The sequence below is a fragment of the Pseudomonas sp. 14P_5.3_Bac1 genome (assembly GCF_025466135.1).
Lineage (GTDB): Bacteria > Pseudomonadota > Gammaproteobacteria > Pseudomonadales > Pseudomonadaceae > Aquipseudomonas.
Genome location: NZ_JANLOF010000056.1, coordinates 56,803 through 171,490, shown reverse-complemented (window position 1 = coordinate 171,490; position 114,688 = coordinate 56,803). Strand labels below are relative to the sequence as shown.

Genomic DNA, 114,688 nt, shown 5'->3' with positions numbered 1-114,688 from the left:
CTTCTTCCGCCAACGCTGTGCTGGCGACTTCTGTGTGTTCGAGGTTGCAAAACTGGTAGCTCTGGCTGGAGGCGGGCGCGGGCGTTTCGAGGGCGGGGGCCGCGCAGACTGGGCGCTTGGCGTTCATGTGGCAGTACCACCGGCGGATTGATCAGTGTTTAGACTAGGCGCGACAAAGGGTCGCGTCTAATCGCCAGTACTGATCTATCGATAGATGGCGTCGATCAAGGCTCTTGCTGCGATTTTTGAAACAGCGCGAAACAGGCTTCCGCCAACGCCGAACGCGGTGCGCTGCGACGCATGATCAGCCCCAGGCGAGCCAATGTGTGAGCGTCTTCAATGGGTTGCAGGCGCAGGTGCTCAGTCAGTGCATCCAGGCCGCCGTCCAATGGCATCACCGCGCAGCACAGGCCGCCGTGCACGGCTTGTAACAACTGATGCACCGCATCGGTTTGCAGCAGCGGTTGCGGGTGGAGCCCGCGACTGTGGAAGTTGTGGTCAATGGACTGACGGAAATGCATGCCGCTGGTGAGCATGCCCAGCGGCAGTTCGATCAGCGCTTCCCAGCTCAACGGCTTGTCGCCGAAGCTGAAAAAACGTTGGTCGTAGAGCAGGCCCATGCGGGTTTCGCCCAAGGCCAGCGAGTCGAAGCGCTCGTTATCCAGGCGCTCCAGGTAGGACACGCCGAGGTCCAGACGGTTGCTCGCCAGCTGTTCGAGGATTTGCTCGGAGCTCAATGCCGACAGTTCAAAGCGCAGGCTCGGATGTTCTTTGTGCAATTGCTGCATCAAGGCCAAGGGATCGAAGCTCGACAACGGCACCACACCCAGGCGCAAGGTGCCGACCAGATTGCCGCGACAGGCCGCCGCTTCGGCCTGCAGGCCGTCATAGGCCGCCAGCACCGTACGCGCCCACGCCAGCACGCGTTCGCCCGGCGCGGTAAAGCCTTCAAAGCGCTGGCCGCGATTGACCAGCGGCAAGTCCAGCTCTTCTTCCAGGTTACGCAAGCGCATCGACAGGGTCGGCTGGGTGATATGGCAGCGCGCGGCCGCCTGGCCGAAGTGGCGCGTCTCGTCGAGGGCGATGAGGAATTTCAACTGTTTGATGTCCATCTTCGCTCCGGGCTTATTCCAATGGCGGGGGATTCTAGCGCGTTTGGGTCTTTGGTCGGCCTGGAACCCAAGACAGCAGGACTGGTCTAGTCTTGGGCATCTGGAACTTAAAAACCCAAGGAGAGCGCACCATGAGTATTTTTAGCTTTGTTAAGGAAGCAGGCGAGAAGCTTATTGACCTGTTGACGCCGGGTAACGCCAACGCAAGTGATGAGTTGAAGAAGCACATCAGCGATGTCGGGCTCGGAAACCCGAATATCACTGCAACCGTTGATGGCGACAAGGTCACCGTGAAGGGTGAAGTTGCCACTCAGGAAGAGAAAGAAAAAATCATCCTGGCTGCAGGCAACATCGCAGGTGTTGGCAGTGTAGAAGACCAGATCACCGTGACCGGCCCGGCTGTGACAGCTGCCCGTTTCGTCGTCGTGAAAAAGGGCGACACGCTGAGCGCGATTTCCCTGGCGGTGTACGGCAACGCCAACCAGTACAACAAGATCTTTGAGGCCAACAAGCCATTGCTCAAAGATGTGAACAAAATTTACCCAGGGCAGACACTGCGCATTCCTGAGTAATACGCGGGCCCAACGGTGGGAGCGGGTTTGTGTGGGAGCTGGCTTGCCTGCGATAGCATCACCTCGGTGTCATTGATAAACCGAGGTGCCGATATCGCGGGCAAGCCCGGCGCCCACACAAGGCCGCTCCCACTTTTGATTAGAGCCCGGCGATCAGATCCCGGTAATCCCCCACCGCCGCAAACTCTGCCGTGTCCTTTGGCCCCTTCTTGCTGTCCGGTTCTTTCACTGCCAGCAGATGCCCCACGCCAAAATCGCGCGCGCTGCGCAGGATCGGCAAGGTGTCATCGATAAACAGGCTGCGGGCCGGGTCGAAGTGGATGTCGGCGTGCAGGGCTGCCCAGAATTGTGGGTCTTCCTTGGGAAAACCATAGTCATGGGAGCTGATCAACCGCTCGAAATACGGCGCCAGTTCAATGCGTTCCAACTTCAAAGACAGCGAATCACGATGCGCGTTGGTGATCAGAATCACGCGCTTGCCGGCCTGTTTGATCGCCGCCAGAAAGGTATCCGCGTCCGGGCGCAGGGCAATCAGGTGGGCCGTTTCCAACTTGAGTTCGCGCACCGGAATATTCAGCTCCGTGCTCCAGAAATCCAGGCAATACCATTGCAACTGTCCCGCGTTACGCTCGAACAGTGGCTGCAATTCCATATCGGCCATGGCCCGGCTCACGCCGTGCAGCTCGGCGTAGCGCTGGGGCAGGTGCTCCATCCAGAAATGGTTGTCGAAATGCAGGTCGAGCAAGGTGCCGTCCATGTCCAGCAGGACGGTGTCGATGGCGTGCCAGGGCAAAGAGGGCATGGGGCGTTCTCATGTAAGTAAAGATATCCGACACAGACAATCGGAAAAGCCACGGTATAGTAACCCGATCACGCCAAGGAGCCGCTTATGCGCCAGAAACCCACCGTCCTCGCCCGCGAAATAGTCGCCAGTAGCCGTTTGTTCCGCGTGGAGGAAGTGCAATTGCGCTTTTCCAATGGCGTTGAACGGACCTACGAGCGCCTGGTAGGCCGCGGTGCCGGCTACGGCGCGGTGATGATCGTGGCGATGATTGACGACGATCATGCGTTGCTGGTGGAAGAGTACTGCGGCGGCACCGATGAATATGAGGTGTCGTTGCCCAAGGGGTTGATCGAACCCGGCGAAGACGTACTGGCGGCGGCCAACCGTGAACTCAAGGAAGAGGCCGGTTATGGCGCGCGTCAGTTGGAACACATTACCGAGTTGTCGTTGTCGCCCGGCTACATGAGCCAGAAAATCCAGGTGGTGTTGGCCACCGATCTGTACGAAGAGCGCCTGGAGGGCGATGAGCCTGAGCCGATGCGGGTTGATCGGGTTAACCTGCGCGAGCTGTCGCAGCTTGCGCAAAATGAGCAGTTCAGCGAGGGGCGCGCCCTGGCGGCACTGTATCTGGTACGAGACCTGTTGACCCAGCGTGGAGCGTTTATCGCATGAGCGAACTGTTTTTAGGCCACCCGTTTATTGCCCCTGTGATTGAGCTGGCCCGTCAGGCCGGTGAAGTGATCCTGCCGTATTGGCGCGCCGACGTGGCGGTCACCTCCAAGTCGGATGACTCGCCGGTGACGGCAGCGGACCTGGCCGCTCACCATCTGATTCTCGCCGGCCTTACCGCGCTCGACCCGAGCATTCCGGTGCTGTCCGAAGAAGACGCGGATATCGACCAGAGTGTGCGTGCGGGCTGGCAGCGCTGGTGGCTGGTTGACCCGCTGGATGGCACCAAGGAATTTATCTCTGGCAGCGAAGAGTTCACCGTCAATATCGCCCTGATCGAACAAGGCCGCGTGGTGTTTGGCGTGGTATCGATGCCGACCAGTGGCCGTTGCTACTTCGGTGGCGCGGGGCTGGGGGCGTGGCGTTCTGATGTGAACGAAGCACCCAAGCAGATTCAGGTACGCCAGACGCCGGCAGCGGGTGAAGCCTTCACCGTGGTTGCCAGCCGTCGCCACAGCAGCCCTGAGCAGGAGCGCCTGCTGCACGGTTTGAGCGAAGGCCTGGGAGCGTTGAAGCTGGCGAATATCGGCAGCTCGCTGAAATTCTGCCTGTTGGCCGAAGGCAGTGCCGATTGCTACCCACGTTTGGCGCCGACGTCGCAATGGGACACCGCAGCGGCCCAGGGCGTATTGGAAGGCGCGGGCGGCGAGGTGTTGGAGTTGAGTGGTGAGCCGTTCAGCTATCCGGCGCGTGAATCGTTGTTGAACCCGTTCTTTTTGGCGCTACCGGCCAAGGCCGCATGGCGGGAACGCCTACTGACCCTGGCGAGATCTTGAGCCTGGCGTAGATTCAATGTGGGAATTGGCTTGCCTGCGATTTCAATAGATCAGCCACCAACGCTGTGACTGTCAGACCGCTATCGCAGCGTATCTACGTAAAACTTCCGATAACCGAAAAATAGTTAGCAGGCGACCTTTCATGGCGAGCGGGCTTGCCCCGCGTTGGGCTGCGAAGCGGCCCCAATAAGAACACCGCGCTCTGCTGATAGACCGCAGTTTCAGGTTTTAGGGCTGCTTCGCAGCCCAACGCGGGGCAAGCCCGCTCGCCACGGAGGGTGGTGTCGCCATTCGAGATTGTGTCGGTACCGTGGCAATTCAGCTCTCATATTTTTTGGGGTGTGGCGGTTAACGGTGCAAGACGTACTGGCCAGTAAACGCCACCGCGCGCTCCTCACTCCCCTCATTCACAATCCACGTCTCCAGCGTCAGCCGCGCGCGACCATAACGGTTATACGTCGCCACAAAACGCTTCCACACCTTCTCATCCGGCGCCCGGCACACCACCGTCGCATCCCGTGTGACGGGCAGCGGATAGCTGATCTGCCCTTCCTGAATCACGATATGCCCGTCATCTATGCCTTCTTCACGCAATTGCAGGTGCAGCCAGCCCCAGCCCGCCAGCACGGCGCCGCAATACAGGCTGCCGCCAAACATGGTGCTCTTGTGGTTGATATTGGCTTGCAAGGGCAGGTGCAACTGCAATTGGCCGTGTTGCCAGTCGAGCACCTTGAGGCCCATTTCCCGGGTAAGCGGGATGTCGTGGTGCAGGATGGATTCCAGGTAACGGCTGTCGCGGCTCATGGCGGCCTCTTGGCGAGTGGGCGGGGTCATTCGTCGTCGGCGCTGTGGCTGGCGCTGTCGGCGAAGTTCAGGCCGTGCTTGCGCAGTTTGTCGTGCAGGGTTTTGCGCGGTATGCCCAAGGCTTCGGCGAGGCTGCGCACCGAACTGTGAGGGCGGGTCAGCTCAGCGGCGATCAGGCTTTTTTCGAACTGCTCGACTTGTTCGCTCAGACCGCCCGGCGTAGAGGTCAGGACGCCAGCGGCAGGGTTGTCCGCCGTGGCGTCCAGTGCCAGCTCGAGCCCCAGGGCAAAGCGTTCTGCCGCATTCTGCAGTTCGCGCACATTGCCGGGCCAGCTATGGCGCAGCAGCAGCGCGCGCTGGCCCGGTTGCAGCTCGTTAAGCGGCAGGCCGTGACGGCTGCTGGCCTCGTCGGCAAAGTGTTGAAACAGCATCAAGGCATCCTCGCCGCGCTCGCGCAACGGTGGAATGCGCAGCGGTGCGACATTGAGGCGGTAATACAAGTCGGCGCGAAAGCGACCCTGATCGGCAGCCTGGCGCAGGTCTTCCTTGGTGGCAGCGATGATGCGGATATCCAGCGGGATCAGTTGATTGCCACCCAGGCGTTCCACCACGCGCTCCTGCAGCAGGCGCAACAGCTTGACCTGCACGTCCAGGCTCATGCTTTCGATTTCATCGAGAAACAGCGTGCCGCCGTTGGCGAATTCGAATTTGCCGATACGGCGTTTCTGCGCGCCGGTAAATGCCCCCGGCTCATGGCCGAACAGCTCGCTCTCGACCACCGATTCCGCCAGGGCGCCGGCGTTGATCGCCACAAATGGTCCGCTGCGTCGGCTGGACAGGTCGTGCAGCGCGCGCGCCACCACCTCTTTGCCGGCGCCGGTTTCGCCGAGGATCAGCACGTCGGCGCGGGTCGCGGCCAGGGCGCCGATCTGCTCGCGCAGGCGCAGCATTTGTGGCGAATGCCCGACCAGGCGCGTGCTCAATTGCTGACGGTCACTGAGGGCCAGGCGCAGGCTGCGGTTGTCCAGCACCAGGCGGCGCAGGGCCAGGGCGCGGCGCACGCTGTCGAGCAGGGCATCGCTGGCGAAGGGTTTTTCAAGAAAGTCATAGGCGCCGGCCCGCATGGCTTGCACCGCCAGCGGCACGTCGCCGTGGCCGGTGATCAACAGCACTGGCAGTTCCGGGTCCTGGCTGTGCAGTTCGGCGAGCAACTCCAGGCCGTCCATGCCAGGCATGCGGATGTCGCTGACCACCACGCCCGGCCAGTCCCGCGACAGGCGCGCAGTGAGGCCGGTGGCTTCGCCCAGGGTCAGGACGTTCAGCCCGGCCAGGTCCAGGGTCTGGCACAGGGCCTGACGCAGGTGTGGATCGTCGTCGATCAACACCACCTGAATCTGGTTATCGATACTCATACACTGCGGTCCTCGGACGGTTGCAGACTGACGCCCGGCGAGCCGGCACGCAATTTCAAGGTTAACAGCGCGCCGCCTTCCTTGTGGTTGGCAAACAGCAATTCGCCGCCAAAGGCACGCATCAACGTGTCACAAATTGCCAGCCCCAACCCAAGGCCCTGGGTGCGCGTCTTGGTTGTGTAGAACGGCTCGCTGGCGCGGCCCAGGGCTTCCATGCAAAAGCCTGGACCGTTGTCGCGAATGTACAGGTTGACGCCCTGTTCGGTGGTTTGGGCACTCAACCAGAGTTTGCGCGGCGGGCCTTTTTCGGTAAGGGCGTCGAGGGCGTTAGCCAGCAAGTTGCCGAGTACCTGGCGCAGACGGGTTTCGCCGGCTTGTACCCACAGGGTTGCTTCTGGCAAATCACGGATCAGCTCGACTTCCATCGAGCGTCGCCGCTTGGCCAGCAACGCCAATGCATCGTCTAGCGCCGGTTGCAGGGCCACGCTTTCCGGTGCGTGGCGGTCGCGGCGGGCGAACGCGCGCAGATGCGCGATGATCGAGGCCATGCGCCCGGTCAGTTCGCTGATCAGTTTGAGATTGCCGCGAGCGTCATTGGTGCGCTCGTGGTCGAGCAGGATCTCGGCGTTTTCTGCATAGCTGCGAATCGCCGCGAGCGGTTGATTGAGTTCGTGGCTGATGCTCGCCGACATGGTCCCCAACGCTGACAGTTTGCCGGCTTGCACCAGGTCGTCCTGGGCACGAACCAGCTCCTGCTGGGCGTGTTCGCGCTCAAGCACTTCCTGCTTCAGACGCCGGTTGAGGCCTTCAAGGTCGCTGGTGCGCTCGATCACGCGGGCTTCCAGTTCGCGGCGCGCCTTGGCTTCAAACGCGATGCGTTCCAGATAATGGCGACGGCGCTGCATCATCAAGCCCAGCAGCAGCATCAGTACCAGCAACGTGGCGCCGCCGACCGCTACCACCGTGCGCACCGGGCGATTGATCAGCGAGCGCGGTGCCAGAATTTCCACCGTCCAGCCGGTTTCGGCAATGGCCGAGGATTGGCGCAGCCACGCCGTCGTACTCAAGGCCAGCGGCTGTGGGTCGCGCGTTGGGTAGGGCTGGATCGCGATGATGGCTTGGCGCTCTTCGGCAGTCAGCGGCCGTGTCGCACGGAATCGCCATTGCGGGCGCGACGTAAGGATCACCACGCCGTTGTGGTCCGTCACCAGCAGTTGTTCCGGGGTTTTGCCCCACAGGCTTTCGGTATGGTCCAGGTCGACCTTGACCACCAGCACGCCGATGATCTTGTCGCCATCGCGCACGGCGGCGGCGAAGAAGTAGCCGCGTTTGGCCGACGTGGTGCCCAGGCCGAAAAACCGGCCCAGACGCCCGGCCATGGCTTCGCTGAAATAGGGGCGAAACGAGAAATTGCGCCCGACAAAGCTGTCCTGCTTGTCCCAGTTGGAGGCGGCGAGCGTTTTGCCGGTGGTGTCCATCAGGTACATCACTTCCACCCCGGCCTGGGCGGCGACGTTCTTGAGCAACAGGTTGGCGTTGACCAGGTTGGTGCTGACATCGGGCGCATCCAGCGCAGTGCGCAGGGCCGGCAAGTCACCCAGAATCTGGGGCAGCACTTCATAGCGGTGCAGGGTGCCGAGCAGGTTGGCGACGTAGAGGTCGAGGGTCTGGCGGTTTTGACTGGCCAGTTCGCTGCCGTAATAACGCTCGGCCAGGTGTTCCAGCGGCCACAGCAGCGGTGCCAGGCACAACGCCAACAGGGCGAGGCTGCGCCAGCGGGGTCTTCGCGGAAGGGGTGGAGTCATGGGAATCATGCGCCTGTGGGGACAGGCGCATTATGCCTAGCTGTGGTGCGTGATGCTGTTGTTATGCGATCAGGTCTTTTGGCTCGGTGTTACCCAGGCGCTCACCTTGATAGCTGCCGTCCTGGACGCGGCGGCACCAGTCGAGGTTATCGAGGTACCACTGCACCGTTTTGCGCAGGCCGGTTTCGAAGGTTTCTTCGGGCACCCAACCCAGTTCGTGCTCGATCTTGCTGGCATCGATCGCGTAGCGCTGATCGTGGCCCGGGCGATCCTTGACGAAAGTGATCAGGTCGGTGAATTTTTCCACGCCCGCCGGGCGATTGGGTGCCAGTTCTTCGAGCAGGCCACAAATGCCGCGTACCACGTCGATATTCTTCTGCTCGTTGTGGCCGCCGATGTTGTAGGTCTCGCCGACCACACCTTCGGTAACCACTTTGAACAGCGCGCGAGCGTGATCTTCGACGAACAGCCAGTCGCGCACTTGCAAGCCATCACCGTAGACCGGCAGTGGCTTGCCGGCGAGGGCGTTGAGGATGACCAGCGGGATCAGCTTTTCGGGGAAGTGGAACGGCCCGTAGTTGTTCGAGCAGTTGGTCAGCAGCACCGGCAGGCCGTAAGTGCGCTGCCACGCGCGGACCAGGTGGTCGGACGCCGCCTTGCTGGCCGAGTACGGCGAGCTGGGCGCGTAAGGCGTGGTTTCAGTGAACAGGTCGTCCACGCCGTGCAGGTCGCCATAAACCTCATCGGTGGAGATGTGGTGAAAGCGAAACGCGCTCTTGGCCGGCTCTTCCAGCGTTTGCCAGTAAGCACGCGTGGCTTCCAGCAGGCTGTAGGTGCCGACGATGTTGGTCTGGATAAAATCCGACGGGCCATCAATGGAGCGGTCGACATGCGACTCGGCCGCCAGGTGCATGATTGCCTGAGGCTCAAAGCGCGCAATCACGGCGCTGACCGCGGCCTGGTCGATGATATCGGCCTGCACGAACTCATAGCGGCTATTGGACGCAATGCTGGTCAGCGATTCCAGGTTGCCAGCGTAGGTGAGTTTGTCCAGGTTGAGCACTTCGTGCTCGGTATTTTGAATCAGGTGACGAACCAGGGCGGAACCGATAAAACCGGCACCGCCGGTGATGAGAATACGCATGTCGAGGGCCTTTTCCTTAGACGAAGACTTGGCGAAGTTGGCATAGCTTGAGTTGTGAATCGGGACGGCGCAAGCCCGGTATGCGTGAGGGGTTGATTAACAGCCCCGAACAATGGCGATATAGGCGCCTGAAAAAGCAGAGGTCGCCACAATGTTGCTCGCCACATTGATCCATCGTGCCAGTTTGCCTTGCCCACAAATAAGCGCCGATCAAGCCGCGCAATTGCTCGAGCAACATTACGGTTTGACGGGCGCATTGCAGTCGCTGGGCAGCCAACAAGACCTCAATTACCGAGTTGACAGCGAGCGTGGCCGCTTTGTTCTGAAGATCTGCCGGGGCGACTACGCCGCCGTTGAACTGCAGGCCCAGCACGCCGCCCTCAATGACCTGCAAGCGCACGTGCGCGTGCCCAAGGTGAACCGCGCACTGACCGGGGAAGACCTGCTGACCGTCACCGTGGGCGGGCAAACCGTGCACCTGCGGTTGCTTGACTATATCGACGGCCAGCCCCTGACGCAGCTGCCGCACCTGGGCCGTGACGTAATCGCAGGCTTCGGTGAGTTGTGTGGACAGGTCAGCCGCGCACTGGAGCATTTCGAGCACCCGGGCCTGGACCGCACGTTGCAATGGGACCCGCGCCACGCCCATGCACTGATCACGCACCTGCTGGCCAACCTGGATAACCTGCCGCACCGCGACGCCATCGAGCGCGCGGCCAACCACGTACACGCGCGCCTTCAGCCTTTGGTCGATCACCTGCCGTGGCAAGCCGTACACCTGGACATCACCGATGACAACGTCGTCTGGCAGCGCGACGCCCAGCGGCATTGGCAGGTCCAGGGCGTGATTGATTTCGGCGATTTGGTGCACACCTGGCGCATTGCCGACCTGTCGGTGACCTGCGCGGCGCTGTTGCACCATGCCGATGGAGACCCCTTTGCCATCCTGCCGGCGATCCAGGCCTGCCACGCGGTGACGCCATTGCAGCGCGAGGAATTACAGGCGTTATGGCCGCTGATCGTGGCGCGCGCGGCGGTGCTGGTGCTCAGCAGCGAACAGCAGCAACGCCTTGATCCTGACAACACTTACCTGCTGAAAAATGCCGAGCACGAGTGGGAAATTTTTCATGTGGCGACCTCGGTGCCGTATGCGCTGATGGAGGCGGCGATCCTGAGCTGTGTCGCAGAAGCGTTGCCGCCGATGGCCGACCAAGACTTCGCGCCGTTGCTGCCTGGCCTGGTGGGGCGTGAGTTTGCGCTGATCGACCTGGGTGTACTCAGCCCGCATTTCGAGGCCGGCAATTGGGAGTTGCCCGGCATAGACCGCCGGTTGCTGGATGAAGCGGCGACCGTGCATGGGTTGGCGGCCAGCCGGTATGGGCAATACCGGTTGTCGCGAACGCGCGCCGACAGTGCCGTCGAGCCGCAGACTTTCCCGCTTCACGTGGAATTGCATCTGCCTCACGGCACCGTCTTGGAAGCGCCCTTTGGCGGTACGTTGCGCCCAGGCGACGACGGTCTGTTGTGCTTGCATGCCGCTCAACTGAGCCTGCGTGTCGGCGGCGTGAAAACCGCATTGAAACCGGGCTCGGTGCTGGTGAAGGGGCAACTGCTCGGTGAGGTGCACGCCCCGCTCACCGTACAGTTATGCCGTGCCGAGCTCGAGCCGCCGTTGTTCTGCACGCCGTCCAGGGCGCCGGCGTGGCAAGCCCTCTGCCCGTCGCCGGCCACGTTGCTGGGGCTGGCCTGTGATGCCGAGCCTGAACTGGACCCCGACGCTCTGCTGGCGCGTCGGGACGCCAGTTTCGCTCGCTCGCAGAAGCACTATTACGTCGACCCGCCGCGCATCGAGCGCGGCTGGCGCAACCACCTGATCGACATGCAGGGCCGTTCGTACCTGGACATGCTCAACAACGTCGCCGTGCTGGGCCATGGCCACCCGCGCATGGCGGCGGTGGCGGCGCGGCAATGGTCGCTGCTCAACACCAATTCGCGCTTTCACTATGCGGCGATTGCCGAGTTTTCCGAGCGTTTGCTGGCATTGGCGCCAGAGGGCATGGACCGAGTGTTTCTGGTCAACAGCGGCACCGAGGCCAATGACCTGGCGATTCGCCTGGCCTGGGCCTACAGCGGCGGGCGCGACATGCTCAGCGTGCTGGAGGCGTACCACGGCTGGTCGGTGGCGGCGGATGCGGTGTCGACCTCGATTGCCGACAACCCGCAGGCATTGAGCAGCCGCCCGGACTGGGTGCACCCGGTGACCGCGCCGAATACCTATCGCGGCGAGTTTCGTGGGCAGGACAGTACGCCGGATTACGTGCGAAGCGTGGAACACAACCTGGCGAAAATCGCCGCGAGTAAACGCCAGTTGGCAGGGTTCATATGCGAGCCGGTCTACGGCAATGCGGGGGGCATTTCCCTGCCGCCGGGTTATTTGCAGCAGGTGTACGCGCGGGTGCGCGCCCAGGGCGGCGTGTGCATCGCCGATGAGGTGCAGGTGGGTTATGGGCGCATGGGCCACTTTTTCTGGGGCTTTGAAGAGCAGGGCGTGGTGCCGGACATCATCACCATGGCCAAGGGCATGGGGAACGGCCAACCGTTGGGCGCAGTGATCACCCGGCGCGAGATTGCCGAGGCGCTGGAGGCCGAAGGGTATTTCTTCTCGTCGTCGGGGGGCAGCCCAGTCAGCTGTCAGATCGGCATGGCTGTGCTGGACGTGATGCAGGAAGAAAAGCTGTGGGAAAACGCCCAGGTGGTGGGCGGGCATTTCAAGGCGCGCTTGGAGCAGTTGATTGATCGTCACCCGCTGGTCGGCGCTGTTCATGGCTCCGGCTTCTATCTGGGGCTGGAGTTGGTGCGTGACCGCCTTACCCTGGAACCGGCCACCGAAGAAACGGCGTTGCTGTGTGACCGGTTACGGGAGCTGGGGATTTTCATGCAGCCTACGGGTGACTACCTCAATATCCTCAAGATCAAGCCGCCGATGGTCACGTCCAAACGCAGCGTGGACTTCTTCGTCGACATGCTGTCGAAGGTGCTGGATGAACAATTGTAATAGTCGATTGTTATCGGTTATCTGCCGTATTGCTTTCTGTTTATCGTCTATTTTCCCTTTTAAAGCCGATTTTTATCCGCTATAAAGTCGATCTTCACCCCATTCGGAGCCCTGAACGCCATGACCACCCTGCACAGCACACCTCGCGCCGATGGCTTCTACATGCCCGCCGAATGGGCTCCACAGACTCAAACCTGGATGATCTGGCCTGAGCGCCCGGACAACTGGCGCCTGGGTGGTAAGCTCGCGCAGGCTGCGCACGTGGCGGTGGCCAAGGCCATCGCGCGCTTTGAGCCGGTGACGGTGGGTGTATCGGCCGGGCAATACGAAAACGCGCGCGCACGGTTGGACGTGCCGAATATTCGCGTGGTGGAAATGTCCAGCGATGACGCTTGGGTGCGCGACACCGGCCCGACCTTCGTGATCAACAACAGCGGCGAAGTGCGCGGCGTGAACTGGGATTTCAATGCTTGGGGCGGTTTCGACGGTGGTCTGTACGCGCCGTGGAACCGTGACTCGCAGGTGGGCGGCAAGATTCTCGAGATCGAACGTGCGCCGCGCTACCGCACCGAAGGCTTCGTGCTGGAAGGTGGCTCGATCCATGTGGACGGCGAAGGCACGTTGATCACCACCGAAGAATGCCTGTTGAACCGCAATCGCAACCCGCACCTGGATCGTGCGGCCATCGAAGCGGTGCTCAGCGCCAATCTGGCTGTGGACAAGATCATCTGGTTGCCGGACGGCCTGTTCAATGACGAAACCGATGGCCATGTGGATAACTTCTGCTGCTATGTGCGCCCGGGCGAAGTGCTGCTGGCGTGGACCGACGACCCGCAAGACCCGAACTACGCGCGCTGCCACGCTGCCATGGATGTGCTGCAAAGCAGCACTGACGCCCAAGGGCGCGCATTCATAGTGCATAAAATGCCGATCCCGGGGCCGCTGTATGCCACCGAAGAAGAGTGCGCGGGCGTCGACCCGGTGGACGGTAGCCAGGAACGTAACCCGAGCGTGCGGTTGGCCGGTTCCTACGTGAACTTCCTGATCGTCAACGGCGGCATCATCGCGCCAAGCTTCGACGACCCGCTGGACAGTCAGGCCAAGCAGATTCTGCAGAACCTGTTCCCGCAGCACGAAGTGGTGATGGTGCCGGGGCGCGAACTGTTACTGGGTGGCGGCAATATCCATTGCCTGACCCAACAACAGCCGGCACCGCACAAAAACTGAGTGCAGTTGTAACAGCGTCTGAGCAACAGCGCGGCAGTACCCGTTCATAGCGCTAATAGCAAGCCCGCGGCCCTGCTCGGCCGCGGGCTTTTTTGTATCCGAATGCCTATAAATACGGGACATTGGCATAGCTCTTGTATCGGTGTGGTCACAGTGACTCGAGGCGATGACTGCGCAGTTCTGTCACAAACCTTGAGTAAGTTAGCCGCTCACGCAGTAGGAGAGAGCGCTGAAATGAATGCCGATATCAACCTGATCTACACGCGTCCGTTCCACCCCACGCGGGTCAACGGTGATGCGATCCATGCGTTGGCGCTCTGGTTGAAGGCAAACAGCTCACGGCGGGTCAGGCACGCTGACTTGCGCCGTGTGATGAGTGAACGTTATCCGGCGGGACTGTTCAGTGAGGATGAAGTGCGCGCGTTGTGTGAATTGTTGAAAAACTGAAGGGCACTGAGATCAGCGATGGCAGCGGGCTTGCCTGCGATGGCATCGCAGCCAAGCCCGCTCGTACATGAGGGTGTCAGGTTTTAGAAACTGTAGGTGCCCGTTACAACCAGGCTACGTGGCTCGCCCGGCTGGATCTGCGCCGCACTGGTGGCCGACGCGTAATAGTGTTTGTCGGCAATATTGTTCAGCGCCGCGCGTAGGTCCCATTGCTTCTGGCGGAACCCGGCCAATGCGTCCCACCGCCCATAACCTGGCAGCGCCACGGTGTTGAGGTTGTCGGCGTAACGGTCACCCACCAGGGTCAGACCGGTTTCGGCGTACCAGCCCATCTCGGGTTTCCAGGTGATAAACAAGCTGGCATTGCGCTTGGCCACATCGCTGATGCGCTTGCCTTCAAAGCCATTGTTGTCCTTCTCGACTTTGGCATCCTGCAGGCCGATGCCACCACGCACATACCAATTGCCGACGAGCTTGCCGGCGGCTGTCAGTTCCACACCGCGCGAGCGTTGCATGCCGGTGAGCAGGGTGATGGTACGGTCGAGCGGGTCGCTGGTGCGGCGGTTATAAAGCTCAAGCTCGTACACGGCGAGGGTGGTGCTCAGGCGGTCGTCGAGCCAATCGCTCTTCACGCCGATTTCCTTCTGTTTGGTCAGTTCGGGGCTCAGGTCGTTGACGCTGCCAGCGGCATTGGGTGTGATACCGATCAGGCCACCGCCCGCGGGGGAGAAGGTTTTGCTCCACGAGGCATAAAACGAGTGATGTTCCAGCGGCGTCCATACCAGGCCGACGCGCGGGCTGGCGCTGCGGCTATCGACAGCTTGGCGGGTGTTGAGCACCTTGCTGGTGGTGTCCACTTCGAAATGGTCATACCGCAGGCCTGCCAGCAGTTGCCATTGATCGTTGAGGCGCAGTTGGTCCTGCACGTACACAGCGCGACTTTCGACTTCTGTGTGGTTGTAACTTGAAAGCGTCATCGGCCCGTTGTGGCTCAGGTGGCGGTTGGGCTGGTTGAGATCCAGGCTCGGCACGGCTTGGCCGCCACGGTTGACGGCGGTGGCGGTATACAGCTTCGGGTCGCGGCGCTGGCTGCCCAGCTCCAGGCCGGTGAGCAGGCGGTGCTCCAGGCCGAAGGTGTCGAAAGCGCCTTCCAGCTCGAGGTTGTTGAAAACGTTGCGGGTGGTCAAATCCTGCTGCCAGCGCTGGCGCGTGACCCTGTTGGTTTTCGGGTCGTAGCCGGTCTGGTAGGTGTTGTCGAAATCGCTGTCGAGCTTAAACACGCCCAAGGTGTGGCGCAGTTGCCAGTTTGCGTTGAGTTCATAGGCGAGCCTGGAGCGCAGGGACTGAGACTTGTCGTCGATGTAATCGCGGCTATCAAAATAGGTGGCGCTACGGCTCACGTCTGCCGGGCGCCCGTTGACCCCGGGAATACCGCGGTCCGGCGTGCGGTTGTAGCGGCTGTATTCGTATTGCACCAACCAATTGAGGTCGGGCGTCAGTTGCCAGCTCATCGACGGCGCAAACAGCTGGCGATTGCCACTGACGCCGTCGCGGAAACTGTTGTTGTCCTGGTTGCCCATGTTCAGGCGCAGGCTGATGTCGTCGGTGGGGTCGGTGCTGAGGTCGGCATACAGGCTGCGCAAATCATCGCTGCCGCCCTGGGCTTCGATGCTGGAGGTGTGGCCCGCGGTGGGCAATTTGCTCACGCGGTTGACGATCCCGCCCTGACCGCCGCGCCCGTACAGCACGGCTGCCGGGCCTTTGAGCACCTCAATGCGTTCGATGTTATGCAGGTCGCGCACGTACTGGCTGTCGTCGCGAATGCCGTCCAGGTAGAAGTCGTTGCTTGCGTCGAAACCACGAATGCGCAGGCTGTCAAAGCGCGTGTCGGCGCCGCTGCTCACGTTGGGAATGCCGCTTAACGCCTGGCCCAGATCGTTGGTGCCGTAGGCGCGCAGGGTTTCGGTTTTTACCGAATCGATGGCCTGCGGCACATAACGCACCGATGTGGCAGTGCGGGTGGCGGTGTGGGTCTCTTTGACGCGTGGGTCGTCTTCGTCAACTTCGGTGCTGATCGAGGTTTCCGGCAAAATCGTGGCGGCGCAGGCAAAACCAGCAGACAGCAGAGCAGAAAGCCCAAGGGTGATGAGCGTCAGGCGAGAGACAGGCATGAAGGAATCTATCCAAAAAGTTCGGGAAGGAATGTGCGCGTTAATGGTAATGCTTTGCATTTGCGCGCGTTATGCATTCCCAAAAATGTAGACTCTAGAAAGTGTTACTCGATGTGTTTTTTTTGCGGTTCTGAGTGATTTTCTGTCTTTCATGCAGGCGCTGTAGACCGTTGCTTAGAATTATTTCGCCTAAATACAGACGATTCACGAAATTGACACATAGTTCAACGCGCGCATAGGATTGCGCCCAACGCCTGTGGCTAACCGCCATGACTTATCCAATAAAAAAGGCCCGCGGCAGTTCAGTCGTCCGCGGGCTTTGTTTTTTCCGGAAAAAGTCGACACCAGAAAAGCGACACGGAGCCTGGTGTCACAGCGCGTACTCAACCAGTAATAAGGAATATAAGAAATGTTGAAGCAACGGATGGGTCTGATCGCTCTGGGGATTTTGAGCGCTACTCAGGCAATGGCAAACGACCAGGAGCAATCCAAGGGTTTTGTTGACGACAGCCACCTGAACATCGCAGCACGTAACGCCTACATCAGCCGTGACTACAAAAACGGCAAGCAAGACAAAGCCGAGTGGGGCCAGGGCTTCATCGGTAAGTTCGAATCCGGCTTCACCCAAGGCACCGTCGGTGTGGGTGTGGACGTGATCGGCCAATACGCCATTCGCCTGGATGGTGGCCGAGGCCGCGCTGGCGCGGGCGGTATCGACTTCTTTAAAGAAGGCGCAGCCACCACGCGCGCGGATGGCACCACTCGCAACGGCGCACCGGCCGACGATTTGGCCAAGGGCGGCGCAGCCGTCAAATTCCGGGTTTCCAACACTGTGCTGAAGTACGGTGATCAGTTCCCGGCAGTCCCTGTTCTGCAGTACGACAACTCCCGCCTGTTGTCGGAAACCTACACGGGTACCTCAATCGTTTCCAAAGAGATCGCCGGCCTGCAACTGGACGCTGGTCACTTCACCAAGGAAGCGCGCAAGAGCGCCGAAGGCACCGACAGCGGTCGCCTGAAAAGCATTGATTACATCGGTGGTAGCTACAAATTCACCGAAAGCCTGTCGGCCGCGCTGTACGCCTCCGACATGCAAGACGTGCTGAAGAAGCAATACGTCAACGTCAACTACGTACTGGCCCTGCCAGAGAAGCAATCGTTGACCTTTGACTTCAACGGCTACAAAACCAAGCTGGACAAGAGCTTCGCCCTGGAAAACCAAGGTGACGCCGACGCTCGCGACAACAAAATCTGGAGCCTGGGCGCGACCTGGGCGGTTGGCCCGCACAGCTTCACCGTTGCTCACCAGCGCAGCACCGGCGACACCGGTTATCTGTACGGCGGCTACCGCAATGCTGGCGGCATCGGCGATGGCGGTAACACCATCTTGCTGGCCAACTCCTACTGGTCCGACTTCAACGGTAAGGACGAGCGCTCCTGGCAAGCAGGCTACGGCCTGGACTTCAGCGCCTTCGGCGTGCCTGGCCTGACCTACAACATTGCTTACGTGCGCGGCACCAACATTGACGACGGTTCCAACCGCGGCAGTGGCACCGAGCGTGAGATCTTCAACCAGTTCAAATACGTCGTTCAAAGCGGCCCAGCCAAAGACCTGAGCCTGCGCGCTCGTGCGTCCTGGTTGCGCGTCTCCAGCAACGCCAGCAACTACAACGTAGGCGGTAACGAAATCCGTCTGTTCGCCGACTACCCGATCAACGTTTTCTAATTGATTTGGCGTCGCGTCTGATTTCAGGCGATAAAAAACCCCGACTGGTTCGGGGTTTTTTTATGCCTGCACTTCAGTCTGGGCGGCTGTGCAAAATTTTGCGGGCGAGGGAGGCGTTCAGGTAGTTGAGCATCATTGCCAACCCTTCGTAGGGCTCGATTTTCTGGTTATCGATGCACAGTTGCGCCATCTGCAGCAGCACTTGGCGTTTCTTCTTGTTAACCCTTGCTCCGGGTACGCCGAACGCGGTTTTACGTCGCTCGGGTAATGGCGCTTCGGGCGTCAGTTCTACCGTGATCCACACGCCTTGGGCAAATTGCAGGCTGACATCGGCGATGTGTTCGATGGGCAAGGGGTGCGTCAGGTTGGCGAACACAAAATGCTCCGGCGTCAGACGCAGCGCGGTTTGCGGTGCGCGCTTGAAGCGGCGGATGCCCATCCATAAAAAGATCAGCGCGATGCTGCCGATCGCCGCGCCGGCGCCCACGGCCGACAGCGGGGTGCCTTTAAATTTTTCCGGGGAAAGCCAGGGCCGACTCATGATGGCCAACCCCAGCAACACAAACGGCACTGCCAACACCGCCATCAGCGTGCCGCGCCACCGGCCGCCTTCATGCAGCGAGCATTCGCCTGTGGTGGACGTGACCATGCTTTCCAACAGCTCGGTTTGCTCAGTGTTTTCGGCCTCTGCCAGCGCATTCAGATCGCGGGAAAGTTGTACTCGCACGCTAAGCGGAGCGCTGAAACACGCATCGATCTGCGCATTCGCAGCGTCTACATCCACCGCACGCGTGGCGCGGTGCACGGCGTCTTCCACGTGCACTTGTAAGGCTTGCAGGCGTTCGCCATTTGAGGGGTGAGAGTCGGTCGGGTGGGGTTGGTGAATGTCCAGCGCTTCGGGCGGCAGCTGCAAGGGTGTGTCGCGCAATGCGGTCAGCACCGCGCCGGGCAAGTCATCCTCTGTGGCCGTGTCACAGAGCGTCAGCAAAGCCTGCTCGATGTGGGCATGCAGTACCGAGATTCGCAACAACGCCGAGGCCGCCGCCGCATTGCCCACCAATCGCGCGCCGGCAGCGTCCGCCAGTAACTCGCGTTCTCGGCTCCAGTGATTCACTGCGTGATCGAACCGCTGCATGAAAAACAGGCCGAACATGAACGAAGGGCGCATGAGCCAACCCTGGATCAGGTCGCTGGCCTGCATGGTTTCCAGCAGCGCCCGCAGGCTGCGGTCGACGCCGTCGTAGATCGGCAGAAAATGCAGGCTGTACTCGGTGTCTTCGCCCACAAAGTGCGCCAGCTCGTGGCCGATCACCGCGCCGATTTCTTCGCGGCTCAGCAGGCCCAGGTGCAGCAACGGCACATGCAGGGTGCGCCCGCTCAATCGCGTTTCGGTGGGCATTACATTGGCTTCGCTGGAGGTCACGTAAAAGCCCTGGGCCAGGCTCACCACAATATGATCCGGCGCCAATGCACCCAGTTGGCCGGCCAGTTCGCGTACGTGGCGCCATAACCCGGGTGCCTGCTGCGGTGTAACGACCTGCCCGAACATTTGCAGCGGTTCGGGCTTGAACATCCCCAGCATGTTGCGCAGTTGTTTAAGCAGCGACCAGATTGAATACACACTGAAGGCGGCCAACACACCCAGTGTTGCCATCAACTTGACTTCGCCGCTGCCCAGGCGTCCCACATGCCACATCGCCAGGCCTTCATAAATCAGCACCAACGCCAACGTCGCGGCCATTGCCACCACATGGCTCACCAGCCCGTAGGGCAACAGCCGGCTGCCCAGGGAGAACACCTGCAGCAATTTCTCCCGCGACTGCTGCGCGCGTTGCCCTGCCCACTGGGTGCCTGCCAGCGCGGCCAGGCCGATGCACGCTGCGAGCAACCCCAGGCCGATCACCCACGGTGCCAGCTCGCTCAGGGCGCGGTTTACGCGATGAGCAGTCGGCAGCTCGGCTTCAACGTTATCCAGGCGTGAGAGCGCCAGTTGCACGCTGATTTTCTCTTTGCCCAGGTCGACCAGCGCCGCTGGATTTCGCGCCGCCAGCGCCTGCAACTGCTGTTTGGCAGCGTTCACCTTGGCGCTGTAAACGATGATGTCCGTGGTCGCCTCGGCGGCACGCTGGCGCTCCCAGCCACCGAGGGCGGCGAGCAATAGGGGAAAGATGACGAGCAGGCAGATCAGTTTCAGGGCGTTCATGGAAGTCCGGTCACAACGCAGAGGTGTCGGTTATACCGAAAAAAGCGTCAGGCGAGATACATGAAGGTATTACCTCATGCATCTGTTACACCGCATCACTAATGAAGTACTCCAGCCCACCTTTATCCCTATCAGGCGCACGCCTAAATTAGCCCCACTTGCCCGCCCATCACCTCGACGGCCGGCTACTGGAGCCACTGCCATGCCCTTTGTCAGCCTGCGCATCACCCGCGATAGCGCCCCGGCCACCACATTCACACCCTATTGCCCAGCATGGCAGGGCGACTCCAACACCTTCACCGCCTTTACCATCACCAAGGGGTGACGCCTGGGGAGGTTAATACGGGCGGATTTGTTGCAGTTATTGGTGAGACTCCCCTATCGAGTGAGAGCAACCACGTTCGGTGGTTTAACGACTGCGTGGCGCTTTTCGCGCCTGTCTCAAAATCGGGCTCTCAGGCTCGGTTGCTGAGTTCGCAGCCGAGCGTCAGTCGTGTCGAAAGCCAGAGAACCCGAGGCAACAGGCCGCGAGGTTCAAACCATCACGGCATGAAACTGCTCTACGCCATTGTTGCAGCGCTTTCCTGGTGTCCGGACTTTCGATGCACATAGTTCAGTGCAGGTTTCTCGATAAACAGCCACGACAAGGTGGCCAGCACGATCACAACTGCCGCAGTTGCCAGCATTGAAGCGTAGAAGCTCAGTGCCGTCGTATTGATCATGAGTTGCTGCACGGGGAAGGCGTAGAGATACATCCCATACGAAATATCGAATCGAGATTTAATGATTCGGTCTTTGCACAACGTCCCAAGTGACAGCACCAGAAGACTTACCCCGATACTTGCAAGCACCATAACCAACGGTGTGTTCAGGGAGACCAGAATAAGTGCTGCCGACAGAATGCCGATCAATAGTTTCGCTTTCGCGCTGCTGAATGCAGCTCGATAGAAATACAGCGAAGACCCTACGAAGAATGCAATCCCAACGGTTGAGTACACCAGTAGCTTCGGCGCCATCGGGTGTGCTGACGTGCTGCATAGGTAGGTGGTTATGCAAAAGGCAAGTGCGATGATCAGCGGCACGGCTGCCCTGCGCAATACCAGCAGCGCCAACGCGAGCAGCACGTAGCAGCCAAATTCAATTTTCAGCGACCACAAGCTTCCGTTGAACGAATCTTTAAATATGAAGGTGCTGGTAATGTCGCCTATGTCCGCGCGGCCAAACGCCGACACTTTTAAAAAGTCTGTCAACGACTCCAGGCTGAATGCATAGCCCAAACCGTTTGTGCTGAATGCAGGCCCGCAGAGGTACACCATCACAAATGCACAGCCGATCAATGCAGGAAAAATTCGCGCGATTCGCTTCTCCATGTAGTGGTAGAAGCTGCGAGTATTTAGAAAGCTTTGAGTGATGAGGAAGCCGGATATGGCGAAGAACGCCAGTACGGCAATCGCCCCTAACGAGTTGTAGCCCTGCAACATGGGTTCTTGCTGGCCGGAAAGTACGTAGTGGTGGCTTACAAGAACTGCCAGCGCCGCTAGGTGCCTGATCAGGTCGAATGAATTGTCGCGATTAATCACGCACCGCTCCGTTGGTAATTGAATGATGAAATGTGTGCATGACGGGCCGCTCAAGTGCAGCGATTCCTTGCCGTGGCGCATTCTCCATCAATCATTCGGTAGGGCAAAGTCGTTTTTCAACCAGACCAAAAGCTATTGATAGGGGATGAGGCCGCAGCCAAGGGCGAGGGCGCAAATGAGCGCAGAGACGCACGACATCACAGTCGATGGGAACAGCTGTGTGTGTAGCGAGGGCGCTGATGCTTACGCCAGAAACAACAAAGCCCTCACATTGCTGTGAGGGCTTCGTCTTATATGGTGCCGGCACCAGGAGTCGAACCCGGGACCTACTGATTACAAGTCAGTTGCTCTACCAACTGAGCTATACCGGCGTGTTAGGGCGACGATTATAGCGATTGGCAAGCATCTGTAAACCCCTGAATTCTGACTATTTTTGCAGAGGCGAAGGTTTTTTTGCGATCACTGCTTTTTCGTCGTCTGCGGGGCCTCAAATCAGCCTCAATTTCCGTGCCCGCAAGTGTCGGTAAATTTCATGTACTCCAACACCTGTGTCCGGTCTTTCGAATTCAGGTAGGTCATTTGTGCATTCACTACGCCGCAGCCTGAGCGGGCGTCTTCGGTGGTTGACAATGCGCGCTGAATGTCCGGCTTTTGGCTTGCGTCGATATGAGCGCCGAAGGTCAAGGCAAGCAGGCCTAAGGCGACGCAGTGTTTCCAGTTGTGCGGGGTCATGGTGCTGTCCTCTGGGGCGTCAATGGTGGGCTGAGGTCATTGAATGCCTTGCAGGTATCTGGGCTGCGTCTCGCAGCTTTGGTTTTGTCTCGTTATGTGTTGGCCTGAGGTTTATGTGCTCGCTGACACGAAAGAGGTTTGAGAGCGTTTGATTTGAAATAAAAAATGATCAAAAAACACACAAATAATTTTTAGTTAATTGATTTAAAAAGAAATATTTAGATATTGGCTTAAAGCCATAAAAATGGCGCCATGCCGCTCATCTGAAAAAAATTTGTTACAAACACCAAAATACTGACACCATCAGTGTGATATCACACAATGCGCGCCTTAATTGATCGGCGATTAGAACGGGAGGAGCAGTCAGTGGGGCGTGCAGATCACATTTCAAAACTTTACACCGCGCTGGCTGAACCCTCTTTGCGCGAGCCCTCGGTGGCCGAGCCTTTACAGCGTTTGCTGGATCATTTGAACCAAGGCACGGCCGCTTCTGTTCCCCCACCCCAAGTAGTAGAAAGCCCGGGCGGCGAGGTGTATTCGCACGCCTCGGCGCCCAAGGTGGTGGTTGTGGTTTCTGCTACCGGCGGCGTGGGGCGCAGCACGTTGGCCGCCGCGCTTGCCAGCGGTTTGCAGCGTCAGGGGCATCCAGCGCTGGCGCTGGACCTGGACCCGCAAGACGCGCTGCGTCATCACTTGTGCCCGGGGTTTGATCTGCCTGGCCTTGGGGCGACCAGCTTGCTCAATCAAACCTGGCAAGCCTTGCCCAAACGGGGGTATGCCGGGTGCCGGCTGGTCAGCTTTGGTGAAACCGACGCCGTGCAGCAACAAAGCCTGAATCGTTGGCTGGGGCAGGATCTCGAATTTCTCGGCAAGCGTTTGGCCGGCCTCGGGCTCAATGGCCAAGACACGGTGGTCATCGACGTCCCTGCGGGCAACACGGTGTATCTCGGCCAGGCAATGTCGGTGGCGGATGCGGTGCTGGTGGTGGTTCAGCCGGACGCGGCTTCGTTTCGCCGATTGGCCAAGATGGACGAAGTTCTCGCGCCCTACCTTGCAAGTGAATCGCCGCCTCAACGGTTTTACGTGATCAATCAGGTGGACGGCGGTCACGCGTTCAGCCAGGACATGGCGGGCGTTTTCAAATTGCGCCTGGGTGATGCCGTGTTGGGCACGGTTCAACGCGATCCCTCGTTCAGCGAGGCGCAGGCTTACGGCCGAGACCCGCTCGACCCCGTGCTTGATAGCGCCGGATGCCAGGACGTGAATGCGCTGTGTCGGGCGTTGAGCGCGAGAATGCGCTAAAGGCGCACGGCCATTTATTTGACTATTTACCGTTTGTCTAAAAAACAGCCAGTCAAAACATCAAAATAATGACACTTCGCCACACCTGTCACAGAATGCGTCACTAAGACGCCAATAATAAGACCTGCGGTAAGTGCCTGCTTGCCGAACTTCACGTCTTTACGATGCGTCGTGAGGAGTAGGCCATGAGCCTGAGTGAAGAGCTTTTGACGTTGTTCGGCAAAAACGTCACCCACGATGCCCAAGGCATCAATGCGCGCATGCACTTTTTCGGCAGCGTGCCTGCTGAGCCATCCCCCCACGCACACGCTCACGCCGTTGATCTGGCAGCACTGCGCCCGAAAATCGTCGCGCTGGTGTCGATGAATGGGGGGGTCGGCCGAAGCACGTTGGCCACAGCCTTGAGCAGCGGCCTGCAGCGCCACGGCGAGTCGGTGGTGGCGCTGGACCTGGACCCGCAGAACGCCTTGCATCATCACTTCGGCGTCAGTGGTGCGCTCCCCGGTATCGGCCGCACCAGCCTGGAGCATGGGCAGTGGAGCCCATTGCAACAGCTCGGTTTCGCCGGTTGCCAAGTGCTTACCTTTGGCGATATCGATGTTCAGCAGCAGGAAAATCTCGAGCGCTGGCTCAAACACGAGCCGACCTGGCTGGCTCAACGCCTCTTGTCGCTGGGCCTGAGCGAGCGGCAAACGGTGATCATCGATACGCCAGCTGGCAACAACGTCTACTTTCATCAAGCGCTGAACGTTGCCGATGTGGTGTTGGTGATTGTGCAGGCGGATGCCGCGTGCCTTGGCACGCTCGATCACTTGGATGTATTGCTTGCGCCGCACCTTGCCGGTGAACGCCCGCCTGCGGTGCATGTGGTGGTCAATCAGGTGGATGAGAGCAATGCTTTCAGCCTGGACATGGTTGAGGCCTTCAAACAGCACCTCGGCAAGGCTCCGCTGGAGGTTCACCGTGACATGGCGATCAATGAGGCGCTGGCGTTTGCCGCCGACCCGTTGGATAACGTTGCGAAACACCTGGCCAGCGACGATATCAACGAAATTTGCCGGTTGTTGAAGGCGCCCAAAAGAACGGCTTAAGCGTGGTTTATACGCTTTACGCCAGATGCTTATGCACAATCGGTTGGTCATGGGTGTCACGAAACAGCCATTTTGTGGAGCCGTTCTCAACACGCTGCAACTGCCTGTTTTGCGTGCATTTTATAATGTGAACAAAAAATGACCAGCTTGGCTTTTGGCCTGTAGCGCTGATAGTTACAGCGCTCGTAAAGAATTCATCAACAGACTTATCCACAGGGCGCGTGTAGGAAATTTGCCCCTTAATCGCGCTCAGCCACCACCATCAAATTGCGCGGGGTCAGCGTGGCTTCGCAGAAGCTGCCTATCTCAACCTTGTAGCCCTGTTCGAGCAGAAAAAGTGCCCGGTCCAGCACCAGCCACATTTCCAATGGGCGCCGAAACAACCCACGGACCAACTCCAGGTTTCTGACCTCGGCCAGCCGGCGCCAGCCCTGCGCTTCCAGCGCCTGCCAATCCTGTTCACCTGTGGATAAGCCCTTAAGGCTCGCCAGTGCTTGGCAATAGTCTGCGAAAGGTTGATCCAGCCAGCGGGCGGGCAAGGAAGGCGTGGGCAAATAGTCGTCGCTGCCACGCAATTGCCGCTGTAACTGATCGAAGCCCAGGCGTCGGGCCATGGAGATATCCCGTTGCTGGCGTACGCGGTTGCCGGCAGTCACGGTTTCGCTCAACGGCAGGCCCAGGTCATCAATCGACAGCCGCAATTGCGACGCGCGTGCGGCGCCGGATACGGCTTGATAGCTGTCGGCGTTGATGCGGTTGTAACAGCAGGGCGCCAGTGCCAGTTGCTTGCAACCGGCCGCGCTGGCCAGTTGCAGCAGGCGCACGTGCAGGTCGCCGCAGGCATGCAGGGCGACGGGTGTGTGTTCGGGGTTGAGTGCCACCTGGGCCATCACGTCTTGCAGGCGATGAGTGACGGGCAAGCGGTGGTGATCGCTTAATGCCTGGCCGGAGGCGATCAGCGCCGGGTCGTATTCCAGGCATGTCAACTGCTGGCCGGGTTGCAGCAGGCGGCGGCCAAGATGGCCTTTGCCGGCGCACCAGTCCAGCCAATGGCCGGGCGTGTGAGTGAAATTGAGTGCGGCACCGAAGGCTTCGATCTGTTGCCACTTACGACCCGGTACGTCGACATTCAGTCGATGACGCGCAGGCCCCAGCGCCTGTGTCGGTAACCTGTCCACAGCACTGAGCTGCAGCGCCTGTTCGGCCAGCTGTGGAAAAGGCGCGGGCGCCGGCAGGGCGTGAGGCCAGTTGTGACAGCTTTCGGCATCGGCCAAAGTGCGCTGGCGTAACCACTGGCCAAGCTCGGGATACTCGCGTTCCCAGGGTAATTGCAGATGCGTGAAGGGCCGTGGTCGCCACAGCCCTTGGTGCTCGATCAGGAACGCATCCAGCGCCGCGAAGCGCGCCTCAACGTCCCTGGCAAGCATCGACGCGCAACCAGCGTTCGAGCAGTTTGAAGCCGCGTACCAGGATGTAGGAAATCAGCAGGTAGAACACGCCGGCGGTGAAGAACATCTCAACCGTCAGGTAGTTGCGCGCAATGATGGTCCTGGCCATGCCGGTCAGTTCCAGCAAGGTCACCGTGCTTGCGAGCGAGCTGGCCTTGAGCATCAAAATGACTTCGTTGCTGTAGGCCGGCAGGCCGATGCGGGCCGCACGCGGCAGGATGATATAGAACAGCGTTTTCGGCTTGGACATGCCCAGCGCGCGAGCTGCTTCGATTTCGCCCGGCGGGATAGCCTGGATGGCGCCGCGCAGGATCTCGGCGATATAAGCCGCCGTGTGCAGGGTCATGGTGGCCGTGGCACACCAGAAAGGGTCGCGCAGATACGTCCACATGAAGCTTGCGCGCACGGCATCGAATTGGGCCAGGCCGTAATAGACCAGGAACAACTGCACCAGCAACGGGGTGCCGCGAAAAAAGAAGATATACGCGTAGGGCAGCGAACGCACATACCAGCGCTTGGACGAGCGAGCGATGCCCAGCGGGATCGCCAGGATCAGCCCGAGAATTACGGCAATGCCAACCAGTTCCAGGGTCAGAATGGCGCCCTGGATAAACTTCGGCAGCCACTTATAGATGACTTCCCATTCCATTACGTCGTCCTCACGAAGCCGCGGGCGGCGCGTTTTTCCAGCACGTGCATAGCGACCATCGACAGCGACGTCAGGCCCAGATAAATGAACGCGGCGACCAGATAGAAGGTGAACGGCTGTTTGGTGACGGTGACCGCGATCTGGGCGTGGCGCATGATTTCTTCCAGGCCGATAACCGTGACCAGCGCGGTGTCTTTCATCAGGATCAGGAACAGATTGCCCAGGCCCGGCAGGGCGATGCGCCACATCTGCGGCATGATCAGGCGGGTGAAGATGCGAAACTTCGACAGGCCCAATGCCACGCCGGCTTCGCGATGGCCCTTGGGAATAGCGATGATCGCGCCACGTAACACCTCGGTGGCGTAGGCCCCGAAACACAGGCCCAAGGCGATCACGCCGGCCGCGAACGCGCTGAGCGACAGGTCGGGAATGTCGAGCATTTCACCCAGGCTGCGCATCGCGTTGATCGTGCCGAAATAAATCAGCAACACCCACAACAGTTCCGGCACGCCGCGAACGATGGTCGAGTAAACGCCGCCAAGCCATTGCAACGGCTTGTAGGGCGATGTCTTGGCCAAGGCGCCGGCAAGGCCCAGCACCAGCCCCAGGCATAAAGCCGTGAGCGCCAGTTTGACGGTCATCAGCGCGCCGGCGGCGAGCGCCGGGCCGAATCCGTAGAGATCGAAATTCATGGTGTTTTCATATCGCGGCAGGCATTGCTAAAAGCCGACGCGCTCAAGCAGCGCGTCGGGCAGGCCGTTCAGATCATTCGATGCTGAACGGGAAGTACTTGTCGTTGATCTTTTTGTAGGTGCCGTCTGCCTTGATCTCTGCCAAAGCTTTGTTCAGGCGCTCGCGCAGCGGGTCGCCCTTGCGTACGGCGATACCGATCTTGTCGCTTTCTACAACGGGGTCGCCCTTGAATTCATAGGCCGAACCGTCTTTGCTCTTGAGCCATTCGTACTGCACGTATTTGTCGGCGAGGATGCCGTCCAGGCGGCCGGACGTCAGGTCGAGGTAGGCGTTTTCCTGGGTGTCATAAAGCTTGGCCTCGGTGTCCGGCAGCTTGTCTTCCAGGTAAGTACCGGCCAGCGTCGCGCGCTGTGCACCGATGACCTTGCCCTTCAGGTAGGCCGCGTCGGTCTTGAAGTCCGCAGTCGCTTTAGGCGCGATGAATTGCAGCTTGTTGGAGTAGTACGGGTCGGTGAAGTCGACGGCCTGCTTGCGCTCATCGGTGATCGACAGCGAGGACACCAGGAAGTCGAACTTCTTGGCGTTCAGGGCCGGGATGATGCCGTCCCAGTCGGACACATACACTTCGCACTTCTCGACTTTCATCTTCGCGCACAGGGCGTCGCCGATGTCTTTGTCGAAGCCGACGACGTTGCCGCTGGCGTCTTTATTGTTGAAGGGCGGGTAGGCCGCTTCGATCCCCATCTTCAAGGTTTCTGCCATGGCCGTGGCGCTGAACGCCATCGAAACGGCCGCGGCCAGAAGGAATTTTTTATAGTTCTGCATGCATGTTGCTCCGTTAGCGGTTGCTGGACATGAATTGTTTGCAGCGCGCCGAAAGCGGGTTTTCAAACACCTGCTGTGGCGATCCTTGCTCTTCGACCAGGCCCTGGTGCAGGAACACCACTTCACTGGACACCTGACGGGCAAAGCCCATTTCATGGGTGACCAACAGCATGGTGCGGCCTTCTTCGGCCAGCGCGCGGATCACATTAAGTACTTCCTGGACCATTTCCGGGTCAAGCGCCGATGTCGGCTCGTCGAACAGGATGACCTTGGGCTGCATGGCCAGGGTGCGCGCAATGGCCGCCCGTTGCTGCTGGCCACCGGACAGTTGCGCAGGGTAGGCGTGGCGCTTGTCGGCGATGCCGACCTTGGCCAGCAAGGCTTCGGCCACTTCCGTGGCTTCGGCTTTGCTTTGGCCGAGCACACGGCGGGGCGCCTCGATGATGTTGTCGAGGATGCTCATGTGCGGCCACAGATTAAAGTTTTGAAACACAAAACCGATTTCGCTGCGCAGGCGGTTGATCTGTTTGCCGTCGGCGGCCATCAGCTCGCCGTTTTTCGCGGCCTTGAGCTTGAGTTCTTCGCCGGCGACCAGGATCTGTCCCTGGTGCGGGTTTTCCAGCAAGTTGATGCAGCGCAGGAAGGTGGACTTGCCGGAACCGGAGGAACCCAGGATCGAGATCACGTCGCCGTCGCGGGCGGTCAGCGAGATACCTTTAAGTACCTCAAGCTCACCATAGCGTTTATGCAAGTTGCGGATTTCAAGCGCGGGCGCGGCCTCGGCCATGTGCGGTCCTCATTGTGTTCATTGCATTCCTGCTGTTGGGCCGCCTTCCTGGCGAGGCGCCAAGCTAGCATAGCGTTCGGATGGCAGCCAACAGCGCTGCGGACGGTTAACGGGTGGCCTGCGGCAGGGTGTCGCATCGGCGCAGCAGCGTGTCGCGCCATCAACAACCTACAGACGTTTGAACCCGAGAAATCCACAGGCTTTGCGTAAAAAAGGGCGCGATGGTGCCAGCTTTGGCCGGGTGTTGGAAGGGTTAACCGGGCAAACGGTCCATATCAGCCCCTTTGTGGGGCGTCACGCACTTTTTGTGTGTGTTTTTGGTGCGCATGACCGTCTGGATTGTGGGTCGCACGGTAACGCTATAGCGGAATGCCATTGTTCTCAATGACTTGCAGCGCACGTTGAATTGTCCTACAGCCCGCGTCAATCGCGGCTCTGTAATATTTTGGCGCAAATCTTGCGTAAAAAATAAAGAACGCCCCGTTGGTTTCTTTTCACGAGAAAGATCGCAGGCCGGGCGGACCGTTTTCGCAATTCCTCGTAAAGGTGTGTCAATGAGTAGTACGCAAAGCTCCAATGACCTCGAACAGGGGCTCAAACCGCGTCACGTCACCATGCTGTCGATTGCCGGCGTCATTGGTGCCGGTTTGTTTGTTGGCTCCGGCCACGCGATTGCTGCCGCCGGCCCGGCCGTACTGCTGGCTTACGCCGCTGCGGGTACGTTGGTGGTATTGGTGATGCGCATGCTCGCCGAGATGGCGGTAGCCTCACCGGATACCGGTTCGTTCTCCACCTATGCCGACCGCGCGATTGGCCATTGGGCCGGTTTCACCATTGGCTGGTTGTACTGGTGGTTCTGGGTGCTGGTGATTCCGTTGGAAGCCAACGCCGCTGCGACCATCCTTAATGCATGGTTCCCCGATGTGGCGATCTGGGCCTTTACCCTGATCATCACGTTGCTGCTCACGGCAACCAACCTGTTCAGCGTGAAAAACTACGGTGAATTCGAATTCTGGTTTGCGCTGATCAAAGTCGTGGCGATTGTGGGCTTTGTGATCCTCGGCCTGGCGGCGATTTTCGGCTTCCTACCGACCAGTCAGGTCAGCGGTGTGTCCCACCTGTTCGACACCCAGGGCTTTATGCCTAATGGCATGGGCGCGGTATTGGCGGCCATCCTGACCACCATGTTCTCGTTCATGGGCACCGAGATTGTCACCATCGCTGCGGCCGAATCGAAGAACCCTGGCCAGCAAATCACCAAGGCCACCAACTCGGTGATCTGGCGGATTGGTTTGTTCTACCTGCTGTCGATCTTCATTGTTGTGTCGCTGGTGCCATGGAACGATCCGACCCTGGCGGCCGTAGGTTCCTACCAGACTGTGCTGGAACGCATGGGCATTCCGAACGCCAAGCTGATCGTCGACCTGGTGGTATTGGTTGCCGTGACCAGCTGCCTGAATTCGGCGTTGTACACCGCCTCGCGCATGCTGTTCTCTCTGGGGCGTCGCGGTGATGCGCCGGCGATGTCCAAGCGCACCAACAAAAGCGGCACGCCTTACTGCGCGGTGCTGTTGTCCACTGGCGCGGCGTTCCTGGCAGTGTTCGCCAACTACGTCGCCCCGGCGGCGGTGTTCGAGTTCCTGTTGGCAAGCTCCGGCGCCATCGCCTTGCTGGTGTACCTGGTGATCGCGGTGTCGCAACTGCGCATGCGCCAGAAGCGCACGGCTGCGGGCGAGAAGATTGTGTTCAAGATGTGGCTGTTCCCTGGCCTGACCTACGCGGTAATGGTGTTCATCGTCGGTACGCTGACCATCATGCTGTTCCAGGAAGCGCACCGGGTCGAGATTATTGCGACCGGGATTTTGAGCTTGCTGGTGGTGCTGGCGGGGTTGTTTGTGGCGAGCCGTCGCAAGGCGCAGAAAGTAGGCGCTGCCGTACTCAATTGATGTAATGAAATGCGCTGCGCAATGCATCGCAATTCAAATGTGGGGGCGGGCTTGCCCGCGATTACGGTAGATCGGCCAGCACATCTGGCGACTGATCCACCGCTTTTCGCGGGCAAGCCCGCTCCCACATCTGGTTTTGCGTCAGTCTGCTGAGTTGGCGAGCGCTTGGGAGGCCGCCACGTAATCGGCCTGAAACTGCGGCGACTCGATCCACGCCAGCGCTGCCGCTTCATCATCACTGTCCGTCGCCCACTGCCGGTACTCGATCAGTGCCGCGAGAATGAAGTCAGTGGCCTCTTCTTCGCCTTCCTGCTCCAGCACCAGCGCCAGCAACGGGTGCGCCAGGAATACTGCACACAGTGCCTGCTGGCTGGTTTCGCCCGCGGAGCGCATCTCCATAAACAACTCGGTCAAATCTACCGACTCAAGGTCAATGCGGCTGTCATCGCCGGCAAATGCATCCGGCTTGGTCGCAACGCTGCGTTGGGTACGGTTTTGCTTGGCCTTGGCCTTTGCCCGGTGGGCACGTTTTTGCTGCTTGTTCGGCGAGGCCATGGGCTCAACGTCCTTGGGTACTGGGTCTGGGTGGGTATTGAAGCGCAGGTTGGGGGTAAATCCCAAGGGATTCTAAACGCGCTGACCGGGAGCGCCTTGCATCAACTCACCGTGTTGCAGCCACGCCAGTGCAATCGGCCACAGCCGGTCCTGATATTCACTGCGGAAAAAGGCGAAATGCCCGACGGCTTTTTCGCCAATATCTTCAGGAGCTATGCGCAGATGCGTGCGCTCGCTGTGTTCGAAATAGCCCAGTAGCCGCTCAATTGCCGCCACCGTGCCAAACGGGTCGTCGGTGATGCTGATCGCCAGCAACTGCGCCTTCACGCGGGCAAATGGCAGCTCATTCAGCGCGCGCCCGCTGGGGCGCGTCTCATACCGGGGGGTTGGCGTGCCCCAGTCGTGCACCACGCCGGCCGGTGTGTCTTCCAGCCAGCCCAGGCGTTTGCCGGGGAAGTAGCCATACAGCGCGGTCACCAGCGGCATCACCACATGCCACTTGGCAAACATGCGCCAGCGCCCGCTGGCCTCATAGTCGCGCCAGTACGCAAACTGCGCGCCGACTGTGACGATGCGTCGAATCACCGCGCCGGAAGCGCCAAGCCCTGCCGCACAGCCTCCAAAGCTGTGACCGACCACCTCAATCGGCTGCCCTGGAAACTCCCGTTGCGCGCGCTGCAGCATCGCCTCGAAATCCAGCACGCCCCAATCCGACCACGACGCTTTGAAGCCGCGCAGCGAGCCACTGCGGGACTCGCCTATGCCTCGGTAGTCGTACGTGATGACGTCCAAGCCATTGGCAAACAGGTATTCGGCGAAGCGAGAGTAGTGGCGGCAGCGTACGGAAGTGGCGGCGTTGATGATGACAACCGGGCGTATCGGGTCGGTTCTGATATGGCGCCAGGTGAAGCCGCCGATGGGGTAGCCGTCGTTGGCGGGCTCACGGAATGCTTCCGGGGCTGGTCGAGTGGGCAGGTTCATAGGTCGGCTTGATCCTTGCGCTTTTGGTGTGGGCTGTAGGGCCACGCGCTTTTATAAGAAACCGAAATTAACAAATTTAGCGCGGCAGGGGCGTAACAAATATCGCGATGCTCGACCTCGCCCCCCTGAGTGCTTAGGCTTGCGATCTGTTCATCAGCCAAAGTCAGTCCATGACCCGCGACACCCTCGAACACAGTCAGATCCTCCTCTACTTCGTTGCCGTCCTGCTGGCCGCGGCATTCGGCGTGCTTGCGCCGCTGTCAGCCCACGGTCTTGGCGTGCTGGTGACGCCCGCCATCGCGGTGCTGATGTATGCGATGTTCCTGCAAATCCCGTTTCTGGAGCTGCGCCAGGGTTTGGGCAACAAGCGCTTTATCTCGGCGCTGTTATTGGCCAATTTCATCCTGGTGCCCCTGCTGGTGTGGGCGTTGACCCGTGGCCTGGTGGAGCGCCCGGCGCTGTTGGTGGGTGCATTGCTGGTGTTGCTGACGCCGTGCATCGACTACGTGGTGGTGTTTACCCACATCGGTAAAGGCGATTCGCGGCTGATGCTGGCGGCAACGCCGGTGCTGTTGCTGCTGCAACTGGTGCTGTTGCCGGTGTACCTGGGTTTCATGCTGGGCGCGCAATCCGCTGTCGTGGTGGCGGTAGAGCCGTTCGTGGAGGCGTTTGTGCTGTTGATTGTGCTGCCGATGATGCTGGCGGTGCTGACGACATTCCTGGCGCGGCGCTCCAGCGTGATCAATATGTGGAACGACGCCTGGGCCTGGCTGCCGGTGCCCGCGATGGCGCTGGTGCTGTTTGTGGTCATCAGCTCGCAGATCACCTCGGTGGTGCGCGATATCGGTTTGCTGTTGCCGCTGATGCCGGTGTACGTGGGCTTCTTGTTGCTGGCGCCGTTGATGGGCGCGTTGGCTGCGCGGTTGTTTGCGTTGCCTGCTGTGACTGCGCGGGCGATCACGTTCAGTGCCTCGACCCGCAATTCTCTGGTGGTCTTGCCGCTTGCGCTGGCTTTGCCGGAAGACGTGCGCGGGCTGGCTGCAACGGCGGTGATTCTGCAAACCCTCGTTGAGCTGATGGGCGAGCTAGTCTACATCCGGCTGATTCCGGCACTGGTGTGGCGCGCTGGTCGATAAATCCATAAATGTTCGGGTTTGTTCAGGCGCTATTCAGGAGCTGAGTCGGCACCATGGAGTCGGCGCAGCCTACCTGAAAGGACATTCGATGGATCACCGCAGCCGTTTTCGCCTGGAGTCCCTGGGCCTGTTTCTGATCGCTTTACTGCTGTTCACCTTGGGCATCTGGGATGAGCAACCCCAAGGGTTTGACGGGCGTTGGGCGCTGTTTCTGCAAGAAATGTTTCGCCATGGCGCGAGTCTTTTTCCGACTACCTACGGTCAGCCTTACCCGGACTACCCGGGGACCGCGACCTTTTTCAGCTTCGTGTTTGCCCGCTTGTTCGGGGCGCCCAACCACCTGGCGAATGTCCTGCCGACGGCGCTTGCCTCGGCGGGCATGATCGCGCTGATCTATCGCTTGCTGGTGCCATTGAGCCGACCTTGGGCGTGGCTGACGGTATTGCTGACGCTGCTCACCACCCAATTGCTCGATAAGTCGCGCTCGGTGTGCCTGGACCTGATGATCGCGTTGCTGTGTGTGGGCAGTTTCTACCTGCTGCACAGCGGCGAGCGCATGGGGTCGCGGGTGCGGCAGCTTGCCGTGTTCCCGTTATTTATTCTGGCGTTCGCGATTCGTGGGCCGCTTGGGTTGATCGAGGTGTGTGGCGTGGTGTGCGTGTACTGGGCGCTCGGCCGGCCGGGGCAGCGCGTCAAGCAGGTGCTGATTCACGGGTTTGTGGCGCTGGCGCTATTGGTTGCCTGCTGGTGGGTGTTGATGAAGCTGGCGCGGTTCAGCGGGGGCGACGCCTTTGCCGATGAGGTGTTCAGGATGCAGGTCAGCGGCCGACTCGATGAGAGTGGCGAGCCGTTTTACTTCTACTTCAAGCTCAGTTTGTACCGCTACTTCCCAGTGGTGCCGCTCGCGCTGGCCACGATGATTGCGCTGCGTCATCGCTGGTCTGAGCGCTGGGTCAATGAGGATATTCAGCTGGTGGTGCGGCTTGGCGCCTGTGGCTTGATGATTTTGCTTGGGCTTTCGGTGCCGCACTTCAAGCGCGCTTATTACATTTTGCCGATGGTGCCGATGTTCGCCGCTGTCGCCGCCTATGGGCTGCTTCAGGCGCAACATTGGCTGATCGGCGTGCGCCGCTGCTACGAAGGGCTTGTCGCGGCGCTGCCGGCGTTGTGCGTGGTTGTGCTGTTTGTGTGTCGGCATGCCTGGCAGAAGCACGGGTATTGGCCTGACGTTTCGTTGCCGTTGTTGATTGGCGCGCTGCTGGTTCTGCAAGCGGCGGCGTTGATTGCCTGGCGGCGCCCATTGCGGTTGGTGTGGCTCAGCACAATCGCCTTGGCGGCGCAGTGGCTGCTGCTGGTGGTGGTGATAGACCCCGCCAAGGATCTGCAATTTGATACGCGCAAGTTTGTCAGCCAGGTTGAAGCGCTGCGTGAGTCCGATCCAGGCCCCTTGGTGTTCGTCAATCTGGGGCGCGATACCTGGGCGGTGCGCTACATGATGAACCTGGATCACGATGAGCAGCCGCTGTTCGTCGCTGATAATCAGCTTGAACAATTAACCACGTTGCCACGGCCATCCTGGGTGATTGTGCCGCGCAAGGAGGCAGCGCTGTTGAAAGGGACGTCGATGGAGCAGCAGGCGCCAAGCTTTGAAGGGCGGCTGAACGATAATCCGCTGATGGTGTTTTTGCTGAAGTAGGCGGGCGGCTTACTGCCGTTGCATGGGCTCGGGGCGATAGTGGATCGCCCTGGGTGGGACGCATAAATTCCAGACAACAAAAAACCCGCACTTGGCGGGTTTTTTGTGTGTTTCAGATGGCGTTTGCACCACCTGAAACTAATTAGTGGTGCCCAGAGACGGAATCGAACCGCCGACACGGGGATTTTCAATCCCCTGCTCTACCGACTGAGCTATCTGGGCAACGGGGCGCATTAAACGGGTTTTTCAGGGGGTCGTCAAGCAAGTTTTCAAAAAATATTTAATTATTACCGTCGCTTACGTGCCGACCCCGGTTTTTGATCAATTATTGAGCAGGCGGCACGTAGCCGTCGGCCTTGGCGTAATCCTCGCCAGAAAAGAACTTGTCCATCTCGCCCTGCAGGTATTTGCGGTCTTCGGCGTTCATCATGTTCAGGCGTTTTTCGTTGATCAGCAGGGTCTGGTGTTTTTGCCAGTCAGCCCAGGCTTTGGCGGAGACGTTGTCGAAGATGTCCTGGCCTTTGGCGCCGGGGAACGGTGCGCGCTCCAGGGCAGGCAATTCTTCGTGGTACTTGCGGCACATGATGGTGCGGGTCATGACGGAACTCCTGCGTTCAATACATCGGCCGCGCGCTTCAGCAGTTTTTTCACTGGGGCGGCAAGGCCCAGGCGCGGCGGGGTGGCGAGGTTATACCAGAGCCAGTCGGCCTCGGCCACGTGATGGGCGGATTCCTCGACCTGGACCAGCCAGGGTTCGATGGCCAGCTGGAAGTGGCTGAAGGTGTGGATCAGCCCCGGCAGTTCATGCGGCGTGCCCAGCGCGAGCGCGTGCTGGTTGGCCAAGTGTTCCAGGTCCTGGAGGTCGTCGAGCTCCGGCAAGCTCCACAAACCGCCCCACAGGCCCGTGGAAGGGCGGCGGTAAAGCAGAATTGCGCCCTCGGCGTTGGCCAGCATCGGCATCAGCGTGCGCTTTTGCGGGATGGTTTTGCGCGGCTTGGGGAGTGGGTAGCGCGTCTCCAGACCGAGCATGTGCGCCTCGCAGCCCTTTTCCAGCGGGCACAGCAGGCAACTGGGTTTGCTGCGGGTGCAGAGCGTGGCGCCCATGTCCATTATCGCCTGGGTGTAGGCGTTGACGCGATCGTGCGGCGTAAAGCGCTCTGCGGTAGCCCAGAGCTGCTTGGCGACCTTGGGCTCGCCGGGGTAGCCCTCTTGCGCGGTAAAGCGCGCCAATACGCGCTTGACGTTGCCGTCGAGGATGGGCGCCCGCAGGCCCATGCTCAGGCTGGCGATCGCACCCGCAGTGGATAAGCCGATGCCGGGCAGTTCAGTGAGCTTTTCGACGTCCTTGGGAAACTCGCCACCGTATTGGGCGACGACGATCTTGGCGGTCTTCTGCAGGTTGCGTGCGCGGGTGTAGTAACCCAGGCCGGTCCACAGGTGCAGCACTTCGTCTTCCGGCGCGGCGGCCAGGGCTTCGACCGTCGGCAGGGAAGCCATGAACCGGTCGAAGTAATTGAGCACGGTGCTGACCTGGGTCTGTTGCAGCATGATCTCCGAGACCCACACCCGGTAAGGCGTAATGCCCTGTTGCCAGGGCAGGTCATGGCGACCGTGGCGGTCGTACCAGTCCAGCACTGCCTGTGAAAACTGCTCGTTTCTCATCGTTTGAACAGGCCTTTAAGGGCGTCTTTCAACTGCGGGTTGACCTTGTCGAGTTTCTCTTCGAGCTTCTCGCTGAGTTTGTTGCCGGCGGCTTTGACCGCAACCTGAGTCAAGCCGTCCTTGTCCAGGCGGCAGGCTTTGGCGCCTAGCTCCAGCGGGCCGCGGCAGCGCAGCGGCACTTCGATGCTCCGGAAGTTGGAGCCGACCTGGCAGGCCGGGTCCGGCACGTCGCGTGTATCGCCTTCAACGATGATGCCGACGCGATAATCCATGCCCAGCACGCGCAGGTCGATGTCACCGTTGCCGTTGACTGTCAGGCCCGGGATACGCACTTTCAGGTCCGGGTTGCTGGCCACGCCGTTGCGCAAGGTCAGGTTGCCGCGCAGTTCCTGGAACGGCGTGTCCTTGCCTTGTGGCGTGGTGGTCAAGGTCTTGCGGTTGAGCAGTGCGATGCCGGTGCACAGCTGCTGTTCAATGTTGGCGTTGAGCAGCGCGCCGTTATTGATCACAAAGCTGGCAGTGCCGTTAAGGCTGTCGATCAGCGCCTTCTGGCTGTTGCCACGGCCGTTGAGGTTGCTGTCGAGGGTGATCTGGCCTTTTACCGGCGGGGTTTGCCCCTGAGCTTGCAGGATGCGCTCAACCGGCACTTGCTTGATGTGGGTTTGCAGCGCCAGCACCGGGATGTCCTGGCGCACATCGAGTGTGCCGTTGGCCTGGAAGGTGCCGTTGTAGAGGCCGCCGCTGAGGGTATCAAGCTTGAGCTGGCCATCGATGCCGGAGGCTTTGAGTGCAGCGTTCTGGATCGGCAGCTTGCTCAGGGTCAGTTGGCCGAAGGCCAGGTCGGCGTCCACGTCCAGCGTGCGCAGGCGCGTGAGTGGCAACAGCTTGTCGGTGCTCCACGCGCCTTTGGTTGGTGCGTCCGGCAGCGGTGTGGTGCCACCGGCGGCCATGGCGCCGGCCTCGCTGTTCTGCACTTCGGCCTGGCGTGCGGCCGCTGCACCTTTGGCGGTTTCGGACTTGGCCGGCAGGTAGTTGTCGGCGTTGAAAGTATCGCCTTTGAGTTGCAGGCGCAGGGATTGCTTGGCGAAATCCTCTACAGCGATGCGGCCGGTGAAGGTGCTGCTGTCGAGTTTCAGGTTCAAGTCTTCCAGTGCCACGCTGGTAGGCGTGCCTTTGAGGCGGCTGACCAGTTCAACTTTGCTCAGGCTGCCCGCCGCCATCGGTGGCAACGGGTGGCCGACGCTGTCGAGGAACTTGGCCAGGTCAAACTGGGCAATGGACAGGGCGCCGCTGAGCTGTGGGGTTTTGTTCAGGTCATTGACCTTCAGTTCGCCCAAGGCGCGCAGCTGGTTGGCGGAGAGTTTCAGGTTGGTCCATTCGGCAATGTTGGCCGCCAAGTCCACCAGCAGTTGGCCTTGGGTGGAGAACGTTACGGTCTTGCCCTGCAGTGGCTCGCCGGTGGCTTCGCCGCTCAGCTTCATGTCTTCGAACTGGTAGCGCTGGAGCGCACGCTGGATGCGCAGGTTGCCGTTCAACTCGGTCTTGACGCGCATCAGCGGCTGGTTGCTGCCCAGGAATGCCGTGAGTTTGAGCGGAATGCTTGCGCCTTCGTGCACGGCTCCGGCGCTCAACTGGATGCTTTCGGCGCTGTACTGTTTGCCGGTCTGCTCATCGTTGTATTCAACGCGGGCGTTGTTGATGGTCAGGCTGTCGATGTCCAGGCGGATCGGTTTTGGCGGCTTTTCCGGTTCAGGTTCGGCCGGCGTTTCCGCGGGGGCAGGCACCGGCGCATTGGCCGGTTTCTCGGTCACGTTCTTGCCGATGTCCTCCCAGTTGCCGTGGCCTTGCTTGTCGCGGTTGAGGCGCAGGTTCAGGCCTTCGACACGCACATCGCTCATCTGCACTTCACGGCGCAGCAGCGGCAGCACGCGCACCGACAGGCCGAGCATCTGCAGGTCGGCAAACGGCTGAGTCGGGTTGGTCATGGTCGCGACGCTGGCTTCGTGCAATTCCAGGCCCAGCCAGGGGAACAGGCTCCAACCGATATCGCCATTGAGCGTCAGCTCGATGTGGGCCTTGTCGCGGGCAATCTGGCGGATCTCGTCTTTGTAATCGTTGGGATCGAAGAGGTGGGTCAGGGCAAAGCCCAGGGCCACAATGATCAGCAACAGCCCGAGAAGTACCAGACCCAGGATTTTGCCGAACGCTTTCATGGGCGAGTCCTTGTATGTCGATTTCAAAATTTAGCCGCAGAGTATAACGCCCGACGGCCTGCGTCAGTTCATGCATCGTTACATTGTATCTAGACGCAGCAAAATCGGATTTTGTCGCCCAACAGAGCAGGTTGCGTGAAAAAGGTGATATCAGTTTGGTTTTTCTGTCATCCACTGGTGCTAATCTGCGCGGGTTCGTCTGTCGTCTGCGACACAGCGTCGCGCTTAAAAGGAGCTTTACTCGACAACAACGGCTAACGCTCTGCGTGCAAGGCCGAGGGAGAGAGCGCCTGACGGACACATACTAATAACTGGGGGAAACACCAATGAGCACAAGCACTGCGGCTGGTAGTACTGCCGCACAGCCTGCGTTCCTGTCCAAGGAGCGCATTATCGCCAAGCCAGGGTTCAACCGCTGGCTGGTTCCACCGGCCGCCCTGGCCATCCACCTCTGCATCGGCATGGCCTACGGGTTCTCGGTGTTTTGGCTGCCGCTGTCCAAAGCGCTGGGTATCACGGCACCGGTCGCCTGCGCGCCGGACATGAGCTTCATCACGCAAGTCTTCTCGTCCCAGTGCGACTGGCCCATCTCCATGCTGGGCTGGATCTACACGCTGTTCTTCATCTTCCTGGGTTGCTCCGCAGCGATCTGGGGCGGCTGGCTGGAACATGCCGGGCCACGTAAGGCCGGCGTTGTATCGGCCTTGTGCTGGTGTGGCGGTCTGTTGATCTCGGCGTTGGGCATCTATACCCACCAGATCTGGCTGATGTGGATCGGCTCCGGCGTGATCGGCGGTATCGGCCTGGGCCTGGGCTATATCTCGCCCGTGTCGACCCTGATCAAGTGGTTCCCGGACAAACGCGGCATGGCCACCGGCATGGCGATCATGGGCTTTGGCGGCGGCGCAATGGTCGGTGCACCCTTGGCCGCAGCGCTGATGGGCCACTTCGCTTCGCCAACAAGCGTGGGCGTGTGGCAGAGCTTCGTGGTCATGGCCGTGATCTACTTCGTGTTCATGATTGGCGGCGCGCTGTCGTACCGCGTTCCGCCAACCGGCTGGAAGCCTGAGGGCTGGACCGCGCCGGCGAAAAAAGCCAGCAATGCGATGATCACCCACCGTCACGTTCACGTGAACGTGGCGTGGAAAACCCCGCAATTCCGCCTGGTGTGGCTGGTGCTGTGCCTGAACGTGTCTGCCGGTATCGGCATTCTCGGCATGGCGTCGCCGCTGCTGCAGGAAGTGTTCGGTGGCAAGTTGCTGGGTGTTGATGTGCCGTTCGGCCAGCTGGATGCCGGGCAATTGGCATCCATCGCGGCCATCGCTGCAGGCTTCACCGGCTTGTTGAGCCTGTTCAACATCGGTGGGCGGTTCTTCTGGGCGTCGTTCTCCGACTACCTGGGCCGTAAAAATACCTACTTCGTGTTCTTCGCCCTGGGCTTTGCCCTCTACGCGCTGATCCCGAACCTGGGGCACCTGGGCAATGTGGCGCTGTTTGTGGCGGCGTTCTGCATCATCCTGTCGATGTACGGCGGCGGTTTTGCCACCGTTCCGGCGTACCTGGCCGACCTGTTCGGCACCCAGATGGTCGGCGCGATCCACGGTCGCCTGTTGACTGCTTGGGCGGCGGCGGGCGTGTTGGGCCCGGTGCTGGTCAACTACCTGCGTGAGTATCAGCTGAGCATCGGCGTTGAACGTGCCGCGGCGTATGACATCACCTTGTATATCCTCGCCGGCCTGCTGGTGCTGGGCTTCATCTGCAACCTGCTGGTGCGCCCGGTGGCCGACAAGTACTTCATGACCGACGCGGAACTGGCTGCCGAACAGGCGCTGGGCCATGACAAAGGCGCCACTGCCTCTACGTCGCTGGAGTGGAAGGCTTCTTCCGCCAGCGTGCCATTGGCTATCGTGGCGTGGCTGGTGGTGGGCATTCCGTTGGCGTGGGGTGTGTGGGTGACCCTGCAGAAGACGGCGGTATTGTTCCACTGATAAACCGTTGCGCAGTGCCCGCTCATGCAAGGTGAGCGGGCCTCGGGCAGCCAGAGCGGGCTAATCCTGCTTCTTGTCAGGCAAGGCTTTGGTTGATTGACCGCGCCATGGGATGCGTTGAAACCATGGCCGTGGCACCGGATGCACGATTACCCGCAAGGCTCGGGCGTAATCCATCACCAGGCCGGGTGTCCAGGCCATGGTCATGGCGCGCTTGCGTACTTGCGCGGCAATCCACAGTTCCGGCATGAGCAGGGTCTGCAACACCGAGCGCCAGCGCCGCGACCGTTCCGCCAATACCCCATCCATCGAGGCTTCCAAGGCAAATGCCACGCTGCTCGAGCAGTTGCGGTAGGTCAGGTTGTAAGTGGCCTGTTGGCGATAGTTATTGGAAAACTCAATCAACGCCTTGCGGCTGTACCGGTGAAAAATGATCTTGCGGTCCGAATCGCACCAGTTGGCCACTTCGGTGGCGTAGTCCGGCTGGAAGGTGCCCGGCACGTCATTGTTGCGAGTGGCCTTGAGAATGCGGAAAAACTCTGACGGTGAGCGATCGATGTCTGCAACCGGATACAGGCTCAGGTACACCGACGGCGACAGTTCAAGGGCAGCGTGCCCGGTTGAAATCACGCCTTGTGCGTCCACGGCCGCGATGTAGCGATTGATGATCGGGCGGGGAATGGTGGTTGCGCTGGCGGTGCCTTCCGGCGTCCAGATATGCACCACCAGTGGATCGGTGCAGGCAGGCTCCGGCTCAGGCTGCGGCGGCGGTTCCTGCGGCGGCAGCTTCTTGAAATCCGATAGCAGATCCCTGGGCGCAAGCAGCTCGAACGTCGAGGTGCCATGGCGCAATCGCCTGACGCGACGCGCAATGCGTACCGTGTTCAGGCCGCTGACGATCATCAGCGCGCCCAGAAAAAAAGACACGGTGGCACTGTTGGCGATCGGGTACGGGCTGACCAGCAACCCGGCGAATACCACTTGGGCGCCGCCGCTGATCAACGATGATCGCCAGCGCGGGAACCTGACGACCCAGGCCGAGGTGATGGTCAGCAGGCCGATCACAAAGTAGGTAAAGCCAAAGATGATCGCCAGCAGCAGGTTGCTGTAGACCTTGTCGGCAAGAATCAATACCGCGACAAAAAAGCAAATCCCGCCCTTGAAATACAGCACGGCGCGCTGGGTACCCACGCCGCTGGCGGCCACGCTCAGGGTGACAATGCTTTCCAGCAGCAACAGCAAGCCGAACGCGCGCAGCGGAAAGTACAACTCGCCATCCAGGCCGTCGATCATCACGCCAACGCCCATCACGCCCCATACGATACCGATCAGGCCGAGAAACCAGAATTTGGATCGGACGAATTCAACGCCGAACAGCAGTAAAGCAATCTGAATCATGAAGGTACTCGTACAGGTAGACGCTGATCGGCAAACGTTCAGGAATAGCGACTGCTTTGCCAGTTGCCGACAAATACTTGGCCCCTGGCATCGCGCATGGCGCCGGGGCTTTGGTCGTAAAGGGTCAGCCAGTCACCGTTGCCTTTGTCGATGCGAAAGGCCAGCGATGAGGCGTGGGTACGGGTGTCCGGCGACCAGTGCTGTTTGAGTTTTTCGCGGTCATCGGGGTGCACGCGCGCCAGCACCTGCTCAATGGTGCCCAGGGGCCGGGTGCCGATATCCAGCAGCGAATCAAGGTTGTCGTCCCAGAGGATATCGCCTGTTTCGGGATGCAACTGGTACATCACGCCGTCGCCCCCCAGCCGTCCGGTTTGCGGGTCGTAGGGCCTGGCCGATTGCGTCATCAGGCGTATCACCACCACCAGCAGGGCGGTAATGGACAGGTAGCTTTGCGCAAGCAGCAGAGGCTCGCCTTCGAGCAGGCCCGGCACATAAAACGGCCCGGTCTTCTGATCGGTGTAATTGACCACGATGCTGCCCAGCACCAGCAGCGCGATCGAGCCTCCAGGGCTGCGCCACGTCACGCAAACGGCAAGGGCGAGGGCGATCGGCAGGCAGGCCAGGATGAAATACACCGCAGCGCCAGCATCGGTGTCCAGCATGCTGGTGAGCCAGTGCGGCGCTGCCCCGAAGACGTACCAGGTATTCAATGCGAGCAGCAACAGCCACCCTGCGCCGGCGAGTTTCTCCCGTGCGCTGACGGGAAATTCGCGCAGGTTGCTGTTCAGCACGTTCATGACCACGACGGTCGCAAAGAACACGCCGTTAACGCCAGACATCCAGTTGGTCGTCAGCGTATGGGGTGATGTTTCCCCGGCCAGCATCAGCCAGCCCTTCCTGATCAGCGCCTGCACGCCACAAATGGCCACGGTCGCCAGCAACCACAGCACGATGGCGTGCAGGTCGTCGCCACGGCGCGCGAAACGCCGTACCAGCCAGGCAATGGCAATCGAACCTGCCAGCGCCTCAGCCGAAAGCGCGATGGCGGCCGGTGACTCCTCCCAGCCGTGCGCACCGAGCAGCACCCGCGCGATCAACAACACAAGAAACAGCATCGGCCAGTGCGCACGGCGCGAGCTCAGGAAGGCCGACACCGAGACGCCCGCCGGGAACCAGATAATCGCCATCTTCGAGACGGGGTCATCAAAGGCCAGGGAGGCCATGCCGGTCACGTAATAGGTCAACGCCCACAGGAGGAGAATGCCGCTGCGCCGTAAGACTCTGGGTATCGTCACTGTTCAGTATTCATCAGGTTTTAAACGTAGCGCTCATGTTACAGCGAAGCCGGCGCTGGCATTTGGCTAATATGCCGGGCGCACCATCCTGGAGCATGCACTTGTACGCACATGTCTAGCGCCGACACTCCATCAGTCTTATCCCCTTCGATGTTTCTGTTTAGCGCCCGCGCCCCTATAATGGCTGCCTTTTTCGCCCAATGATTTTGCGGAGCTGGTGATGGCCGAACGTAAGGCGTCCGTCGAGCGCGACACTCTGGAAACCCAGATCAAAGCCTCGATCAACCTGGATGGCACCGGAAAGGCCCGATTTGATATCGGTGTACCTTTTCTTGAGCACATGCTGGACCAGATCGCCCGTCACGGGCTGATCGACCTGGATATCGTCAGCAAGGGCGATCTGCATATCGACGACCACCACACGGTGGAAGACGTCGGTATCACCCTCGGCCAGGCATTTGCCAAGGCCATCGGCGACAAAAAAGGCATTCGCCGTTACGGTCACGCCTATGTGCCGCTGGACGAAGCGCTGTCGCGTGTGGTCATCGACTTCTCCGGCCGCCCAGGCCTGCAGATGCACGTGCCCTACACCCGCGCCACCGTGGGCGGTTTCGACGTTGACCTGTTCCAGGAGTTTTTCCAGGGCTTCGTCAACCACGCACTCGTCAGCCTGCATATCGACAACCTGCGCGGCACCAACACCCATCACCAGATCGAAACCGTGTTCAAGGCGTTCGGCCGCGCGCTGCGCATGGCCGTGGAGCTGGATGACCGCATGGCCGGGCAAATGCCCTCGACCAAGGGCGTCCTGTAATGCAGACGGTCGCGGTTATCGATTACGGCATGGGTAACCTGCACTCGGTGGCCAAGGCCCTCGAGCACGTAGGCGCCGGCAAGGTGCTGATCACCAGTGATGCGAATGTGATTCGCGAAGCCGACCGGGTGGTATTTCCTGGTGTTGGCGCGATTCGCGACTGCATGGCCGAGATCCGCCGCCTGGGCTTTGACAGCCTGGTGCGCGAAGTCAGCCAGGACCGCCCGTTCCTCGGCATCTGCGTGGGCATGCAAGCCTTGCTCGAGCGCAGTGAAGAGAACGACGGCGTCGACTGCATCGGCCTGTTTCCAGGCCAGGTGAAGTTCTTTGGCAAGGACCTGCACGAAGACGGTGAACACCTGAAAGTCCCGCACATGGGGTGGAACGAGGTGCGCCGTACCGTCGACCACCCGCTGTGGCACGAAATCCCGGACATGGCGCGTTTCTACTTTGTGCACAGCTACTACATCGCCGCCGGTAACCCGCGTCAGGTGGTCGGTGGCGGGCACTACGGCGTCGACTTCGCCGCCGCGCTGGCCGAAGGTTCGCGTTTTGCGGTGCAATTCCACCCGGAGAAGAGCCATACCCATGGCCTGCAGTTGCTGCAGAACTTCGCCGCCTGGGATGGTCGCTGGTAAATGGCCAGGAAGCCGAAGCAGCCGATCTTGAACCTCACCCCCGAGCAGGAGAGTGAGGCTACCCTCAAGATCAAGCGCTTCATGGAGGACCGCTTCGAGCTCAAGCTGGGCTCGTTCGAGGTCGCCGAGATTCTTGAGTTGTTCACCACCGAAGTGGCGCCGCACTATTACAACAGGGCGATTTTCGACGCGCAGACGCTCCTTAAAGAAAGGTTCGAAAGCATCGAAAGCGACTTGTGGTCGCTTGAGAAACCCTGATTTCCCAAGCATTGCTGAATATCGAATAAGGTTTGCCAGATGCTGATTATCCCCGCTATCGATCTCAAGGACGGCGCTTGTGTACGCCTGCGCCAAGGCCGCATGGAAGACTCCACCGTGTTCTCCGATGACCCGGTGAGCATGGCTGCCAAATGGGTAGAAGGTGGCTGCCGTCGTCTGCATCTGGTGGACTTGAACGGCGCCTTCGAAGGCCAGCCGGTCAACGGCGAGGTGGTGACCGCCATCGCCAAGCGCTACCCGAACCTGCCGATCCAGATCGGCGGCGGCATTCGCTCCCTGGAAACCATCGAGCACTACGTCAAGGCCGGCGTGAGCTACGTGATCATCGGCACCAAGGCCGTGAAAGACCCGGCGTTCGTTGCCGAGGCCTGCCGCGCGTTCCCGGGCAAAGTGATTGTCGGCCTGGACGCCAAGGACGGTTTTGTCGCTACCGACGGCTGGGCTGAAATCAGCACCGTGCAAGTGATCGACCTGGCCAAGCAGTTCGAAGCCGACGGCGTGTCCGCCATCGTTTATACCGACATCGCCAAAGACGGCATGATGCAGGGCTGCAACGTGCCGTTCACCGCCGCGTTGGCCGCCGCCACCAATATTCCAGTGATCGCTTCCGGTGGTATCCACAACCTGGGCGACATCAAGTCGCTGCTGGACGCCAAGGCGCCTGGCATCATCGGCGCCATCACCGGTCGCGCGATCTATGAAGGTACCCTGGACGTCGCCGAAGCCCAGGCTTACTGCGATGCCTACAACGGCTGAGGACTGACCATGGCGCTGGCCAAACGCATCATCCCTTGCCTGGACGTCGACAACGGTCGCGTGGTCAAGGGCGTCAAGTTCGAGAACATCCGTGACGCCGGCGACCCGGTGGAAATCGCCCGTCGCTACGATGAGCAAGGTGCCGACGAGATTACCTTTCTCGACATCACCGCCAGCGTCGACGGCCGCGACACCACGCTGCATACCGTCGAGCGCATGGCCAGCCAGGTGTTTATCCCGCTGACCGTCGGCGGTGGCGTGCGCACCGTGCAAGACATCCGCAACCTGCTCAATGCCGGCGCGGACAAGGTCTCGATCAACACCGCCGCGGTGTTCAACCCGGAGTTTGTCGGCGAAGCCGCGCAACACTTCGGTTCGCAGTGCATCGTGGTCGCCATCGACGCCAAGAAAGTCTCCGGGCCGGGCGAAACCCCGCGCTGGGAGATCTTCACCCATGGCGGTCGCAAACCTACCGGGCTGGATGCGGTGGAGTGGGCGATGAAGATGGAAGGCCTGGGCGCCGGTGAAATCCTGCTGACCAGCATGGACCAGGACGGCATGAAAAACGGCTTCGACCTCGGCGTGACCCGCGCCATCAGTGATGCGCTGGGCATTCCGGTCATTGCCTCCGGCGGTGTCGGCAACCTGCAGCACCTGGCCGACGGCGTGATCGAAGGCCACGCCAGCGCGGTGCTGGCGGCGAGTATTTTCCACTTTGGCGAATACACCGTTCCGGAGGCCAAGGCCTACATGGCGGCGCGCGGTATCGTCGTTCGCTAAACGCTGCTGGACACCATGGCGAGCGCGCGGCACTCTCTGCGCTTGCCATGGATTCCGGTAACTTTCATGTTCAAACACCTGCTGCTCGCCCTCGCCAGTTCTTCCATGCTTTTGGCAGGCTCGGCCCGTGCCGAAGAACCGTCTGACGCCTCTTTGGTGTTGCTGACGGAAAACTTCCCGCCGTACAACATGGCAAAAAACGGCAAGAACTTCGCCAAGGACGAGAACATCGAAGGCATCGCCGTGGACATCGTGCGCGAGACCTTCAAGCGTGCCGGCATTTCCTACAACCTGACCCTGCGTTTTCCTTGGGAGCGAATCTACAAACTCGCCCTGGAAAAACCTGGTTATGGCGTATTCGTGATGGCGCGCCTGCCGGACCGTGAAGCCCTGTTCAAATGGGTCGGCCCCATCGGCCCGGACGATTGGGTGTTGCTGGCCAAGGCCGACAGCAAGATCCAGCTGGATGACCTGGAGCATGCGCGCCGCTACAAGATCGGCGCCTACAAAGGCGACGCCATTGCCGATACGCTGGAAAAGCAAGGCCTCAACCCACTGGTGGTATTACGCGACCAGGACAACGCGCAAAAGCTCCTGGATGGCCAGATCGACCTGTGGGCCACCGGTGATCCTGCCGGGCGTTACCTGGCGCGTCAGGTGGGCGTGACGGGGCTCAAGACCGTGTTGCGCTTCAATAGCGCGCAACTCTACCTCGCGCTGAACAAGGACGTGCCGGACGAACTGGTCGCCAAGCTTCAGGCCGCGCTGGATCAGCTGCGCAAAGACGGCGTGGTCGACGAGATCATGGCGCGCTACCTCTAACGGGCAAGAACTACTGTGGGAGCTGGCTTGCCTGCGATAGCGGTGGTTCAGCTGAAATAGTTGTCACTGAAAGGGCGCTATCGCAGGCAAGCCAGCTCCCACAGGTAATACTGCATTTCAAATGCACCCATGCGGCGCACTGCAATCAGCGGGAAAACCACGGTCAAAAATGTGGGAGCGGGCTTGCTCGCGAAAGCGTTGTGTCAGCCACTCAATCTGCTGACTGACCCACCGCTTTCGCGAGCAAGCACGCTCCCACACGGGAATGTCGCCATCTGATCTAACGGTACTGACCGTTCTTGCCATGCCCGGCCATGGCCTGATTGCCGCGCACGCTGATCATCAGCTTGATATCAATCCAGTCGATGCCCTGCGCCTTGAGCTTGGGCAACTCGCGCTCCAGCACCGCCAGCGTCTGCGGATAAGGGTGGCCGATCATCACCACCGAGCCCTGCTTGTGCGCCAGCTTGATCGCGGTTTGCAGTTGCGTGGTAATGGCCGCCTCGGTGCGCTCGTCATCGAGGAATACATCCCGCGAGACATGCGCCAACCCAATCTTTTGCGCTTCGGCGGCGGCAACGGTTTGCGCGCTGGTGCGGCTGTCGACAAAGAACTTGTTACGCCGTTGCAGCTCGCCCATCAACCAGGCCATGGCGTCCCGTTGGGCAGTCATGCGGCTGCCCATATGGTTGTTGATGCCAGCGGTGTAGGGCACGGCCTTGAACGCGGCGTCCAGGCGTTTGCCGAGTTCTTCGATCGGCAGCTCGGGGTGCCAGGCGAACGGGCCGGTGGCCGGGTCCATGGGCATGTGCAGGATCACAATCTTGCCGGCCTTGTGCGCTTCGCGGGCGAATTCGGCGGCGTGGGGCGTGTCCGGCATCACCGCCGTGGTCACCGGCCCGGGCAGGGCCAAGACGCGACGATCCCGAGGCAGGTTTTGCCCCAGGTCGTCGATGATGAGGGTCAGGTAGGCTTTGTGTGGCTCGCCGTCAGGCGTCGCGTGGGCGACGCCTGCCAGGCTGCACAGCAGGGCGATGATCAGGGCAAAACGCATATCAACGGCTGCGCGTGATGCTCAGGCCTTTCAGCAGGCTCAGCGCCTGGGCCAGTTGGTAATCGTCGTCCTGCGGCATCGGCTTGGCTTTGGCGCCGCTGCCGGTTGGCTGGTCGGCACCGCCGTTGCCATTGCCCAGGTGACCTTGCAGGTCGGCCTCTTTGTAGTACTCGCTGTCGATCTCGTTGGTGATCTTGGCTTTACGCACTTCGATGTCCGGGACGATGCCCTGTGCCTGAATCGAACGGCCGTTCGGCGTGTAGTACAGCGCCGTGGTGATCTTCAATGCGCGGTCATTGTTCAGCGGCAGCACGGTTTGTACCGAGCCTTTGCCGAAGCTGGTGGTGCCCATCAGCACGCCGCGTTTCTGGTCCTGCAGGGCACCGGCGACGATTTCCGACGCCGAGGCGCTGCCGCCGTTGATCAGCACTGCCAGTGGCACGCCTTCGCTCAAGTCATTGCCGGTGGCCGAGAAGCGCAACTCGGAGTTGGCGATGCGGCCTTTGGTGTAAACGATCAGGCCCTTGGTGATGAAGTGGTCGACCACTTCCACCGCAGACTGCAACACGCCGCCCGGGTTGTTACGCAGGTCGAGCACGATGCCGTTGAGTTTCTTCCCGTTGTCTTTGCGCAGCTTGGCCAGGGCCTTGGCCACTTCGTCGCCGGTCTTGACCTGGAACTGGGTGATACGGATGTAGCCGTAGCCGGACTCCAGCAGTTGGCTCTTCACGCTCTTGACCGTGATGGTCGCGCGGGCCAGGGTCACGTCAAACGGGTTGCCGCCGTCGCGCACCAGGGTCAGGGTGATTTTCTGGCCGAGCTTGCCACGCATCTTGTCGACAGCTTCGGTCATGGTCTGGCCGCGAGTCGGTTGACCGTTGATCTTCACGATCAGGTCGCCAGCCTGGATGCCAGCTTTGGACGCCGGCGTGTCGTCGATCGGCGAGACCACTTTGATCTGGCCGTCTTCGGAGCCGACTTCGATGCCCAGGCCGCCGAACTCGCCGCTGGTGCTTTCCTGCAACTCGGCAAAATCTTCCGGGCCCAGGTAAGCGGAGTGCGGGTCGAGGTTGCTGAGCATGCCTTTAATGGCATTTTCCAGCAGGGTTTTATCGTCTACGGGTTCGACATAGGCTGCCTTGATCCGGTCCATGACCTCGGCAAAGGTGCGCAACTCGTCCAGCGGCAGCGGGGCCTTGGTGGTCGCAGCCGTGGTCGCGGTCGTGGCGGCGGGTGCAGCCCCAGCGGCCTGGTCGGCAAAAGCCAGAGGCGCGCCGATCACCAGGGCGATCGTCAGGGCCAGCGAAGTGAGGCGGGACAAATGCAGCATGTCGAACGAACTCCTAATGTAGATGCGGCCCTATCCTTGGGAACGGCACCATTGTGCAGGGTCGCTCGGGCGGCCCTGCTGACGAATAGCGAAGTACAGCGCCGGAGTGTCCTGGCCACCACTGTTACCGACAGTGGAGATGGATTCACCGGCTTTTACAACATCACCTGCCGACTTGAGTAAAGTCTGATTGTGGCCGTAAAGGCTCAAATAGCCATTACCGTGGTCAAGAATCACCAACAAACCGGCGCCGCGCAGCCAATCGGCAAACACCACGCGCCCACCGTGAACGGCATGAACCTGGCTGCCGGCGGCGGCGCTGATCATGACCCCGTCCCATTTGGCGCGGGTATCGTCACCTCGGGTTTCACCGAAGCGTGCCAGTAGTCGACCATCAACAGGCCATGGAAGTTTTCCACGCGCTGAAGCAAAAGGTCCGCCGAACGACTCGCCGGCGCTGGAAACCAGCGGGCCAGGCGCTGCGCGCGCCGGTTTGCGTGGGGCCGGAGCGTCGGTGGTGGCGGCCAGTTCGGCTTCACGCTGACGCTTTTTTTCCGCTTCCTGCTGGGCGATCAGCGCTTTCTGCCGCGCTTCTTCGGCCTCACGTGCCTGGCGAGCCAGGGTTTCCTCGATGGTTTTGAGCACTTTGCCCAGGTCAGCCTGGTCTTGCTCGCGGGCCTGCAGTTTGGCGTCGCGGGCCTTCACATCGTCGTTGAGCTTGGCCAGGGCTAGCTGACGCTCTTTGCGGACCTTGTCCAGCTGGTCGCGCTGGGTGTCGAGGGCGGTTTTCTGGTCGAGCAGTTGCGATTGCTGGTCGGCAATTTCCTGCTCGACGTTGGCCAACTGGCGCAGGGTTTCGTTAAAACCCTTCAACTGCGCCAGGCGTGCCTTGCTCAGGTAGTCGTAATAGGTGAGGGTGCGCGCGAATTTTTCCGGGTTCTGCTGGTTGAGCAGCAGCTTGAGGTATTCCTGGCGGCCGCTCTGGTACGCGGCGCGGGCCTGGATCGCAATCAGGCGTTGCTGTTCAACGCGTGCGCTCTGGAGTTTTTTTTTCTCAGCGTCGAGTCGCTCCAGTTCCGACTCGCTCTTCTTTAATTCTTTTTGTAGCTCCTGGACCTGCTTCTCGAGCTTGCCCATTTCGGTTTCGGTACCGCGCAGGTCTTTCTGCACCCCGGATTTCTCTTCCTGGAGCTTGCCGAGCAGTTTCTTCAACTCGGTAATGTCCTGACGCGTAGCGTCCAACTGTTGTTGGGTTTGTGCGCGCTCATCGGCAAATGCCGGTTGGAGCAGGCAGACTAGAGCGAGGGTAATCAAGGCGCGAAGCATAGAGGCGGGCGACACCAGGGAAAGGGACGGCCTAGTATGCCCGCCAAGCGCCGCAAAAAAAACGCCCAATTCGGGCTGGAAGGCAAGATAGGTGCCGAGTGGCGTTGGTATGGCGAAAAGATATCTACCAAACACAGGAGATCCAATGTGGGAGGGGGCTTGCCCCCGATAGCGGTGTATCAGCCACCTCTGTGTCAGCTGACCCACCGTAATCGGGGGCAAGCCCCCTCTCACACTGTTTTGCGGTGATGCTGGGGATCAAACCAGAATCGACGTGCCGGTCATCTCTTTCGGCTTCTCCAGCCCCATCAGCATCAACATGGTCGGCGCCACGTCCGCCAGCACGCCGCCGTGCCGAACTTTGAAGTCGCGCTTGCCGACATAGATGAACGGCACTGGCTCGGTGGTGTGCGCGGTATGGGCCTGGCCGGTGGATTCATCCGACATCTGCTCGCAGTTGCCGTGGTCAGCGGTGATCAGCGCTTCGCCGCCGACTTTGTCCAGGGCGTCGACGATGCGGCCGACGCACAGGTCCAGGCATTCCACGGCTTTTACGGCCGCTTCCAGGTTGCCGCTGTGGCCAACCATGTCGCCGTTGGCGTAGTTGACCACGATCACGTCGTAACGCTGGTGCTCGATGGCATCGACGATCTTGTCGGTCACTTCCGGCGCGCTCATTTCCGGCTGCAGGTCATAAGTGGCGACTTTTGGCGACGGAATGAGGATGCGTTCTTCGCCCGGGAACGGTTCTTCACGCCCGCCGGAGAAGAAGAAGGTGACGTGAGCGTATTTTTCGGTTTCGGCGATGCGCAACTGGGTTTTGCCGTTCTTGGCCAGGTAATCGCCTAGCACGTTTTCCAGGCTGCCTGGCGCGAAGGCCGACGGGGCCGGGATGTTGGCGGCGTATTGGGTGAGCATCACGAACTCGACCTTCGGCTGGCGTGCGCGCTCGAAGTCTTTGAAGCCGGCATCGACGAATACATGGCTCAGCTCACGGGCACGGTCGGCGCGGAAGTTCATGAATACCACGGCGTCGCCGTCTTCGACTTTCACTGGCTCGCCGATGGTGGTGGCTTTGACGAATTCGTCGCTCTCGCCACGCGCATAGGCGGCTTGCAAGCCTTCCTGGGCGGTGGCCGCGTTGAATTCGGCCTGGCCGTCGACGATCAGGTTGTAGGCCTGGGCCACGCGGTCCCAGCGGTTATCGCGGTCCATGGCAAAGTAACGGCCGACCAGGCTGGCGATGCGGCCTTTGCCGAGGGCGGCGAAGGTGGCGTCGAGCAGTTCAATGGACGACTGGGCGCTTTTTGGCGGGGTGTCGCGGCCGTCGAGGAAAGCGTGCAGGTAAATTTTGTCGGCGCCGCGCTTGAAGGCCAGCTCGGCCATGGCGACCAGGTGGTCCTGGTGGCTGTGTACACCGCCGTCGGACAGCAGGCCCATGAAGTGCACGGCCTTGCCGGCCGCAACTGCTTTATCCACCGCCGCGCAAATGGCCGGGTTCTCGAAGAACTCGCCGTCACGGATCGATTTGGTCACGCGTGTGAAGTCTTGGTATACCACTCGTCCGGCGCCGAGGTTCATGTGGCCGACTTCCGAGTTGCCCATCTGGCCGTCCGGCAGGCCTACGTCCATACCGGAACCGGAGATCAATCCGTTGGGTACTGTGGCGCTCAGGCGGTCGAGTACCGGCTTCCTGGCCGAGTACACGGCGTTGTCGTGGTGGCTTTCACTGTGTCCGAAGCCATCGAGAATTATCAGGACCAAAGGTTTAGGCGTAGTAGTCATAGATCCTCTCGCGGCGGTAATAAAGGAAGGCAATCTAAAAGGGAGTGGCAGTTTAAAGCGAAGTTCCGACCACGTCACCGCTTTACGGGGGTTGGCCCCCCCTGACGGCTGTGTATACTTACCGCCATTTTAACGCCCTGGAACCTCCTTGATGGTTGATCACCTGATTGCATTTGCCACTGCCCACTACCTGCTCGCGGGTGCCTTTGTCATCCTGCTGGCGCTGCTGATCGCTCATGAAATGAGCCGCGGTGGCCGCAGCCTGAGCACGTCGGAGCTGACCGCGCTGGTCAACAAGGATGAGGCCGTTGTTGTGGATATTCGCCCGGCCAAGGATTTTGCCGCCGGCCATATCGTCGGCGCCCTGAACATTCCGCAGGACAAGCTGATCGCACGCTTGCCCGAGCTGGAAAAATACAAAGGCAAGACCATCATTCTGGTCGACGCCCAAGGCCAGCACGCCGGCACCCACGCCCGCGAGATGCTCAAGACCGGTTTCACCGCCGCCAAACTGTCCGGCGGTATCGGCAGCTGGAAGGCCGATAACCTGCCGCTGGTGAAGTGATATGAGCCAGGTTGTCGTTTATTCCAGCGATTATTGCCCTTACTGCATGCGAGCCAAGGCTTTGCTGGAGAAAAAGGGCGTTGCCTTCGAAGAGATCAAGGTCGATGGCAAGCCCCAGGTGCGCGCCGAGATGACCAAGAAAGCGGGACGCACGTCCGTGCCGCAGATCTGGATCGGCGACAAGCATATCGGTGGTTGCGATGACCTGTTCGCCCTGGAGCGCGCCGGTAAGCTTGATGCGCTGCTGCTCGTCTGACTCCTAACCCCTAAAAGACCCCAAGATCAAGAAGGATCTGCGATGACTGACCAACAGAACACCGAAGCAGCGCAAGACCAAGGCCCACAATTCTCGCTGCAGCGGATCTACGTGCGTGACCTGTCGTTCGAAGCGCCGAAAAGCCCGGCAATCTTCCGCCAGGAATGGACCCCAAGCGTTGCGCTGGACCTGAACACCCGTCAAAAGGCACTCGAAGGCGACTTCCATGAAGTCGTGCTGACCCTGTCGGTCACCGTCAAGAACGGCGAAGAAGTGGCCTTCATCGCTGAAGTGCAACAGGCCGGCATCTTCCTGATCCAGGGCCTGGACGAGGCTTCGATGAGCCACACCCTGGGCGCGTTCTGCCCGAACATCTTGTTCCCGTATGCCCGTGAGACCCTGGACAGCCTGGTCACCCGTGGCTCGTTCCCGGCGCTGATGCTGGCTCCGGTGAACTTCGATGCCCTGTACGCGCAAGAGCTGCAGCGCATGCAAACAGAAGGTTCGTCGACCGTTCAGTAATGGGCCCGACGCACTAACCAATGTGGGAGGGGGCTTGTGTGGGAGCTGGCTTGCCTGCGATAGCGTCACCTGGGTATCACTGATACACCGAGGTGCCTGCATCGCGGGCAAGCCCAGCTCCCATACAAGCTCCCTCCCACATTTGCTATGTGTATTACTTGAAACCGAGCTGGCGCCAGCCTTCGTAGACGGCGACGGCCACGGTGTTGGACAGGTTCAAGCTGCGGCAGCCCTCACGCATCGGCAAGCGCAGGCGATGGCCGTCGGGCAGGGCGTCGAGCACCTCGGCCGGCAGGCCACGGCTTTCCGGGCCGAACAGGAAGGCGTCGCCTTCGGCAAAGCTGGCGTCATGAAACGGCCGCGAACCTTTGGTGGTGAACGCGAACAGCCGCGGGTGGCCCAGGCTTTCCAGGCAGCTGGCCAGGTCCGCATGGCGCTTGAGCGTGGCGTACTCGTGGTAGTCCAGCCCGGCGCGGCGCAGGCGCTTGTCGTCCATGTCGAAGCCCAGAGGCTCGATCAAATGCAGGTGGCAGCCACTGTTGGCGCACAGCCTGATAACGTTGCCGGTATTCGGCGGAATTTCTGGTTGAAAAAGGATGACGTGAAACATGCACGGCTCCGAAGGCAAAGATGCGCTGCATTCTACCCCCGAAGACGACCCAAGACCGAAGCTATTGCCCAGGGTTTTGGGCTCATTGGCGATTGTCGGTTTGATGATCGGCCTGATGATTGGCCGCCTCACAACGCCGGACCCGGTCGAACTGCAACAGGTCGAGACCGCGGCGGACGGCCTGGTGGTGTGGTTCAACAGCGAACCCAAGCTGCACGGCGAACATATCGACGGCACCGTGGCGCTGCTGTTCGACGCGCTGGGCAAGGCCGCCAGCGGGCAGCTCAAGGTCAATGACAAGGATGTGAACTGGCGCATCCGCAAAACCGATGGCGGCCTGCTGCTGAACCTGGTGGCGGCTCGGCCGTTGCGCGGGGAGTGGAAAGGGGAGAAGGCCGATGGCCGTTGGCGGTTGCAGATCCATCTGCGCGAGGAATAAAAGAGGGAATCCCCGGCCTGCCTGTACCAAGGTTCCCAAAACGGGCTGGGGCTACGGGCGCTGTGCCACATAAGCCCCGGGTGTAAAGAAGGGAGTTCCCGGCCTGCCTGTACCAGGGCTCCCAAAACGGGGTGAAGCCAAAGGCTTCGGTGTTAAAGAGGGAATCCCCGGCCTGCCTGTACCGAGGTTCCCGAAACGGGTGTGGGGCGCGACGCGATCCGCATCAAGCACCCCGGGTGTAAAGAGGGGATTCTCGGCCTGCCTGTACCAAGGTCCCCGAAACTGGGTAGTACAAGGGTTATTGCAGGGCGCGTGCCAGAACTTGCAATGTGTGCCAAAAAAAATTGCCAGAAAGCGCAAAGCCCCGAAATACGGGGCTTTGGCGTTTTCGATGTTCAAGATTTTTTCAGCGACGCTGAGGTTTCAGGCGTTGAATCCGTGCCCGATGCCGGTTCATGGTGCATTGAAGCGGTGCACGGTCTGAAGCCTGGTGGAGATCCAAACGTGCAGGAGATTCAAATGTGGGAGGGGGCTTGCCCCCGATAGCAGTGTGTCAGCCAGCGAGTATGTGGTTGATACACCGCAATCGGGGGCAAGCCCCCTCCCGCATTTGATATTCAGTGGATGAGAAGGCTGTGATCAGCCCTCATCCCCCTCATCATCATCGCCGCCATCGACCTTCATCCCCAGCTCCTTGATCTTGCGCGTCAAGGTATTGCGGCCCCAGCCCAACAGCACGGCGGCGTCGCGGCGGCGGCCGGCGGTGTGCTTCAAGGCAGTTTCGATCATGATCCGTTCGAACGCCGGTACGGCGCTGTCGAGCAGGTTCGACTGGCCGCGTGCCAAGGCCTGATCGGCCCACTGGCGCAGCGCCTGTTCCCAGTTGGTCACCGGTGCCGAGTCCTGCGGCAGGCTGAGCAGCTCCGGCGGCAGGTCGCTGATATGCACTTCACGGCCGGAGGCCATGACGGTGATCCAGCGGCAGGTGTTCTCCAACTGCCGCACGTTGCCCGGCCACGGCAGATTCTTGAGGTACTCCTCGGTCTCGCTTTTGAGCAACTTCGGCTCGACGGCCAGCTCTTGAGCGGCGCGGCTGAGGAAGTGACGAGCCAGGGTCGGAATGTCTTCGCGGCGATCCGACATGCGTGGGATGTGGATACGGATCACGTTCAGACGGTGGAACAAGTCCTCACGGAATTTGCCCGCGTGCACCAGGGTTTCGAGGTTCTGGTGGGTTGCCGCGATGATGCGCACATCGACCTTGACCGGCGTGTGCCCGCCCACGCGATAGAACTCACCGTCAGCCAATACGCGCAGCAAGCGGGTTTGGGTGTCGGCCGGCATGTCGCCGATTTCATCCAGAAACAACGTGCCGCCGTCCGCCTGTTCAAAGCGGCCGCGACGCAGGTTGGCCGCGCCGGTAAACGCGCCTTTTTCATGGCCGAACAGCTCGGACTCCATCAAGTCCTTGGGAATCGCCGCCATGTTCAGCGCGATGAACGGCGAAGCCGCCCGCGGGCTGTGGCGGTGCAAGGCATGAGCCACAAGCTCTTTACCGGTGCCTGACTCGCCGTTGATCAGCACGGTGATGTTGGAGTGGCTCAAGCGCCCGATGGCGCGAAACACTTCCTGCATCGCCGGCGCTTCGCCGATGATTTCCGGGGTGCGGGTCAGGGCCGGTGGGGCTTCCTGGTTCTGTTGTTCCTGGGCGTGCTGGTTGGCGCGCTTGACCAGCGCCACGGCCTCGTCCACGTCGAACGGCTTGGGCAAGTACTCAAAGGCGCCGCCCTGGTAGGACGCGACAGCGCTGTCCAGGTCCGAGTGCGCGGTCATGATGATCACCGGCAGGCGCGGGTGCTGCTCGCGGATGCGCGCGAGCAAATCCAGGCCACTGGCGCCGGGCATGCGGATGTCGGAGATGATCACGTCCGGCTGCTGGCGCGCCAGGCGGCTCATCACCCCGTCGGCGCTGTCGAAGCTCTGGGTGGTCATGCCTTCCTGTTGCAAGGCTTTCTCGAGGACCCAGCGGATAGAACGGTCGTCATCGACGATCCAGACAGTTTCACTACGGCTCATGTCGATGGGGCTCCTTGTTCCAGAGGCAGAAAGATCGAGAAGGTGGTGTGACCGGGATGGCTCTCACACTCGATCAAACCCTGGTGCTGGCTGATGATGTTCTGGGTAATGGCCAGGCCCAGCCCGGTACCGTCCGGGCGGCCGCTGACCATGGGGAAGAAGATGGTTTCCTGCAGCTCTGCGGGAATGCCCGGGCCGTTGTCGATGATCTCGACCTTGGTTACCAGGCGGTGGCGCACATGGCCGATGGTGAATTGGCGCAGCGCGCGGGTGCGCAGGCTGATGCGACCCAGGCGCAGCTCGTTCTGGCTGCTGATGGCCTGCATGGCGTTGCGCACGATATTGAGCACGGCCTGGATCATCTGTTCGCGGTCGATCAACACGTCCGGAATGCTTGGGTCGTAGTCGCGTACCAGGGTGATGCAGCCTTGGCTTTCGGCCTCGACCAACTGGCAAACGCGTTCCAGCACTTCGTGCACGTTGGTCATCGCCAGCGACGGCAATTTGTTGGAGCCGAGCATGCGGTCCACCAGGTTACGCAGGCGGTCGGCTTCTTCGATGATGACGTTGGTGTAGTCCTTGAGGTTCTCGTCCGGCAGCTCGCGGGCCAGCAATTGCGCGGCGCCGCGAATCCCGCCCAGCGGGTTCTTGATCTCATGGGCCAGGCCGCGCACCAGCATCTTGCTGGTTTCCTGCTTGGACAGCTGCGCTTCTTCTTTAGTAATACGCAGCAGGCGGTCGCGCGGGTGCACTTCGAGCAGCAGCAAGGTGGCGCCGTTGCTCAGGATCGGGGTTACTGCGTAGTCGACGGTCAGCGTCTGGCCGGTGAGGGCGGTGAGCATCGCTTCGCGCTTGGTGAACGGGTGTGCCTGCTCCACCGCCTGGCGCAACGAGCTCAAGGCTTCGGCCGACTCGGTGAACAATTCGCTGATGAACTGCCCATGGCTGCGCTGGCCGCTGATGGCCAGGAGCATCTCCGCCGCCGGGTTCATGTACTCAAGACGCAAGTCGTCATTGAGCAGAATGGTCGCGGTGGTCAGGTTGTCGAGTAATAAACGGTGCAGTGCATCGCTGATGGTCATCAGGACCTCTTTTGGAGCAAGGCGCGGGCTTGAGGCACACGCTGATACAAGGAAAATGCAAAAACCAAACCAAGGCTCCGAAAAGAAGCGTTAAAGCCCTGAAATAGGGGTTTAAGGCGCGAAACTGTGGCGTTCTGCCAGCTCACTCGGGAAGATTCGAACCAAAATGGGCTGCCGGGGTGGGAAGGGTGCGGCGCTACGCACCAATATAGTGCAGTTTTGCGGGGTTTGTTCAGGAAGGTTTTTTAGGCGTGCTTTTTCGATTGTTCAGGCAAGGCTTGATGACCTCGCGCAAGCCTGTGCTGTCTTTGGGCAGGATGAACTCGGCGCTCAGTGGCGAATCACCGGGAATGGCGGAGGGAATGGTCATCCTGATGCGCTGGCCACCCATGTCGTCGGTGATCCACTCGCGCAGCTCTTGGCGGTTGGCAGGCATGGTGAGTTTGAACAGTACGCCGTGCTGCTGCGTGGGCTCGGCGCTGTAATAGCCGTTTACGCGATAAGTGCGGGCTGGAAGCACGCCGGTGGTGAGGCTGAGCGGGCCGGTGGAGCGAGCATCCGGGCTTTCATAAATACCGGGTTTGAAATGCAACTGGTCGGTGTGGGTGAGCAGCGAGATCATTGGGCGCAAGGGCGCGCTGTAGCACGCCACATGCAGGATCGCCATGCTGGAATTGCCGTCGTGGGCAGCGGTGCCATTGATGCGCGCATTGATAATCGTGCTTTGCGGGTAAGGCGCTTCTACCGTCCAGGCCGTGGGCTCAAGGTCGAGGGGCGTTGACGGTGTGGGTTTTTGCGCTGCGGCGATCGGGCTGAGCACGAGCGTCAGTGAACACAGGGTCTTACAGATAAGGTTCATCGCAAAGACATCGGCGAGTGGCGGCAGGACGCTGCATCGTAGGGGGCGGATGGCCTGGGATGTATCAGACATTTCCGCGATTTAACCAAAGTGCGGGAAAGGGCCTTCAATGAAGCAGGCCCTTATCCTTCAAGGCGTGTAGACGCACAACTCGGCCGTGGCGCGGGTCATTGCGATCTGCACCAAGGGATCGTTAAGCGGTTCGTGCACGGCCAGGGCTACCCAGTGCGGGCACTGCGGGTTGCTGCGCTCGGGGCCGAAGTCGGCTAATTGTTGCAGCATGCGCTTTTGCAGTTGGTCCAGTTGAGGGCGAATCTTGCCGGTCAGGTCCGGGCGCGGCGTATCGGGCGCCTTGCCTTTAAACTGCCAGTCGGACAGTCGGGTGTATTGCACCAGTTTATTCGCCTCGATCTGCGCGGAGAAAAATTGCTCCGCCGCCTCGGGCGAGACTTTGTAGTCGGGGGCCTGGGCTCTCGCGCTGGCGATCACAGCCTGTTCGCGAGGGCGATCTTCCACGGCTTTGTGGCTGTCCCATTTGCTCAGTGCGACCTGGTCGGCGATGGTCAGGCGCTCGGCGATGCTGTTGAGCAGCGGTTCGAGTGTCGGCGGCGCGGCAGTGGCGGTGGCGCTGGCGAACAGCAAGGCAAGTACGAGTCGATGTTTCAAAGGCGGTCCCCTGTAGGCACGAGCGTGTTCGAAGGTCGCCAACGATAACGCGTAATTATTGAAGGCGCGCGGCACGCTTGAGATTTTTTGCGCGCGCCTGCGCCCGGCAGTTAGTGGCGCAGGCCAGCATCAATCGGTGTGGGAGAGCGGCATGCCGGGGCTGCCGGCATAAAACACCAGTAACTCCACCGGCGTATCCCCTGTGACGCCTCGATGGACGATGTTGACCATCTCGGCGAGTGTCTGCCCTTGTCTGAAAACCCGGGCGTGCCCGCTGTCGCGGCTTTGCACCGTGAGTTCGCCGCTGAGTATGTAAGCCGCATTGGGCATCGGGTGTGTGTGCCAGGCGAGGGTGGTGTGTGGCGCAATCTTGAGCTTCAACAGCGTCAGCTCCGGGGCGCTTTGGGGGTAGCCGGTATAAGGCGTACCGTCCCAGGATGCGTTGCTTTGCAGCAGGATTTGCCTTTCGATCGGCGCAGGGGCTTTGGGTGGGGTGCCACACCCGTGCAGAAACAGGCAGGCGATGAGCGCGAGCGAGCGGTTGTACATGATTTGATCCGTTGAGCAGAGTAGTGCCTCAGGCTACGTGCGTTAGGTCGGGATGGATGTCGGGCGAGGCGGCGAGTCTGCGCAGTTATCTGCCTGTGTGATGTAAGAGGTGGGCGTGGCAGGTGCCGCAACGCCGCCAGAAACACGATGGCTTTGACGGGTACCCACGGCGGCCTTCTCCCGCGCCGCGCGGGTAGCTTCGATATTTTCAGGCATAAAAAAAGGCCTCCCGAAGGAGGCCTTTTTTGTCACGCCGCTTTAAGCGGCGCTACCGGATCAGCAGCTGTAGTACAGCTCGTATTCCAGTGGGTGTACGAAGGTGCGTACTTTGATTTCTTCTTCGCTTTTCAGCTCGATGTAGGCATCGATGAAGTCGTCGCTGAATACGCCGCCTTTGGTCAGGAACGCACGGCCCTTGTCCAGCTCTTCCAGGGCTTCTTTCAGGCTGCCGCACACTTGTGGGATCTCTTTGGCCTCTTCAGGCGGCAGGTCGTACAAGTTTTTGTCGGCGGCGTCGCCTGGGTGGATCTTGTTCTGGATACCGTCCAGGCCGGCCATGACCAGGGCAGCGAAGGCCAGGTACGGGTTGGCTGCTGGATCCGGGAAGCGTGCTTCGATACGGCGAGCGCGAGGGCTGGACACGTAAGGAATACGGATCGAGGCGGAACGGTTACGCGCCGAGTAAGCCAGCATCACAGGGGCTTCGAAACCTGGGACCAGACGCTTGTAGGAGTTGGTCGACGGGTTGGTGAAGCCGTTCAGGGCCTTACCGTGCTTGATGATACCGCCGATGAAGTACAGGGCGGTGTCGGACAGGCCGGCATAACCTTCGCCAGCGAAGGTGTTCTTGCCTTCTTTAGCGATGGACAGGTGAACGTGCATACCCGAGCCGTTATCGCCGTACAGCGGCTTAGGCATGAAAGTAGCGGTACGGCCGTAGGCATCAGCCACGTTGTGTACGCAATACTTGAGGGTCTGAACTTCGTCAGCCTTGGCAACCAGGGTGTTGAACTTCACGCCGATTTCGTTCTGGCCGGCAGTCGCCACTTCGTGGTGGTGAACTTCGATGACCAGGCCCATTTCTTCCATGGCGTTGCACATGGAGGTACGGATTTCGTGGTCGTGGTCGAATGGCGGAACCGGGAAGTAGCCACCTTTGATGCCTGGACGGTGGCCTTTGTTGCCGCCTTCGATGTCCTGGTCGGACATCCACGAACCTTGTTCGGAGAAGATCTTGAACATGGAGCCGGAGATGTCGGACTTGAACTTGACCGAATCAAAGATGAAGAATTCTGGCTCTGGGCCTACGAATACGGTGTCGCCGATACCGGTCGACTTCAGGTATTCCTCGGCACGCTTGGCGATCGCACGTGGGTCGCGGTCGTAGCCTTGCATGGTCGAAGGCTCGATCACGTCGCAGACGATGATCAGGGTTGGGTCTTCGGTGAACGGGTCGAGAACGGCAGTGCTGTCGTCCGGCATCAGGATCATGTCGGAGGCTTCGATGCCTTTCCAGCCAGCAATGGAGGAACCGTCGAACATTTTGCCTTCTTCGAAGAAAGCATCATCCAGCGCGTCGCGAGCCGGCATGGTCACGTGGTGCTGAGTACCTTTAGTGTCCGTGAAGCGCAGATCAATCCATTTAACGTCATGATCTTTGATGAGTTGAACCGACTTCGACATGGTGTCCTCCGGGTGGCTTCGGGCTGGGGTAGTGGAGTTAGCCCTTAGAATGTGGGTGATGCCGGCGCGAATACTCGACCAAGGCAACCTGCCTCACAAGAGAGCAAATTGCATGCCAGTGCGCCAACATGGCCTTATTGCCTCAAAATGGCCCCTATAAAGGTGCAATCCGCTGAAGCGCAATAAATAACGCACTGCAATGTAGCGTTAATTTGCGCAAATGACCCGTTTTGGTGCGCGTTGTGTCTGATGCATATTAACTGGTTAAACCTTGAGCGATTTCCGCTATAATCCGCGCCCCCCTTTTTCAGCAGGCCCGGCGCGCGCTGTTTCCATGAAATTAATCGTTAAAGTGTTCCCCGAGATCACCATCAAAAGCCGACCGGTACGGACGCGTTTCATCCGTCAGTTGGCCAAGAACATCCGTGCCGTGCTCCGTGACCTGGACCCGGCTGTGGTGGTGAACGGCGTGTGGGACAACCTCGAGCTGGAAACCCGTGTCACCGACGCCAAAGCCTTGAAGGACATGACTGAGCGCCTGAGCTGCATGCCGGGCATCGCGCATTTCCTGCAGGTGGATGAGTACCCGCTGGGCGACTTCGACGACATCACCGAAAAGTGCAAACAGCACTACGGTAGCGAGCTTGAAGGCAAGATCTTTTCGGTGCGCTGCAAGCGCGCCGGCAAGCACACCTTCAGCTCCATGGACGTCGAGAAATACGTCGGCAGCAAGCTGCGTCGCGAGTGCGGCGCTGCCGGAATTTCCCTGAAAGCGCCGCAAATTGAAGTGCGCATGGAAATTCGCGACCAACGGTTGTTTGTGATCCACAGCCAGCACAACAGCATCGGTGGCTACCCGTTGGGTGCCCTGGAACAGACCCTGGTACTGATGTCCGGCGGTTTCGATTCCACGGTGGCGGCCTACCAGATCATGCGCCGCGGCCTGATGAGCCACTTCTGCTTCTTTAATCTGGGCGGGCGTGCACACGAATTGGGCGTGATGGAAGTCGCGCACTTTATCTGGAAGAAGTACGGCAGCTCCCAACGCGTGCTATTCGTAAGCGTGCCGTTCGAGGAAGTGCTGGGCGAAATTCTCGGCAAAGTCGATAACAGTCATATGGGCGTAGTATTGAAGCGTATGATGTTGCGCGCTGCGTCGCGGATTGCCGATCAACTGCAGATCGACGCGCTGGTGACCGGTGAAGCGATTTCCCAGGTCTCCAGCCAGACGCTGCCGAACCTGTCGCTGATCGACTGCGTGACCGAGAAGCTGGTGCTGCGCCCGCTCATCGCCAGTCACAAGCAGGACATCATCGACCAGGCCGAAGAAATCGGCACGGCGGCGTTTGCCAAACACATGCCTGAATATTGCGGGGTCATCTCGGTGAACCCCAAGACCCACGCCAAGCGCAACCGCGTGGAGTACGAAGAACAACAGTTCGACATGGCGATTCTGGAGCGTGCGCTCGAGAACGCCAAAATGGTCCCGATCGATCGCGTCATCGACGAACTGGGCCAGGATGTGCAAATCGAAGAAGTCAGCGAAGTCCTGGCCGGCCAGATTGTCGTCGACATCCGTCATCCGGATGCCGCCGAAGATGAGCCGCTGGAAATCGCTGGCATCGACGTGCAAACGCTGCCGTTCTACGCATTGAACGCGCGTTTCAAGGAACTGGATAACAGCCGTCAGTACCTGCTGTATTGCGACAAAGGCGTGATGAGTCGCCTGCATGCCCACCATTTGCTCAGTGAGGGGCATGCCAATGTGCGCGTTTATCGACCGAGCTAAGAGCCCGGGGCTGTTTGCCTGTGGCCTGCGTCACCGGCCCCCCGACTCTGCCGTCAAGCTGTAACGGCAAGGCCTGACTCTACTGTTAATCGCTGCCACGACCTGTCAGCACACCGAATCCTCTGATCGAGATACACAAGTGATCGAAAATCTACGTAACATCGCCATCATTGCTCACGTTGACCATGGTAAAACCACCCTGGTAGACAAACTCCTGCGTCAATCCGGCACCCTGGAGCGCAACGAGCTCAACGACGAGCGCGTGATGGACTCCAACGACCAGGAAAAAGAGCGCGGTATTACCATCCTGGCTAAAAACACCGCTATCAACTGGAACGGCTACCACATCAACATCGTGGACACCCCGGGCCACGCCGACTTCGGCGGCGAAGTTGAACGTGTAATGTCGATGGTTGACTCCGTTCTGCTGCTGGTTGACGCTCAAGACGGCCCTATGCCGCAAACCCGTTTCGTGACCAAGAAGGCGTTTGAAGCCGGCCTGCGTCCGATCGTGTGCATCAACAAGGTTGACCGTCCAGGCGCGCGTCCGGACTGGGTTCTGGACCAGATCTTCGACCTGTTCGACAACCTGGGTGCTACCGAAGAACAGCTGGACTTCAAAGTCGTCTACGCCTCGGCCCTGAACGGCATTGCCGGTCTGGAACACACCGACATGGCTGAAGACATGACCCCGCTGTACCAGTCGATCGTCGACAACGTACCGGCGCCAAAAGTTGACCGTGACGGTCCGTTCCAGATGCAAATCTCGGCACTGGACTACAACAGCTTCCTGGGTGTTATCGGTGTTGGCCGTATCGCTCGTGGTAGCGTCAAGCCGAACACCCCGGTTGTCGCCATCGGCGCCGACGGCAAGAAACGCAACGGCCGTATCCTGAAGCTGATGGGTCACCACGGTCTGCACCGTATCGACGTTGAAGAAGCGTTTGCCGGTGACATCGTGTGCGTGAGCGGTATGGACTCTCTGTTCATCTCCGACACCCTGTGCCAGCCGGACAACGTCGAGGCGATGAAGCCTCTGACCGTTGACGAGCCAACCGTTTCCATGACCTTCCAGGTAAACGACTCGCCTTTCTGCGGTAAAGAAGGCAAGTTCGTGACGTCCCGTAACATCAAGGAACGTCTGGACAAAGAGCTGCTGTACAACGTTGCACTGCGCGTTGAAGAAGGCGACTCGGCTGACAAGTTCAAGGTTTCCGGCCGTGGTGAGCTGCACCTCTCGGTACTGATCGAAACCATGCGTCGCGAAGGCTTCGAAATGGGCGTTGGTCGTCCAGAAGTGATCATCCGTCAAGTTGACGGCGTGAAGCAGGAACCGTTCGAAAACGTCACCATCGACACCCCTGAAGAATCCCAGGGCAAGGTCATGGAAGAGATGGGCCTGCGTAAGGGCGACCTGACCAACATGGTGCCGGATGGCAAAGGCCGTGTGCGTCTGGAATACAACATCCCTGCTCGTGGTCTGATCGGTTTCCGTAACCAGTTCCTGACCCTGACCAACGGTGCTGGCATCCTGACCTCGATCTTCGATCGCTACGACACCATGAAGTCCGGCGACATGTCCGGCCGTCAGAACGGTGTTCTGGTATCGGTAGAAACCGGCAAGGCACTGACCTACTCCCTGGAAACTCTGCAGGCGCGTGGCAAGCTGTTCGTTGAACACGGTCAAGAGATCTACAACGGTCAGATCGTTGGTCTGAACAGCCGTGACAACGACATGGGCGTCAACCCAACCAAAGGCAAGAAGCTCGACAACATGCGTGCTTCGGGCAAAGACGAAACCATCGCTCTGGTTCCACCTGTTCGCTTCACCCTGGAACAGGCCCTGGAATTCATCCAGGACGACGAGCTGTGCGAAGTCACGCCTAAGTCGATCCGCCTGCGTAAGAAGATCCTGGACGAAGGCGAGCGTACCCGCGCTGCCAAGAAAGCCAAGAACTGAGTTAACTCAGGCTGAATGAAAAACGCCCCCGGTCGAAAGGCCGGGGGCGTTTTTTTGTGCCTGCAATTTTTGTGGTGGCTGTACCGGCCCTATCGGGGGCAAGCCCCCTCCCACCTTTGAAATGCGTTCCAATGTGGGAGGGGGCTTGCCCCCGATGGGGCCTTAGAAACCCCCACAAAAACCCGGATCAGAACTTATCGAGCGTCTTGAACTTGGTCTCGCGCACCACTTCCTTGGGCTTATACGCGCAGTACCCCGGCCGCGGCCCGATTTTGGGGTGGTTGCGGCACGTATCCGGGCGCTTGTCATAAATAGTGCAGAAGCGCGTCTTACGATCCAGGTACAGGCAATCGTTGTTGCTCATGCGCTGCAGGGTAAAAATCTCGGATTTGGAATTGAAACGCTCGACGATGCCTTCTTTCTGCAAGCGCTTGGCGATGTTCTTGGGCGGGTCGCCGCGCTCGAATTCATCGACGATGCCAATGCGGATAAGGTCCTTGATCTTCACCTCAACCGGCAGCGTGCAGCAGCTGGACACGCAGCCACCGCACATGTGGGCGGAATATTTCTGCCAGGTCTCGAGACGGTCGAGTTCCGCGGCGGCGATCAGTTGAGACTTCATCAGGGTTCCAAGGTGGGGCTGTATCCGGGCGCGCGATCATACCGGGATTGATGGTTTTTTGAACAATATTTTGTGGTTTTCAGCCCGAAGGCTGCTCAAGCACCGATTGGGCACGACCCCTGCATCAATTTCCCGCAAAGGTGAATGAGTAAAAATACTGCCGAACCAGAGCGTCTACCGTCTGTCAGACCGACTAGGCTCTAGCAACTCCTTCAATCTCGCCCGAGGTCGCACCGATGTCTCAGGAACCGCTTGCACGAGAAGCAGAGGTAGCCGCATTCCGCGATGCTGTCTTGACCAAACTCACCTACGCGGTGGGCAAGGACCCCGACCACGCTTTCGACCACGACTGGTTCGAAGCCATTGCCCTGGCCGCCCGCGACCAGATGGTCGATCACTGGATGGACCACACGCGGCGCATTTACCGCAAAGGCCAGAAGCGGGTTTATTACCTTTCCCTGGAATTTCTTATCGGCCGTTTGCTCTACGACAGCCTGAGCAACCTCGGCGTGCTGGAGATCGCGCGCGAAGCGCTGTCCGAACTCGGTGTGGACCTGGAGCGCATCCGCCTGCTGGAGCCCGACGCGGCGCTTGGCAACGGTGGCCTGGGCCGCCTGGCCGCCTGCTTTATGGAAAGCATGTCGACCTTGGGCATTGCCGGCCACGGTTATGGCATTCGTTACGAGCACGGTTTGTTTCGCCAGGCGATCGTCGATGGCTGGCAACAGGAACAGACCGAGCGTTGGCTGGACTTTGGCAACCCGTGGGAATTCGAACGGGCCGAGGTGATTTACCCCATCGGCTTTGGCGGCAGCGTCGAAACCCTGGCGGACGCTTCCGGCAAGATGATCCAAGTGTGGTCGCCGAATGAAACCGTGCGCGCGGTGGCTTATGACACCCCCGTCGTCGGCTGGCGCGGCGCCAGCGTCAACACCCTGCGCCTGTGGCGTGCACGCGCCGTGGAAGACTTGCACCTGGAGCGTTTCAACGCGGGTGACCACTTGGGCGCCGTCGCCGAAGTCGCCCGTGCCGAAAGCATCTCCCGTGTGCTTTACCCGGCCGACAGCACCGAAGCAGGGCAGGAACTGCGTCTGCGCCAGGAATACTTCTTCGTCTCTGCCTCGCTGCAGGATCTGCTGCGCCGCCACAAAAACATGCACGGCTCGGTATTGAGCCTGGGCGAACACGCCGCCATCCAGCTCAACGACACGCACCCCTCGATTGCCGTCGCCGAGCTGATGCGCCAACTGGTCGACCTGCATGACATTCCGTGGGAAGCGGCGTGGGACGTGACGGTTGAAACCCTTTCCTACACCAACCACACCTTGCTGCCCGAAGCGCTGGAAACCTGGCCTGTAGGTTTGATGGAACGCATGCTGCCGCGGCACATGCAGATCATCTACCTGATCAACGCCCAGCACATCGACTCGCTGCGGGCCAAGGGCATTCACGACTTCGACGTGCTGCGCGCCGTGTCGCTGATAGAAGAAGACAACGGCCGCCGCGTGCGCATGGGTAACCTGGCGTTCCTCGGCTCCCACAGCGTCAACGGCGTGTCTGGCCTGCACACCCAGCTGATGCGCAGCACGGTGTTCTCCGAGCTGCACAAGCTGTATCCGGAGCGCATCAACAATAAAACCAACGGCATTACCTTCCGCCGCTGGCTGTACCAGGCCAACCCCAAGCTCACCGATATGCTGGTGGACGCGCTGGGCCCGGACATTCTCGACACCATGGAAACGCGCCTGACGGAGCTGGAAACCTTCGCCGAGAAGCAATCCTTCCGCAAAGCCTTTGCCGATCAGCGCCTGCACAGCAAGCGTGCACTGGCCGAGATCATCCATGAGCGCCTGGGTATTTCAGTGAACCCGGCGGCGATGTTCGACGTGCAGGTCAAACGCATCCACGAGTACAAACGCCAGCTGCTCAACCTGCTGCACACCGTGGCGTTGTACCAGGCGATCCGCGCCGAGCCGGGCACCGACTGGGTGCCACGGGTGAAGATCTTCGCCGGCAAGGCAGCGGCGAGTTACCACCAGGCCAAGTTGATCATCAAGTTGACCAACGACATCGCCCGTACCGTGAACAACGACCCGACCGTGCGCGGTTTGCTCAAGGTGGTGTTCCTGCCCAACTACAACGTCAGCCTGGCGGAAAGCATCATTCCGGCGGCGGATTTGTCGGAGCAGATCTCCACGGCCGGCTTTGAAGCCTCGGGCACCAGCAACATGAAGTTCGGCCTCAACGGCGCGCTGACCATCGGCACCATGGACGGCGCCAACGTGGAGATGCACGAGCGCGTAGGCGCCGATCACATGTTCATTTTCGGCCTCAGTGCTCAGCAGGTCGAAGCCCGCAAGCACGCTGGCGAATTCAACGCCGGGCCGGAAATTGCTGCCTCCCATCGTCTCAACGACGTGTTGCAAGCGATTCGGGGCGGGGTGTTCTCGCCGGATGATCCCGGCCGCTATGTGGGCCTGATCGACGGGCTGATCGACTACGACCGCTTCCTGGTGTGTGCCGACTTCGATTCCTACTGGGACGCCCAGGCGCGGGTCGAAGCGCATTGGCATGACTCCAAAGCGTGGTGGCGCTCGGCTGTGCTGAATACGGCGCGCATGGGTTGGTTCTCTTCGGATCGCACGATCAGGGAGTACGCGACCGAAATCTGGAAAGCGCTCGACTAACCACCGCAATACAAAATGTGGGAGGGGGCTTGCCCCCGATAGCGAATTGCCAGTTTGCAGATATGTCGACTGGCACACCGCTATCGGGGGCAAGCCCCCTCCCACATTGGCCCCGCGTCGATATACTAGGCCCCGGTTTGCCCGCCTCGGGCTGCTTAGGGATATCAACCATGCAATGGATTTTCATGCTGATTGGCCTGGTGCTCGGCTGGACACTTGATGAGTCGTTCAGTGATGCGGGTATCGGTGCGCTGCTGGGCTTGGGCATTGGCCAGGCCATCCGCCTGGCGAAGCTGTCGGCGCAAGCGGACCAGCAGGCGCGTCAGTTGGAAACCACGCAAAAGGCGCTGATTGCGCTGGGTGAGCGCCTGCGGCAACTGGAGGTGCCCGCGCCGACGAACAGCGTCATGGTCGAGCCCCCCACCCCTGAACCCATCCCTGTCGCCGAGACGCCCCAACTTGTTTGGGAGCTGCCCGCCGAACTGGCGCCTGTCGCCGTGGTTGCCGAGGCGAGCCAGCCGCTGCCGGATCACGTCTGGGCCCCAGCGCCGACGCCAGAACCTAAAGAGCCTGCTATTGCCCGCGGCCCCAACCTGATCGAGCGCGCCATCAGTGGCGCACGCAATTGGCTGTTTGGCGGTAATACCGTGCTGCGCGTCGGCGTGGTGCTGTTGTTCCTGGGCCTGGCGTTTTTGCTGCGCTATGCCACCGAAGGCGTAGTGGTGCCGATCGAGTTGCGTTACGCCGGGGTTGCCGCTGCCGCCATCGGCCTGTTGGGCCTGGGGTGGTGGTTGCGGCTGCGTAACAGCAATTACGGCCTGATGCTGCAAGGCACCGGCATCGCCGTGTTGTACCTGACGGTGTTCGCCGCAATGCGCTTGCACCCGTTGATCGATCCGGGCGCCGCGCTGGGCCTGCTGGTGGCGGTCACGGTGTTCTCGGCAATCCTGGCGATCACCCAGGATGCCCTTGGCCTCGCGTGCGCAGCGGCGTTGGGTGGCTTTGCCGCGCCGATTCTCACGTCAACCGGCGCCGGCAATCACGTGGCGTTGTTCAGCTACTTCGCATTGCTCAACGCCGGCATCCTGGCCATCGCCTGGTTCAAGGCCTGGCGCTTGCTCAACCTAATCGGGTTCGTGGGTACTTTCGGCATTGGTTTCGCCTGGGGCATGCGTTCCTACACACCGGAGCTGCTGTGGAGCACCGAGCCGTTCCTGATCCTGTTTTTCCTGATGTATCTGGCCATCGGCCTGTTGTTCGCCCGGCGCAAACTGCTTGAGATGAGCGACGCACCCGAAGACGACAGTCGGGGTGCGCTGCTGCGCTGGTCGGCGGCCAAGGGTGATTACGTCGATGGCAGCATGCTGTTCGGCCCGCCGTTGGTGGGCTTTGGTTTGCAGTTCGCGCTGGTGCAGCACCTGGAATTTGCCGCCGCATTTAGTGCGCTGGGCCTTGGCATCCTCTACATGGGGCTGGCGCAATGGCTGCGTAGCGGGCGGGCGTTGTTGCTGGCGGAAACCTGCCTGGCGTTGGGCGTGATCTTTGCCAGTTTGGCGATTCCGCTGGGCCTCGACGCACGCTGGACGGCTGCGGCGTGGGCGGTGGAGGGCGCGGGGATTTTCTGGCTCGGCTTGCGTCAGCAGCGGCCACTGGCGCGCGCGTTCGGCCTGTTGCTGCAATTGGGCTCGGCGCTGGCGTTCCTCAGCGAACTGCGCGTAGGCGAACTGACCTTGCTCGACGGTGCGCCATTGGGCGCGCTGTTGCTGGGTGCGGCGCTGTTGTTCAGCTTTAATCAGTTGCGCAAGGCGTCGACCGAGCAGGCGGCGGATTGGGAGCGCAAAGGCCTGCCCGTGCTGGCGAGCCTGGGCCTGAGCTTTTTGTACCTGCTTGCACCGTTGCTGCTGCTGACCCAAGGCACCGCCATCAGTTGGGCAATCGCGGGTCTTGTGACGTTGTTTGTCGGCCTGCGCATCGGCTCGCGCACCTTCCTGTTCACCGCGTTTGGCGTGCAATTGCTCGGTGGCGCGTTGTTCCTGTTGCGCTTGCAGGGCGGTAAAGGGGCGGCGGTATTCAGTGCGGGCTGGAGCGGTTTGCTGACCGCCTCGCTGATCGGCCTGGCGTTGGTCGGCGGCATGCTGCTGGCCGTGCGCGACGACAAGGTGCGCAGCGACATAGGCCTGCTGCGCGGTCTGTCGGTGGTGCTGCTAGCCGGTCTGGTCCTGATCAACCTCGCGGTGCTGTTCGTGCTGCCGTGGGAAAGCGCCAGCGGCGTCTGGGCAGCCAGCGGTTTGCTGATCATCTGGTTGAGCCTGTACCTGCAACAACGCGTGAGTTTTGTGTTTGGGTTGCTGCTGCAACTGATCGGCGGCGCTTCGTTCCTGTTGGCGGTGCCACAGCTGCTTGGGCCGTTGAGCAGCGAAGGCTTGCACCCCTTGGCGCACAGCGGTTTCTGGACGCCAATGGTGTTGGGCCTGGCTGCCTTGGTCGGCGCCTGGCGCTTGCAGCGTGAGCCGCATGCGCCGGTGTTTGCCGTGTTGAAACTGCAACGCCTGTCTGATCTGCTGCTGGTGTGGGGCGCGGCCTGGTGGACGCTGGCGCTGATCGGTGAAGTGTTGCGGTTTATCCCGCAGGCGCTGCAAGGGCCATTTTTGCTCGGCATCGCGGCGGTGAGCGTGGCGATCTGGGCGCTGCTGGCCGAACGTTTGCGCTGGGCGTCGCTGGGCATGTTATGCGCCTTGCTGATGCCGGCGGCGGGCGTGGTGTTGCTGGCCTCAGCCGATGATTATTACCACCCGGCAGCGCAGTACGGCTGGCTGGCCTGGTTGGCGGTGTTCGTTGTGCACTTCATCGCGCTACGGCGTTTGGCGGCGGTGGTGCCGAGCAACGTGCTGAGCATCGCTCACGTACTCGGCTGCTGGATGCTGATCGGCGTGCTGGCGCTGGAGCTGCGTTACGGCCTGTTGCTGCTGTCGAGCGAATACAACGCCTGGCGCTGGCTGGGTTGGGCGATCCTGCCAAGTCTGTACCTCGTGTTGGCGGCTGCGCCACGCCGCTGGCCATGGCCGGTGTCGGCGCATCCGCGTGAATACCGTGTGCTCGCCGCGCTGCCGCTGGCGGTGTTGATGCTCGGCTGGTTCTGGTTGGCCAATATCTTCAGCGACGGCACGGCCAAACCGCTGCCGTATGTGCCGCTGCTCAGCCCACTGGACCTGGGCCTGCTGTTCGCGTTGCTGGGTATTTACCTGTGGTCGCGCAGCGTAGCGCCGCAGCGCGGTCCACGTGCCGAGCTGATCGCCCAAGGTGTCGCGGGGGTTTCGCTGTTTGCCTTTTTCACGGCCCTGGTGATGCGCGCTGCCCACCATTGGGCAGGCGTGCCGTTCCATCCGGAGGCGTTGCTGGAGTCGATGCTGGTTCAGGCCGGCCTGTCGATTGTCTGGACCCTGATCGCCCTCGGGCTGATGATCGGCGGCCATCTGCGCCATCGTCGTGAAGTGTGGTTGATCGGCGCGGCGCTGATTGCGGTGGTGGTCGCCAAGCTGTTCTTCGTCGAGCTGAGCAACCGTGGCGGGCTGGCGCGGATCGTGTCGTTTATCGGCGTGGGTGGGTTGCTGCTGGTGGTGGGTTACTTTGCGCCGCTGCCGCCCAAGCGTGCCGAACCTGTGTTGGAAACTGAAGGAGCATCCTCTTGATCGGTAAGTTGAGCGTGATCGCGGTGGGCGTGTGTATGACGTCGTCGGTGTGGGCGCAGGAAACGCCTGCCGACTTCACCACGCAAGTGCCGCTGGCGGTGAGTGGCAACGGCCCTTGGTATCGCCTGGAGTTGCCGCTGTCTGTGCAACTGAGCGCGCGTCAGGCGGATCTCGGCGATGTGCGCGTGTTCAATGCCGCCGGTGAGCCTCAGGCCTACGCGCTGTCACGCCAATCTGCGCAACGCACCGAAAGCCGCACTGTGACCGACGTGAAGTGGTTTCCGCTGTACGCCGCCGACACGCGCGAAAGCGTGCCGGATGTGGTGATGAAATCCACGGCCGAAGGCACGCTGCTCGAAGTGCGCCCGTCCAAGTCGGGCAAGCAAGTGCTGCGCGGCTGGGTGCTGGACGCCAGTGCGATCAAGGCGCCGTTGCAGCAACTGAGCCTGGACTGGAGCCGCGAACAGGACGGCTTCCAGCGTTTCAGCATTGAGGCCAGCGACGACTTGCAGCACTGGGAGTCGTGGGGCGATGGCCAGGTGGCACGTCTGTCGTTTGCCGACGAGCGTGTCGAGCAACACGAGGTGAGTTTGCCGGGGCAACCGGCGCGTTACCTGCGCCTGGTGTGGCAGGGCCAGGTCGCGCCGACGCTGACCTCGGCCAAGCTGGTGAGCGCCACCAGCAGCAGCCTGCCGATGCCATTGGTGTGGTCGCAGCCATTGTCGGGCGCGCGGCTCAAGGCGGGGGAATACAGCTGGCAGTTGCCGACGGGGCTGCATGTCGAGCGTCTGCGCATCGAGCTCAAGCAGCCGAACACGCTGGCGCCCGTCACCTTGGCGGGGCGCCGTGACGCCAATCAAGCCTGGCAGCCGCTGAGCAATGGCGTGTTGTACCGCTTGACCCAGAATGGCCAGGACGTGGTGCAGGATGAGTTGCAACTGCCGGGAGTGGCTGTCGGCGAGCTTAAATTGCAGGTGGATGAGCGCGGCGGCGGCCTGGGCGTTGAGGCGCCAGCCCTGCGTTTTGCCGTGCGCGCCACGCAGTTGGTGTTCCTGGCGCGGGGTGAGCCGCCGTTTACCCTGGCGTTGGGCAATGGTGCGGTCAAGGCGGCAAACCTGCCCTTGTCGACCTTGATTCCCGACTACAGCGCCGAGCGCCTCAAGACGCTGGGCCAGGCCAGGGTCAGCGGTGACGCTGTGGTTAAAAGCGCCAGCGTTGCCGCATTGCCCGAAGTGGGCACCGACTGGAAGAAACTCGGCCTGTGGGCCGTGCTCCTGTTGGGTGTGGCGGCGCTGGGGGCGATGGCCTACAGTTTGTTGCGTGCGCCTGCGGCCAAACCGTGAACTCTATTGGCGTTAAATCCTCTGATTAGAGGAAATAACCCTCGACTCGCGTTAAACTGCGCGGGTTTTTAAGCCCCCCATTCTCCGGAGCCTTACATGTCCCGCGTTACCCTGAGTCGCTATTTGATCGAGCAGACCCGCAGCAACAACACGCCTGCCGATCTGCGCTTCCTTATCGAAGTGGTGGCGCGTGCTTGCAAGGAAATCAGCCACGCCGTGTCCAAAGGCGCACTGGGTGGTGTTCTGGGCAGCATGGGCACTGAAAACGTCCAAGGCGAAGTGCAGAAGAAGCTCGACGTGATCTCCAACGAGATCCTGCTCGAAGCCAACGAATGGGGTGGTCACCTGGCCGGCATGGCGTCCGAAGAAATGGACAATGCCTACCAGATCCCGGGCAAATACCCGAAAGGCGCCTACCTGCTGGTGTTCGACCCACTGGACGGTTCGTCCAACATCGACATCAACGCACCGGTCGGCACCATCTTCTCGGTACTGCGTTGCCCGAACGAATACCTGAGCCAGAACGAAGCCCTGAACGAAAAGGCCTTCCTGCAGCCAGGCACTGAGCAAGTGGCTGCCGGCTACGCGATCTACGGCCCACAGACCATGCTGGTGCTGACCCTGGGCGACGGCGTCAAAGGCTTTACCCTGGACCGTGAAATGGGCAGCTTCGTGCTGACTCACGAAGACATCACTATTCCTGCCTCTACCCAGGAATTTGCGATCAACATGTCCAACCAGCGCCACTGGGAAGAGCCGGTGACTCGCTACGTCGGCGAGTTGATGGCAGGTGAAGAAGGCCCGTTGAAGAAGAACTTCAACATGCGCTGGGTCGCCGCGATGGTAGCTGACGTGCACCGTATCCTGACCCGTGGTGGCTTGTTCATGTACCCGCGTGACAGCCGCGAGCCGTCCAAGCCTGGCAAGCTGCGTTTGATGTACGAAGCCAACCCGATGTCCTTCCTGGTTGAGCAAGCGGGCGGCGCGTCCACCGACGGCCACCAGCGCATCCTCGACATCCAGCCCGAAGGCCTGCACCAGCGCGTGGCGGTATTCCTGGGTTCCAAAGAAGAAGTTGAGCGTGTGACCGGCTACCACAAGAAGTAAGACGCGGCGATAACTTATCCGCGATGTTGTGAGGCTGTTCACTGTTGAAAAAGCCCCGAAACGTTTCAGCGTTTTCGGGGCTTTTTTGTTTTTGCTCATCGGGAACCAGACACCTCTTTTCCCTTCTAAGCTTCTGGCAGATACCCAAGCTGCTTCGTCCCTCCAGGAGTTTTTCCATGTCGTTACGCCGTCTCGCCCTGCTGGCTTTTTGCGTGCTATTGGCCGCTTGCAGCAAGGTCAACCAAGAAAATTACGCGAAGTTGTCGGCTGGCATGGCCAAGGCTGAGGTGGAGTCGCTGCTGGGCAAACCGACCGATTGTTCTGGCGCACTGGGCATGTCCAGTTGCACCTGGGGCGATAAAAACAGCTTTATCAGCGTTCAATATGCCGGTGACAAAGTTTTGATGTTTTCCGGGCAAGGCCTGAAGTAAACCGGGGCGCGAGCCTGCGGGAGAAGAAGAATGATGCGTTTTGTTTTTTGCCTTTGTGCCAGCCTGTTTTTGGCAGGCTGCGCCAGCCATTCTGGCGATGATCTGCAACCCAAGACAGCAAGCAACGTCAACCTCAAGCGTTACCAGGGCACCTGGTATGAGTTGGCCCGATTGCCCATGTACTTCCAGCGCAACTGCGCGCAGTCCGAAGCCCGCTACACGCTGCTGCCCGATGGCGACATGTCGGTGTTCAACCGCTGCCTGACGCCTGAATGGAAGTGGGAAGAAGCCAAGGGCACGGCCACGCCGCAAGTGCCGGGCAAGACCGACAAGCTCTGGGTGGAATTCAATAACTGGTTCACGGCGCTGCTGCCGGGCGTCGCCAAGGGCGATTACTGGGTGCTGTATGTCAGCGATGACTACAAGACCGCCATCGTCGGCAGCCCAAGCCGGCGTTACATGTGGATATTGTCACGTACGCCGACGGTGAATGCCGACACCCGCGAAGACCTGCTGAGCAGGGCGCGCCAGCAAGGGTATGACACCACGCGATTGATCTGGCGTACGTCGGACAAGCAGATGGCCAAAACCTCGCAGTAATCTGAGGTCACCCTCAATCTAATGTGGGAGCTGGTTTGCCTGCGATAGCATCACCCCGGTGTAACTGATACACCGAGGTGTCTGCATCGCAGGCAAGCCAGCTCCCACATTTGTTATGGGTTGTTGGTCAACCGAGCAAGTCCCTCAATACCTGCGTGAATGCCCGGCTGCTTTTCTCTTCACCGGCATGGCGCCCATCGCGCACCACCCACTTGCCGTTGACCAGCACATCGCGCACTTGCCGATCACCGCCGGCGAACAGCCAGCGATTGAGAATCCCGTCCTCGGTTGCCGTTGCCAGGTACGGATCGCTGCCGTCCAGCACTATCCAATCCGCGCGTTTACCCACTTCCAACCGACCAATCGGCTGGCCCAGCGCCTGGGCGCCGCCGTCCAGCGCGGCATCAAACAGCGTGCGGCCGACCATCGGTTGATCACTGCGGTACAAGCGGTTGCGCCGTTGATCGCGCAGGCGCTGGCCGTATTCCAGCCAACGTAATTCTTCCACCACGCTCAACGACACATGGCTGTCGGAACCGATGCCCATGCGCCCGCCTTGAGCGAGGAAATCGACTGCGGGGAAAATCCCGTCGCCCAGGTTGGCTTCGGTGGTCAGGCACAGACCGGCAATCGCGCGGCTCTTGGCCATGCGCGCCACTTCGTCGGCATCAGCATGCGTGGCGTGCACCAGGCACCAGCGTTCATCCACCTCGACATTGTCATACAGCCATTGCAACGGGCGCTTGCCGCTCCAGGCCAGGCAATCATCGACTTCTTTTTGCTGCTCGGCGATGTGGATATGCACCGGGCACGTCTTGTCGCTGGCAGCCAGGACGTCATTGATTTGGTGCGGCGTGACGGCGCGCAGAGAGTGGAAGCACAGGCCCAACTGCTGCGCCGGTTGCGCGGCGAGGATTGGCTTCAAGCGCGCTTGCAGGTCCAGGTAGTTCTCGGTGCTGTTGATAAACCGCCGCTGGCCTTCATTCGGCGCCTGGCCGCCAAACCCGGAATGGCTGTAGAGCACCGGCACCAGCGTCAGGCCAATCCCGCTGCTGGCGGCCGCCTGGCTGATCTGCCGCGACAGCTCTGTGCGGTCGGCATACGGCTGGCCGCTGACGTCGTGATGCACGTAGTGAAATTCGGCCACCGAGGTGTAACCGGCCTTGAGCATCTCGATGTACAGCTGGCGCGCGATGATCTGGAGTTGGTCCGGGTTGATCTTGCCGACCATGCGGTACATCAGATCGCGCCAGGTCCAGAAGCTGTCATTCGGGTTGCCGGCCACTTCCGCCAGGCCCGCCATGGCCCGCTGGAATGCATGCGAGTGCAGGTTCGGCATGCCCGCCAACACCGGGCCTCTGAGCCGTTCGGCGCCGTCTGCACTGGCGTTGGGCTCAACGTGGGTCAGCACGCCATCGGCGCTGACTTCAAAGCGTACATCGTTGGCCCATCCATTAGGCAGCAGCGCGCGTTCGGCAAAGAAAGCGGACATGATCAAGGCACCCCGGTCGTGTGTTTATTTGTATATACATATACAGACGTTTGCCTGCTCGGTAAACTCCGGCAATCTATGCATCTTTTCCCCCTGCAAGGATTCCCTGTGCCGACTCCGCCTGCCAAGTCTTCGCTGGCTGCCCACATGGACGAAAGTCCGGCGCCCTTGTATGCCCGCGTCAAACAGATGATCAGCCAGCAGATCCTCAACGGCAACTGGCCGCCGCATTACCGCGTGCCGTCCGAGAGCGAGCTGGTCAGCCAGCTGGGCTTCAGCCGCATGACCATCAACCGAGCCCTGCGCGAACTCACCGCCGAAGGGTTGCTGGTGCGCATGCAAGGCGTCGGCACGTTTGTCGCCGAACCCAAGAGCCAGTCGGCGCTGTTTGAAGTGCACAACATTGCCGATGAGATCGCCTCCCGCGGCCATCGGCATACCTGCCAGGTCATCCACTTGTGCGAAGAGGCCGCAGGCTCCGAGCGCGCCGTCGCCCTGGAAATGCGCGAAGGCGGGCGGGTGTTCCATTCGCTGATCGTGCACTTCGAAAACGACATTCCGGTGCAAATCGAAGACCGTTTCGTCAATGCCCTGGTCGCGCCGGATTACTTGCAGCAGGATTTCACCCAGCAAACGCCGTACGCCTACCTCAACCAGGTTGCACCGCTGACCGAAGGCGAGCACGTGGTTGAAGCGATCCTCGCCGATGCCGAGGAGTGCAAGCTGCTGCAGATCGAGCCGAGCGAGCCGTGCCTGTTGATCCGCCGGCGTACCTGGTCCGGTCGCCAGCCGGTGACCGCCGCGCGTTTGATCCACCCCGGTTCCCGCCATAGCCTGGAAGGACGTTTCAGTAAATGAGTGCAGTGAAAGTCTGGCGCGCCACCGATTACATCCGCATGCCGTGGAAAAACGGCGGCGGCAGCACCGAAGAAATTACCCGTGACGCCGGCACCGGCCTGGATGGCTTCGGCTGGCGCCTGTCGATTGCCGATATCGCCGAGTCGGGTGGGTTTTCCACCTTCGCCGGCTACCAGCGCGTGATCACCGTGATCAAGGGTGCAGGCATGGTCCTGACCGTGGATGGCGAAGAGCAGCGTGGTTTATTGCCGCTGCAGCCCTTTGCGTTCAGTGGTGAAAGCGAGGTTTCGTGCCGCTTGATCACCGGGCCGATCCGCGATTTCAACCTGATTTATTCACCCCAGCGTTATCAGGCGCGCTTTCAGTGGATTGATGGCGTGCAGCGGTTTTTCACGACGGCGCAGACGGTACTGGTGTTCAGCGTGGCGGATGAAGTGAAGGTGCTGGACCAGAAGCTGGGGCATCACGATTGTCTGCAGGTGGACGGTAACACTGGCCTGTTGGACCTCTCGGTCAGTGGCCGCTGCTGCATTATCGAACTGACCGCACGCGGTTAAAAAAATGTGGGAGGGGGCGCTCACAGAATCTGTTTCCAGTCCCGCACCAATTTGTTACCGAACGCCCCAGCGTGGCGCAAAGCCGCGCCATCGTGACAAATTTCCCTCGCTTAAAAACGCCTCTGTAAGAAATTTCACCAAACCTCCAAGCCTTAATTTTTAAGGCTTACACACGCCTTCCAAAAAATTCTCAACAGCTCACCCGCAAAGTTGGCCGCTTGATTGCATATGCTTGTATGTACAAGTAAAGATGTGTGCGTAAGACTCTCCTTCGCACCATCAATGTTCGCGCATCGATCGCCGAGGAGTCTGTTGTGACCAAGCCTACAAAGTACCGTGACGTCGAAATCCGTGCCGCTCGCGGTAACAAGCTCACCGCCAAAAGCTGGCTGACGGAAGCGCCGCTGCGCATGCTGATGAACAACCTTGACCCGCAAGTGGCCGAGAACCCGAAAGAATTGGTGGTGTACGGCGGTATCGGCCGTGCAGCGCGCAACTGGGAGTGCTACGACCAGATCGTCGAAAGCCTCACCAACCTGAATGACGACGAGACCCTGCTGGTGCAATCCGGCAAGCCGGTCGGCGTGTTCAAGACCCACAGCAACGCGCCGCGCGTGCTGATCGCCAACTCCAACCTGGTGCCGCACTGGGCCAGTTGGGAACACTTTAACGAGCTGGATGCCAAGGGCCTGGCCATGTACGGCCAGATGACCGCCGGCAGCTGGATCTACATCGGCAGCCAGGGCATCGTCCAAGGCACTTACGAAACCTTCGTCGAAGCCGGTCGCCAGCATTACAACAGCGACCTGACCGGCCGTTGGGTCCTCACCGCCGGCCTCGGCGGCATGGGCGGCGCGCAGCCGTTGGCGGCAACCCTGGCCGGCGCCTGCTCGCTGAACATCGAGTGCCAGCAGGTCAGCATCGACTTCCGCTTGAGCAGCCGCTATGTCGACGAGCAAGCCACCGACCTCGACGACGCCCTGGCCCGCATCGCCAAATACACCAAGGAAGGCAAGGCCATCTCCATCGCCTTGCTGGGTAACGCGGCGGAAATCCTGCCGGAACTGGTCAAGCGCGGCGTGCGCCCGGACATGGTCACCGACCAGACCAGCGCCCACGACCCGCTTAACGGCTACCTGCCGGCCGGCTGGACCTGGGACGAATACCGCGCCCGCGCCAAGGCCGAACCAGCTGCTGTAATCAAGGCCGCCAAGCAGTCGATGGCCGTGCACGTCAAAGCCATGCTGGAATTCCAGAAGCAAGGCATCCCGACCTTCGACTACGGCAACAACATCCGCCAGATGGCCCAGGAAGAAGGCGTGGAAGATGCCTTCGCCTTCCCAGGTTTCGTGCCGGCCTACATCCGCCCACTGTTCTGCCGTGGCATCGGCCCGTTCCGTTGGGCTGCACTGTCCGGCGACCCGCAGGACATCTACAAGACCGACGCCAAAGTCAAAGAGCTGATCCCCGACGACGCCCACCTGCACAACTGGCTGGACATGGCCCGCGAGCGCATCAGCTTCCAGGGCCTGCCAGCACGGATCTGCTGGGTTGGCCTGGGCCAGCGCGCCAAGCTGGGCCTGGCGTTCAACGAAATGGTACGCAGCGGCGAGCTGTCCGCGCCGGTGGTGATCGGCCGTGACCACCTCGACTCTGGCTCGGTTGCCAGCCCGAACCGCGAAACCGAAGCCATGCAGGACGGTTCCGACGCCGTGTCCGACTGGCCACTGCTCAACGCCTTGCTCAACACCGCCAGCGGCGCAACCTGGGTGTCGCTGCACCACGGCGGCGGCGTGGGCATGGGCTTCTCGCAGCATTCGGGCATGGTGATCGTCTGCGACGGCACCGACGAAGCGGCCGAGCGCATTGCCCGCGTGCTGCACAACGACCCGGCCACCGGGGTGATGCGTCACGCCGATGCCGGTTACCAGATCGCCATCGACTGCGCCAAGGAGCAGGGCCTCAATCTGCCGATGATCAAGTAACGAACGGCCAGGTTCCGGTGGGAGTGGGTTTGTGTGGGAGCTGGCTTGCCTGCGATGCGGGCGACTCGGTCTCTCGGCAGAACCGAGGGGATGCCATCGCAGGCAAGCCAGCTCCCACATTTGCCCTGCTGTTTACACAAAACCTGTTTCACCCGCACCACCGAAAAACAATCCATCAGAGGTTGAACACACATGGCTGCAAATGACGCACGTGCAAGCACCACCCCGTTGATCGAAAGGCGTTCGATCGACTACATCCCGGAAGCGGAAAGACACGGTCGTCTATTGAGTCAGTTCACCCTGTGGCTGGGTGCCAACCTGCAAATCACTGCGATTGTCACCGGGGCCTTGGCCGTGGTGCTGGGCGGTGATGTGTTCTGGTCGTTGATCGGTCTGTTGATCGGTCAACTGCTGGGCGGCGGCGTGATGGCGCTGCATGCGGCGCAAGGCCCGCAACTGGGCTTGCCGCAGATGATTTCCAGCCGCGTGCAGTTTGGCGTGTATGGCGCGGTGATCCCGCTGGTGCTGGTGTGCCTGATGTACATCGGTTTTTCGGCCAGCGGTTCGCTGTTGGCGGGGCAGGCGGTGGCGCAGCTGCTGCACGTCGAAGACTGGGTCGGCATCGTGTTGTTCGCCGGGCTGATCATGGTGTTCACCGTCTTCGGTTACCGCGTGATCCACGGTATTGGTCGCGTCGCCAGCGTGCTGGGCGTGGTTGCCTTCATCTACCTGTTCTACAAATTGCTCGCCGGAAACGATGTCGGTGCGCTGCTGGGCAACAAGCATTTTTCGCTGAGCAGTTTTCTGTTGGCGATTTCGTTGTCGGCGTCCTGGCAGATCGCGTTCGGCCCGTATGTGGCGGACTACTCCCGCTACTTGCCGCGCAGTACGCAGGCGTCGAAAACCTTCTGGGCGGTTGGCCTGGGTTCGGTGATCGGGGCGCAGGCGTCGATGGTGTTCGGTGTGTTCGCGGCGGCCCTGGCCGGTGCGCAATTCGCCCACCACGAAGTGTCGTTTATCGTCGGCCTGGGCGGCACCGGCATTGTCGCGGCGCTGCTGTATTTCAGCATCGCCTTCGGCAAGGTCACGGTGACCACCCTCAATGCCTACGGCAGCTTCATGTCGATTGCGACCATCATCAGCGGCTTTCGTGGCAGCCGGCACATTTCAAGTGCGGTACGCCTGCTGTACATCTTCCTGATGGTGTCGATTGCCGCCGCACTGGCGTTGCTGGGCAAGGACTCGTTTCTCAAGGATTTCTCCGCGTTCATCCTGTTTCTGCTGGCGTTTTTCACGCCGTGGAGCGCGATCAACCTGGTGGACTTCTACTGCATCACCAAAGAGCGCTACGACATTCCGGCGCTGTCCAACCCCAATGGTCGCTACGGCCGCTGGAACTGGATGGGCATCAGCATCTACGTGCTGGGCGTGCTGATCCAGATGCCGTTCATCTCCACGCATTTCTACACCGGCCCCCTGGTTGCCAGCCTTGGCGACACCGATATCTCCTGGATCATCGGCCTGGTGGTGCCCGCCGCGCTGTATTACTGGGCCGCGAAAAAGTGGCACAGCGCAATTCCTGAACACCTGATCCTGCCGGTAGAGCAGGGCGCTATACCAACGACAAACGGGCTGGTCGCACAAGCCTGATGGGACGTGGACAGGGCAGGATGCCTACTGACTGCCGTAATCCATTTCAAGATTGGGAGCGTCACAACAATGAAAATGAATAAGACCCTGCTGGCCACGCTGCTCTCTGCAGGCTTGCTCGCCTCCGCTGGCGCACAAGCGGCCGGTTGGTGCGAATCCGGTAAGCCGGTGAAGTTCGCAGGCCTGAACTGGGAAAGCGGCATGTTGCTCACCGACATCCTGCAAACCGTGCTGGAAAAAGGCTACGACTGCAAAACCGACAGCTTGCCGGGCAACTCCATCACCATGGAAAACGCCCTGAGCAGCAACGACATCCAAGTGTTTGCCGAAGAGTGGGTCGGCCGCAGCGAAGTCTGGAACAAGGCCGAGAAGGCCGGCAAAGTCGTCGGCGTTGGCGCGCCCGTTGTCGGTGCCGTCGAAGGTTGGTACGTGCCACGTTACGTGATTGAAGGCGACGCCAAGCGCAAGTTGGAACCCAAGGCGCCAGACCTGAAAAACATCGCTGACCTGGCCAAATACGCCTCGGTGTTCAAGGACCAGGAAGAGCCTTCCAAAGGCCGTTTCTACAACTGCCCGGCCGGCTGGACCTGTGAGCTGGACAACAGCGAAATGCTCAAAAGCTACGGCCTGGAAAGCACCTACACCAACTTCCGCCCAGGCACCGGCCCGGCGCTGGATGCGGCGGTGCTGTCGAGCTACAAGCGTGGCGAGCCGATCCTGTTCTACTACTGGTCGCCGACGCCGCTGATGGGCCAGGTCGACCTGGTCAAGCTCGAAGAAAAGCCTGGTGTGGATAAAAGCGTGAGCATCAAGGTCGGCTTGTCCAATACCTTCCACGAGCAAGCGCCAGAGCTGGTGGCTGTGCTGGAGAAGGTCAACCTGCCGATCGATTTGCTCAACCAGAACCTGGGCCGCATGGCCAAAGAGCGAATTGAGTCGCCAAAACTGGCGAAAATTTTCCTCAAGGAACATCCTGAAGTCTGGCACGCATGGGTGAGCGACGACGCAGCCAAGAAAATCGACGCGGCCTTGTAGGTCAAGCGTGTCCGACTACCCTGAGGGGCTCGTCGGACACCCGGCCACAACCCACTGGATCGAGAGCACGCTATGTTTCCTGAGAGTTTTACGTTTTCCATCGCCGACTGGGTCAACGGTTGGGTGGACTCACTGGTCACCAACTACGGCGATGTGTTCCGGCACATCTCCGACACCCTGCTGTGGGCCATCGTCAACCTGGAAGGGTTGCTGCGCGCGGCGCCCTGGTGGCTGATGCTGGTCATCGTCGGCGGTATCGCCTGGCATGCCACCCGCAAGGTAGTGACCACGGCGGTGATCGTCGGCCTGCTGTTCCTGGTGGGCGCGGTTGGCCTGTGGGACAAGCTGATGCAGACGCTGGCGCTGATGATGGTCGCCACGGTGATCTCGGTGCTGATCGGCATTCCGCTGGGCATCTTGTCGGCGCGCAGTAATCGCCTGCGCTCGGTGCTGATGCCGTTGCTGGACATCATGCAAACCATGCCGAGCTTCGTGTACCTGATCCCGGTGCTGATGCTGTTCGGCCTGGGCAAGGTGCCGGCGATTTTCGCCACGGTGATCTACGCCGCGCCACCGCTGATTCGCCTGACCGACCTGGGCATTCGCCAAGTCGACGGCGAAGTCATGGAAGCCATCAACGCCTTCGGTGCCAACCGCTGGCAGCAACTGTTCGGCGTGCAACTGCCGCTGGCGCTGCCAAGCATCATGGCCGGTATCAACCAGACCACCATGATGGCGTTGTCGATGGTGGTCATCGCCTCGATGATCGGCGCGCGTGGCTTGGGTGAAGACGTGCTCGTCGGCATCCAGACCCTCAACGTCGGCCGTGGCCTCGAAGCCGGGCTGGCGATTGTGATTCTCGCAGTGGTCATCGACCGCATTACCCAGGCCTATGGTCGTCCACGGCATGAGGCGAGCAAATGACTACTGTCAGCAAAATTGAAGTTAAAAACGTCTTCAAGATTTTCGGCAACCGTTCCAAGGACGCCCTGGCCATGGTCGGCCAAGGCAAGACCAAGGACCAGGTACTGGCCGAGACCGGTTGCGTGGTCGGTGTCAACGACTTGTCCCTGAGCATCGCCACCGGCGAGATCTTCGTGATCATGGGCCTGTCGGGCTCGGGCAAGTCCACGCTGGTGCGCCACTTCAACCGCCTGATCGACCCAACCAGCGGCGCGATCCTGGTGGACGGCGAAGACATCCTGCAACTGGACATGGAAGCCCTGCGCCAATTCCGTCGGCACAAGATCAGCATGGTGTTTCAGAGCTTCGGCCTGCTGCCCCACAAGAGCGTGCTCGACAACGTCGCCTACGGCCTGAAAGTGCGTGGCGAAACCAAGCAGGTGTGCGCTGAGCGCGCGCTGCACTGGATCGAAACCGTGGGCCTCAAAGGCTACGAAAACAAATACCCGCACCAGCTGTCCGGCGGCATGCGCCAGCGTGTGGGCCTGGCCCGCGCCTTGGCAGCCGACACCGACATCATCCTGATGGACGAAGCCTTCAGCGCCCTCGACCCGCTGATCCGCGCCGAGATGCAGGACCAGTTGCTGGAGCTGCAAAAGACCCTGCACAAAACCATCGTGTTCATCACCCACGACCTCGACGAAGCCGTGCGTATCGGCAACCGCATCGCGATCCTCAAGGACGGCAAGCTGATCCAGGTCGGCACGCCGCGCGAGATTCTGCATTCGCCGGCGGATGAGTATGTGGACCGGTTTGTTCAGCGGCGGGCGGCGGTGGTTTGAGCACGATTGTGTGGTGAGGCTGCGAGCCCTATCGGGGGCAAGCCCCCTCCCATAGGTTGAACTGTGAACACCTTCAAAGGTGGAAGGGGGCTTGCCCCCGAAGAGGCCGGTAAGGCTGCACAAGAATTGAAGAAGGTATGAAGATGTCCCAGGCAGCAAAAATCATCATCGCCGACGCCCCCCTGCGTTGGCAGGACGTGGTCGCCGTCGCCCGCTTTGGTGCGCAGCTCGAACTCTCGGGCCACGCCTGGGCGCGCATCGACAATGCCCAGGCCATCGTGCAGCGCATCGTCACCAGCGGCGAGCGCGCCTATGGCGTGAACACCGGCCTGGGCGCGCTGTGCAATGTGTCGCTCAAGGGCGAGCAACTCAGCCAGCTGTCGCGCAATACCTTGCTGAGCCACGCCTGCGGCGTCGGCCCGGTACTGAGTGACGAGCAAACCCGCGCGATTATTTGCGCGGCAATTATCAACTACAGCCACGGCAAATCCGGCCTGCACCCACAGGTGGTGCATTCGCTGCTGGCGCTGCTCAACCACGGCATCACGCCGCAAGTGCCGTCCCAGGGTTCGGTGGGTTACTTGACTCACATGGCCCACGTCGGCGTGGCGTTGCTCGGTGTCGGCACGGTGAGCTATCGCGGTCAGATCGTGACAGCGCAAGAAGCATTACACGCAGAAGGTTTGCAGCCGGTGGTACTCGGCGCCAAAGACGGCCTGTGCCTGGTCAACGGCACGCCGTGCATGACCGGCCTGAGCTGCCTGGCCCTGGCCGACGCACATCATTTGCTGCAATGGGCCGACGTGATCGGCGCCATGAGTTTCGAGGCCCAGCGCGGCCAGATCGACGCTTTTGACGAAGCCATCATCGCCCTCAAGCCGCACCCGGGCATGCAGCAAGTCGGCATCAACCTGCGCGCGCTGCTCGATGGCAGTGAAGTGATCGCCAGCAGCCAGGGCATTCGTACCCAGGACGCCCTGAGCATCCGCTCGATCCCGCAAATCCACGGCGCCGCCCGCGACCAGGTTGAACACGCCACGCGCCAGATCGAGACCGAACTCAACAGCGCCACCGACAACCCGCTGGTGCTCGGCACGCCAGACGCCTACCGCGTAGTGTCCCAGGCCAACCCGCACGGGCAGTCCGTGGCCTTGGCGGCCGACATGCTCGCCATCGCCATGGCCGAAATCGGCTCGGTGGCCGAGCGCCGCCTGGACCGCCTGATCAACCCGCACGTCAGCGGCTTGCCGGCGTTCCTGGTCAGCAACCCAGGCGTCAACTCCGGGATGATGATCGTGCAATACGTCGCCGCCTCGCTGTGCGGGCAAAACCGCCAGCTGGCGCAACCGGCGGTGCTCGACAACTTCGTCACCTCCGGCCTGCAGGAAGATCACCTGAGCATGGGCACCAACGCCGCGCTCAAGCTGCACCAGTTGCTGGCCAACGTTACCCAGATTCTCGCCATCGAGTACCTGCTGGCGGCCCAGGCCTTCGAGTTTCTCAAGGACCAGCGTTTCGGCGCAGGCACCGACAGCGCCTGGTGTCTGCTACGTGAAAAAGTCCCACCTTACGAGCAAGACCGCTGGCTGGCGCCGGACATCGCCAGCGCCGCCGCGTTGCTCAAGGACACCGCTTTGCTGCACCACGTATTACCCCATTTGCACTGATTACTTATTCAAAAATTTCAGAAGAACAATTCAAAGGAGCATGAATGTGACTGCGCTAAATCTGATTCCAGGCCAACTGAGTCTTGCCCAACTGCGGGCCATCTACCAGCAGCCGGTAACCCTCAGTCTGGATGACAGCGCCTCGGCGCAGATCGAAGCCAGTGTTGCCTGCGTGGAGCAGATTCTCGCCGAGAATCGCACCGCCTATGGCATCAACACCGGTTTCGGCCTGCTGGCCTCGACCCGCATCGCCAGCGAAGACCTGGAAAACCTCCAGCGTTCGCTGGTGCTGTCCCACGCCGCCGGCGTTGGTGAGCCGATCAGCGACGCGCTGGTGCGGCTGGTCATGGTGCTCAAGGTCAACAGCCTGAGCCGTGGTTTCTCCGGGATTCGCCGCCAGGTGATCGACGCGCTGATCGCACTGGTCAACGCCGAGGTGTACCCGCACATCCCACTCAAAGGTTCGGTCGGTGCTTCGGGCGACCTGGCGCCGTTGGCGCACATGTCGCTGGTGCTGCTGGGCGAAGGCAAGGCGCGCTACAAAGGCGAATGGCTGGAAGCCACCGAGGCACTGAAAGTCGCAGGCTTAACGCCCTTGACCCTTGCCGCCAAAGAAGGCCTGGCCCTGCTCAATGGCACCCAGGTGTCCACCGCCTATGCGCTGCGCGGCCTGTTCGAGGGTGAAGACTTGTTCGCCGCTGCACTGGCGTGCGGCGGGCTGACCGTGGAAGCCGTGCTCGGCTCGCGCTCGCCGTTCGACGCGCGTATTCACGCCGCACGTGGCCAGCGTGGGCAGATCGATTCGGCTGCGGCCTATCGCGACCTGCTCGGCGAAAGCAGCCAGGTCTCCCAGTCGCACCAGAACTGCGACAAGGTGCAAGACCCGTACTCCCTGCGCTGCCAGCCACAAGTCATGGGCGCCTGCCTGACCCAGTTCCGCCAGGCCGCCGACGTGCTGGTGGTAGAGGCCAACGCCGTGTCGGATAACCCGCTGGTGTTTGCTGCCGAAGGTGACGTGATTTCCGGCGGCAACTTCCACGCCGAACCGGTGGCCATGGCGGCTGACAACATGGCGTTGGCCATCGCCGAAATCGGCTCCCTGAGCGAGCGCCGTATCTCGTTGATGATGGACAAACACATGTCGCAATTGCCGCCGTTCCTGGTGGGCAATGGCGGGGTCAACTCCGGCTTCATGATCGCCCAGGTGACTGCTGCTGCACTCGCCAGCGAGAACAAGGCGCTGTCCCATCCGCACAGCGTGGATAGCCTGCCGACCTCGGCGAACCAGGAAGACCACGTGTCCATGGCCCCGGCTGCAGGCAAACGCCTGTGGGAAATGGCTGAGAACACCCGTGGCATCCTGGCAGTGGAATGGCTGGCCGCGTGCCAGGGCCTGGACCTGCGCGACGGCCTGAAAACCTCGCCGAAGCTGGAAAAAGCCCGTGGCATCTTGCGTGCCAAAGTCGGCTTCTACGACAAGGACCGCTTCTTCGCCCCGGACATCAATGCCGCCAGCGAACTGCTCGCCAGCCGCTGCCTGAACGAGCTGGTGCCGGCGCAGTTGCTGCCAAGCCTCTAAGCTCGCCGCTGTCCAAATGTGGGAGCTGTCGAGCCCCGGCGAGGCTGCGAAGGCGTCGGTACAGGCAACATTTTTGTTGCCTGATACACCGCCTTCGCAGCCTCGCTAAAGCTCGACAGCTCCCACATTTAAGTTGCGATAGCTTTGAATTTTCTCGGGATAACAATAACTAGGGAAGAGAAATGCACCAGCAAGAAAAGGGATTGAAACGCGGGCTCAGCGCCCGACATATTCGCTTCATGGCACTCGGTTCCGCGATCGGCACCGGGCTGTTCTATGGCTCTGCCTCCGCCATTCAGATGGCCGGCCCCGCCGTGCTGCTCGCCTACCTGATCGGCGGCGCCGCCGTATTCATGGTGATGCGCGCCCTCGGCGAGATGGCTGTGCACAATCCGGTTTCCGGCTCCTTCGGCCAGTACGCCAGCACCTACCTGGGCCCGATGGCCGGGTTTATCCTCGGCTGGACCTATGCGTTTGAAATGATCATCGTCTGCCTCGCCGACGTCACCGCGTTCGGCATCTACATGGGCTTCTGGTTTCCCGAGGTCGCGCGCTGGGTGTGGGTGCTCGGCATTGTGTTTTTGATCGGCGGCCTGAACCTGTGCAACGTCAAAGTGTTTGGCGAGATGGAGTTCTGGCTGTCGCTGCTCAAGGTCGGCGCCATTGTGGCGATGATCCTCGGCGGTTTCGGCATCATGCTGTTCGGCATTCATTCGGCCGGCGATACCCAGGCCAGCGGCATCAGCAACCTGTGGGCCCATGGCGGCTTCATGCCCAACGGCGTTGGCGGCCTGATCGCCTCGTTCGCGGTGGTGATGTTTGCGTTCGGCGGCATCGAAATCATCGGCATCACCGCCGGTGAAGCCAAGGACCCGCAACGCGTGATCCCCAAGGCGATCAACGCAGTGCCGTTGCGCATCCTGTTGTTCTACGTGCTGACGCTGTTCGTGTTGATGGCGATCTACCCGTGGCCGCAGATCGGCAGCCAGGGCAGCCCGTTCGTGCAGATCTTCAGCAACCTGGGCATCGGCTCGGCGGCGACCATCCTTAACATCGTGGTGATCTCGGCGGCCGTCTCGGCCATCAACAGCGACATCTTTGGCGCCGGCCGCATGATGTACGGCCTGGCCCAGCAAGGGCAGGCGCCCAAGGGCTTTGCGCAGCTGTCCAAACAGGGCGTGCCATGGATGACCGTGGTGGTGATGGGCGCGGCGTTGCTCGGCGGCGTGGTGCTCAATTACCTGATCCCGGAGAACGTGTTCCTGGTGATCGCCTCGATTGCCACCTTCGCCACTGTGTGGGTGTGGCTGATGATTCTGTTCACTCAGGTCGCAATGCGCCGCTCGATGACCAGGGAGCAGGTCGCCGCGCTGAAATTCCCGGTGCCGTTCTGGCCCTATGCGCCCGCAGCGGCCATCGTGTTCATGCTGTTCGTGTTTGGCGTGCTGGGTTACTTCCCGGGCACCCAGGCCGCTTTGCTGGTCGGCGCCGTGTGGATTGTGCTGCTCGTCGTCGCTTACCTGCTGTGGGTCAAACCCGCTGCCGGGCAAGCGGCCAAGGTTCATTACGACCCGGCTTTGTCTCATCGTTAACTTAGGGAGGCGTTGATGAAAACGCTTTGGCAACACTGCCACGTCGCAACCATGGCAGACGGCAAATACTCGATCATCGAGGATGCCGCCATGGTCACTGCCAATTCGCTCATCGAGTGGATTGGCCCCCGCAGCCAGGCGCCGACGGCGGATTACGCCCAGGTGCATGACCTGCAAGGCGCGTGGGTCACCCCCGGGCTGATCGACTGCCACACCCACACGGTGTTCGGCGGCAATCGCAGCGGCGAATTCGAGCAGCGCCTTGAAGGCGTGAGCTACGCCGACATCGCGGCCAAGGGAGGCGGTATTGCCAGCACCGTGCGCGCCACCCGCGCGGCCACTGAAGATGAGCTGTTTGCCAGCGCGCACAAGCGCCTGCGCAGTTTGCTGCGTGACGGCGTGACCACGGTGGAGATCAAGTCCGGCTACGGCCTGGACCTGGCCAGCGAGCGCAAACTGCTGCGGGTCATCCGTCGCCTCGGCGAAGCGCTGCCGGTCAGCGTGCGCGCCACGTGCCTGGCAGCGCACGCATTGCCGCCGGAGTACAAGGACCGCGCCGACGATTACATCGACCACATCTGCCACGAGATGCTGCCGGCCCTGGCAGCCGAAGGGCTGGTGGACGCGGTGGACGCCTTCTGCGAATACCTGGCGTTTTCCCCGGAACAGGTCGAGCGCGTGTTCAAGGTCGCCCAGCAACTTGGCCTGCCGGTGAAGTTGCACGCCGAGCAACTCTCTTCGTTGCATGGCTCAAGCCTGGCCGCGCGTTACCACGCGCTGTCGGCGGACCATCTGGAATTCATGACCGAGGACGACGCCATCGCCATGGCCGCGTCGGGCACTGTCGCCGTGTTGCTGCCGGGCGCGTTCTACTTTCTGCGTGAAACCCAGCTGCCGCCGATGGATGCGCTGCGCAAGCACGGCGTGAAGATTGCCATCGCCAGCGACCTCAACCCCGGCACCTCGCCGGCGCTGTCGGTGCGCCTGATGCTGAACATGGCCTGCACGCTGTTCCGCATGACCCCGGAAGAAGCCCTGGCCGGCGCCACGCAACACGCGGCTACCGCGCTGGGCATGGGCGACACCCACGGCTCGCTGGAAGTGGGCAAGGTCGCCGACTTTGTCGCCTGGCAGATTGATCGCCCCGCCGACCTGGCCTACTGGCTGGGCGGCGAGCTGGATAAACGCGTCGTGCGCCACGGCGTCGATGTCACTGTTTAAGGAGCACTGCTGTGGATAAGGTTCTGAACTTCAAACAAGGCCGAGTGCCGCTGCTGATCAGCATGCCCCACGCGGGCCTGCGCCTGACGCCTGCGGTGCAAGCCGGGCTGATCCCCGAGGCACACAGCCTGCCGGACACCGACTGGCATATTCCCACGCTGTATGACTTTGCCGAAGACCTGGGCGCCAGCACCTTGTCGGCAGAGTACTCGCGGTTTGTGATCGACCTGAACCGGTCATCGGACGACAAGCCGCTGTATGTCGGCGCCACTACGGGGCTGTACCCGGCGACATTGTTCGACGGCGTGCCATTATTTCGCGAAGGCCTGGAGCCTTCCGCCGAGGAGCGCGCCACTTACCTGCAGAAGATTTGGGGGCCGTACCACCGCGCCCTGCAAGAGGAACTGGCGCGGCTCAAGGCCGAGTTCGGCTACGCGCTGCTGTTTGATGCGCACTCGATCCGTTCGGTGATCCCGCACCTGTTTGAAGGCAAGCTGCCGGACTTCAACCTCGGCACTTTCAATGGCGCGGCGTGTGACCCGGAACTGGCCAGCCAGTTGGAAAGCATCTGCGCTCAGCATTCGCAGTACACCTATGTGCTTAACGGGCGCTTCAAGGGCGGGCACATCACTCGCCATTACGGCGACCCGGCGCAGGATATTCATGCGGTGCAGTTGGAGTTGTGCCAGAGCGCTTATATGGAGGAGTTTGAGCCGTTTCGTTATCGGCCGGATTTGGCCGAGCCGACACGGGTGGTGTTGAAGCAGTTGCTGGAAGGGTTGTTGGCCTGGGGGCAGAAGCACTACCGGTAATTTTTGGTACTGCTGAAATAGCTTTCGCGAGCAAGCCCGCTCCCACATTTGGCCGAGTTCCAACATGAGAACGCGGTCCCAATGTGGGAGCTGGCTTGCCTGCGATGAGGCCTCACAGTCGCCCCAGTGCAACTGCCGGTCGCCACAGGTCGTGTTAACAGAGGTCCCGCTGGGTAAGGTTGTGGGTAGGGCGCGCCAGACGCCACTCCCCACAATAAAGCTGCCGAGTGAGACCTCATTCATGAAAAGACTGTTGTTGATCCTCACCGCCGCCGCTTTGATCAGCGCCAACGCCATGGCCGCAGAACCTGCATCCTGCAAAGCCATACGCATGGGCGTGGTCAGTTGGACCGACGTGGTCGCCACCTCCGGCATGGCTGACGTGCTGCTCAATGGCCTGGGCTACGACAGCAAACAGACCAGCGCCGTGCAACAGATCATCTTTGCCGGCATCCGCGACAAGCGCCTGGATATCTTCCTCGGCTACTGGAAACCGGCGATGGACAACAACATCGCGCCGTTCCTGGCCGCCAAGCAGGTCAAGGTCTTCGACACGCCCAGCCTGTCTGACGCCCAGGCCACTCTGGCGGTGCCGCAATACGTGGCCGACGCCGGGCTGAAAACCTTTGCCGACATTGCGCGCTTCAAGGACAAGCTGGGCGCCAAGATCTACGGCATCGAGCCTGGCAGTGGCGCGAATACCGATATCCAGAAAATGATCGACACCAACCACTTTGGCCTGGGCGGCTTCAAGCTGGTTGCCTCCGGTGAAGCGGGCATGCTCGCGGCCGTACAGCGTGCGGTGAACCGCAAGGAGTTTGTCGTGTTTGTCGGTTGGACCCCGCACCCGATGAACATCAACATGAAAATGGCTTACCTCACCGGCAGCGAAGATGTGTTTGGCGCTGACGAAGGCCGGGCCACGGTGTCCACCGTGACCGCGCCGGATTTCGCCGAGCGTTGCCCCAACGCCAACCGGCTGCTGACAAACCTGACCTTCACCGCCGCGCAGGAAAGCCAGTTGATGGTGCCGATCATGGAGCGCCAATCGCCGCAGGAAGTCGCCAAGCAATGGCTGCGCGAGCACCCCGAGGATTTGCAGCGCTGGCTGGCTGGGGTGACAGCGTTTGATGGCGGCGATGGCGTGGCGGCCGTCCAGTCCAGCCTCAAACCCTAAGCCAACGCACGGTAGCTCAAACAACACAGGGCAAATGTGGGAGCGGGCTTGCCCGCGATAGCGATGTATCAGGTCACTCACAAGTGGCTGACACACCGCTATCGCAGGCAAGCCAGCTCCCACACTGGATCTACAGCGATTAGGGATATTTGCGCATGTATCCGATTTCTCCGCAGCTTGCGGCGTTCGTCACTAAAACCGAATCCTTCAGCAGCGACGACTCGTCGCTCGCAGGTTTACGCCGTAACTACGACCGCATGTGCCAGGCATTCACTCCGCCGAAGCCAGCAGGGCTGCATGTCTCTGACTTTGCCCTCGGTGCAGTCGGCGTGCGCAGCTATCTCCCTTCGGCGCCCACGCCAACCGAAGGCTGGCCATGCCTGCTTTATATGCACGGCGGCGGCTGGGTGGTCGGCGGGCTGGATTCCCATGACTTCATCTGCTTCGAACTGGCCAGCACGCTTGAAGTACTGGTGATCGCCATCGACTACCGCCTGGCGCCGGAACACCCGTTCCCGGCGGCATACCAGGATTGCCGCGCAGTGTGGCAGGCCATCCAGGCCGGGCAGGGGCCGCACGCCATCAACCTGCAGCGCCTGGTGGTGATGGGCGACAGCGCGGGCGGCAATCTGGCTGCGGCGTTGTGCCTGGGTTTGCGCGATGACGGCCAGCCGCTGCCCCGCGCCCAAGTGCTGATTTACCCAGGTTTGGGCGGCGCGGCGGACCTGCCGTCGCGCCGTGATTGCATGGATGCGCCCTTGCTCAGTACCGCCGACACCGACTGCTACCTGGCGCTCTATCTGCCGGGCGCGGACACGCCATCGGCCTATGCCATGCCACTGCTGGCCAAGGACTTCAGCGGTTTACCCAAGGCGTTGATCGCCGTGGCCCAGTTCGACCCGCTGCGCGACGACGGCATGCTGTATGCCGAACGCCTGCGGGCGGCAACTGTTGAGGCGGTGTTGTATCCCGGCAAAGGCCTGGTCCACGGTTGTTTGCGCGCGCGCGGCCAAGTGGCGCAGGTGGATCAGCTCTACGACTATCTATTGGGCTACGTGCGGCGCTGCCTGGGGAGCGAAGGGCTGACACAGGTCTAAGTGCTCAAGGACATGCTCATTGCACAATTCGGGTTTATGATGCCAGACGGCAAAAATAATAGACGTCCCCTCAGGGATGAACCCGACACCCTACGGAGCGCGCAATGCAGACTTGGTACCCGCAGATCAAACCCTACGCCCGGCACGATCTGGCCGTCGATGACACCCACACCCTGTACGTCGATGAAAGCGGCTCCCCCGAAGGCTTGCCCGTCGTCTTTATCCACGGTGGCCCGGGCTCCGGCTGCGACGCCCAGAGCCGCTGCTACTTTGATCCGAATCTGTACCGCATTGTCACCTTCGATCAGCGCGGCTGCGGACGCTCCACGCCTCGCGCCAGCCTGGAAAACAACACCACCTGGGACCTGGTCGCCGACCTTGAGCGCATTCGCGAACACCTGGGCATCGAAAAGTGGGTGCTGTTTGGCGGCTCCTGGGGCTCGACCCTGTCGCTGGCTTACGCGCAAACCCATCCCGAGCGCGTGCATGGCCTGATCCTGCGCGGGATCTTCCTGGCGCGTGACCAGGACATTCATTGGTTTTACCAGGAAGGCGCGAGCCGCATGTTCCCGGATTACTGGCAGGACTACCTGGCACCGATCCCGGCGGATGAGCGCCACGACCTGGTCGCCGCCTACCACAAACGCCTGACCGGCAACGACCAGATCGCCCAGATGCACGCCGCCAAGGCGTGGTCCGGCTGGGAAGGCCGCATGCTGGGCCTGTGCCCGAGCCCGCAGCATGTCGAGCGGTTTTCCGAGCCGCAGCGCGCGCTGTCGATCGCACGTATCGAATGCCACTACTTCACCAACAACTCTTTCCTTGAGCCCAACCAGCTGATTCGCGACATGCACAAGATCGCCCACTTGCCTGGCGTAATCATTCATGGGCGCTACGATATGATCTGCCCGCTGGACAATGCCTGGGAGCTGCATCAGGCGTGGCCCAACAGTGAGCTGCAGGTGATTCGCGAGGCCGGCCATGCCGCGTCCGAGCCCGGCATTACCGATGCCTTGGTGCGTGCAACCGGCGAAATGGCACGGCGCCTGCTTGATCTGCCGCCAGAAGAAGCATGAAGGGCCTGTTGCAACGGGTGCGTGGCGCCCGCGTCGAGGTGGCGGGCGAGGTTGTAGGCGCAATTGACCAGGGTTTGCTGGTGCTGGTCGCCGTTGAGCCTTCAGATACCCCAGAGAGCGCCGACAAACTGTTACACAAGCTGCTTAACTACCGGGTATTCAGTGATGACGAGGGCAAGATGAACCTGTCCTTGAAAGACATTGGCGGCGGTTTGCTGCTGGTGTCGCAGTTCACCCTGGCGGCCGATACCAAAAGTGGCCTGCGGCCAAGCTTCTCCACGGCGGCCCCTCCGGCGCTGGGAGCAGCGCTTTTTGATCACTTGCTGTTACAAGCGCAACAATTGCATGGCAAGGTGGCGTCAGGGCGTTTTGGGGCGGATATGCAGGTGCATTTGGTCAATGATGGCCCTGTGACCTTCCTCTTACAGACATGAATGTATTAAAAACGACGTTAATGCCTAAAAACGCAGGGTTTCGCTACAAATACTTCGTTGTCCCTGATGCGTTGTTTCGCGGGCTACTAGATAATCGCGCGCTACGGGGATCAGCGTTGTTTGGTCCATTTTTGACTTAGGTAGAGACTTGTCCGACAAACCAATGGGGAATCATTTTGACCCAAGGGAGTCGGAACAATGCTCGCCAACCTGGCATATAGATAGCTGGCCGTTGGTTTTTTGATCTGTTTTCGGCGAGGGTTGCTCGTGATTGTTAGTCCCTGTAATGCACCAAAATTGTCTGCCAAACGGTTACGAAACGCACTGGTAACGGGCTCTGCCCTGTTTTGCCTGTTCGGCGCGGGTCAACTGTGGGCATTCAGTCTGGATGATGTGTCGGCCAAGGCAAAAGAGCTGGCCGGGCAGAAATACGAAGCTCCGCGCAGCAATCTTCCGAACGAATTTCGCGAAATGAAATTCGCCGACTATCAGAAGATTCGTTTCCGTAACGGAAAAGCCGAGTGGGCCGATCAAAACACGCCGTTCAAGCTGTCCTTCTATCACCAGGGCATGCACTTCGACACGCCGGTGAAAATCAACGAAGTCACCGCCGACACCGTCCAGGAAATCAAATACGACCCGACGCGTTTTGATTTCGGCGACGTGAAATACGATCCCAAGTCCACTGAACAGCTGGGTTATGCCGGTTTCCGTGTGCTGTACCCGATCAACACGCCCGACAAGCAAGACGAAATCATGACCATGCTCGGCGCCAGCTACTTCCGCGTCGTCGGCAAAGGCCAGTCGTATGGCCTGTCTGCCCGTGGCATGGCGATCGACACTGCATTGCCGTCCGGTGAAGAGTTCCCGCGTTTCACCGAATTCTGGATCGAGCGTCCAAAACCGGGTGAAAAGCAGTTAGTGATCTTCGCCTTGCTGGACTCCCCACGCGCCACCGGCGCCTATCGCCTGACCCTGCGCCCTGGCACCGACACCGTTGTCGACGTCAAGTCGCAGATGTTCCTGCGCGACAAGGTCAGCAAACTGGGCGTTGCCCCGCTGACCAGCATGTTCCTGTTCGGTGCGAACCAGCCGTCCAAGGTGCTCAACTACCGTCGTGAACTGCACGATTCCAGCGGTCTGTCGATCCATGCCGGCAATGGCGAGTGGATCTGGCGCCCTCTGAACAACCCTAAACACCTGTCGGTCAGCAACTTTGCCATCGAAAACCCGCGTGGTTTCGGCCTGCTGCAACGTGGCCGCGACTTCAGCCACTACGAAGACCTGGACGACAACTACGACAAGCGCCCAAGCGCCTGGATCGAGCCTGAAGGCGACTGGGGCAAGGGTTCGGTCGATTTGGTAGAGATTCCGACCGCCGATGAAACCAACGACAACATCGTTGCGTTCTGGAGCCCGGCCGAGCTGCCAAAAGTCGGCGAGCCGCTGGACATCAGCTACCGCCTGCACTGGACTATGGACGAGAAAGCCCTGCACCCGGCCGACAGCGCCTGGGTCAAGCAGACCCTGCGTTCGACCGGTGACGTGAAGCAATCCAACCTGATCCGTCAGCCGGACGGCAGCGTGGCCTACCTGGTTGACTTCGAGGGCCCGTCCCTCAAAGCCCTGCCGGCAGACGCCGCGGTGCGCAGCCAAGTGAGTGTCGGCGACAACGCCGAAATCGTTGAAAACAGCGTGCGTTACAACGAACACACCAAAGGCTGGCGCCTGACCCTGCGGATGAAGATCAAGGACGCAGGCAAACCGACTGAAATGCGTGCGGCCCTGGTCCAGGACATCCCGCAGCCGGAGCCTGAAAAAGCGTCGACCCAAGTGATCAAGGCCGACAAGCTCTTGGCCAAGCAACACGAGAAACAGGCCAAGAAAGAAGCTAAAGAAGCTAAAGAAGCTAAAGACGCGAAAGAAGCCAAAGACAAGGAAGCCAAGCAGCCAGAAGCTGCCCCGGCCACGCCACTCTCTAATCCGGAGCCGGCCAAGACAGAACACGTCCTGACCGAAACCTGGAGCTATCAGTTGCCTGCCGATGAGTAATTCTCAAGCCACGCCCGAGACTCTGTCCGAGTACCTGGCGCACCTCCCGATGACCGCCGAGCAGCGCGCCGAGCTGGCGGGCTGCACGTCCTTCAGCGAGCTGCATGAGCGGCTTTCGTCCGCGACCTTCGACGCACCAACCGACGCTGCCCAAGCGTCGGTCGGCCGTCGGCTGACCCTCAACACCGCCGAAGAGCTGCAAGACGCGGAAATGCTTGCGCTCGACGCCAGCGGCCGGGTTTGCCTGAAGGCCACACCGCCGATCCGTCGGACCAAAGTGGTGCCTGAGCCTTGGCGCACCAACATTCTGGTGCGCGGTTGGCGCCGGATGACCGGTCGCACCAACCCGCCGAAGCCGCCCAAGGACGATCGTGTACTGCCTGCCGCGCGCTGGCGTACCGTCGGTTCGATCCGCCGCTACATCCTGCTGATTTTGATGCTCGGTCAGACCATCGTTGCCGGCTGGTACATGAAAGGCATCATGCCGTACCAGGGCTGGTCACTGGTCGACTTCGACGAAGTGCGCAACCAGACCTTGCTGCAAACCGCGACCCAAGTCCTGCCTTACGCGCTGCAAACCAGCATCCTGATCATGTTCGGGATCTTGTTCTGCTGGGTCTCGGCCGGTTTCTGGACCGCGCTGATGGGCTTTCTGGAACTGCTGACCGGTCACGATAAATACCGGATTTCCGGTAAAAGTGCCGGTGACGAGCCGATTCCGAAAGACGCCCGCACCGCTTTAGTAATGCCGATTTGCAACGAAGACGTGCCCCGGGTATTTGCCGGCCTGCGCGCCACCTTCGAATCGGTGGCCGCCACGGGCGATCTGGATCGTTTCGATTTCTTCGTCCTCAGTGACAGTAACGAAGCCGATATCTGCATCGCCGAACAGCAAGCCTGGCTTGACGTATGCCGCGAAGCCGGAGGGTTCGGCAAGATCTTCTATCGCCGTCGTCGCCGTCGTGTCAAACGCAAAAGCGGCAACCTCGATGATTTCTGCCGTCGCTGGGGCGGTGACTACAAGTACATGGTGGTCCTCGACGCCGACAGCGTGATGAGCGGCGAATGCCTGACCAGCCTGGTGCGCCTGATGGAAGCCACGCCGGATGCCGGGATCATCCAGACCGCGCCGCGTGCGTCGGGCATGGACACCCTGTATGCGCGCATGCAGCAGTTCGCCACCCGTGTGTACGGCCCGCTGTTTACCGCTGGCCTGCACTTCTGGCAGCTGGGTGAATCCCACTACTGGGGCCACAACGCGATCATCCGCATGAAGCCGTTTATCGAGCACTGCGCCCTGGCGCCGTTGCCGGGTAAAGGCGCGTTTGCCGGTGCGATCCTCTCCCACGACTTCGTTGAAGCAGCGCTGATGCGCCGTGCCGGCTGGGGCGTGTGGATTGCCTACGACTTGCCGGGCAGCTACGAAGAACTGCCGCCGAACCTGCTGGACGAACTCAAGCGTGACCGTCGCTGGTGCCACGGTAACCTGATGAACTTCCGCCTGTTCCTGGTAAAAGGCATGCACCCGGTGCACCGCGCGGTGTTCCTGACCGGCGTGATGTCGTACCTGTCGGCGCCGTTGTGGTTCTTCTTCCTGGTGCTGTCGACGGCGTTGCTGGCGGTGAACACCCTGATGGAGCCGCAGTACTTCATGGCGCCACGCCAGTTGTACCCGCTGTGGCCGCAATGGCATCCGGACAAGGCGGTGGCGTTGTTCTCCACCACCATCGTGCTGTTGTTCCTGCCTAAGTTGCTGAGCATCATCCTGATCTGGGCCAAGGGCGCGAAAGAGTTCGGCGGCAAGTTCAAGGTGACCTTGTCGATGCTGCTGGAGATGCTGTTCTCGATGCTGCTGGCGCCGGTGCGGATGATCTTCCACACCCGTTTCGTGCTGGCCGCGTTCCTCGGCTGGGCCGCGACCTGGAACTCGCCACAGCGTGACGACGACTCCACGCCGTGGAGCGAGGCGGTCAAACGTCACGGCCCGCAAACATTGCTTGGCTTCCTCTGGGCATTGTTGGTGGTGTGGCTGAACCCAAGCTTCCTGTGGTGGCTGATCCCAATTGTCGGTTCGCTGATGCTGTCGATTCCGGTGTCGGTAATTTCCAGCCGCGTGAAGCTGGGCCTCAAGTCCCGCGACGAGAGCCTGTTCCTGATCCCTGAGGAATACAATCCGCCGCAGGCCTTGCTGTCGACCGAGAAGTACACCCACGAAAACCGTTGGCACGCGCTGAACGACGGGTTTGTGCGTTCGGTTGTCGACCCGCAGCAGAATGCGCTGGCCTGCGCCCTGGCGACCTCGCGTCACCGTGAAGCGGAGCCGATCGAGCATCTGCGTCAGGAGCGTGTCCGCCACGCATTGAAAGTCGGCCCTGCCGGCCTCAACAACGGCGAGCGCGTGGCGCTGCTCAGCGATCCGGTCGCCTTGGCTCGCCTGCACCAGCAAGTCTGGAGCGAAGGTCACGCCGAGTGGCTCGGCGCCTGGCGTGCTTCGATCAAGGCCGACCCGCACGCGCCTTTGCTGCCGCTGCAACCGCTGTCGTCCCAGACTCAACCGGCCTGATTCATACGCCCCCGAGGGCTCACCTCGGGGGCGTTTGAAGCGCTGGTCCTACAGCGTTTCGCGCTTCTTCCTCTACGCACTAACGCCTTGTTATTTCGAAACAAAAGTCCTTTGTTCGCGACGTATTGCCGTGCCTGTGGCTGGGTTAGCATCGCCCCCTCGAATTGACGAGGTCACAGGGGGAATCATGAGCAAAAGCTATTGTTGGGCGTGGCTGACAGGCGCTGTCGCATGGGTGTACGCGGGCCTGCTGAGTGCCGGCGCCCTGGATGACGCCGTGCGCCGTGGCGTGCTTAAGGTCGGCACCACGCCCGCCTATGTGCCCTTCGAGATGACGGACAAGCAGGGACGCATCGTCGGCTTCGAGATCGATTTGCTCAAGGCCATGAGCCACGCCCTGGGCGTCCAACTCGAATTGGTCACCATGCCCTATACCGACCTGGTACCGGGGCTGATGGCGAACAAGTTCGATCTGATCGGCAGCGGCATGACGGTCACTCAAGAGCGCAATCTGAAGCTCAATTTCAGCGACTCCTTCATCGTGGTTGGCCAAACCGCGCTGCTGCATCCGAGCCTGGCCGGCAAAATTTCCAGTATCGAAGACCTCGACGAAGCGGGTTATCGGATCGCCGCCACGGCAGGTACCACCGCAGAGACAGCGGCGCGACGCTTTCTCGGGGCGGCCCGGCTAAGCAGTTTCGCCACCGCGGAAGAGGGCGTGCGGCAGGTGGTGGAGGGTAATGCCGATGCCTTCATTCATGACGCACCCTACAACCTGATCGCAATGGCCCGGCCGGAAAACCGCACACTGTTGGCGCTTGAGCAGCCATTCACCTTCGAGCCTCTGGCGTTCGGGTTGAAAAAGGGTGATTACGACAGCCTCAACTGGATCAACCACTTCCTCAGCCAGGTGGCCCAGGACGGGACCTACGATCGCCTGCACGACAAGTGGTTCAAGGACACCGCCTGGATGGCCGAGATTGATTGATCGTCATAACCACTTATCTATCAAGACGTTGCCGCGCTCTCCCGCTGAACCTGTCTGACCCTGCGCGTTGCTGCACCGTTGTGGGGCTTTTCCGACATACGCAGGGAACATTTACCCGTGAAACCTTTGTGACGGGCAGCGAGTGGGGTAGGATCGCACCCCGAATTGGTGCAGCCCTTTTGCGCGCCGACTTTATAAGAACCGTTCAGGGGACTTGATGATGAAAAAGTATCTTTCGATGCTGATGCTCGGCGTCACCGCGCTGGTCGCGGCCACTGCGGCCCACGCTGGCGCCATCGATGATGCGGTCAAGCGCGGCACGCTGAAAGTCGGTATGGACCCGACTTACATGCCGTTCGAAATGACAGACAAGCGCGGTGACATCATCGGCTTTGAAGTCGACATCCTCAAGGCCATGGCCAAATCGATGGGCGTCAAACTGGAGCTGGTGTCCACCGGTTACGACGGCATCATCCCGGCCTTCCTGACCGGCAAGTTCGACATGATCGGCAGCGGCATGACCCTGACTCAGGAACGCAACCTGCGACTCAATTTCAGCGAACCCTTCATCGTGGTCGGCCAGACGTTGCTGATTCGCAAGGACCTGGAAGGCACCATCAAGTCCTACAAAGACCTCAACGATGAGAAATACCGCCTGACCTCCAAGCTGGGCACCACCGGTGAGATGGTCGCCAAAAAGCTGATCTCCAAGGCCAAGTACCACGGCTACGACAACGAGCAGGAAGGCGTGCTCGACGTGGTCAACGGCAAGGCTGATGCCTTTGTGTATGACGCGCCGTACAACGTGGTTGCCGAGAAAAAGGTCGGCAACGGCAAACTGGTGTTCCTGGAAGAACCCTTCACCTTCGAGCCGTTGGCGTTCGGCCTGAAAAAAGGCGATTACGACAGCCTCAACTACATCAATAACTTCCTGCACCAGATCCGCAACGACGGCACCTACGATCGCATCCATGACAAGTGGTTCAAGAGCGCCGAGTGGCTCAAGGACATGGAATAAGGGCTGACACCCAGTCGACTTCATCGCAGGCAAGCCAGCTCCCACAGTTGAAATGCGTTCCCTTATGGGAGCGGGCTTGCCCGCGATGACGGCATGCCAGGCGATACATCTTCGGAAAGTGAAATGAAACAGAAAAAAGCCCAATGGCCCTGGCACCTGCTGACCGTGGTCGTGCTGGTTGGCCTGGCTGGCGCGTTGTACTACGCCACCTCGCTGATGTCTTACGAGTGGCGCTGGAACCGCGTGCCGCAGTACTTCGCCTATCAGGCCGAAACGTCGCAGCGCGCCGCCGACATCTCCACCGTGGTGGAACTGGTGCACAAAGGCGACGTCGCTGAAGTGACCCTGCGCAACGACGCCGGCATTGAGCAAAAGCTCACCGTGGCCGACAACAGCCTGCAAGTGTCGCGTGGCGACGATGTTGCCGAGGGCGACGTGGTGGGCGTCACCCGGCATTGGGCGCTGGGGCCGTTGATGTGGGGCTTGTGGACCACATTGTGGCTCTCGGTGGTGTCCGGCATTCTCGGCCTGGCGATCGGTTTGGCAACCGGCCTGTGCCGTCTGTCCAGTAACCCGACCTTGCGTGACCTGTCGACGATCTACGTCGAGCTGGTACGCGGTACGCCGCTGTTGGTGCAGATCTTCATTTTCTATTTCTTCATCGGCACGGTGCTCAATCTGTCGCGGGAGTTTGCCGGGATCGCGGCGCTGTCGCTGTTCACCGGCGCTTATGTGGCGGAAATCGTGCGCGCCGGTGTGCAGTCGATCACCCGCGGCCAGAATGAAGCCGCGCGTTCCCTGGGCCTGAGTGCCAGCCAGTCGATGCGCCATGTGGTATTGCCGCAAGCGTTCAAGCGTGTGCTGCCGCCTTTGGCCGGGCAATTTATCAGCCTGGTCAAGGACACGTCGCTGGTGTCGGTAATCGCGATTACCGAGCTGCTCAAAAGTGGCCGCGAGGTAATCACCACCTCGTTCTCGCCGTTTGAAATTCTGTTCTGTGTGGCAGGCCTGTACCTGCTGATCAACCTGCCGCTGTCGAAAATGGCCAGCCGGCTTGAGCGGAGGCTCGCGCAAAGTGATTGAAGTCCGCGATCTGGTAAAAGTCTTCGACACCCGTGGTCACGTGGTGCGCGCGGTGGACCACGTCACCACTCACGTCGCCAAGGGCGAAGTGCTGGTGGTGATCGGCCCGTCGGGTTCCGGCAAATCCACCTTCCTGCGTTGCCTGAATGGTTTGGAAGCATTCGACTCGGGCTCCGTCAGCATCGACGGCCTGCAACTGGCTGACCCGAAAACCGACGTGAACGCCTACCGTCGCGAAGTCGGCATGGTGTTCCAGCATTTCAACCTGTTCCCGCACATGACGGTGCTGGAAAACCTGTGCTTGGCGCAAAAAGTCGTGCGCAAGCGCGGCAAACAAGAGCGCGAGGCCAAGGCCCTGGCGCTGCTCGAAAAGGTCGGTATTGCGCAAAAGGCCAACGAGTTTCCGTCACGTTTGTCCGGTGGACAGCAACAGCGCGTGGCCATCGCCCGCGCGTTGGCGATGGAACCCAAGGTCATGCTGTTTGACGAGCCCACTTCGGCGCTGGACCCGGAAATGGTCGGTGAAGTGCTGGACGTGATGAAGACCCTCGCCCTGGAAGGCATGACCATGGTCTGCGTCACCCACGAGATGGGTTTTGCCCGCGAAGTGGCCGACCGGGTGCTGTTTTTCGATCATGGCAAATTGCTGGAAGACGCGTCTCCTGCCGCGTTCTTTGACGCGCCGAAAGACCCGCGGGCCCAGGCCTTCCTGCGTCAGGTCCTGTAAACCTCAACGCCGGGCACGACTGGGTCAACTGAGCACCGGCGGCCGCGGTGTGTGGCGACACACACCGCACCCTCATCACACCGCGATTAATCTTCTCCGGCACTGCATTGTGCGGTGCCTGCAAGCGGGTGAGCCGAAACAGGCTCAAACGCTCAATGGGTTCGGCGGCCCGGGTCGGCCGCCATGCAAGGCGGCTCAGATGCGGAAGCGGCCTACCAGGGTTTGCAAGTAAATCCCCAGGCGCGCCAGTTCGGCACTGGAGGCGGCGGTTTCCTCACTGGCCGAAGAGGTCTGTTCAGACACATCGCGCACATTCAGCACACTGCGGTTGATCTCTTCGGCCACGGCACTCTGCTGCTCGGCGGCGGTGGCGATCTGCGAGTTCATCGCCTGAATGGTCGAGACCGTGCGGGTGATATTGCCCAGCGCATTGCCGGCCCGACGGGTCAGCTCGACGCTGCTGTCGGTGAGGCCACGGCTGTTGTCCAGGATGGTGGCTACTTGCTGGGTGCCGCTTTGCAGGCCGACGATCAGCTCTTCGATCTCTTCAGTGGACTTCTGCGTACGCTGGGCCAGGCTGCGCACCTCATCGGCGACCACGGCAAAGCCACGTCCGGCTTCACCGGCACGCGCGGCCTCGATCGCGGCGTTAAGCGCCAGCAGATTGGTTTGCTGGGCGACCGACTTGATCACGTCGAGCACGCTGCCGATCTTGTCGCTTTCGCGCTTCAGATGGCCCATGGCTTCGGTGGAATTGCCCACCTCAGTGGCCAGGCGCTCGATCTGGGCGATGGCCTCACCCACGACCTTGTCGCCTTCGCGGGCCTGCTGGTCAGCGGCCACGGCGGCTTCAGAGGCTTCCTCGGCGTTACGCGCCACTTCCTGCACGGTGGCCGCCATTTCATTCATGGCAGTGGCCACCTGGTCGGTCTCGACCTTTTGGCTATTGACCCCCGCGCTGGTCTGCTCGGTGACGGCCGACAGTTGCTCGGCGGCGCTGGCGATCTGAGTGACGCCATCGCTGATCCCGCCGATCAGCTCGCGCAGGCCGACGGTCATGCTTTGCGTGGCGCGTTGCAGCTGCCCCAACTCATCCTGGCGCGCAGAGTTGAGGTTGTGGCTCAGGTCGCCGGAGGCGACGTGCTCAGCGACTTTGAGCGTCTGGTTCAGCGGAATGACGATTTGGCGCGTGATGGCCCAGGCGGCGACCACGCCGAAGATCAGCGCCAGTACGGTGGCCAGCAGCAACAGCTGCTTGGCATGCGCCGCGTCGGCATCGCGTACTGCGGTTTGCGAGACGGTGAGTTTTTCGCTGTGGCCCAGCAGGATATCGCCTTGCTCGGTCATGATTTTCAGGGCCGCAGCGCTGGCGACCTGGGAGTCGCGGTACTGGCTGACGGCGACGCGATAGGCTTGCAGCGACACGCCGGCTTCTTGCAAGTTGGCCTGGTACTGGGCAGGCAATTGGCCTTCCAGTTCAGTGATTTTCTTCAGGGCGTTGTCGATGGCATCCAGGGCAGGCTGCTCGGCCTCCGTCTTGGCGCTGTAGGTGTAGCCGCGCACCTGGAAGCGCGATTGCTGGATCAGCTTGCTCAAGTCGACCACGCTGTTGAACTGGGTGACGCTGTCACCTTGCAGCAGCGCCTTCTCGACCTCATTGGTCTTGGCCACGGCGTTGTCGGCGGTGTCGCCGAGCTTGCTGCGCGCGCCTTCGCGCTTCAGCCCGGCCTGGACCATGGTGGCGAAGGCTTTTTTGTATTGGTTCAAGGCCTCCTGTTGTTGCTCCACCAGGGCCTTGTCGTCGGGTTGCTCGATCAGGGTTTGTGCGGTTTTAAGGCCGTTGTCCAGCTGGGTAAGCAGGCTGTTGACCGCATCCGTGCCTTGTTCGCCGCGACGCATTTCGAAGTCCAGGCGCGCCAGGCGCAGGTCTTTGGTCAGGCCGTTGAGGCTGGAGATAAAGCCCAGTTTGTCACCGCGATTGATCACATCGCCCAGGCCGGTCCAGCCGGTGAAGGTGGTCAACAACGTCAGGACTAACACCAAGCCAAAGCCAATGCTCAGCTTGCGGTTGACGCTCACATTCCCCAGTTTTTCGGCTAACCAACGATACATACTGCGAACTCCCTTTGAACAAGGCTTGGACTTATTCAGAGGCTATCGGCTGCGCAGGATTATTCTGTAGGCGCGATGGATCATGTTGCGCGTTTTGAGGTGGGCAGGTTTTTTGTGGCGAGCGGGCTTGCCCCGCGTTGGGCTGCGCAGCAGCCCCAGTCAGAGCAACGCCGTATGTCAGGCATACCCAGTTGACCGTTTTTGGGCTGCTTCGCGCCCCAACGCGGGGCAAGCCCGCTCGCCACAAAAAGCCCGCTTGGCAGCAAACGGTGAGGTTTAGAACAGGCGGGCGAGCAGGGCGGTCACGGCGGTTTCTACGCGCAGGATTCGTGCGCCGAGCTGCACGGGTTGCAAGCCGGCTTTGGTCAGCAGGTCCACTTCGTAGGGTATCCAGCCACCTTCCGGGCCGATGGCCAGCGTTACCGGTTCATCCAGCGCACGCGGGCAGGCTGGGTAGTCGCCGGGGTGGCCGATCAGGCCGAGGGTGCCTGCGGTCATGGCTGGCAGGCGATCTTCGACGAACGGCTTAAAGCGCTTTTCGATTACGATCTCGGGCAGCACCGTATCGCGCGCCTGCTCCAGACCCAGAACCAGCTGCTCGCGAATCGCCTCGGGCTCAAGGAACGGGGTTTGCCAAAAGCTCTTCTCCACGCGGTAGCTGTTGACCAGCACCACCTTGGGCACGCCCATGGCTGCGACGGTTTGCAGCACTCGGCGCAGCATCTTCGGGCGCGGCAGGGCCAGCAGCAGGGTCAGCGGCAGTTTGGCCGGCGGCTGCAGGTCGAAGCTGACTTGCAGCTCGGCTTCGCCCGGTTCCAGGCGCAGCAGTTGGGCGTTGCCCATCAGCCCGCCAATGCGGCCCACACGCAGGTTGTCACCCACCACTGCGCGGTGGACGTCCTGCATATGCACCAGGCGCCGATCACGCAGAATCACCCGGTCGGCCGCGATAAAGTCGGCCTCCTCAAGCAGCAGCAGGTTCACGGCTGGGTCGCTGGCGGCTGATCGTCGTTGGCGGGTTGGTCATCCGGGTGCTCGCCACGTTTGCTGATCAAACTGCCAAACAGGATGCCGATCTCGAACAGCATCCACATCGGCACAGCCAACAGGGTCTGCGAGAAGATGTCCGGTGGCGTCAGGATCATGCCGACCACAAAGCAACCGATGATCACGTACGGGCGCACTTTCTTCAGGTACTTGACGTCAACCACGCCGATCCATACCAGCAGCACCACGGCCACCGGGATTTCAAAGGCCACGCCAAAGGCGAAGAACAGCGTCATCACGAAGTCGAGGTAACTGGTGATGTCGGTCATCATTTCCACACCGGCCGGGGTGGCGGCGGCGAAGAACTTGAAGATCAGCGGGAACACCAGGAAATAGGCGAAGGCCATGCCGGTGTAGAACAGCAGGATGCTCGACACCAGCAATGGCACCGCGATGCGTTTCTCATGCTTGTACAGGCCCGGCGCGATAAAGCCCCAGATCTGGTGCAGGATCACCGGGATCGCCAGGAACAGCGAAACCATCATGGTCAGCTTCAACGGCGTCAGGAACGGTGACGACACGTCGGTGGCGATCATCGTCGCGCCGGCCGGCAGGTACTGGCGCAGCGGTGTCGAAACGAAGGTGTAGATCTGCTGGGTGAAGGCGAACAGCCCGGCAAAGATGATGAAAATCGCCGCTACGCAACGCAGCAGGCGGGTACGCAGCTCGGTGAGGTGCGAGACCAGCGGCATGTGCTGGTCGTTTTCCGGTTTATCAGCGCTCATGGGGCTCGCGGCGGCAATGTAGGGTCATGGGGAGCGGGCGACGCAACGGGCGTCGGCGCTGGCGCTGTCGGGGCAGGTGCGGTGGGTGCCGGGGTGTGTTCCACCACGGGTGCAGCATCAGCCGCGGCCGGCGGCGCGATGCTGTGCTCGGCCACGGGCTCTGCCGGTTTGCTCGGCTCATTGACCGGCGACAGAATCTTGCGCGCTTCCTGCTCCAACGAAAGGATATGTTCGTTGTGCAGCTGGCGGCGAATCTCGTCGGCGCCGATTTCCCGTTCAACTTCCTGTTTGATGGCGTTGAAACTGCGTTTCAGGCGCCCGATCCATAGGCCGGCCGTGCGCGCGGCACCGGGCAGGCGTTCCGGCCCCAATACCAGCAGGGCGACGAGGCCGACGAGGAGCAGTTCAGAGAAGCTGATACCAAACATTAGTCAGTGCTCACGAGTCTTTGCGGGTCGGCTCTTGGACTTTTTCAGCCTGCACGTCGAAGGTACGACGTTCGGTGATGGGCTGGGTGGCCTGCGGGTGCACAGGCTGCGCCGGGGGGACCGGGTTGGCGGCAGGTTCGGCGGGCTTTTCATCGTCGTTCATGGCTTTGCGAAAGCCCTTGATCGACTCGCCCACGTCAGTGCCCAGGTTTTTGAGTTTCTTGGTGCCGAACACCAGTACCACCACCACCAGAATGACGATCCAGTGTTTCCAGTCAAAAATGCCCATGCTGCAATTCCTCTGTAAAAGTTATTCAGGTGGACGGGCGCGAGGCCTTTTCGGCATGCCCGGACAAGCCGAAGCGACGGTCCAGTTCATCCAGCACTGCCTGCGGATGCTGCCCCAGTTGGGCGAGCATGACCAGGCTATGGAACCATAGGTCAGCGGTTTCGTAGATGACATCGCTGCAGTCGCCGCTGATCTGTGCGTCTTTGGCAGCAATGATGGTTTCGACGGATTCCTCGCCGAGTTTTTCCAGAATCTTGTTCAAACCCTTGTGGTACAGGCTGGCGACATAGGAGCTGTCGGCGTCCGCGCCTTTGCGGTCTTCCAGCACCTGGGCCACGCGGTTGAGGGTATCGCTCATGTCTAGTGTCCTGCCGAGTAAATGGCGTGCGGGTCTTTGAGCACCGGTTCGACCACCTTCCATTCGCCATTCTCGAACACGCGATAGAAGCAGCTGTGACGGCCGGTGTGGCAGGCGATGTCGCCGATCTGCTCGACTTTGAGGATTACCACGTCGGCGTCGCAGTCGATGCGCATCTCGTGCAGGGTTTGCACGTGCCCGGACTCTTCGCCCTTGCGCCACAGTTTGCCACGCGAACGTGACCAGTAAATGGCGCGCTGCTCAGTGGCAGTGAGGCTCAGGGCCTCACGGTTCATCCAGGCCATCATCAGCACGCGCCCGGTCTTGTAGTCCTGGGCAATGGCCGGCACCAGGCCGTCACTGTCCCATTTGATCTCGTCCAGCCAGTCTTTCATGTTCCGCTCCGGCAATTTGCGACAGTGTATAACCGGATCGGCTATCGACGCACGATCAGATAAACACCCACGGCGACCATGATGCCGGCCGGCCAGTGGCCCAGTTGGTTCAACGGCCCACCGATGGCCAGCATCACGCCGCCGACCAGGTGCGCGGCGCCCAGCAGGCGCAGGAACCAATCGTCCTTGCGCTTCTGCCAGGGCGGCGCGGGGTCTTTGGCGTGGGGCTGGGACATGCGCTCGAGCAGGTCGCGCGTCATGTTGGCCAGGTGCGGCAGCTGCTCGACCTGGCTTTGCAGGTTGCCCAGCAAGGTTTTCGGGCTGACGCGCTCACGCATCCAGCGCTCCAGGAACGGCTGCGCGGTGTTCCACAGGTCGAGGTCCGGGTACAGCTGACGGCCCAGGCCTTCGATGTTGAGCAGGGTTTTCTGCAGCAGCACCAGTTGCGGCTGCACTTCCATATTGAAGCGCCGCGCGGTCTGGAACAGGCGCATCAGTACCTGGCCGAATGAAATATCTTTTAACGGTTTTTCAAAGATCGGTTCGCACACGGTGCGGATGGCCGCTTCGAATTCGTTGAGCTTGGTTTCTGCCGGCACCCAGCCCGAATCGATGTGCAGTTGCGCCACGCGGCGGTAGTCACGCTTGAAGAAGGCGAACAGGTTGCGCGCCAGGTAATCCTGGTCTTCCGGGGTCAGGCTGCCGACGATGCCGCAGTCGATCGCAATGTACTGCGGGCTCCACGGGTTGACGGTGCTGACGAAGATGTTGCCCGGGTGCATGTCGGCGTGGAAAAAGCTGTCGCGGAACACCTGGGTGAAGAAGATCTCCACGCCGCGCTCGGCGAGCATTTTCATGTCGGTGCGCTGGTCGGCCAGGGTGGCGAGGTCGGTAACTTGCACGCCGTAGATGCGCTCCATCACCAGCACTTTGGGGCGGCACCAGTCCCAATACACTTGCGGCACGTACAGCAGCTGCGAGCCTTCGAAGTTGCGCTTGAGCTGGCTGGCGTTGGCGGCCTCGCGCAGCAGGTCGAGTTCGTCGTAGATGGTTTTTTCGTAATCGGCGACCACGTCCACCGGGTGCAGCAGGCGCGCGTCGGCGGAGAAGCGCTCGGCGGCGCGCGCAAGAATGAACAGCCACGCCAGGTCCTGGCCAATGATCGGCTTGAGGCCGGGGCGAATCACCTTCACCACCACTTCTTCGCCAGTCTTGAGCTGCGCGGCGTGCACTTGCGCGACCGAGGCCGAGGCCAGCGGGTCGACGTCGAAACGGCTGAATACTTCGCTGATCTTTTTGCCCAACTGCTCTTCGATCAGCTTCATCGACTGTTGGGAATCAAACGGCGGCACGCGGTCCTGCAGCAGCATCAACTCGTCGGCGATGTCTTCGGGCAACAGGTCGCGGCGGGTGGAGAGGATCTGCCCGAACTTGATAAAAATCGGCCCCAAATCCTGCAACGCCAGGCGCAGGCGCGCGCCACGGCTCAGCTCCAGCGGTCTGCGCGGGAGCCAGCGCCACGGCAGCACATAGCGCACCGCCAGCAGAAACCACGGCAAGGGCAGGGCGAACAGCAGGTCATCGAGGCGGTAGCGGATTACGACGCGCTGGATACGAAACAGACGGCGGACGGCGAGCAGCTTCATGCGTTATCGCTTGGATCAAGGGAACGGCTCAGGCGCTCAACGCGCGCTTCGAGGCGTTCCAGGTCGATTTTGGCCTTGTCGAGTTCGCGAAAGCGCGCTTGCGCTTCCCGTTCTCCGACCAGGGTGCGCGATTCTTCGCTCAGGTATTCGGCAAGGTTCTGGTTGAGGGCGGCGAACCCTTGCTGGTACCAGCGCGAGCGGCTGCGCAGGTGCCCGCTGATCAACTGAGTGGCCACGGGGCCGATCCAGCGTGACAGCTCGTATTCCCAGTCCAGTTCCAGGTCTTGCAGCACAGCGGCCAGGTCCATCAGCACCGCGCTGTCGCCTTCCAATTCCACGTCGGGGCCGTGGAGGATGGCGGTTTTGTTGCGGCTCAGCGCCAGGTGCAACAGGCTCGAGGCGGGCGCACGCAGGGTGCAGTCGGCTTCGGCGGCCCATTGGGTCGCGAGCAGCACGCCTTCATCGCTGGGCAGGATAAATAGCTGCAAGGCGGGGCTCGTGCAGTCGACGGCAATGATTTTGCCGTTCAAGTGCGCGAGCCGCGCCAGGGCGGTGCTGTCCAGGCGCAGCACACGGTTGAGGCCGTGTTCAACGCTGGCGAGAAGGCCTGCGAACAGCATCAGGGTTTGATGCCGCGGTGCAGGGCGACGATGCCGGAGGTCATGTTGTGGTAGGTCACGCGGTCGAAACCGGCGTCTACCATCATCGACTTCAGCGTTTCCTGGTCGGGGTGCATGCGGATCGATTCGGCCAGGTAGCGGTAGCTCTCGGCGTCATTGGTGATCAGCTTGCCCATCAACGGCATGAAGGCGAACGAGTAGGTGTCGTAGACCTTGGACATCAGCGCGTTGGTCGGCTTGGAGAACTCCAGCACCAGCAGGCGGCCACCTGGCTTGAGCACACGCAGCATCGAGCGGATGGCGTCTTCTTTGTGGGTCACGTTGCGCAGGCCGAAGGCGATGGTTACGCAGTCGAAATGGTTGTCCGGGAACGGCAGCTTTTCAGCGTCGGCCTGGACGAATTCGATGTTGCCGGCTACGCCTTTATCCAGCAGGCGATCGCGGCCAACCTTGAGCATCGAACCGTTGATATCCGCCAGCACCACCTGGCCGGTCGGGCCGACGAGCTTGGAGAACTTGGCGGCCAGGTCGCCCGTGCCGCCGGCAATGTCCAGCACGCGGTTGCCGGTGCGTACACCCGACAACTCGATAGTGAAGCGCTTCCACAGGCGGTGCATGCCGCCCGACAGCACGTCGTTCATCAGGTCGTACTTGGCGGCTACGGAGTGGAACACCTCAGCGACTTTTTCCGCTTTCTGGCTTTCCGGAACGTTCTTGAAGCCGAAGTGAGTGGTGGGTTCGGCATCGCTGCCTTTGCGCTGATCAGTCATATCGCTGTCACCAAAAGAGAATGCGGGACATGATAATCCCCAAGGCTTGCTTTGTCTTGGCAAGGCTGAAGGTAAGATAGACGGTCACCGAGACCTTTTGCCGCATGGCAGGTGTTCTGAGTCGTTATAAAGAGGAGTCATTGCAATGGCCCGTATTACCGTAGAGCGCGCACATTCCCTGGGTAAAGAAGGCGCGCGGGCGAAGGCCGAGAAGTTGGCGCACAAACTCAAAGAGCAATATGGCCTTGAGCCCACGTGGTCCGGCGACACCCTGATGCTCAAACGGTCCGGGGTGAAAGGCACGGTACTTGTAGCGGATGATTCGCTGCGCATTGATGTGGAACTCGGCCTGTTGATGTCGGCCATGAGTGGCACTATCAAATCCGAAATCGAGAAAGCCGTGGATAAGGCGTTGGCCTGATTCGAGTGCGCTTAGGGTGCCGATTCTAATTTTTCACCCTACTTTGTGCCCAAGCCCTCAACTCCTGTGGGCCGTTCCTCGACCCTGATTTGCGTGAGGTGCACCATGGCCAAAGTTATTTTGAAGAAAAAAATCGACATTCAGACCACCGCCCTGAGTGACGTTAAAAGCTACGCCCGCAAGATCTGGCTGGCAGGTCTTGGTGCCTACGCCAAGGTCGGCAATGAAGGCAGCGACTATTTCAAAGAGCTAGTTAAGACTGGTCAACATGTTGAAAGTAAAGGCAAAAAAGTTGTCGTTGAACAACTTGATGCTGCCAACAGTCAGATTGATCAAGTAAAGAGTAATGTCTCAAGCGTCAAAGGTTTGGTTGAAGTTCAACTGGATAAAGTTGAAAAAGCTTTTG

The 114,688-nt window shown here is 60.7% G+C and carries 101 protein-coding genes, 2 tRNA genes and 2 pseudogenes (2 of these 105 running past the window's edge); 56 read left to right on the top strand and 49 right to left on the bottom strand.

Going from position 1 to position 114,688, the window contains the following annotated elements; genetic code table 11:
• Positions 1-127 carry the start of a formate dehydrogenase accessory sulfurtransferase FdhD gene (gene fdhD, locus NTD89_RS13160; RefSeq protein ID WP_119738173.1) on the bottom strand. 713 nt of this gene lie to the left of the window's left edge, so only the first 127 of its 840 coding nucleotides appear in the window; its start codon is at positions 125-127; its stop codon lies off the left edge, out of view.
• Positions 128-224: 97 nt separating this feature from the next.
• Positions 225-1,112: a LysR family transcriptional regulator gene (locus tag NTD89_RS13155; protein ID WP_145159824.1), complete on the bottom strand. Its 888-nt coding sequence runs from the start codon at positions 1,110-1,112 to the stop codon at positions 225-227.
• Between the two features lie 131 nt (positions 1,113-1,243).
• Here NTD89_RS13155 and lysM point away from each other — a divergent pair, with 131 nt between their 5' ends.
• Complete coding sequence (gene lysM, locus NTD89_RS13150; RefSeq protein ID WP_242198684.1) at positions 1,244-1,684, top strand: peptidoglycan-binding protein LysM; 441 nt, start codon at positions 1,244-1,246, stop codon at positions 1,682-1,684.
• 139 nt (positions 1,685-1,823) lie between these two features.
• Here the strand turns inward: lysM and yrfG are convergent, their stop codons facing one another.
• Positions 1,824-2,486, bottom strand: a complete 663-nt coding sequence (gene yrfG, locus NTD89_RS13145) for a GMP/IMP nucleotidase (RefSeq protein WP_262208093.1) — start codon at positions 2,484-2,486, stop codon at positions 1,824-1,826.
• 87 nt (positions 2,487-2,573) lie between these two features.
• On the opposite strand from yrfG, the gene nudE reads away from it, so the two are divergent.
• Positions 2,574-3,140 (top strand): ADP compounds hydrolase NudE, encoded by a 567-nt coding sequence (gene nudE, locus NTD89_RS13140; RefSeq protein ID WP_106577427.1) that lies wholly within the window; start codon positions 2,574-2,576, stop codon positions 3,138-3,140.
• Positions 3,137-3,973 (top strand): 3'(2'),5'-bisphosphate nucleotidase CysQ, encoded by an 837-nt coding sequence (gene cysQ, locus NTD89_RS13135; protein WP_145159830.1) that lies wholly within the window; start codon positions 3,137-3,139, stop codon positions 3,971-3,973. Before nudE ends, cysQ begins: the two co-directional genes overlap by 4 nt.
• Before the next feature lie 348 nt (positions 3,974-4,321).
• Here the strand turns inward: cysQ and NTD89_RS13130 are convergent, their stop codons facing one another.
• The 4 genes from NTD89_RS13130 to rfbB all read right to left on the bottom strand — a co-directional run bounded on the left by NTD89_RS13130 (position 4,322) and on the right by rfbB (position 9,138).
• Positions 4,322-4,777 (bottom strand): thioesterase domain-containing protein, encoded by a 456-nt coding sequence (locus NTD89_RS13130; RefSeq protein WP_262208092.1) that lies wholly within the window; start codon positions 4,775-4,777, stop codon positions 4,322-4,324.
• 26 nt (positions 4,778-4,803) lie between these two features.
• Complete coding sequence (locus NTD89_RS13125) at positions 4,804-6,189, bottom strand: sigma-54-dependent transcriptional regulator (protein ID WP_262208091.1); 1,386 nt, start codon at positions 6,187-6,189, stop codon at positions 4,804-4,806.
• Positions 6,186-7,994, bottom strand: a complete 1,809-nt coding sequence (locus NTD89_RS13120; protein WP_262208090.1) for an ATP-binding protein — start codon at positions 7,992-7,994, stop codon at positions 6,186-6,188. The genes NTD89_RS13125 and NTD89_RS13120 overlap by 4 nt, the downstream gene beginning before the upstream one ends.
• 61 nt (positions 7,995-8,055) lie before the next feature.
• Positions 8,056-9,138, bottom strand: a complete 1,083-nt coding sequence (rfbB, locus tag NTD89_RS13115; RefSeq protein WP_145159837.1) for a dTDP-glucose 4,6-dehydratase — start codon at positions 9,136-9,138, stop codon at positions 8,056-8,058.
• Positions 9,139-9,289: 151 nt separating this feature from the next.
• Here rfbB and NTD89_RS13110 point away from each other — a divergent pair, with 151 nt between their 5' ends.
• From NTD89_RS13110 to NTD89_RS13100, 3 genes are all read left to right on the top strand, one after another.
• Entirely contained in the window at positions 9,290-12,193 is a 2,904-nt protein-coding gene (locus NTD89_RS13110) for an aminotransferase (RefSeq protein ID WP_262208088.1), read from the top strand.
• 120 nt (positions 12,194-12,313) lie between these two features.
• On the top strand, positions 12,314-13,420 hold the full coding sequence (aguA, locus tag NTD89_RS13105; RefSeq protein WP_262208086.1) for an agmatine deiminase: 1,107 nt from the start codon (positions 12,314-12,316) through the stop codon (positions 13,418-13,420).
• A 234-nt stretch (positions 13,421-13,654) separates the two neighbouring features.
• A complete protein-coding gene (locus tag NTD89_RS13100) occupies positions 13,655-13,867 on the top strand; it encodes a hypothetical protein (RefSeq protein WP_145159843.1) in 213 nt (70 codons plus the stop codon).
• A gap of 83 nt (positions 13,868-13,950) precedes the next feature.
• On the opposite strand, the gene NTD89_RS13095 is transcribed toward NTD89_RS13100, so the two are convergent.
• Entirely contained in the window at positions 13,951-16,038 is a 2,088-nt protein-coding gene (locus NTD89_RS13095; protein ID WP_262208084.1) for a TonB-dependent receptor, read from the bottom strand.
• A 409-nt stretch (positions 16,039-16,447) separates the two neighbouring features.
• On the opposite strand from NTD89_RS13095, the gene NTD89_RS13090 reads away from it, so the two are divergent.
• Positions 16,448-17,764: an OprD family porin gene (locus NTD89_RS13090; protein WP_106577437.1), complete on the top strand. Its 1,317-nt coding sequence runs from the start codon at positions 16,448-16,450 to the stop codon at positions 17,762-17,764.
• A 73-nt stretch (positions 17,765-17,837) separates the two neighbouring features.
• On the opposite strand, the gene NTD89_RS13085 is transcribed toward NTD89_RS13090, so the two are convergent.
• Positions 17,838-19,967: a M48 family metallopeptidase gene (locus tag NTD89_RS13085; protein WP_262208082.1), complete on the bottom strand. Its 2,130-nt coding sequence runs from the start codon at positions 19,965-19,967 to the stop codon at positions 17,838-17,840.
• Positions 19,968-20,169: 202 nt separating this feature from the next.
• Between NTD89_RS13085 and NTD89_RS13080 the strand changes: the two genes are divergently transcribed.
• Positions 20,170-20,292 (top strand): hypothetical protein, encoded by a 123-nt coding sequence (locus NTD89_RS13080; RefSeq protein ID WP_262208080.1) that lies wholly within the window; start codon positions 20,170-20,172, stop codon positions 20,290-20,292.
• Between the two features lie 235 nt (positions 20,293-20,527).
• Here NTD89_RS13080 and NTD89_RS13075 read toward each other — a convergent pair whose 3' ends face one another.
• The 3 genes from NTD89_RS13075 to NTD89_RS13065 form a co-directional block, all read right to left on the bottom strand.
• The gene (locus NTD89_RS13075; RefSeq protein ID WP_262208078.1) at positions 20,528-21,628 is read right to left on the bottom strand and encodes an acyltransferase family protein; all 1,101 of its coding nucleotides are present in this window, start codon (positions 21,626-21,628) and stop codon (positions 20,528-20,530) included.
• A 214-nt stretch (positions 21,629-21,842) separates the two neighbouring features.
• Positions 21,843-21,918: transfer RNA gene (locus NTD89_RS13070), tRNA-Thr, on the bottom strand.
• A 127-nt stretch (positions 21,919-22,045) separates the two neighbouring features.
• On the bottom strand, positions 22,046-22,279 hold the full coding sequence (locus NTD89_RS13065) for a DUF2790 domain-containing protein (RefSeq protein ID WP_262208077.1): 234 nt from the start codon (positions 22,277-22,279) through the stop codon (positions 22,046-22,048).
• Between the two features lie 435 nt (positions 22,280-22,714).
• On the opposite strand from NTD89_RS13065, the gene bcsQ (NTD89_RS13060) reads away from it, so the two are divergent.
• Positions 22,715-23,581: a cellulose biosynthesis protein BcsQ gene (bcsQ, locus tag NTD89_RS13060; protein ID WP_410017211.1), complete on the top strand. Its 867-nt coding sequence runs from the start codon at positions 22,715-22,717 to the stop codon at positions 23,579-23,581.
• A 185-nt stretch (positions 23,582-23,766) separates the two neighbouring features.
• Complete coding sequence (gene bcsQ, locus NTD89_RS13055) at positions 23,767-24,672, top strand: cellulose biosynthesis protein BcsQ (RefSeq protein WP_262208073.1); 906 nt, start codon at positions 23,767-23,769, stop codon at positions 24,670-24,672.
• A 239-nt stretch (positions 24,673-24,911) separates the two neighbouring features.
• Here the strand turns inward: bcsQ (NTD89_RS13055) and NTD89_RS13050 are convergent, their stop codons facing one another.
• The 5 genes from NTD89_RS13050 to NTD89_RS13030 all read right to left on the bottom strand — a co-directional run bounded on the left by NTD89_RS13050 (position 24,912) and on the right by NTD89_RS13030 (position 29,074).
• Positions 24,912-26,099 (bottom strand): SAM-dependent methyltransferase, encoded by a 1,188-nt coding sequence (locus tag NTD89_RS13050; RefSeq protein ID WP_262208071.1) that lies wholly within the window; start codon positions 26,097-26,099, stop codon positions 24,912-24,914.
• Positions 26,080-26,769: an ABC transporter permease gene (locus tag NTD89_RS13045; protein ID WP_106577455.1), complete on the bottom strand. Its 690-nt coding sequence runs from the start codon at positions 26,767-26,769 to the stop codon at positions 26,080-26,082. The genes NTD89_RS13050 and NTD89_RS13045 overlap by 20 nt, the downstream gene beginning before the upstream one ends.
• Positions 26,769-27,461, bottom strand: a complete 693-nt coding sequence (locus tag NTD89_RS13040; RefSeq protein WP_119738133.1) for an ABC transporter permease — start codon at positions 27,459-27,461, stop codon at positions 26,769-26,771. The genes NTD89_RS13045 and NTD89_RS13040 overlap by 1 nt, the downstream gene beginning before the upstream one ends.
• 73 nt (positions 27,462-27,534) lie before the next feature.
• A complete protein-coding gene (locus NTD89_RS13035) occupies positions 27,535-28,287 on the bottom strand; it encodes an ABC transporter substrate-binding protein (RefSeq protein WP_003187758.1) in 753 nt (250 codons plus the stop codon).
• A 13-nt stretch (positions 28,288-28,300) separates the two neighbouring features.
• Complete coding sequence (locus NTD89_RS13030; RefSeq protein ID WP_106577457.1) at positions 28,301-29,074, bottom strand: ABC transporter ATP-binding protein; 774 nt, start codon at positions 29,072-29,074, stop codon at positions 28,301-28,303.
• 554 nt (positions 29,075-29,628) lie between these two features.
• On the opposite strand from NTD89_RS13030, the gene gabP reads away from it, so the two are divergent.
• Positions 29,629-31,020, top strand: coding sequence for a GABA permease (gene gabP / locus NTD89_RS13025; RefSeq protein ID WP_145159859.1), 1,392 nt, complete (start codon positions 29,629-29,631; stop codon positions 31,018-31,020).
• Between the two features lie 141 nt (positions 31,021-31,161).
• On the opposite strand, the gene NTD89_RS13020 is transcribed toward gabP, so the two are convergent.
• Positions 31,162-31,575 (bottom strand): hypothetical protein, encoded by a 414-nt coding sequence (locus NTD89_RS13020; protein ID WP_145159861.1) that lies wholly within the window; start codon positions 31,573-31,575, stop codon positions 31,162-31,164.
• A 72-nt stretch (positions 31,576-31,647) separates the two neighbouring features.
• Positions 31,648-32,556: an alpha/beta fold hydrolase gene (locus tag NTD89_RS13015; protein ID WP_262208068.1), complete on the bottom strand. Its 909-nt coding sequence runs from the start codon at positions 32,554-32,556 to the stop codon at positions 31,648-31,650.
• A 170-nt stretch (positions 32,557-32,726) separates the two neighbouring features.
• On the opposite strand from NTD89_RS13015, the gene NTD89_RS13010 reads away from it, so the two are divergent.
• A complete protein-coding gene (locus tag NTD89_RS13010; RefSeq protein ID WP_262208066.1) occupies positions 32,727-33,692 on the top strand; it encodes an arsenic resistance protein in 966 nt (321 codons plus the stop codon).
• Between the two features lie 88 nt (positions 33,693-33,780).
• On the top strand, positions 33,781-35,388 hold the full coding sequence (locus NTD89_RS13005; protein WP_262208065.1) for an ArnT family glycosyltransferase: 1,608 nt from the start codon (positions 33,781-33,783) through the stop codon (positions 35,386-35,388).
• 146 nt (positions 35,389-35,534) lie between these two features.
• Here NTD89_RS13005 and NTD89_RS13000 read toward each other — a convergent pair.
• The 4 genes from NTD89_RS13000 to NTD89_RS12985 form a co-directional block, all read right to left on the bottom strand.
• A tRNA-Phe gene (locus NTD89_RS13000) sits at positions 35,535-35,610 on the bottom strand.
• Between the two features lie 103 nt (positions 35,611-35,713).
• Positions 35,714-35,986, bottom strand: a complete 273-nt coding sequence (locus NTD89_RS12995) for an oxidative damage protection protein (RefSeq protein WP_106577463.1) — start codon at positions 35,984-35,986, stop codon at positions 35,714-35,716.
• Positions 35,983-37,050 (bottom strand): A/G-specific adenine glycosylase, encoded by a 1,068-nt coding sequence (gene mutY, locus NTD89_RS12990; RefSeq protein ID WP_262208064.1) that lies wholly within the window; start codon positions 37,048-37,050, stop codon positions 35,983-35,985. Before mutY ends, NTD89_RS12995 begins: the two co-directional genes overlap by 4 nt.
• On the bottom strand, positions 37,047-39,263 hold the full coding sequence (locus tag NTD89_RS12985; RefSeq protein ID WP_262208062.1) for an AsmA family protein: 2,217 nt from the start codon (positions 39,261-39,263) through the stop codon (positions 37,047-37,049). Before NTD89_RS12985 ends, mutY begins: the two co-directional genes overlap by 4 nt.
• A gap of 326 nt (positions 39,264-39,589) precedes the next feature.
• Here NTD89_RS12985 and NTD89_RS12980 point away from each other — a divergent pair, with 326 nt between their 5' ends.
• Entirely contained in the window at positions 39,590-41,251 is a 1,662-nt protein-coding gene (locus tag NTD89_RS12980; RefSeq protein ID WP_145159872.1) for an OFA family MFS transporter, read from the top strand.
• 60 nt (positions 41,252-41,311) lie between these two features.
• On the opposite strand, the gene NTD89_RS12975 is transcribed toward NTD89_RS12980, so the two are convergent.
• Together NTD89_RS12975 and NTD89_RS12970 are read right to left on the bottom strand one after the other, a co-directional pair.
• On the bottom strand, positions 41,312-42,649 hold the full coding sequence (locus NTD89_RS12975) for an HdeD family acid-resistance protein (protein WP_262208060.1): 1,338 nt from the start codon (positions 42,647-42,649) through the stop codon (positions 41,312-41,314).
• Between the two features lie 38 nt (positions 42,650-42,687).
• Positions 42,688-43,944, bottom strand: coding sequence for an MASE1 domain-containing protein (locus NTD89_RS12970; protein WP_262208059.1), 1,257 nt, complete (start codon positions 43,942-43,944; stop codon positions 42,688-42,690).
• Between the two features lie 220 nt (positions 43,945-44,164).
• Here NTD89_RS12970 and hisB point away from each other — a divergent pair, with 220 nt between their 5' ends.
• From hisB to NTD89_RS12940, 6 genes are all read left to right on the top strand, one after another.
• A complete protein-coding gene (hisB, locus tag NTD89_RS12965; RefSeq protein WP_003218037.1) occupies positions 44,165-44,758 on the top strand; it encodes an imidazoleglycerol-phosphate dehydratase HisB in 594 nt (197 codons plus the stop codon).
• Positions 44,758-45,396, top strand: coding sequence for an imidazole glycerol phosphate synthase subunit HisH (gene hisH / locus NTD89_RS12960; RefSeq protein ID WP_262208058.1), 639 nt, complete (start codon positions 44,758-44,760; stop codon positions 45,394-45,396). The genes hisB and hisH overlap by 1 nt, the downstream gene beginning before the upstream one ends.
• Positions 45,397-45,654 (top strand): DUF2164 domain-containing protein, encoded by a 258-nt coding sequence (locus NTD89_RS12955; RefSeq protein WP_145159881.1) that lies wholly within the window; start codon positions 45,397-45,399, stop codon positions 45,652-45,654.
• 39 nt (positions 45,655-45,693) lie between these two features.
• Entirely contained in the window at positions 45,694-46,431 is a 738-nt protein-coding gene (gene hisA, locus NTD89_RS12950; protein ID WP_145159883.1) for a 1-(5-phosphoribosyl)-5-[(5-phosphoribosylamino)methylideneamino]imidazole-4-carboxamide isomerase, read from the top strand.
• A gap of 9 nt (positions 46,432-46,440) precedes the next feature.
• Positions 46,441-47,211: an imidazole glycerol phosphate synthase subunit HisF gene (gene hisF / locus NTD89_RS12945; protein ID WP_003171107.1), complete on the top strand. Its 771-nt coding sequence runs from the start codon at positions 46,441-46,443 to the stop codon at positions 47,209-47,211.
• A 66-nt stretch (positions 47,212-47,277) separates the two neighbouring features.
• Positions 47,278-48,033: a substrate-binding periplasmic protein gene (locus NTD89_RS12940; RefSeq protein ID WP_145159885.1), complete on the top strand. Its 756-nt coding sequence runs from the start codon at positions 47,278-47,280 to the stop codon at positions 48,031-48,033.
• Positions 48,034-48,313: 280 nt separating this feature from the next.
• Here the strand turns inward: NTD89_RS12940 and NTD89_RS12935 are convergent, their stop codons facing one another.
• The 4 genes from NTD89_RS12935 to gpmI form a co-directional block, all read right to left on the bottom strand.
• On the bottom strand, positions 48,314-49,087 hold the full coding sequence (locus NTD89_RS12935) for a divergent polysaccharide deacetylase family protein (RefSeq protein WP_106577473.1): 774 nt from the start codon (positions 49,085-49,087) through the stop codon (positions 48,314-48,316).
• A gap of 1 nt (position 49,088) precedes the next feature.
• The gene (locus tag NTD89_RS12930; RefSeq protein WP_145159889.1) at positions 49,089-50,417 is read right to left on the bottom strand and encodes a S41 family peptidase; all 1,329 of its coding nucleotides are present in this window, start codon (positions 50,415-50,417) and stop codon (positions 49,089-49,091) included.
• A gap of 30 nt (positions 50,418-50,447) precedes the next feature.
• Positions 50,448-51,743, bottom strand: coding sequence for a murein hydrolase activator EnvC family protein (locus NTD89_RS12925; protein ID WP_145159891.1), 1,296 nt, complete (start codon positions 51,741-51,743; stop codon positions 50,448-50,450).
• A 258-nt stretch (positions 51,744-52,001) separates the two neighbouring features.
• Positions 52,002-53,528 (bottom strand): 2,3-bisphosphoglycerate-independent phosphoglycerate mutase, encoded by a 1,527-nt coding sequence (gpmI, locus tag NTD89_RS12920; protein ID WP_242198735.1) that lies wholly within the window; start codon positions 53,526-53,528, stop codon positions 52,002-52,004.
• A gap of 151 nt (positions 53,529-53,679) precedes the next feature.
• Here gpmI and NTD89_RS12915 point away from each other — a divergent pair, with 151 nt between their 5' ends.
• The 3 genes from NTD89_RS12915 to secB are packed head-to-tail and all read left to right on the top strand — an operon-like array spanning position 53,680 to position 54,871.
• Positions 53,680-54,093, top strand: a complete 414-nt coding sequence (locus tag NTD89_RS12915; protein WP_145159895.1) for a rhodanese-like domain-containing protein — start codon at positions 53,680-53,682, stop codon at positions 54,091-54,093.
• 1 nt (position 54,094) lies between these two features.
• Positions 54,095-54,349 carry a glutaredoxin 3 gene (gene grxC, locus NTD89_RS12910; RefSeq protein WP_106577477.1) on the top strand — a complete coding sequence of 85 codons (255 nt, stop codon included), beginning with the start codon at positions 54,095-54,097 and terminating at the stop codon, positions 54,347-54,349.
• A gap of 42 nt (positions 54,350-54,391) precedes the next feature.
• Positions 54,392-54,871, top strand: a complete 480-nt coding sequence (secB, locus tag NTD89_RS12905; protein WP_106577478.1) for a protein-export chaperone SecB — start codon at positions 54,392-54,394, stop codon at positions 54,869-54,871.
• A gap of 154 nt (positions 54,872-55,025) precedes the next feature.
• Here secB and NTD89_RS12900 read toward each other — a convergent pair whose 3' ends face one another.
• Positions 55,026-55,481: a tRNA (cytidine(34)-2'-O)-methyltransferase gene (locus NTD89_RS12900; protein WP_003171120.1), complete on the bottom strand. Its 456-nt coding sequence runs from the start codon at positions 55,479-55,481 to the stop codon at positions 55,026-55,028.
• On the opposite strand from NTD89_RS12900, the gene NTD89_RS12895 reads away from it, so the two are divergent.
• The gene (locus tag NTD89_RS12895; protein WP_262208053.1) at positions 55,480-55,920 is read left to right on the top strand and encodes a hypothetical protein; all 441 of its coding nucleotides are present in this window, start codon (positions 55,480-55,482) and stop codon (positions 55,918-55,920) included. The genes NTD89_RS12900 and NTD89_RS12895 overlap by 2 nt on opposite strands.
• Positions 55,921-56,559: 639 nt before the next feature.
• Here NTD89_RS12895 and ntrC read toward each other — a convergent pair.
• The 6 genes from ntrC to glnA all read right to left on the bottom strand — a co-directional run bounded on the left by ntrC (position 56,560) and on the right by glnA (position 62,835).
• A complete protein-coding gene (ntrC, locus tag NTD89_RS12890; RefSeq protein WP_003218003.1) occupies positions 56,560-57,996 on the bottom strand; it encodes a nitrogen regulation protein NR(I) in 1,437 nt (478 codons plus the stop codon).
• On the bottom strand, positions 57,993-59,078 hold the full coding sequence (gene glnL, locus NTD89_RS12885; protein WP_016979130.1) for a nitrogen regulation protein NR(II): 1,086 nt from the start codon (positions 59,076-59,078) through the stop codon (positions 57,993-57,995). Before glnL ends, ntrC begins: the two co-directional genes overlap by 4 nt.
• 232 nt (positions 59,079-59,310) lie before the next feature.
• Positions 59,311-59,937, bottom strand: coding sequence for a hypothetical protein (locus NTD89_RS12880; RefSeq protein ID WP_262208052.1), 627 nt, complete (start codon positions 59,935-59,937; stop codon positions 59,311-59,313).
• Between the two features lie 129 nt (positions 59,938-60,066).
• Positions 60,067-60,603: a chorismate mutase gene (locus tag NTD89_RS12875; RefSeq protein WP_145159903.1), complete on the bottom strand. Its 537-nt coding sequence runs from the start codon at positions 60,601-60,603 to the stop codon at positions 60,067-60,069.
• A gap of 129 nt (positions 60,604-60,732) precedes the next feature.
• Positions 60,733-61,152, bottom strand: a complete 420-nt coding sequence (locus NTD89_RS12870) for a cupin domain-containing protein (RefSeq protein WP_262208050.1) — start codon at positions 61,150-61,152, stop codon at positions 60,733-60,735.
• Positions 61,153-61,428: 276 nt separating this feature from the next.
• Positions 61,429-62,835, bottom strand: coding sequence for a glutamate--ammonia ligase (gene glnA / locus NTD89_RS12865; protein WP_034117297.1), 1,407 nt, complete (start codon positions 62,833-62,835; stop codon positions 61,429-61,431).
• Positions 62,836-63,169: 334 nt separating this feature from the next.
• On the opposite strand from glnA, the gene thiI reads away from it, so the two are divergent.
• Together thiI and typA are read left to right on the top strand one after the other, a co-directional pair.
• Positions 63,170-64,624 (top strand): tRNA uracil 4-sulfurtransferase ThiI, encoded by a 1,455-nt coding sequence (gene thiI / locus NTD89_RS12860; protein ID WP_106577484.1) that lies wholly within the window; start codon positions 63,170-63,172, stop codon positions 64,622-64,624.
• Positions 64,625-64,763: 139 nt separating this feature from the next.
• Entirely contained in the window at positions 64,764-66,584 is a 1,821-nt protein-coding gene (gene typA, locus NTD89_RS12855; protein ID WP_032890153.1) for a translational GTPase TypA, read from the top strand.
• Positions 66,585-66,771: 187 nt separating this feature from the next.
• Here the strand turns inward: typA and NTD89_RS12850 are convergent, their stop codons facing one another.
• Positions 66,772-67,206 (bottom strand): YkgJ family cysteine cluster protein, encoded by a 435-nt coding sequence (locus tag NTD89_RS12850; protein WP_262208048.1) that lies wholly within the window; start codon positions 67,204-67,206, stop codon positions 66,772-66,774.
• 236 nt (positions 67,207-67,442) lie between these two features.
• Between NTD89_RS12850 and NTD89_RS12845 the strand changes: the two genes are divergently transcribed.
• The 6 genes from NTD89_RS12845 (at position 67,443) to NTD89_RS12820 (ending at position 77,063) form a co-directional block, all read left to right on the top strand.
• A complete protein-coding gene (locus tag NTD89_RS12845) occupies positions 67,443-69,893 on the top strand; it encodes a glycogen/starch/alpha-glucan phosphorylase (protein ID WP_262208047.1) in 2,451 nt (816 codons plus the stop codon).
• A 170-nt stretch (positions 69,894-70,063) separates the two neighbouring features.
• A complete protein-coding gene (locus NTD89_RS12840) occupies positions 70,064-73,582 on the top strand; it encodes a DUF2339 domain-containing protein (RefSeq protein ID WP_262208046.1) in 3,519 nt (1,172 codons plus the stop codon).
• Positions 73,582-74,925, top strand: a complete 1,344-nt coding sequence (locus tag NTD89_RS12835) for a DUF3999 domain-containing protein (protein ID WP_262208250.1) — start codon at positions 73,582-73,584, stop codon at positions 74,923-74,925. The genes NTD89_RS12840 and NTD89_RS12835 overlap by 1 nt, the downstream gene beginning before the upstream one ends.
• Positions 74,926-75,021: 96 nt before the next feature.
• A complete protein-coding gene (locus tag NTD89_RS12830; protein WP_053253909.1) occupies positions 75,022-76,032 on the top strand; it encodes a class 1 fructose-bisphosphatase in 1,011 nt (336 codons plus the stop codon).
• A gap of 176 nt (positions 76,033-76,208) precedes the next feature.
• The gene (locus tag NTD89_RS12825; RefSeq protein ID WP_017849914.1) at positions 76,209-76,463 is read left to right on the top strand and encodes a hypothetical protein; all 255 of its coding nucleotides are present in this window, start codon (positions 76,209-76,211) and stop codon (positions 76,461-76,463) included.
• Positions 76,464-76,493: 30 nt separating this feature from the next.
• A complete protein-coding gene (locus NTD89_RS12820; protein WP_145159912.1) occupies positions 76,494-77,063 on the top strand; it encodes a lipocalin family protein in 570 nt (189 codons plus the stop codon).
• 127 nt (positions 77,064-77,190) lie between these two features.
• Here the strand turns inward: NTD89_RS12820 and NTD89_RS12815 are convergent, their stop codons facing one another.
• Entirely contained in the window at positions 77,191-78,555 is a 1,365-nt protein-coding gene (locus tag NTD89_RS12815; protein WP_262208045.1) for a formimidoylglutamate deiminase, read from the bottom strand.
• Between the two features lie 147 nt (positions 78,556-78,702).
• On the opposite strand from NTD89_RS12815, the gene hutC reads away from it, so the two are divergent.
• From hutC to NTD89_RS12705, 22 genes and pseudogenes are all read left to right on the top strand, one after another.
• On the top strand, positions 78,703-79,413 hold the full coding sequence (gene hutC / locus NTD89_RS12810) for a histidine utilization repressor (protein ID WP_232000148.1): 711 nt from the start codon (positions 78,703-78,705) through the stop codon (positions 79,411-79,413).
• The gene (locus NTD89_RS12805; RefSeq protein ID WP_145159916.1) at positions 79,410-79,970 is read left to right on the top strand and encodes a HutD family protein; all 561 of its coding nucleotides are present in this window, start codon (positions 79,410-79,412) and stop codon (positions 79,968-79,970) included. The genes hutC and NTD89_RS12805 overlap by 4 nt, the downstream gene beginning before the upstream one ends.
• Positions 79,971-80,284: 314 nt before the next feature.
• Positions 80,285-81,955 carry a urocanate hydratase gene (hutU, locus tag NTD89_RS12800; protein WP_262208042.1) on the top strand — a complete coding sequence of 557 codons (1,671 nt, stop codon included), beginning with the start codon at positions 80,285-80,287 and terminating at the stop codon, positions 81,953-81,955.
• Positions 81,956-82,147: 192 nt separating this feature from the next.
• Positions 82,148-83,605: a purine-cytosine permease family protein gene (locus tag NTD89_RS12795; protein ID WP_262208041.1), complete on the top strand. Its 1,458-nt coding sequence runs from the start codon at positions 82,148-82,150 to the stop codon at positions 83,603-83,605.
• Positions 83,606-83,674: 69 nt separating this feature from the next.
• On the top strand, positions 83,675-84,640 hold the full coding sequence (locus tag NTD89_RS12790) for an ABC transporter substrate-binding protein (protein WP_262208040.1): 966 nt from the start codon (positions 83,675-83,677) through the stop codon (positions 84,638-84,640).
• A gap of 72 nt (positions 84,641-84,712) precedes the next feature.
• Positions 84,713-85,564 (top strand): ABC transporter permease, encoded by an 852-nt coding sequence (locus NTD89_RS12785; protein WP_145159921.1) that lies wholly within the window; start codon positions 84,713-84,715, stop codon positions 85,562-85,564.
• The gene (locus tag NTD89_RS12780; protein ID WP_262208039.1) at positions 85,561-86,385 is read left to right on the top strand and encodes a glycine betaine/L-proline ABC transporter ATP-binding protein; all 825 of its coding nucleotides are present in this window, start codon (positions 85,561-85,563) and stop codon (positions 86,383-86,385) included. The genes NTD89_RS12785 and NTD89_RS12780 overlap by 4 nt, the downstream gene beginning before the upstream one ends.
• Before the next feature lie 143 nt (positions 86,386-86,528).
• On the top strand, positions 86,529-88,052 hold the full coding sequence (hutH, locus tag NTD89_RS12775; protein WP_262208038.1) for a histidine ammonia-lyase: 1,524 nt from the start codon (positions 86,529-86,531) through the stop codon (positions 88,050-88,052).
• Between the two features lie 40 nt (positions 88,053-88,092).
• Positions 88,093-89,631: a histidine ammonia-lyase gene (hutH, locus tag NTD89_RS12770; protein ID WP_262208037.1), complete on the top strand. Its 1,539-nt coding sequence runs from the start codon at positions 88,093-88,095 to the stop codon at positions 89,629-89,631.
• A 182-nt stretch (positions 89,632-89,813) separates the two neighbouring features.
• Positions 89,814-91,223, top strand: coding sequence for an amino acid permease (locus tag NTD89_RS12765; protein ID WP_262208036.1), 1,410 nt, complete (start codon positions 89,814-89,816; stop codon positions 91,221-91,223).
• Between the two features lie 15 nt (positions 91,224-91,238).
• A complete protein-coding gene (hutI, locus tag NTD89_RS12760) occupies positions 91,239-92,444 on the top strand; it encodes an imidazolonepropionase (RefSeq protein ID WP_145159929.1) in 1,206 nt (401 codons plus the stop codon).
• An 11-nt stretch (positions 92,445-92,455) separates the two neighbouring features.
• Positions 92,456-93,256 carry an N-formylglutamate deformylase gene (hutG, locus tag NTD89_RS12755; RefSeq protein ID WP_262208035.1) on the top strand — a complete coding sequence of 267 codons (801 nt, stop codon included), beginning with the start codon at positions 92,456-92,458 and terminating at the stop codon, positions 93,254-93,256.
• Between the two features lie 241 nt (positions 93,257-93,497).
• Entirely contained in the window at positions 93,498-94,433 is a 936-nt protein-coding gene (choX, locus tag NTD89_RS12750; RefSeq protein ID WP_262208033.1) for a choline ABC transporter substrate-binding protein, read from the top strand.
• A 155-nt stretch (positions 94,434-94,588) separates the two neighbouring features.
• Entirely contained in the window at positions 94,589-95,530 is a 942-nt protein-coding gene (locus NTD89_RS12745) for an alpha/beta hydrolase (RefSeq protein WP_262208032.1), read from the top strand.
• Between the two features lie 104 nt (positions 95,531-95,634).
• Positions 95,635-96,606 (top strand): prolyl aminopeptidase, encoded by a 972-nt coding sequence (gene pip, locus NTD89_RS12740; RefSeq protein ID WP_119738084.1) that lies wholly within the window; start codon positions 95,635-95,637, stop codon positions 96,604-96,606.
• Positions 96,603-97,040, top strand: coding sequence for a D-aminoacyl-tRNA deacylase (gene dtd / locus NTD89_RS12735; RefSeq protein ID WP_078740275.1), 438 nt, complete (start codon positions 96,603-96,605; stop codon positions 97,038-97,040). Before pip ends, dtd begins: the two co-directional genes overlap by 4 nt.
• A gap of 267 nt (positions 97,041-97,307) precedes the next feature.
• The gene (locus NTD89_RS12730) at positions 97,308-99,092 is read left to right on the top strand and encodes a glucan biosynthesis protein G (RefSeq protein WP_315975608.1); all 1,785 of its coding nucleotides are present in this window, start codon (positions 97,308-97,310) and stop codon (positions 99,090-99,092) included.
• A pseudogene (gene mdoH / locus NTD89_RS12725) lies at positions 99,085-101,693 on the top strand (glucans biosynthesis glucosyltransferase MdoH). Before NTD89_RS12730 ends, mdoH begins: the two are co-directional and overlap by 8 nt.
• A gap of 149 nt (positions 101,694-101,842) precedes the next feature.
• Positions 101,843-102,643, top strand: a complete 801-nt coding sequence (locus NTD89_RS12720; RefSeq protein WP_145159943.1) for a transporter substrate-binding domain-containing protein — start codon at positions 101,843-101,845, stop codon at positions 102,641-102,643.
• Between the two features lie 220 nt (positions 102,644-102,863).
• Complete coding sequence (locus tag NTD89_RS12715; RefSeq protein WP_145159945.1) at positions 102,864-103,661, top strand: transporter substrate-binding domain-containing protein; 798 nt, start codon at positions 102,864-102,866, stop codon at positions 103,659-103,661.
• 123 nt (positions 103,662-103,784) lie between these two features.
• Complete coding sequence (locus NTD89_RS12710) at positions 103,785-104,744, top strand: amino acid ABC transporter permease (protein ID WP_262208030.1); 960 nt, start codon at positions 103,785-103,787, stop codon at positions 104,742-104,744.
• Entirely contained in the window at positions 104,737-105,471 is a 735-nt protein-coding gene (locus tag NTD89_RS12705; RefSeq protein ID WP_106577504.1) for an amino acid ABC transporter ATP-binding protein, read from the top strand. Before NTD89_RS12710 ends, NTD89_RS12705 begins: the two co-directional genes overlap by 8 nt.
• A 195-nt stretch (positions 105,472-105,666) precedes the next feature.
• Here the strand turns inward: NTD89_RS12705 and NTD89_RS29540 are convergent, their stop codons facing one another.
• From NTD89_RS29540 to ubiE, 11 genes and pseudogenes are all read right to left on the bottom strand, one after another.
• Positions 105,667-106,380, bottom strand: coding sequence for a methyl-accepting chemotaxis protein (locus NTD89_RS29540; RefSeq protein ID WP_410017213.1), 714 nt, complete (start codon positions 106,378-106,380; stop codon positions 105,667-105,669).
• Positions 106,381-106,551: 171 nt separating this feature from the next.
• Positions 106,552-107,583 (bottom strand): annotated as a pseudogene (locus tag NTD89_RS29535) (methyl-accepting chemotaxis protein); the annotation flags it as partial.
• Positions 107,584-107,859: 276 nt separating this feature from the next.
• Positions 107,860-108,567 carry a 16S rRNA (uracil(1498)-N(3))-methyltransferase gene (locus NTD89_RS12695; RefSeq protein ID WP_145159953.1) on the bottom strand — a complete coding sequence of 236 codons (708 nt, stop codon included), beginning with the start codon at positions 108,565-108,567 and terminating at the stop codon, positions 107,860-107,862.
• Positions 108,564-109,355, bottom strand: a complete 792-nt coding sequence (gene tatC, locus NTD89_RS12690; protein ID WP_262207991.1) for a twin-arginine translocase subunit TatC — start codon at positions 109,353-109,355, stop codon at positions 108,564-108,566. The genes NTD89_RS12695 and tatC overlap by 4 nt, the downstream gene beginning before the upstream one ends.
• A complete protein-coding gene (gene tatB, locus NTD89_RS12685) occupies positions 109,352-109,783 on the bottom strand; it encodes a Sec-independent protein translocase protein TatB (RefSeq protein ID WP_262207989.1) in 432 nt (143 codons plus the stop codon). The genes tatC and tatB overlap by 4 nt, the downstream gene beginning before the upstream one ends.
• A 10-nt stretch (positions 109,784-109,793) precedes the next feature.
• Positions 109,794-110,072: a twin-arginine translocase TatA/TatE family subunit gene (locus NTD89_RS12680; protein WP_242198780.1), complete on the bottom strand. Its 279-nt coding sequence runs from the start codon at positions 110,070-110,072 to the stop codon at positions 109,794-109,796.
• A 25-nt stretch (positions 110,073-110,097) separates the two neighbouring features.
• A complete protein-coding gene (locus tag NTD89_RS12675; protein ID WP_049710425.1) occupies positions 110,098-110,430 on the bottom strand; it encodes a phosphoribosyl-ATP diphosphatase in 333 nt (110 codons plus the stop codon).
• Between the two features lie 2 nt (positions 110,431-110,432).
• A complete protein-coding gene (gene hisI / locus NTD89_RS12670; RefSeq protein WP_012721796.1) occupies positions 110,433-110,825 on the bottom strand; it encodes a phosphoribosyl-AMP cyclohydrolase in 393 nt (130 codons plus the stop codon).
• Between the two features lie 41 nt (positions 110,826-110,866).
• Positions 110,867-112,471 carry a ubiquinone biosynthesis regulatory protein kinase UbiB gene (gene ubiB, locus NTD89_RS12665; RefSeq protein ID WP_242198781.1) on the bottom strand — a complete coding sequence of 535 codons (1,605 nt, stop codon included), beginning with the start codon at positions 112,469-112,471 and terminating at the stop codon, positions 110,867-110,869.
• Positions 112,468-113,091 (bottom strand): SCP2 domain-containing protein, encoded by a 624-nt coding sequence (locus NTD89_RS12660; RefSeq protein ID WP_145159959.1) that lies wholly within the window; start codon positions 113,089-113,091, stop codon positions 112,468-112,470. The genes ubiB and NTD89_RS12660 overlap by 4 nt, the downstream gene beginning before the upstream one ends.
• On the bottom strand, positions 113,091-113,861 hold the full coding sequence (gene ubiE, locus NTD89_RS12655) for a bifunctional demethylmenaquinone methyltransferase/2-methoxy-6-polyprenyl-1,4-benzoquinol methylase UbiE (RefSeq protein ID WP_106577513.1): 771 nt from the start codon (positions 113,859-113,861) through the stop codon (positions 113,091-113,093). The genes NTD89_RS12660 and ubiE overlap by 1 nt, the downstream gene beginning before the upstream one ends.
• Before the next feature lie 145 nt (positions 113,862-114,006).
• Here ubiE and NTD89_RS12650 point away from each other — a divergent pair, with 145 nt between their 5' ends.
• Both NTD89_RS12650 and NTD89_RS12645 read left to right on the top strand, forming a co-directional pair.
• Positions 114,007-114,282, top strand: a complete 276-nt coding sequence (locus tag NTD89_RS12650; RefSeq protein WP_106577514.1) for a polyhydroxyalkanoic acid system family protein — start codon at positions 114,007-114,009, stop codon at positions 114,280-114,282.
• Positions 114,283-114,387: 105 nt separating this feature from the next.
• Positions 114,388-114,688, top strand: partial view of a phasin family protein gene (locus NTD89_RS12645; protein WP_242198790.1) — the 5' portion only. 122 nt of this gene lie beyond the right edge of the window; the window shows 301 of its 423 coding nt (coding positions 1-301); the start codon lies at positions 114,388-114,390; its stop codon lies off the right edge, out of view.

Excerpts from the sequence above, each read along its gene's own strand:
- dtd (WP_078740275.1), top strand. The coding sequence starts at position 96,603 with ATGAAGGGCCTGTTGCAACGGGTGCGTGGCGCCCGCGTCGAGGTGGCG.
- NTD89_RS12680 (WP_242198780.1), bottom strand. The coding sequence starts at position 110,072 with ATGGGCATTTTTGACTGGAAACACTGGATCGTCATTCTGGTGGTGGTG.
- bcsQ (WP_262208073.1), top strand. The coding sequence starts at position 23,767 with ATGAGCCTGAGTGAAGAGCTTTTGACGTTGTTCGGCAAAAACGTCACC.
- NTD89_RS12715 (WP_145159945.1), top strand. The coding sequence starts at position 102,864 with ATGAAAAAGTATCTTTCGATGCTGATGCTCGGCGTCACCGCGCTGGTC.
- choX (WP_262208033.1), top strand. The coding sequence starts at position 93,498 with ATGAAAAGACTGTTGTTGATCCTCACCGCCGCCGCTTTGATCAGCGCC.
- NTD89_RS13075 (WP_262208078.1), bottom strand. The coding sequence starts at position 21,628 with ATGCGCCACGGCAAGGAATCGCTGCACTTGAGCGGCCCGTCATGCACA.
- NTD89_RS13065 (WP_262208077.1), bottom strand. The coding sequence starts at position 22,279 with ATGACCCCGCACAACTGGAAACACTGCGTCGCCTTAGGCCTGCTTGCC.
- NTD89_RS12780 (WP_262208039.1), top strand. The coding sequence starts at position 85,561 with ATGACTACTGTCAGCAAAATTGAAGTTAAAAACGTCTTCAAGATTTTC.
- NTD89_RS12830 (WP_053253909.1), top strand. The coding sequence starts at position 75,022 with ATGTCCCGCGTTACCCTGAGTCGCTATTTGATCGAGCAGACCCGCAGC.
- rfbB (WP_145159837.1), bottom strand. The coding sequence starts at position 9,138 with ATGCGTATTCTCATCACCGGCGGTGCCGGTTTTATCGGTTCCGCCCTG.
- NTD89_RS12745 (WP_262208032.1), top strand. The coding sequence starts at position 94,589 with ATGTATCCGATTTCTCCGCAGCTTGCGGCGTTCGTCACTAAAACCGAA.
- NTD89_RS13085 (WP_262208082.1), bottom strand. The coding sequence starts at position 19,967 with ATGAACGCCCTGAAACTGATCTGCCTGCTCGTCATCTTTCCCCTATTG.
- NTD89_RS13010 (WP_262208066.1), top strand. The coding sequence starts at position 32,727 with ATGACCCGCGACACCCTCGAACACAGTCAGATCCTCCTCTACTTCGTT.
- NTD89_RS13005 (WP_262208065.1), top strand. The coding sequence starts at position 33,781 with ATGGATCACCGCAGCCGTTTTCGCCTGGAGTCCCTGGGCCTGTTTCTG.
- NTD89_RS12870 (WP_262208050.1), bottom strand. The coding sequence starts at position 61,152 with ATGTACAACCGCTCGCTCGCGCTCATCGCCTGCCTGTTTCTGCACGGG.
- pip (WP_119738084.1), top strand. The coding sequence starts at position 95,635 with ATGCAGACTTGGTACCCGCAGATCAAACCCTACGCCCGGCACGATCTG.
- NTD89_RS13080 (WP_262208080.1), top strand. The coding sequence starts at position 20,170 with ATGCCCTTTGTCAGCCTGCGCATCACCCGCGATAGCGCCCCGGCCACC.
- NTD89_RS12925 (WP_145159891.1), bottom strand. The coding sequence starts at position 51,743 with ATGCTTCGCGCCTTGATTACCCTCGCTCTAGTCTGCCTGCTCCAACCG.
- glnL (WP_016979130.1), bottom strand. The coding sequence starts at position 59,078 with ATGACCATCAGCGATGCACTGCACCGTTTATTACTCGACAACCTGACC.
- NTD89_RS13090 (WP_106577437.1), top strand. The coding sequence starts at position 16,448 with ATGTTGAAGCAACGGATGGGTCTGATCGCTCTGGGGATTTTGAGCGCT.
- NTD89_RS12975 (WP_262208060.1), bottom strand. The coding sequence starts at position 42,649 with ATGATTCAGATTGCTTTACTGCTGTTCGGCGTTGAATTCGTCCGATCC.
- NTD89_RS13020 (WP_145159861.1), bottom strand. The coding sequence starts at position 31,575 with ATGGCCTCGCCGAACAAGCAGCAAAAACGTGCCCACCGGGCAAAGGCC.
- NTD89_RS12785 (WP_145159921.1), top strand. The coding sequence starts at position 84,713 with ATGTTTCCTGAGAGTTTTACGTTTTCCATCGCCGACTGGGTCAACGGT.
- ubiE (WP_106577513.1), bottom strand. The coding sequence starts at position 113,861 with ATGACTGATCAGCGCAAAGGCAGCGATGCCGAACCCACCACTCACTTC.
- NTD89_RS12840 (WP_262208046.1), top strand. The coding sequence starts at position 70,064 with ATGCAATGGATTTTCATGCTGATTGGCCTGGTGCTCGGCTGGACACTT.
- NTD89_RS13155 (WP_145159824.1), bottom strand. The coding sequence starts at position 1,112 with ATGGACATCAAACAGTTGAAATTCCTCATCGCCCTCGACGAGACGCGC.
- NTD89_RS12720 (WP_145159943.1), top strand. The coding sequence starts at position 101,843 with ATGAGCAAAAGCTATTGTTGGGCGTGGCTGACAGGCGCTGTCGCATGG.
- NTD89_RS12995 (WP_106577463.1), bottom strand. The coding sequence starts at position 35,986 with ATGACCCGCACCATCATGTGCCGCAAGTACCACGAAGAATTGCCTGCC.
- NTD89_RS12935 (WP_106577473.1), bottom strand. The coding sequence starts at position 49,087 with ATGCGTTTTGCCCTGATCATCGCCCTGCTGTGCAGCCTGGCAGGCGTC.
- NTD89_RS13040 (WP_119738133.1), bottom strand. The coding sequence starts at position 27,461 with ATGAATTTCGATCTCTACGGATTCGGCCCGGCGCTCGCCGCCGGCGCG.
- NTD89_RS12985 (WP_262208062.1), bottom strand. The coding sequence starts at position 39,263 with ATGAAAGCGTTCGGCAAAATCCTGGGTCTGGTACTTCTCGGGCTGTTG.
- NTD89_RS12660 (WP_145159959.1), bottom strand. The coding sequence starts at position 113,091 with ATGCTGTTCGCAGGCCTTCTCGCCAGCGTTGAACACGGCCTCAACCGT.
- gabP (WP_145159859.1), top strand. The coding sequence starts at position 29,629 with ATGAGTAGTACGCAAAGCTCCAATGACCTCGAACAGGGGCTCAAACCG.
- NTD89_RS13015 (WP_262208068.1), bottom strand. The coding sequence starts at position 32,556 with ATGAACCTGCCCACTCGACCAGCCCCGGAAGCATTCCGTGAGCCCGCC.
- grxC (WP_106577477.1), top strand. The coding sequence starts at position 54,095 with ATGAGCCAGGTTGTCGTTTATTCCAGCGATTATTGCCCTTACTGCATG.
- NTD89_RS29540 (WP_410017213.1), bottom strand. The coding sequence starts at position 106,380 with ATGAATGAAATGGCGGCCACCGTGCAGGAAGTGGCGCGTAACGCCGAG.
- NTD89_RS13125 (WP_262208091.1), bottom strand. The coding sequence starts at position 6,189 with ATGAGTATCGATAACCAGATTCAGGTGGTGTTGATCGACGACGATCCA.
- tatB (WP_262207989.1), bottom strand. The coding sequence starts at position 109,783 with ATGTTTGGTATCAGCTTCTCTGAACTGCTCCTCGTCGGCCTCGTCGCC.
- NTD89_RS12675 (WP_049710425.1), bottom strand. The coding sequence starts at position 110,430 with ATGAGCGATACCCTCAACCGCGTGGCCCAGGTGCTGGAAGACCGCAAA.
- gpmI (WP_242198735.1), bottom strand. The coding sequence starts at position 53,528 with ATGACTACTACGCCTAAACCTTTGGTCCTGATAATTCTCGATGGCTTC.
- cysQ (WP_145159830.1), top strand. The coding sequence starts at position 3,137 with ATGAGCGAACTGTTTTTAGGCCACCCGTTTATTGCCCCTGTGATTGAG.
- NTD89_RS12915 (WP_145159895.1), top strand. The coding sequence starts at position 53,680 with ATGGTTGATCACCTGATTGCATTTGCCACTGCCCACTACCTGCTCGCG.
- hisA (WP_145159883.1), top strand. The coding sequence starts at position 45,694 with ATGCTGATTATCCCCGCTATCGATCTCAAGGACGGCGCTTGTGTACGC.
- ntrC (WP_003218003.1), bottom strand. The coding sequence starts at position 57,996 with ATGAGCCGTAGTGAAACTGTCTGGATCGTCGATGACGACCGTTCTATC.
- NTD89_RS13050 (WP_262208071.1), bottom strand. The coding sequence starts at position 26,099 with ATGCTTGCCAGGGACGTTGAGGCGCGCTTCGCGGCGCTGGATGCGTTC.
- NTD89_RS12650 (WP_106577514.1), top strand. The coding sequence starts at position 114,007 with ATGGCCCGTATTACCGTAGAGCGCGCACATTCCCTGGGTAAAGAAGGC.
- hutH (WP_262208037.1), top strand. The coding sequence starts at position 88,093 with ATGAATGTGACTGCGCTAAATCTGATTCCAGGCCAACTGAGTCTTGCC.
- hisB (WP_003218037.1), top strand. The coding sequence starts at position 44,165 with ATGGCCGAACGTAAGGCGTCCGTCGAGCGCGACACTCTGGAAACCCAG.
- NTD89_RS13095 (WP_262208084.1), bottom strand. The coding sequence starts at position 16,038 with ATGCCTGTCTCTCGCCTGACGCTCATCACCCTTGGGCTTTCTGCTCTG.
- aguA (WP_262208086.1), top strand. The coding sequence starts at position 12,314 with ATGACCACCCTGCACAGCACACCTCGCGCCGATGGCTTCTACATGCCC.
- NTD89_RS12900 (WP_003171120.1), bottom strand. The coding sequence starts at position 55,481 with ATGTTTCACGTCATCCTTTTTCAACCAGAAATTCCGCCGAATACCGGC.
- hisI (WP_012721796.1), bottom strand. The coding sequence starts at position 110,825 with ATGAAAGACTGGCTGGACGAGATCAAATGGGACAGTGACGGCCTGGTG.
- NTD89_RS12795 (WP_262208041.1), top strand. The coding sequence starts at position 82,148 with ATGGCTGCAAATGACGCACGTGCAAGCACCACCCCGTTGATCGAAAGG.
- lysM (WP_242198684.1), top strand. The coding sequence starts at position 1,244 with ATGAGTATTTTTAGCTTTGTTAAGGAAGCAGGCGAGAAGCTTATTGAC.
- NTD89_RS13110 (WP_262208088.1), top strand. The coding sequence starts at position 9,290 with ATGTTGCTCGCCACATTGATCCATCGTGCCAGTTTGCCTTGCCCACAA.
- NTD89_RS12815 (WP_262208045.1), bottom strand. The coding sequence starts at position 78,555 with ATGTCCGCTTTCTTTGCCGAACGCGCGCTGCTGCCTAATGGATGGGCC.
- hutI (WP_145159929.1), top strand. The coding sequence starts at position 91,239 with ATGAAAACGCTTTGGCAACACTGCCACGTCGCAACCATGGCAGACGGC.
- NTD89_RS12895 (WP_262208053.1), top strand. The coding sequence starts at position 55,480 with ATGCACGGCTCCGAAGGCAAAGATGCGCTGCATTCTACCCCCGAAGAC.
- tatC (WP_262207991.1), bottom strand. The coding sequence starts at position 109,355 with ATGAGCGCTGATAAACCGGAAAACGACCAGCACATGCCGCTGGTCTCG.
- NTD89_RS12765 (WP_262208036.1), top strand. The coding sequence starts at position 89,814 with ATGCACCAGCAAGAAAAGGGATTGAAACGCGGGCTCAGCGCCCGACAT.
- NTD89_RS12710 (WP_262208030.1), top strand. The coding sequence starts at position 103,785 with ATGAAACAGAAAAAAGCCCAATGGCCCTGGCACCTGCTGACCGTGGTC.
- secB (WP_106577478.1), top strand. The coding sequence starts at position 54,392 with ATGACTGACCAACAGAACACCGAAGCAGCGCAAGACCAAGGCCCACAA.
- hisH (WP_262208058.1), top strand. The coding sequence starts at position 44,758 with ATGCAGACGGTCGCGGTTATCGATTACGGCATGGGTAACCTGCACTCG.
- hutH (WP_262208038.1), top strand. The coding sequence starts at position 86,529 with ATGTCCCAGGCAGCAAAAATCATCATCGCCGACGCCCCCCTGCGTTGG.
- NTD89_RS12805 (WP_145159916.1), top strand. The coding sequence starts at position 79,410 with ATGAGTGCAGTGAAAGTCTGGCGCGCCACCGATTACATCCGCATGCCG.
- NTD89_RS12980 (WP_145159872.1), top strand. The coding sequence starts at position 39,590 with ATGAGCACAAGCACTGCGGCTGGTAGTACTGCCGCACAGCCTGCGTTC.
- NTD89_RS12940 (WP_145159885.1), top strand. The coding sequence starts at position 47,278 with ATGTTCAAACACCTGCTGCTCGCCCTCGCCAGTTCTTCCATGCTTTTG.
- NTD89_RS12880 (WP_262208052.1), bottom strand. The coding sequence starts at position 59,937 with ATGAACCTTATCTGTAAGACCCTGTGTTCACTGACGCTCGTGCTCAGC.
- NTD89_RS12845 (WP_262208047.1), top strand. The coding sequence starts at position 67,443 with ATGTCTCAGGAACCGCTTGCACGAGAAGCAGAGGTAGCCGCATTCCGC.
- yrfG (WP_262208093.1), bottom strand. The coding sequence starts at position 2,486 with ATGCCCTCTTTGCCCTGGCACGCCATCGACACCGTCCTGCTGGACATG.
- thiI (WP_106577484.1), top strand. The coding sequence starts at position 63,170 with ATGAAATTAATCGTTAAAGTGTTCCCCGAGATCACCATCAAAAGCCGA.
- NTD89_RS13035 (WP_003187758.1), bottom strand. The coding sequence starts at position 28,287 with ATGCAGAACTATAAAAAATTCCTTCTGGCCGCGGCCGTTTCGATGGCG.
- NTD89_RS13130 (WP_262208092.1), bottom strand. The coding sequence starts at position 4,777 with ATGAGCCGCGACAGCCGTTACCTGGAATCCATCCTGCACCACGACATC.
- NTD89_RS13030 (WP_106577457.1), bottom strand. The coding sequence starts at position 29,074 with ATGGCCGAGGCCGCGCCCGCGCTTGAAATCCGCAACTTGCATAAACGC.
- mutY (WP_262208064.1), bottom strand. The coding sequence starts at position 37,050 with ATGAGAAACGAGCAGTTTTCACAGGCAGTGCTGGACTGGTACGACCGC.
- NTD89_RS13100 (WP_145159843.1), top strand. The coding sequence starts at position 13,655 with ATGAATGCCGATATCAACCTGATCTACACGCGTCCGTTCCACCCCACG.
- ubiB (WP_242198781.1), bottom strand. The coding sequence starts at position 112,471 with ATGAAGCTGCTCGCCGTCCGCCGTCTGTTTCGTATCCAGCGCGTCGTA.
- NTD89_RS12820 (WP_145159912.1), top strand. The coding sequence starts at position 76,494 with ATGATGCGTTTTGTTTTTTGCCTTTGTGCCAGCCTGTTTTTGGCAGGC.
- nudE (WP_106577427.1), top strand. The coding sequence starts at position 2,574 with ATGCGCCAGAAACCCACCGTCCTCGCCCGCGAAATAGTCGCCAGTAGC.
- glnA (WP_034117297.1), bottom strand. The coding sequence starts at position 62,835 with ATGTCGAAGTCGGTTCAACTCATCAAAGATCATGACGTTAAATGGATT.
- NTD89_RS13120 (WP_262208090.1), bottom strand. The coding sequence starts at position 7,994 with ATGACTCCACCCCTTCCGCGAAGACCCCGCTGGCGCAGCCTCGCCCTG.
- NTD89_RS12825 (WP_017849914.1), top strand. The coding sequence starts at position 76,209 with ATGTCGTTACGCCGTCTCGCCCTGCTGGCTTTTTGCGTGCTATTGGCC.
- NTD89_RS12955 (WP_145159881.1), top strand. The coding sequence starts at position 45,397 with ATGGCCAGGAAGCCGAAGCAGCCGATCTTGAACCTCACCCCCGAGCAG.
- hisF (WP_003171107.1), top strand. The coding sequence starts at position 46,441 with ATGGCGCTGGCCAAACGCATCATCCCTTGCCTGGACGTCGACAACGGT.
- NTD89_RS12790 (WP_262208040.1), top strand. The coding sequence starts at position 83,675 with ATGAAAATGAATAAGACCCTGCTGGCCACGCTGCTCTCTGCAGGCTTG.
- NTD89_RS13045 (WP_106577455.1), bottom strand. The coding sequence starts at position 26,769 with ATGGAATGGGAAGTCATCTATAAGTGGCTGCCGAAGTTTATCCAGGGC.
- hutC (WP_232000148.1), top strand. The coding sequence starts at position 78,703 with ATGGACGAAAGTCCGGCGCCCTTGTATGCCCGCGTCAAACAGATGATC.
- NTD89_RS12850 (WP_262208048.1), bottom strand. The coding sequence starts at position 67,206 with ATGAAGTCTCAACTGATCGCCGCCGCGGAACTCGACCGTCTCGAGACC.
- NTD89_RS12930 (WP_145159889.1), bottom strand. The coding sequence starts at position 50,417 with ATGCTGCATTTGTCCCGCCTCACTTCGCTGGCCCTGACGATCGCCCTG.